At 64.3% G+C, this 90,298-nt stretch carries 83 protein-coding genes and 4 pseudogenes; 68 read left to right on the top strand and 19 right to left on the bottom strand.

The genetic code is table 11. The features are described from left to right. A partial coding sequence (locus tag AC1DTW_RS19950; protein WP_477983126.1) for an NADP-dependent oxidoreductase occupies positions 1-909 on the top strand: 909 nt, incomplete at its 5' end. Between the two features lie 122 nt (positions 910-1,031). Here the strand turns inward: AC1DTW_RS19950 and AC1DTW_RS19955 are convergent. Then, positions 1,032-1,523 (bottom strand): MarR family winged helix-turn-helix transcriptional regulator, encoded by a 492-nt coding sequence (locus AC1DTW_RS19955; RefSeq protein ID WP_477983127.1) that lies wholly within the window; start codon positions 1,521-1,523, stop codon positions 1,032-1,034. A gap of 394 nt (positions 1,524-1,917) precedes the next feature. Continuing rightward, the gene (locus tag AC1DTW_RS19960) at positions 1,918-2,616 is read right to left on the bottom strand and encodes a hypothetical protein (protein ID WP_477983128.1); all 699 of its coding nucleotides are present in this window, start codon (positions 2,614-2,616) and stop codon (positions 1,918-1,920) included. On the opposite strand from AC1DTW_RS19960, the gene AC1DTW_RS19965 reads away from it, so the two are divergent. Both AC1DTW_RS19965 and AC1DTW_RS19970 read left to right on the top strand, forming a co-directional pair. Next, the gene (locus tag AC1DTW_RS19965; RefSeq protein ID WP_477983129.1) at positions 2,593-2,793 is read left to right on the top strand and encodes a hypothetical protein; all 201 of its coding nucleotides are present in this window, start codon (positions 2,593-2,595) and stop codon (positions 2,791-2,793) included. The two genes, AC1DTW_RS19960 and AC1DTW_RS19965, sit on opposite strands and share 24 nt — an antisense overlap. Next, positions 2,786-3,373, top strand: a pseudogene (locus tag AC1DTW_RS19970) (tyrosine-type recombinase/integrase); the annotation flags it as partial. The gene AC1DTW_RS19965 and the pseudogene AC1DTW_RS19970, both read left to right, overlap by 8 nt. A 176-nt stretch (positions 3,374-3,549) precedes the next feature. Here AC1DTW_RS19970 and AC1DTW_RS19975 read toward each other — a convergent pair. Continuing rightward, the gene (locus tag AC1DTW_RS19975) at positions 3,550-4,320 is read right to left on the bottom strand and encodes a class II aldolase/adducin family protein (protein ID WP_477983130.1); all 771 of its coding nucleotides are present in this window, start codon (positions 4,318-4,320) and stop codon (positions 3,550-3,552) included. An 80-nt stretch (positions 4,321-4,400) separates the two neighbouring features. Continuing rightward, complete coding sequence (locus tag AC1DTW_RS19980) at positions 4,401-5,261, bottom strand: IclR family transcriptional regulator (RefSeq protein WP_477983131.1); 861 nt, start codon at positions 5,259-5,261, stop codon at positions 4,401-4,403. A 331-nt stretch (positions 5,262-5,592) separates the two neighbouring features. Here AC1DTW_RS19980 and AC1DTW_RS19985 point away from each other — a divergent pair, with 331 nt between their 5' ends. Beyond that, complete coding sequence (locus AC1DTW_RS19985) at positions 5,593-6,204, top strand: nitroreductase family protein (protein ID WP_477983132.1); 612 nt, start codon at positions 5,593-5,595, stop codon at positions 6,202-6,204. On the opposite strand, the gene AC1DTW_RS19990 is transcribed toward AC1DTW_RS19985, so the two are convergent. Next, a complete protein-coding gene (locus AC1DTW_RS19990; RefSeq protein WP_477983133.1) occupies positions 6,201-7,460 on the bottom strand; it encodes an NAD(P)/FAD-dependent oxidoreductase in 1,260 nt (419 codons plus the stop codon). The two genes, AC1DTW_RS19985 and AC1DTW_RS19990, sit on opposite strands and share 4 nt — an antisense overlap. 7 nt (positions 7,461-7,467) lie before the next feature. Then, complete coding sequence (locus tag AC1DTW_RS19995) at positions 7,468-8,841, bottom strand: dihydroorotase (RefSeq protein WP_477983134.1); 1,374 nt, start codon at positions 8,839-8,841, stop codon at positions 7,468-7,470. Positions 8,842-9,005: 164 nt separating this feature from the next. Between AC1DTW_RS19995 and AC1DTW_RS20000 the strand changes: the two genes are divergently transcribed. From AC1DTW_RS20000 to AC1DTW_RS20075, 16 genes are all read left to right on the top strand, one after another. Next, positions 9,006-9,875 carry a carbon-nitrogen hydrolase family protein gene (locus tag AC1DTW_RS20000; RefSeq protein WP_477983135.1) on the top strand — a complete coding sequence of 290 codons (870 nt, stop codon included), beginning with the start codon at positions 9,006-9,008 and terminating at the stop codon, positions 9,873-9,875. 11 nt (positions 9,876-9,886) lie between these two features. Further along, positions 9,887-10,870 (top strand): LLM class flavin-dependent oxidoreductase, encoded by a 984-nt coding sequence (locus AC1DTW_RS20005; protein WP_477983136.1) that lies wholly within the window; start codon positions 9,887-9,889, stop codon positions 10,868-10,870. 7 nt (positions 10,871-10,877) lie between these two features. Further along, positions 10,878-11,930 (top strand): CobW family GTP-binding protein, encoded by a 1,053-nt coding sequence (locus AC1DTW_RS20010; RefSeq protein ID WP_477983137.1) that lies wholly within the window; start codon positions 10,878-10,880, stop codon positions 11,928-11,930. Positions 11,931-11,942: 12 nt separating this feature from the next. Beyond that, positions 11,943-12,641, top strand: coding sequence for an NADPH-dependent F420 reductase (gene npdG, locus AC1DTW_RS20015; protein ID WP_477983138.1), 699 nt, complete (start codon positions 11,943-11,945; stop codon positions 12,639-12,641). 38 nt (positions 12,642-12,679) lie between these two features. Then, positions 12,680-13,030, top strand: coding sequence for a RidA family protein (locus AC1DTW_RS20020; protein WP_477983139.1), 351 nt, complete (start codon positions 12,680-12,682; stop codon positions 13,028-13,030). A 14-nt stretch (positions 13,031-13,044) separates the two neighbouring features. After that, the gene (cofG, locus tag AC1DTW_RS20025) at positions 13,045-14,181 is read left to right on the top strand and encodes a 7,8-didemethyl-8-hydroxy-5-deazariboflavin synthase CofG (RefSeq protein ID WP_477983140.1); all 1,137 of its coding nucleotides are present in this window, start codon (positions 13,045-13,047) and stop codon (positions 14,179-14,181) included. 10 nt (positions 14,182-14,191) lie between these two features. After that, a complete protein-coding gene (gene cofH / locus AC1DTW_RS20030; protein ID WP_477983141.1) occupies positions 14,192-15,460 on the top strand; it encodes a 5-amino-6-(D-ribitylamino)uracil--L-tyrosine 4-hydroxyphenyl transferase CofH in 1,269 nt (422 codons plus the stop codon). Between the two features lie 7 nt (positions 15,461-15,467). Next, the gene (cofD, locus tag AC1DTW_RS20035) at positions 15,468-16,427 is read left to right on the top strand and encodes a 2-phospho-L-lactate transferase (RefSeq protein ID WP_477983142.1); all 960 of its coding nucleotides are present in this window, start codon (positions 15,468-15,470) and stop codon (positions 16,425-16,427) included. Next, positions 16,424-17,041 (top strand): 2-phospho-L-lactate guanylyltransferase, encoded by a 618-nt coding sequence (cofC, locus tag AC1DTW_RS20040; protein WP_477983143.1) that lies wholly within the window; start codon positions 16,424-16,426, stop codon positions 17,039-17,041. Before cofD ends, cofC begins: the two co-directional genes overlap by 4 nt. A 3-nt stretch (positions 17,042-17,044) precedes the next feature. Then, the gene (gene cofE / locus AC1DTW_RS20045; RefSeq protein WP_477983144.1) at positions 17,045-17,812 is read left to right on the top strand and encodes a coenzyme F420-0:L-glutamate ligase; all 768 of its coding nucleotides are present in this window, start codon (positions 17,045-17,047) and stop codon (positions 17,810-17,812) included. A gap of 175 nt (positions 17,813-17,987) precedes the next feature. Then, positions 17,988-18,905, top strand: a complete 918-nt coding sequence (locus AC1DTW_RS20050) for an ABC transporter permease (protein ID WP_477983145.1) — start codon at positions 17,988-17,990, stop codon at positions 18,903-18,905. Position 18,906: 1 nt separating this feature from the next. Continuing rightward, the gene (locus AC1DTW_RS20055; RefSeq protein ID WP_477983146.1) at positions 18,907-19,722 is read left to right on the top strand and encodes an ABC transporter permease; all 816 of its coding nucleotides are present in this window, start codon (positions 18,907-18,909) and stop codon (positions 19,720-19,722) included. Positions 19,723-19,760: 38 nt separating this feature from the next. Further along, positions 19,761-20,834 carry an extracellular solute-binding protein gene (locus tag AC1DTW_RS20060; protein ID WP_477983147.1) on the top strand — a complete coding sequence of 358 codons (1,074 nt, stop codon included), beginning with the start codon at positions 19,761-19,763 and terminating at the stop codon, positions 20,832-20,834. A 9-nt stretch (positions 20,835-20,843) separates the two neighbouring features. Continuing rightward, entirely contained in the window at positions 20,844-22,031 is a 1,188-nt protein-coding gene (locus tag AC1DTW_RS20065) for an ABC transporter ATP-binding protein (RefSeq protein WP_477983148.1), read from the top strand. Positions 22,032-22,189: 158 nt separating this feature from the next. Continuing rightward, on the top strand, positions 22,190-23,809 hold the full coding sequence (locus AC1DTW_RS20070) for a thiamine pyrophosphate-binding protein (RefSeq protein WP_477983149.1): 1,620 nt from the start codon (positions 22,190-22,192) through the stop codon (positions 23,807-23,809). A gap of 234 nt (positions 23,810-24,043) precedes the next feature. Then, positions 24,044-24,421 (top strand): hypothetical protein, encoded by a 378-nt coding sequence (locus AC1DTW_RS20075; protein ID WP_477983150.1) that lies wholly within the window; start codon positions 24,044-24,046, stop codon positions 24,419-24,421. On the opposite strand, the gene alr is transcribed toward AC1DTW_RS20075, so the two are convergent. Beyond that, a complete protein-coding gene (gene alr / locus AC1DTW_RS20080; protein ID WP_477983151.1) occupies positions 24,381-25,517 on the bottom strand; it encodes an alanine racemase in 1,137 nt (378 codons plus the stop codon). The two genes, AC1DTW_RS20075 and alr, sit on opposite strands and share 41 nt — an antisense overlap. After that, a pseudogene (locus AC1DTW_RS20085) lies at positions 25,514-26,814 on the bottom strand (D-amino acid dehydrogenase). The gene alr and the pseudogene AC1DTW_RS20085 overlap by 4 nt, the downstream one beginning before the upstream one ends. A gap of 129 nt (positions 26,815-26,943) precedes the next feature. Here AC1DTW_RS20085 and AC1DTW_RS20090 point away from each other — a divergent pair. Continuing rightward, on the top strand, positions 26,944-27,408 hold the full coding sequence (locus AC1DTW_RS20090; protein WP_477983152.1) for an Lrp/AsnC ligand binding domain-containing protein: 465 nt from the start codon (positions 26,944-26,946) through the stop codon (positions 27,406-27,408). Between the two features lie 4 nt (positions 27,409-27,412). On the opposite strand, the gene AC1DTW_RS20095 is transcribed toward AC1DTW_RS20090, so the two are convergent. Next, on the bottom strand, positions 27,413-28,360 hold the full coding sequence (locus tag AC1DTW_RS20095) for a LysR family transcriptional regulator (protein WP_477983153.1): 948 nt from the start codon (positions 28,358-28,360) through the stop codon (positions 27,413-27,415). A gap of 102 nt (positions 28,361-28,462) precedes the next feature. Between AC1DTW_RS20095 and AC1DTW_RS20100 the strand changes: the two genes are divergently transcribed. Continuing rightward, positions 28,463-29,977 (top strand): CoA-acylating methylmalonate-semialdehyde dehydrogenase, encoded by a 1,515-nt coding sequence (locus AC1DTW_RS20100; RefSeq protein WP_477983154.1) that lies wholly within the window; start codon positions 28,463-28,465, stop codon positions 29,975-29,977. 10 nt (positions 29,978-29,987) lie between these two features. Here the strand turns inward: AC1DTW_RS20100 and AC1DTW_RS20105 are convergent, their stop codons facing one another. Further along, entirely contained in the window at positions 29,988-30,950 is a 963-nt protein-coding gene (locus tag AC1DTW_RS20105) for a LysR family transcriptional regulator (RefSeq protein ID WP_477983155.1), read from the bottom strand. 90 nt (positions 30,951-31,040) lie between these two features. Here AC1DTW_RS20105 and aptA point away from each other — a divergent pair, with 90 nt between their 5' ends. The 4 genes and pseudogenes from aptA (at position 31,041) to AC1DTW_RS20125 (ending at position 34,899) form a co-directional block, all read left to right on the top strand. Next, positions 31,041-32,396, top strand: a complete 1,356-nt coding sequence (gene aptA / locus AC1DTW_RS20110) for an omega-aminotransferase AptA (protein ID WP_477983156.1) — start codon at positions 31,041-31,043, stop codon at positions 32,394-32,396. Between the two features lie 170 nt (positions 32,397-32,566). Beyond that, a pseudogene (locus AC1DTW_RS20115) lies at positions 32,567-32,887 on the top strand (heme-binding protein); the annotation flags it as partial. 66 nt (positions 32,888-32,953) lie between these two features. Continuing rightward, a complete protein-coding gene (locus AC1DTW_RS20120) occupies positions 32,954-33,991 on the top strand; it encodes an IS630 family transposase (RefSeq protein WP_477983157.1) in 1,038 nt (345 codons plus the stop codon). Positions 33,992-34,119: 128 nt separating this feature from the next. After that, positions 34,120-34,899, top strand: coding sequence for an acyl-CoA dehydrogenase family protein (locus AC1DTW_RS20125; RefSeq protein ID WP_477983158.1), 780 nt, complete (start codon positions 34,120-34,122; stop codon positions 34,897-34,899). A gap of 278 nt (positions 34,900-35,177) precedes the next feature. Here AC1DTW_RS20125 and AC1DTW_RS20130 read toward each other — a convergent pair whose 3' ends face one another. The 3 genes from AC1DTW_RS20130 to AC1DTW_RS20140 all read right to left on the bottom strand — a co-directional run bounded on the left by AC1DTW_RS20130 (position 35,178) and on the right by AC1DTW_RS20140 (position 38,154). Further along, positions 35,178-35,588 carry a MarR family winged helix-turn-helix transcriptional regulator gene (locus AC1DTW_RS20130; protein WP_477983159.1) on the bottom strand — a complete coding sequence of 137 codons (411 nt, stop codon included), beginning with the start codon at positions 35,586-35,588 and terminating at the stop codon, positions 35,178-35,180. Positions 35,589-35,840: 252 nt separating this feature from the next. Beyond that, positions 35,841-36,863 carry a Rieske 2Fe-2S domain-containing protein gene (locus AC1DTW_RS20135; protein ID WP_477983160.1) on the bottom strand — a complete coding sequence of 341 codons (1,023 nt, stop codon included), beginning with the start codon at positions 36,861-36,863 and terminating at the stop codon, positions 35,841-35,843. Positions 36,864-37,251: 388 nt separating this feature from the next. Then, complete coding sequence (locus tag AC1DTW_RS20140; RefSeq protein ID WP_477983161.1) at positions 37,252-38,154, bottom strand: LysR family transcriptional regulator; 903 nt, start codon at positions 38,152-38,154, stop codon at positions 37,252-37,254. A gap of 126 nt (positions 38,155-38,280) precedes the next feature. Between AC1DTW_RS20140 and AC1DTW_RS20145 the strand changes: the two genes are divergently transcribed. The 23 genes from AC1DTW_RS20145 (at position 38,281) to AC1DTW_RS20255 (ending at position 62,772) form a co-directional block, all read left to right on the top strand. Then, positions 38,281-39,438, top strand: a complete 1,158-nt coding sequence (locus AC1DTW_RS20145; protein WP_477983162.1) for an FAD-dependent monooxygenase — start codon at positions 38,281-38,283, stop codon at positions 39,436-39,438. Positions 39,439-39,461: 23 nt separating this feature from the next. Continuing rightward, positions 39,462-40,490: a gentisate 1,2-dioxygenase gene (gene gtdA, locus AC1DTW_RS20150; protein ID WP_477983163.1), complete on the top strand. Its 1,029-nt coding sequence runs from the start codon at positions 39,462-39,464 to the stop codon at positions 40,488-40,490. Positions 40,491-40,508: 18 nt separating this feature from the next. Then, a complete protein-coding gene (locus AC1DTW_RS20155) occupies positions 40,509-41,375 on the top strand; it encodes a fumarylacetoacetate hydrolase family protein (protein WP_477983164.1) in 867 nt (288 codons plus the stop codon). After that, complete coding sequence (locus tag AC1DTW_RS20160) at positions 41,372-44,923, top strand: indolepyruvate ferredoxin oxidoreductase family protein (protein ID WP_477983165.1); 3,552 nt, start codon at positions 41,372-41,374, stop codon at positions 44,921-44,923. The genes AC1DTW_RS20155 and AC1DTW_RS20160 overlap by 4 nt, the downstream gene beginning before the upstream one ends. A 47-nt stretch (positions 44,924-44,970) precedes the next feature. Continuing rightward, positions 44,971-45,942, top strand: coding sequence for a TRAP transporter substrate-binding protein DctP (gene dctP / locus AC1DTW_RS20165; RefSeq protein WP_477983166.1), 972 nt, complete (start codon positions 44,971-44,973; stop codon positions 45,940-45,942). Next, complete coding sequence (locus AC1DTW_RS20170) at positions 45,939-46,517, top strand: TRAP transporter small permease (RefSeq protein ID WP_477983167.1); 579 nt, start codon at positions 45,939-45,941, stop codon at positions 46,515-46,517. The genes dctP and AC1DTW_RS20170 overlap by 4 nt, the downstream gene beginning before the upstream one ends. Further along, positions 46,514-47,830: a TRAP transporter large permease gene (locus AC1DTW_RS20175; protein ID WP_477983168.1), complete on the top strand. Its 1,317-nt coding sequence runs from the start codon at positions 46,514-46,516 to the stop codon at positions 47,828-47,830. The genes AC1DTW_RS20170 and AC1DTW_RS20175 overlap by 4 nt, the downstream gene beginning before the upstream one ends. Next, positions 47,827-48,297, top strand: a complete 471-nt coding sequence (locus AC1DTW_RS20180) for an acyl-CoA thioesterase (protein WP_477983169.1) — start codon at positions 47,827-47,829, stop codon at positions 48,295-48,297. Before AC1DTW_RS20175 ends, AC1DTW_RS20180 begins: the two co-directional genes overlap by 4 nt. Continuing rightward, positions 48,294-48,920, top strand: coding sequence for a hypothetical protein (locus AC1DTW_RS20185; RefSeq protein ID WP_477983170.1), 627 nt, complete (start codon positions 48,294-48,296; stop codon positions 48,918-48,920). Before AC1DTW_RS20180 ends, AC1DTW_RS20185 begins: the two co-directional genes overlap by 4 nt. After that, positions 48,910-50,580 (top strand): FAD-binding oxidoreductase, encoded by a 1,671-nt coding sequence (locus AC1DTW_RS20190; RefSeq protein WP_477983171.1) that lies wholly within the window; start codon positions 48,910-48,912, stop codon positions 50,578-50,580. Before AC1DTW_RS20185 ends, AC1DTW_RS20190 begins: the two co-directional genes overlap by 11 nt. Next, on the top strand, positions 50,577-50,957 hold the full coding sequence (locus tag AC1DTW_RS20195; protein ID WP_477983172.1) for a c-type cytochrome: 381 nt from the start codon (positions 50,577-50,579) through the stop codon (positions 50,955-50,957). Before AC1DTW_RS20190 ends, AC1DTW_RS20195 begins: the two co-directional genes overlap by 4 nt. Positions 50,958-50,979: 22 nt before the next feature. Next, positions 50,980-51,738 carry an SDR family NAD(P)-dependent oxidoreductase gene (locus AC1DTW_RS20200; RefSeq protein WP_477983173.1) on the top strand — a complete coding sequence of 253 codons (759 nt, stop codon included), beginning with the start codon at positions 50,980-50,982 and terminating at the stop codon, positions 51,736-51,738. A gap of 153 nt (positions 51,739-51,891) precedes the next feature. Then, entirely contained in the window at positions 51,892-53,583 is a 1,692-nt protein-coding gene (locus tag AC1DTW_RS20205) for a DUF1302 domain-containing protein (RefSeq protein ID WP_477983174.1), read from the top strand. Positions 53,584-53,598: 15 nt separating this feature from the next. Beyond that, positions 53,599-54,951, top strand: a complete 1,353-nt coding sequence (locus AC1DTW_RS20210; RefSeq protein ID WP_477983175.1) for a DUF1329 domain-containing protein — start codon at positions 53,599-53,601, stop codon at positions 54,949-54,951. A gap of 162 nt (positions 54,952-55,113) precedes the next feature. After that, positions 55,114-56,520 (top strand): MFS transporter, encoded by a 1,407-nt coding sequence (locus AC1DTW_RS20215; RefSeq protein WP_477983176.1) that lies wholly within the window; start codon positions 55,114-55,116, stop codon positions 56,518-56,520. A gap of 70 nt (positions 56,521-56,590) precedes the next feature. Next, a complete protein-coding gene (locus AC1DTW_RS20220; protein ID WP_477983177.1) occupies positions 56,591-57,487 on the top strand; it encodes an alpha/beta hydrolase fold domain-containing protein in 897 nt (298 codons plus the stop codon). A gap of 47 nt (positions 57,488-57,534) precedes the next feature. Then, positions 57,535-58,266, top strand: coding sequence for a dienelactone hydrolase family protein (locus tag AC1DTW_RS20225; protein ID WP_477983178.1), 732 nt, complete (start codon positions 57,535-57,537; stop codon positions 58,264-58,266). Positions 58,267-58,301: 35 nt separating this feature from the next. Continuing rightward, positions 58,302-59,627 carry an aromatic ring-hydroxylating oxygenase subunit alpha gene (locus tag AC1DTW_RS20230; RefSeq protein WP_477983179.1) on the top strand — a complete coding sequence of 442 codons (1,326 nt, stop codon included), beginning with the start codon at positions 58,302-58,304 and terminating at the stop codon, positions 59,625-59,627. A gap of 31 nt (positions 59,628-59,658) precedes the next feature. Further along, positions 59,659-60,159, top strand: coding sequence for an aromatic-ring-hydroxylating dioxygenase subunit beta (locus tag AC1DTW_RS20235; protein WP_477983180.1), 501 nt, complete (start codon positions 59,659-59,661; stop codon positions 60,157-60,159). Then, a complete protein-coding gene (locus AC1DTW_RS20240) occupies positions 60,160-61,188 on the top strand; it encodes a dioxygenase family protein (protein ID WP_477983181.1) in 1,029 nt (342 codons plus the stop codon). A 100-nt stretch (positions 61,189-61,288) separates the two neighbouring features. Continuing rightward, complete coding sequence (locus AC1DTW_RS20245) at positions 61,289-61,516, top strand: tautomerase family protein (RefSeq protein ID WP_477983182.1); 228 nt, start codon at positions 61,289-61,291, stop codon at positions 61,514-61,516. An 81-nt stretch (positions 61,517-61,597) separates the two neighbouring features. Beyond that, positions 61,598-62,197, top strand: a complete 600-nt coding sequence (locus tag AC1DTW_RS20250; RefSeq protein WP_477983183.1) for a nuclear transport factor 2 family protein — start codon at positions 61,598-61,600, stop codon at positions 62,195-62,197. An 83-nt stretch (positions 62,198-62,280) separates the two neighbouring features. Next, the gene (locus tag AC1DTW_RS20255; protein WP_477983184.1) at positions 62,281-62,772 is read left to right on the top strand and encodes a bacteriohemerythrin; all 492 of its coding nucleotides are present in this window, start codon (positions 62,281-62,283) and stop codon (positions 62,770-62,772) included. Between the two features lie 460 nt (positions 62,773-63,232). On the opposite strand, the gene AC1DTW_RS20260 is transcribed toward AC1DTW_RS20255, so the two are convergent. Continuing rightward, entirely contained in the window at positions 63,233-64,147 is a 915-nt protein-coding gene (locus AC1DTW_RS20260; protein WP_477983185.1) for a LysR family transcriptional regulator, read from the bottom strand. Between the two features lie 110 nt (positions 64,148-64,257). On the opposite strand from AC1DTW_RS20260, the gene mdlC reads away from it, so the two are divergent. From mdlC to AC1DTW_RS20290, 6 genes are all read left to right on the top strand, one after another. Beyond that, positions 64,258-65,886: a benzoylformate decarboxylase gene (mdlC, locus tag AC1DTW_RS20265; protein ID WP_477983186.1), complete on the top strand. Its 1,629-nt coding sequence runs from the start codon at positions 64,258-64,260 to the stop codon at positions 65,884-65,886. A gap of 38 nt (positions 65,887-65,924) precedes the next feature. Beyond that, positions 65,925-67,376, top strand: coding sequence for an aldehyde dehydrogenase (locus AC1DTW_RS20270; RefSeq protein WP_477983187.1), 1,452 nt, complete (start codon positions 65,925-65,927; stop codon positions 67,374-67,376). Between the two features lie 80 nt (positions 67,377-67,456). Beyond that, positions 67,457-68,509 (top strand): TRAP transporter substrate-binding protein, encoded by a 1,053-nt coding sequence (locus AC1DTW_RS20275; RefSeq protein ID WP_477983188.1) that lies wholly within the window; start codon positions 67,457-67,459, stop codon positions 68,507-68,509. A 72-nt stretch (positions 68,510-68,581) separates the two neighbouring features. After that, positions 68,582-69,124 (top strand): TRAP transporter small permease, encoded by a 543-nt coding sequence (locus tag AC1DTW_RS20280; protein WP_477983189.1) that lies wholly within the window; start codon positions 68,582-68,584, stop codon positions 69,122-69,124. Beyond that, positions 69,121-70,446: a TRAP transporter large permease gene (locus AC1DTW_RS20285; protein WP_477983190.1), complete on the top strand. Its 1,326-nt coding sequence runs from the start codon at positions 69,121-69,123 to the stop codon at positions 70,444-70,446. Before AC1DTW_RS20280 ends, AC1DTW_RS20285 begins: the two co-directional genes overlap by 4 nt. Before the next feature lie 478 nt (positions 70,447-70,924). Next, complete coding sequence (locus AC1DTW_RS20290; protein ID WP_477983191.1) at positions 70,925-71,158, top strand: tripartite tricarboxylate transporter substrate-binding protein; 234 nt, start codon at positions 70,925-70,927, stop codon at positions 71,156-71,158. Positions 71,159-71,672: 514 nt separating this feature from the next. Here AC1DTW_RS20290 and AC1DTW_RS20295 read toward each other — a convergent pair. Next, complete coding sequence (locus AC1DTW_RS20295) at positions 71,673-72,380, bottom strand: GntR family transcriptional regulator (protein ID WP_477983192.1); 708 nt, start codon at positions 72,378-72,380, stop codon at positions 71,673-71,675. A gap of 274 nt (positions 72,381-72,654) precedes the next feature. Here AC1DTW_RS20295 and AC1DTW_RS20300 point away from each other — a divergent pair, with 274 nt between their 5' ends. Genes AC1DTW_RS20300 through AC1DTW_RS20320 form a run of 5 tightly spaced genes read left to right on the top strand, consistent with a single transcriptional unit; the run spans position 72,655 to position 77,994 of the window. Beyond that, positions 72,655-73,710, top strand: a complete 1,056-nt coding sequence (locus AC1DTW_RS20300; protein ID WP_477983193.1) for an amidohydrolase family protein — start codon at positions 72,655-72,657, stop codon at positions 73,708-73,710. Beyond that, positions 73,707-74,639, top strand: a complete 933-nt coding sequence (locus tag AC1DTW_RS20305) for a VOC family protein (RefSeq protein ID WP_477983194.1) — start codon at positions 73,707-73,709, stop codon at positions 74,637-74,639. Before AC1DTW_RS20300 ends, AC1DTW_RS20305 begins: the two co-directional genes overlap by 4 nt. Positions 74,640-74,677: 38 nt before the next feature. Next, positions 74,678-75,523 (top strand): fumarylacetoacetate hydrolase family protein, encoded by an 846-nt coding sequence (locus AC1DTW_RS20310; protein WP_477983195.1) that lies wholly within the window; start codon positions 74,678-74,680, stop codon positions 75,521-75,523. Continuing rightward, positions 75,520-76,995, top strand: coding sequence for a bifunctional 3-(3-hydroxy-phenyl)propionate/3-hydroxycinnamic acid hydroxylase (locus tag AC1DTW_RS20315; RefSeq protein WP_477983196.1), 1,476 nt, complete (start codon positions 75,520-75,522; stop codon positions 76,993-76,995). The genes AC1DTW_RS20310 and AC1DTW_RS20315 overlap by 4 nt, the downstream gene beginning before the upstream one ends. Positions 76,996-77,022: 27 nt before the next feature. After that, positions 77,023-77,994, top strand: coding sequence for a Bug family tripartite tricarboxylate transporter substrate binding protein (locus AC1DTW_RS20320; RefSeq protein WP_477983197.1), 972 nt, complete (start codon positions 77,023-77,025; stop codon positions 77,992-77,994). Between the two features lie 146 nt (positions 77,995-78,140). Here AC1DTW_RS20320 and AC1DTW_RS20325 read toward each other — a convergent pair whose 3' ends face one another. Next, positions 78,141-79,112 carry a LysR family transcriptional regulator gene (locus tag AC1DTW_RS20325; RefSeq protein WP_477983198.1) on the bottom strand — a complete coding sequence of 324 codons (972 nt, stop codon included), beginning with the start codon at positions 79,110-79,112 and terminating at the stop codon, positions 78,141-78,143. Here AC1DTW_RS20325 and AC1DTW_RS20330 point away from each other — a divergent pair. Beyond that, positions 79,102-80,175, top strand: a complete 1,074-nt coding sequence (locus tag AC1DTW_RS20330; protein WP_477983199.1) for a Rieske 2Fe-2S domain-containing protein — start codon at positions 79,102-79,104, stop codon at positions 80,173-80,175. The genes AC1DTW_RS20325 and AC1DTW_RS20330 overlap by 11 nt on opposite strands. A 76-nt stretch (positions 80,176-80,251) precedes the next feature. Continuing rightward, entirely contained in the window at positions 80,252-80,974 is a 723-nt protein-coding gene (locus tag AC1DTW_RS20335; RefSeq protein ID WP_477983200.1) for an SDR family NAD(P)-dependent oxidoreductase, read from the top strand. A 134-nt stretch (positions 80,975-81,108) separates the two neighbouring features. On the opposite strand, the gene AC1DTW_RS20340 is transcribed toward AC1DTW_RS20335, so the two are convergent. The 3 genes from AC1DTW_RS20340 to AC1DTW_RS20350 are packed head-to-tail and all read right to left on the bottom strand — an operon-like array spanning position 81,109 to position 84,900. Further along, a complete protein-coding gene (locus AC1DTW_RS20340; RefSeq protein ID WP_477983201.1) occupies positions 81,109-83,382 on the bottom strand; it encodes a xanthine dehydrogenase family protein molybdopterin-binding subunit in 2,274 nt (757 codons plus the stop codon). 2 nt (positions 83,383-83,384) lie between these two features. Further along, complete coding sequence (locus AC1DTW_RS20345; protein WP_477983202.1) at positions 83,385-83,846, bottom strand: (2Fe-2S)-binding protein; 462 nt, start codon at positions 83,844-83,846, stop codon at positions 83,385-83,387. A 22-nt stretch (positions 83,847-83,868) separates the two neighbouring features. Then, on the bottom strand, positions 83,869-84,900 hold the full coding sequence (locus tag AC1DTW_RS20350) for a Rieske 2Fe-2S domain-containing protein (RefSeq protein ID WP_477983203.1): 1,032 nt from the start codon (positions 84,898-84,900) through the stop codon (positions 83,869-83,871). Positions 84,901-85,025: 125 nt separating this feature from the next. Between AC1DTW_RS20350 and AC1DTW_RS20355 the strand changes: the two genes are divergently transcribed. From AC1DTW_RS20355 to AC1DTW_RS20380, 6 genes and pseudogenes are all read left to right on the top strand, one after another. Then, the gene (locus tag AC1DTW_RS20355) at positions 85,026-85,982 is read left to right on the top strand and encodes an AraC family transcriptional regulator (protein WP_477983204.1); all 957 of its coding nucleotides are present in this window, start codon (positions 85,026-85,028) and stop codon (positions 85,980-85,982) included. A gap of 504 nt (positions 85,983-86,486) precedes the next feature. Then, on the top strand, positions 86,487-86,888 hold the full coding sequence (tnpA, locus tag AC1DTW_RS20360; protein WP_477983205.1) for an IS66-like element accessory protein TnpA: 402 nt from the start codon (positions 86,487-86,489) through the stop codon (positions 86,886-86,888). Next, entirely contained in the window at positions 86,885-87,232 is a 348-nt protein-coding gene (gene tnpB / locus AC1DTW_RS20365; RefSeq protein WP_477983206.1) for an IS66 family insertion sequence element accessory protein TnpB, read from the top strand. The genes tnpA and tnpB overlap by 4 nt, the downstream gene beginning before the upstream one ends. A gap of 72 nt (positions 87,233-87,304) precedes the next feature. Continuing rightward, positions 87,305-88,870 (top strand): IS66 family transposase, encoded by a 1,566-nt coding sequence (gene tnpC / locus AC1DTW_RS20370; protein ID WP_477983207.1) that lies wholly within the window; start codon positions 87,305-87,307, stop codon positions 88,868-88,870. Positions 88,871-88,938: 68 nt separating this feature from the next. After that, entirely contained in the window at positions 88,939-89,445 is a 507-nt protein-coding gene (locus tag AC1DTW_RS20375; RefSeq protein WP_477983208.1) for a hypothetical protein, read from the top strand. Between the two features lie 583 nt (positions 89,446-90,028). Further along, positions 90,029-90,298, top strand: a pseudogene (locus tag AC1DTW_RS20380) (hypothetical protein); the annotation flags it as partial.

Consider the following 90,298-nt stretch of genomic DNA (forward strand, 5'->3'; position numbering starts at 1 on the left):
CCGACCATGAAAGCTGCTCGTCTCCACTCGTACGGCGATGTCGATCAATTCGCGATGGATGAAGTGCCCATTCCCAAGCCGGGTGCCGGCGAGGTGCTGATCAAGATCGAAGCCTCTGCGGTCAACCCCTTCGATCTGATGGTCCGCCAGGGCTACATGGCCCAGTTGATTCCCTTGGATCTCCCTGCCGTGCTGGGTGGCGACGCTGCCGGCGTCGTGGTGGACATGGGAAGTGACGTGAGCGGCTTCTCGATCGGCGATCGGGTGATCGCCGACTTCGCCCTCAATGGCAAGGGCGCCTATGCTGAATTTGGCGTGGTACCTGCGACGGCCATTGCCAAGCTTCCGGCCAATCTCAGCTTCGAGCAGGGCGCCGCGCTGCCCAAAGCCGGGCTGACCGGGCGCCAGACGGTCGATGCGTTGGGCGTTGGCGCGGGTGCCCGTGTGCTGATTTCCGGGGGCCTCGGTGCGGTCGGTCGYGCCGCGATCCARTATCTGCAGGAAATCGGCGCCAAGCCGGTGGCCGGTGTCCGGCCCGAACGAATCGGAGAAGCGCGCCAACTGGCTGGCGACGCGCTCGACATCACCGCGCCGCCGGTGGGCGCCACGTTCGACTACGCGATCAGCGCGTCGGCCCCGGTGGCGTTGCAACTGATCCGCCATGTGCGGGACGGTGGGCAAGTGGCCAGCATCGTTCCGGTGCCCGAGGGCGCGAACACGGGAAATCGCGTGCGCATTCACGAGCTCTACCACCGCGCCGATGCGGCCACGCTCCAAGCAGTGGCCAACGCCGCTGCGCGTGGCGCATTGGTCATCCCGATCGCCAAGACATTCCGGCTGGAGCAGGTCGGCGCTGCCCACGCGGCAGTGGCCGCCGGCAGCCGCGGCAAGGTCGTGCTGAAGCACTGAACCCTGATGCAACGACCTCGATCCTTTCAGGCGGGCCGCGCAACCAGCCGTTCCACCCGGCCATGACGGTCAAGGTGCTGGCCCCACGGGCTCGCCGCGGCGGACAACGGCCGTTCCAGCGCTCAGCCCTGCTTGGGCGGCATATAGCGGCCCAATGCCTGCTTCGTGTTGCGCAGGGCCTCCGCGCCGATCGTCGTGGCGACCTCGGTCTCGGCCCGGTGCACGGCGCGGCGGAAGTCGTCGAGCCAGTTCAGCCCCTTGGGCGTGAAGTACACGAGCCGCGCTCGTCCGTCCGCCGGATCGGGTCGACGCGCCACCAGTCCCAGCGCCTCAAGCTGCTCGACGAGTTCACTCATCGACTGCTTGGTCATGGCCGCACGGCTCGCCATGTCGGTCAGCCGCGTCCCTTGGAGGTCAAGATGACGGGTGGCATTGATGTGGGTCAGGGTGACCTCCGTGTGCCCCGCTGCCGTCAGCAGGTCGATGACACGTGCTTCGAAGCGGCGCAGCGCATTGCTGAGCAGGCGTCCAAAGTTGGATTGGCGCCAGCGGTCGTCGCGACCAGGCGGTCGAGTCGAAGTGGGCGACGCCTGTGGGGACGTTTCGCGGCTCATCGTCGAGAATCCGGGATCAACGGGAGCCCCCAACCGCGGCTGGAAGCACGTGCGCAGCACCGACCATGCGCGGCACTCCGCCGCCGATTCCCTCGGCCGCTTCGGCCCAGAGCAAGGCCTTGAGGACGACCCGCCGGAAGGGGCGCGGGCTCGCACGCCGGCGAGTACCTGAACGGACACGGGCGGCGCGAATCCGACATCCCAATGCGACGGCTCGCACGCGACAGGCGCCGATGGCACCGCCGCTGGACGCCGCGAACTCCCGCGTCCAGACTCCCTGTCGCGGCGGCCGCGCGCCTCTGGCCTGGCGAAGGGACGTCGCTTTTGGACGGGGCTTCGGCATCCAACGAACCTTGCTGCACCTGGAAGACGACGCCTCGGCGCTCGCCCGCAGTCATGTCTCTCGAGCCCGCAACTCGTCGAGGACACGCTTCATCCGAACGGGCCCCGAGTCGACGCTCATCAGCACCGGCTGGCGCGTCAGCAGTTCCTCGATCCCCAGCATCTCCTGCATCGCCTCCATCATCGGTGCGTCCTGGTTCTGGAATGCGTGGCTGCGCAGCCGCGAAATCTCGGCTTCGATCGCTGCATCCTCGGCCTTGGCCGGCTTGCGCACGATGCCGACGTGATAGTGTGTGCTCGAGTCGGTCTCCGGCGCGAGGATGTGAATGCCCTTGTAGCCAGCGCCCTCCTCGGGGCGGTCGCCCGGGGCGTGGCAACCCACATCGAGAAGAAAGCACGCCGGCGGGTCCCATCGCATCTTGTTCCAGAAGTCGACGTTGCGACCATCGCGGCGAAACAGCATGTCGAAGACCATCGGCACCGGCGCATTGCGAGACCACCTTTCGCAGGTGATCGTCCGCCCGGACTGCGCGACCTGGATATCGGCGTCCGCGTGCTGGGGAACGGCGATGAGCCCAGCGTGCAGGAACGAGGCGTGAACTCGGAGGAACGCCGGCGGCCCGGGTGCAACGCTCTGGCGTTGGTGATGGCTCGCCTCGTGCTGCTGGCTTTGATCCGCGAGCACGTCGTCAATGAAGGGGCTGCCAGGGCCAGCTGGATGCGCGGCATGGGCGACCGGTCCATCGGCCATGCGCTGGTCTTGATGCACGATCGCTTCAACGAGGCCTGGAGCCTGGCGTCGCTGGCCAAGACCTCAGGGCTGTCCCGCACGGTCTTCGCACAGCGTTTTGCCGGGCTGGTTGGGCAGCCGCCGATGGCGTACTTGACGTCGGTTCGGTTGCATGCCGATCACCCGAGCGGCGCTTGAACTCGCGCCCCTCGTCTTCGTCCGCCCGGGCGAGTTGCGCAAAGCGGAGTGGATCGAGTTCGATCTCGATCCCGCGGAGTGGCGTATCCCGGCTGCGCGCATGAAGCGAACCAAACAGGAGAAGCTGAGCGGCACAGCGCACGTCGTTCCGCTGTCTCGACAGGCCCTTGCGATCCTGCGCGAGCTACAGCCACTGACTGGTCATGGCCGGTATTTGTTCCCGAGCCCTCGCACCGGCGAACGGCCGATGAGCGACAACGGCGTACTCTCGGCGTTGCGACGCATGGGCTTCCCGAGCGACGAAATGACGGGCCACGGATTCCGGGCGATGGCGCGCACGCTCCTGGCCGAGCGATTGAATGTGGATGAGGCCGTGATCGAGGCGCAGCTCGCGCACGCCGTGAAGGATTCGCTGGGTCGCGCCTACAACCGGACCGAGTTCCTCGAGCAGCGCCGCAAGATGCTGCAGACGTGGGCTGACTACCTCGACAGGCTGCGCACCGGTGCCGAGATCATTCCGATCAAGCGCAGTCGAATCCGCAGCGCTGTACGAACGCCGACAATCGTCAGAATGCGATGAATGACGGGAAAGGGAAGTGCAGCGAAAGGAGCCGGTCCCTCAATCATTGATTCGCGCTAGCGAGAACGTTGCTCGCGAGCTGCTTTTTCGGCAGCACCGCGTCGCTCACGCGTCGTGTCTTCAGAACCAACTTACCGCGGCGATGTATGCATGGGATCGACGCCGCCCCTAAACATTCAATCCTTGAACGACGGATCGATCTTCTCCATGAGCCGCAGCATCGCTGCCAATGTCAGCTCTCCGTTGTCGCCGTCGAGCACCTGCGCGTGATGGCGAGCGACATCTGCCGGGACCCGGCGAATGGGCACATTCATCGCGTGCGCCGCCGTTTGAACCTGGCATGCCGTCTCCAGCCAATACAGACGCTGGAACGCGCGTGCGAGCGTCTCACCGCACGTCAAAAGCCCATGATTGCGCAGGACCAGGTAGTTGTTGGCTCCCAAGCTCTTGATCAGCGCATCTGAGTCCGACTCGTCGGCATGAACGCCCGCGAAGTCGTGGTAGCCCACGCGACCGAAAGCCGCAGACCCAGCGAAGTCGACAGGTAGCACCTCTGTCTCCGTCGCGGCCAAGGCCATGCCGGCGGTGGTGTGCGTATGCATCACGCAATGCGCATCGGCCCGGGCCAGATGGATTGCGCTGTGGATGAAGAATCCCGCCGGATTCACGGGATGCTCGCTCGGCTCGACGATCTTCGCGTTCGAGTCGATCTTCACGAGATTGGAAGCGGTGACCTCGTCGAATCGCAAGCCGAACGGGTTGATCAGGAAGTGCTTGTCCGGACCTGGAACGCGGACCGTGATGTGTCCGAAGATCAGGTAGTCCCAGCCCAGATGGGCAAAGAGCCTGTAAGTGCCTGCGAGCTTGACCCTGAGTTCATGTTCGGAGTCTTCCGAAGCCCTTCGGCTCAATTCCGCGAGCGACATCACCTTCCCGAATTCGGCCACACTCACCTCCTAGATTGATCGAAATGCGATACAAAGGTATCGTAATTCTGGGCAGGATTTGCAAGCTCTCTTTCAAAAGCTTAGTTTTTTGGAAAGCCCATTGCGGCAGATATGTCTGCTGCTACGGCAACAGTCACCGGCATCAACTTGTCGCGCACCTTGCTTGTGCTCCATCGGGACGTGGGCACCGCAATGTTCACTGCGCCAATGACACGACCTGCGAAATTAAAGATCGGCGCTGCAATCGAGATGTCGCCCACGAAGGCCTCCTGATTGCTGATGAAATAGCCATCGCGACGGATACCTGCCAGCGTGCCGAGAATTTTGTTCTTGTCAGTGATGGTGTAAGGCGTATAGGCCTTGATGTCCGACTTTTCAAGGACCCAGCGGCTTTCGGCGTCCTCGAGAAATGCCAGGATCACTCGTCCTGGCGCAGTGCAGAACGCCGGCAGCTTGGATCCGATCGATAGTTCGACGCTGATGTCATGGAATCCCTGATAGCGCATGAGGTACAGGACGCTGAGCCTGTCCAGCACGGTGAGGTTGACCGTCTCTTCTGTCTTCAGATTGGCCGCGCGAAGAAAGTGCGACGCTCTCTCGCGCAGGCCGTCGACGCCCAAGTACGATTGCGCGAGATCGAGGACGCGTGCAGTGATCGAATACGCCTTTGTTTCCTTGTCCTGCCGTATGTACCCCAGCGCCGAAAGAGTGTGCAGGAAGCGCTGTGCCGCGCTCTTGCCCATCCCGCTGACCTTCACCACCTCGGACAGGCCCAAGGGAGTTGGGGCAGCACTGAGAACGCGGAGTACTTCAAAAGCCTTTTCGACCGACCCGACGAAGAGCCCGCTGTCAAACTTCGCGTTTCGCTCGGCCGATGCGGCCAGTTCTTCGTCATCTAGGACGTCGAGGTCGTCTTGTGCTGTCCCGGCTGTCGTCCGCATGGCTACTGCTCCTATGGATAGATCCGTGTTTGACTCATCCAGTATATCGCCATAAGATTAAACATTATCGCCATTCGGTACAAGACATGCCCACCACACGCGCAGCCGGTCCTGTCCACATTTTCGTGTCGACGATTGAGTCGGAGGCGACGATACAGCCTCCGAAGCGGGAACTCGTCTTGAGCCCGTTTCCGGGGGCGACCTGCATCGTCGAGGTTGCCTCAGGCCCCGAGCCCTTTCACTGGTCCGCGGCGGTGCCGTTTGTTGCCGCAGCCGTCTGCGCATTCGTCTTGCTGGTCTCAGGGGCATCCTTCGCTTAGCTGGCGGGGCCATGGAACCGCATTCGTTCCTGCGCTCGCGCCGGTCCGTTCGCACGTTCGGCGCTCATGCCGTAACCGACGAGACACTGGAACGCATCCTCACTTCAGCCACGGCTGCGCCGTCAGCCCATAACCGTCAACCTTGGCGTTTCCTCGTACTGGCCGAACGAGCGGACAAGCTCCTCATCGCGGACGCCATGGGAGCGAGACTGCGTGAGGACCGCCTTGCTGACGGCGATGCGCTTGAAGCGGTAGAAGCCGACGTCTCGCGCTCGAAGAGCCGCATCGCGAATGCACCAGTCGTCATCTTTGTGTTCATGACGATGGAAGAAATGGACTCCTATCGGGATTCCAGGCGCCAGGCTGCAGAGCGAACAATGGCGATACAGGGAACCGCCATGGCCATGCAGAACCTGCTCCTGGCGGCGCATGCTGAAGGACTGGGCGCATGCCTGATGTGTGCGCCTCTCTTCTGTCCAGACGTGATCGCACAGACACTGGAAACGCCGAAAGAGTGGGAGGCCCAGGCGATCATCACCGTTGGATTCGCCGAAACCGTCCGCGAGAAGAAGCCGCGAAAGCCGCTTGCGCAAGTCATGCGCAAGAGGCCATCTTCACCCTAGAAGCGCGTAGGGCTGTACGGTGTCAGATCAATCGACGGGACCTTGTTGAGGATCAGGTCGGTGACGACGCGGGACGTCATGGGGGCACACGTGATGCCCAGGTGACCGTGACCGAAGGCATAGACGACCGAAGGGAATTTCGTCGCGTGACCCAGCACCGGCAATGAGTCCGGCATGCACGGCCGGTTGCCCATCCAGTCGCTGTACTTCGTCGTGCTCAGCGTCGGGAAGAGGGCCTTGCTGTGGTGCAGAAGCGCCTCGACACGGCGTCGGCTCGCCGGCGCGTCAGGGCTGCCGAACTCCACGGTGCCCGCGACTCTCAGGCCATCCTCCATCGGCGTCGCGAAGCACTTCGCCTCGGATGCGACGACGGTGCGCTTGATCTGGATGCCCGACTGCGGAAAGCTGACGTGATAGCCACGTTGCGATTCGAGCGGAAGCGAATCTCCCAATTGCGCAGCCAGGGATTGCGACCACACGCCGGCAGCAATGACGATGGAATCGGGCTCGACAACTCCGCCATCGCAAAGAATCCCGATCGACTGGTCGGCCCTCACATCCAAGCCTTTCACGTTCCACTCCTTCACGACACCACCAGCGGCCACGAACGACTCCGCGAGTCGCCGAACCAAGCGCGAAGGGTTCACGATCATCCCTTCGTCGGGAAGGTAGATGCCGTGGGTGAACTGTGGACCCACAAAGGGCTCGAGCTCGTGGATCTCGCGGCCCGAGACTTCCTCAACCGACACGCCACGGGCGCGGCGCAGTGCCCAGCCGCCGGCGTCCTTCTGCATGGCCTTCTCGCTGGAGTAAACCTGAAGCTGGCCGCTGGCTTCAAACAGCGATGGTGCGTCGATCTGGTGGATGACTTCGCGGTAGATTGCGATCGACGGCGCTGTGAGGGCCTTCAGTGCGTGGGAGATGGCCTCGACACGTTCCGGGGTGGAGGCCTTCAGGAAACGCACGAGCCACGGCAGTACTTGCAACGCGTGGTCCGTGCGTATGTGCAAAGGTCCGTCAGGATCGATCATCCATCCCGGAACCTGCTTCCACATGCCAGGCATGCCGAGCGGAACCACGGATCCCGCGCTGACGCTACCCGCGTTGCCGGTCGAACAACCGCGGCCGAACAGTTCGCGCTCGATGAGGGTCACGCGCAGTCCGGCACGGAGCAGCGCCCATGCCGAAAGAGTGCCCACGATTCCGCCGCCGATGACCGCGACATGACGCACTGCGCCAGTGTTTCTCAATGCCATGGTGTTCTTAGTTGTTGCGCACGTGCGAGTGGCGCGCGAGATAGCGACCGTGACCTTGGCGCCCCACGAGCGTGCCGTCCTTCATGACGGTTTCACCTCTGACGATCGTCCGCACAGGCCAACCTTTGAGGGTCCAGCCGTCGTACAAGTTGTAATCAGCGAAGGAGACGAAGTCTTTGGCCCGAACCTCTCTTTCCTTGGCCAGGTCGACCACTGTCAGGTCGGCATCGAAGCCGACTTCAATGTTGCCCTTCGACGCGCCGAGCCCGAAGATGCGCGCAGGCTCAGAGCACAGCAACTGGGCGACGCGCTGCAGGCTGAGGCGCCCCTTGTGGTAACCCTCGCTCAGCAGGACCTGCAAGATCGTTGGCGTGGCAGGGAAGCCCTGCGAGGACTGCCAGATGTCCTTTTCCTTCGTGGCGCGCTTGCGAGCAACGTGATCGGCGCCCACGACCTGAATGGTGCCGTCCGCGATCGCTTCCCATACCGCTTCCACGTCATCGGCGGTTTTCAGCGGCGGATTCGCCTTGCCGAGACTGCCGATGTCGGAGTCCATGGTATGGGTGAGGTACTGCGGACAGGTCTCTGCATGTACGAGATTCGAGCGCAGCCGGGCCGCGCGGATTTCTTCAAGCGCCAGCCGGCACGTCACGTGCACGAAGTAGATCGGGCAGTTCGTCTGGCGAGCGACGTAAATGGCCTTGACGGTATCCAACGCCTCGTTGATCGTGGGCTTCGACTCGCTCCAGGCACGCAGCGAGTTCTTGCCCTCGCGCTGCAGCTTCGCCCGTGTGCGGCGAACGATCTCGATGTTCTCCGGATGAATCGAGAGCACGGCCTGCGGATAGCGCGCCACCGCCTCCATCAGGTCCAGCATGTAGCCTTCGTCCGCACCGGTCAAGCCGAGGTAGATGCCTTCATCTGTCTTGAAGTTGGTGAAGTACTTGAACGACGTGACGCCGAACTCCTCCACGTACTTCGGCACCTCAGCCAGATGCTCTTCCTTGGCCATTCCGAAGTGGTAGCCGAAGTCGATGTACGACTGGCTTTCGCCCAAGGCCTTCTGCTTCGGAAAAGTCTCGGAGTAGGGGACGCTGTTGAGCAGGTAGCCCACGACTGAAGTGAAGCCACCTTGGGCGGCCGCTCCTGTTTCTGTCGCGTATTCGTCATCGCTTCCCGCGATCCCGAAGTGCATGTGGGCGTCGATGAGGCCGGGAAAGACATGCTTGCCACGGGCATCGATCGTTTCACGCCCCACTGCGCCCGAGCCAGGCTCCAGAATGGCCGAAATCTTGCCCGCCGTGATGCCGATGTCGGCTTTGCGCTCACCCTTGTCGGGGAAAACGAGGGTTCCTCCTTGCAGAACGGAGTCGAATGGCATAGCTAGTCTCCAGGTTTTGCGTCGATCTGGTTCACCGTGGTGGAAATCCCTTGACCATTTCAAAGAATCGACATACGATAAAAATGTATCTTATGCAGATACGCCGAAGCCGTCAAGCCAAATGTGTGAACCGCCCGGCAACCCCCTTTTTTAGCGAGGAAGCAATGAGCAGAAAACTGATCGTCGGGTCCGCCCAGACCGGTTCCGTCGAATCCGAGGACATGGCCTCGATGGTCCCGGTGGCCATTTCCATGATCGAGCAGGCAGCCAAGCAGGGCGTCAACATCCTGACGTTCTGCGAGCTGTTCATGTCGCCGTTCTTCCCCAACCGCCTTGTCGAGAAGAACGATCACTTCTTTGTGCGGCGTGATTCGGAAATCCTGATGAACATCCGCAAGGCGGCCAAGGATCTCGAGGTCGCGCTGGTCCTGCCGTTCGGTGAACATGCCGACACCGGCATGTACAACTCGGCGATGATCTGCGACAGCAAGGGCAAGCTGATGGGTGTCTATCGCAAGACCCACATCCCGGCCTATTTCCCGAACGAGAAGGCCGGCGGTACGGGCAGCTTCGAAAAGTTTTACTTCACGCCGGGCAATGACCTTCCCGTCTTCGACGTGGACGGCGTCAAGATCGGCGTGCAGATCTGCAACGACCGCCTCTACCCCGAGCCTTCACGCGTGCTCGCCATGCGCGGCGCCGAGATCATCTTCATGCCGATCGCGTACTCGGTGTACAGCGATCCCGAGCATCGCAACTCCATGTGGCCGCTGGCCATGCGTGGCCGCGCGCTGGAGAACGGCGTGTACGTCGTCGCATCCAACAAGGTGGGCACCGAAGGCGTTCGCCAGCACTTGGGCCGCAGCATGATCGTGGACCCGAAGGGAACGATCCTCAAGGAAGCCAACAACAAGGAAGCTGAGTTGATCGTCCAGGAGATCGATCTCGCCGATGTGAGTGGCCAGCGCAAAAAGTTTCCCTGGTGGCGTGATCGCCGCCCGGATCTGTACGGCATTCTCAGCAGCGGCGAGTAAAGGGGTAAATCATGAAATACAGCGTCGGCACATATCCGAACGTCAGCGCCCAGGAAATGGTCGCGACTGGTGTTCTCGCGGACCAGTTGGGCTTCCACACCATGTGGGTGCCGGACTCCCACTTGCTGTGGCGCGAAGCCTATGTCTTGCTCGGCGCCATCGCCAGCCAGACCAAGCGAATTCGCCTGGCCACCGCCGTGACGAACCCCATGACGAGGCACCTGACCGTCACATCGAGCGCGTTCTCGACGCTTGACGAACTGAGTGGCGGGCGCGCGACGCTGGGCATCAGCGTCGGCGACAGCGCGCTGAAGACGATGGGTCTGCAAATCTCCACCGTCGACAACTTTGAAGCGTCGCTCAAGATGATCCAGGCGCTTCTGCAAGGTGAAACGGTGGATGTGCCTGGCGGCGACACGGCAACGATCAGCCATGCAAAGAACCGCAAGGTGCCGATCTATGTCGCCTCTACCGGTCCACGGATGTTGAAGCTCGCCGGTCGATTGGCCGACGGCGTCGTTCTGATGAACGGTGTCGCGCCCGACCTGCTGCAGGCGGCGATCGACAAAGTGCATGAGGGCGCGCGAGAGGTGAATCGCGATCCCGCGGAAATCAAAGTCGTGGTCTGGGCGGCCGCTCATGCGAATGACGAGAACCCGCGGGAGTCGCTGAACGCGGTGAAGTACAACATCGCGCGCGCGATCCTGCGCGGCATGCCGGGTGAGATCGACGAGCTCACGCGGGTCACCGCGGAGAAGGTGAAGGCAGCGTACAACTACGCGCAGCATGGAAGCGCCGAAGCCGACTTCGCTTCACTGATCCCGGATGAACTGGTGCCACGGTACGCGTTCGCCGGAACGGGCGCGGACATCAAGAAGCAGGCGCAGCGTCTGGAGGGCATGGGGATCGACGAGATCGCATTTGCAGTGCCCGATGCATCCAGCTTCCGCTCGCGCGACGAAGTTATCGAGACGATCGCCGCCAACGTCCTGTAGTCCTCAGATGAACACCGCTGATTTCCCGAGCATGACGCCTGTGACGGTCCTGACCGGCTTTCTCGGCAGCGGCAAGACGACGCTGCTCAACGCGCTGTTGCGCGACGAGCGGCTGCGCGATACGGCGGTGATCATCAACGAGTTCGGCGAAGTCGGGCTGGACCACCTTCTCGTTTCTCAGGCGGACGAGAATGTTGTTCTGCTCGATTCCGGTTGCCTGTGCTGCACCATCGGGAACGGATTGAGCGAAACACTGGAAACGTTGTTTCGGCAACGGCAGGAAAAGTCAATTCCTCCGTTCAAGCGAGTGGTGGTCGAGACGACCGGGCTCGCCGATCCATTTCCCCTGCTGAAGGTCGTTCTGGCCGATTACTTCGTGTCGAAGCACTTCGCGATCAACGGCGTGTTGACCACCGCCGATGCGCTGCATGGGTTGGGACAGCTGAGTGAGCATCGCGAAGCGAGAAACCAGGTCGCGGTTGCGTCACACGTGGCAATCACCAAGGCCGATGTTGCCGACGCAGCTCGCGTCGAAGAGATGGGGGAAGCGGTTGCACAGCTCAATGGTGCCGCATCGATGTCCCTTTCTTATGCAGGAGCGTCGGAGGGTCGAGTCGGAGCGGAGATCATCGAGTTTCTGACACGCACTCCCGAGCGCGATCTGTTTACACCCGCCGTGGCGCCCAACCATCGCGCGCACGAGCACGACGAGCATTGCGAGCACCACGATGATTCGCATGGCGCGGGGCACTTCCATCACGACGAACGCATCGAATCGTTCGTATTCAGGTGGTCCGAAGGGGTGACTTGGCAGAACTATGCCGGCTGGCTGGAAAGGCTCGGCCAACTGCCCGCGTCGGACCTGATGCGCGTGAAGGGCCTCTTGCAGCTGGACGGGTCGGGACCGCCGTACGTTGTGCAGGGAGTCCAGCACACATTTTCCAAACCCGTCCGGATGTCCGCCTGGCCGACGCAGGACCAGCAAAGCTGGCTGGTCGTCATCGCCCGCGGTATCCGACGTGCCTCCCTCGAGGCCATCTTTCATCCAGGAGCGGCCTGAGCCGACGACATCATGAATTCAAATTCCGACACCACCATCGCCATCCTCGGCGGGACCGGCCCTCAGGGCCAGGGGCTCGCGCTTCGCTTTGCACTCGCGGGCGTGAGCGTCGCGCTGGGCTCGCGGGAGGGCGAACGCGCCGCCGCGATCGCCGATGAGCTGAACAAAAAGCTGGAAGGCCGCACAGCCACTCCCATCCGGGGCTGCGACAACTTGAGCGCGGTCGAGGCCGCGGAGAAATTCGTGTTGCTCGCGGTTCCCTACTCAGGCCACGATGCGACGCTGGACGCCATCAAGAGCCGCCTCGCCGGGAAGGTCCTGGTCGACCTGGTGGTTCCGCTCGCGCAAGGAAATCCCCGCGCCGTTGCGATGCCCAAGGAAGGATCCGCCACGGAAGCGGCGCAGGCGCTGCTGGGAAGCGACATCAAGGTCGTGGGGGCCTTGCACAACGTGTCGGCGCACACGTTGAATGCGCTTGAAGAAAACATCAACTGCGACGTCCTCGCTTGCGGCGACGACGTCGAAGTGACCGACGCAGTCGTCGAACTGATCAAGCGGCTGGGTGTCGATTCATACAACTGCGGCCCCGCGCTGAACGCCCGGTGCATCGAGGCCATCACGCCGATCCTGATCCGCCTCAACATCAGCAAGAAGGTGCCGTTCAGCCATGCGGGTCTGCGCATCTGGGCACCTGGCCGGCCCGCCGCATAAGCCGCACAAGCCGCACACCTACCTCGGTGGAAAAACCAATGAGCATTCAACGAATCAATGTAGGCGCGCGCTTGTCCGGCGTGGCCGTGTACAACAAGGTCGCCTACTTCAGTGGCCAGGTACCCGGTGACCCCGAGCAGGACATCACGGGCCAGACCCGCCAGGTTCTCGCCGAGGTTGACCGGTTGCTGGCGCTGGTGGGGAGCGACAAGACGCGCATCCTGCAGTGCCAGATCTTCCTGACCGACATCGCCCTGATCGGCGCGATGAACGAGGTCTGGGACGCGTGGGTTGTGCAGGGTCACACGCCGCCGCGGGCGACGGTGCAGGCACAGCTCGCGAACCCGAAATGGAAGGTCGAGATCCTACTGTCCGCGGCTGCGGACTGAAGAAAGCACGCCCCATGAGCGCCGCGTCCTTTTCTGAACTGCAAGCCGTCGAAGGCACCGAGCTCGAGCAGTTGTTCGTCCAGGCGAGGGCCAAGCGCAATGCGTACTGGGGTGCTGTCGCAACCTACTCGCGCAAGGTGTTCATCCCCTTGACGAACCTGTGCCGCGACAGCTGTGGCTACTGTACGTTCGTGAAGCAGCCCGGTGAGCCGGGCGCGGGGTACCTGGAGCCCGACGAGGTCCTGCGTATTGCCATGCGGGGCGAGGAGCTGGGATGCAAGGAAGCGCTATTCTCGCTCGGCGAGAAGCCCGAGTTGCGCTATCCGCAGGCGAACGAAATGCTTGCACGCCTGGGCTATCGAACCACCATCGACTACGTCGTGGCGATGTGCGCGCTTGTCTTGTCCAAGACCTCCCTGGTCCCGCACGTCAACGCAGGGACCATGGGCACGAAGGACCTGGACCGGGTGAAGGAAGTGTGCGGTAGCGCAGGCCTGATGCTCGAAAACGTGAGTCGCAGGTTGATGGGGAAGGGCATGCCGCACTACGCCTGTCCCGACAAGGTGCCGCTGCAGCGGCTTCGCACGCTGGAAGTCGCGGGCCAGGCGTCGGTTCCCATGACCACGGGCATCCTGATCGGCATCGGCGAAACGTGGGAAGAGCGCATCGACAGCCTGCGAAGCATCGCCGAGATACACCAGAGGCACGGCCACATCCAGGAAGTGATTGTCCAGAACTTCCGCGCGAAGTCGGGCACGGCCATGGCGCGGCACCGCGAGCCGGACATGACGGACATGCTTCGCACCCTTGTGATCGCCCGCCTGCTGCTCCCGGTCGAGGTGTCCCTGCAGGCGCCGCCGAACCTGAATGAGGAGTTCGAGCGCTACCTGGATGCCGGCATCAACGATTGGGGCGGTGTGTCGCCCCTCACTGCCGACCACATCAATCCGGAATGTGCCTGGCCGGCCGTCGACGAAATCGCGTTTCGCACGAAACAGCGGGGCATGACGCTGGTGGAGCGGTTGACGACATACCCGCTTTACCTCCGGCAACCAGACCGTTTCCTGCGCCCGGTCCCTCTCATGGCGCTTCGCAACCTGGCGCGGGGCGACGGCTATGCAGCCAGGCAGGTTCACGCTGCTACAGCCTAAAGGAATTCACATGACAAGCGACCAGCCGTTCATGCCTTCGGAACTTCAGGCGACTTCGATTGAATCGCTGCTGGCTAGCAGCACACGCGAGATCCGCGAGCTACTCCACGGCGTGCTCAGCGGTCGTGAGCTGACGCGCGACGAAGGGGAGATTCTGTTCAAGGCTTCCTCGAGTGACCTCCCGGCCATCGTCCGCGCAGCAGACATCGTCCGTGAACAACGGGTGGGATCGAAGGCCAGCTTCGCCATCGTCCGGAACATCAACTTCACGAACGTCTGCTACATGGGATGCCGATTTTGTGGTTTTGCCAAGCGCAAGGAAGACCCGGACGCGGTCTGGCACAGCATGGACGAAGTCGCGCATCGCGCGCAGGTGGCGTGGGACAGAGGCGCCACCGAGGTATGCATGCAGGGCGGGCTGCACCCGGACTTGCCGCCGACTTACTACCGCGACCTCCTGACTGCGGTGAAGCGACAGGTACCGCGTGTGCACGTACACGCGTTCTCGCCTTTCGAGATCTGGTTTGGCGCGCACAAGCGCAAGATGTCCACACGCGATTTCCTCCTGGAGCTGAAGGAGGCGGGGCTGGGTTCGATGCCCGGCACGGCCGCTGAAATCCTGGATGTCGAGGTGCGCCGCAAGCTCACTCGCAACAAGCTGACGACCGAGGCCTGGGTTGAAACAATTCGCGCGGCGCACTCGATCGGGCTTCGAAGCACGTCGACGATCATGTTCGGTCACATCGACGGTCCGTCTCACTGGGCGGCGCACATTGACCTGCTTCGCTCCATCCAGAAGGACACGGGTGGCTTCACGGAGTTCGTTCCGCTGAGCTTCGTGCATGCGGAGTCGCCGCTGTATGTGGATCGCGCCATTCCGGGTGTGCGCGCAGGCGCCACGCGCGAAGAAAATTTCAAGATGCACGCCATCGCCAGGCTGATGCTCGCCGGGTGGATCGACAACATCCAGGTCTCGTGGGTGAAGCTGGGCGCACAGATGGCGGCGGAGATGCTGCACGCCGGTGTCAATGACCTGGGCGGCACGCTGATGGACGAATCGATTTCACGGTCCGCGGGTGCCGACTTCGGCGAGGAGTTGACGCCGCCCGAAATGGTCAAGCTGATCCGTCACGCGGGCCGCACGCCGGTGCGCAGAAGTACGCTGTACGACACGCTCGAAGAATTCAGCGATCACGATCCTGTCGATCTCGGCACACTGAAGCCGCGTCCCCATGATCCGATCCGATTTCTCCGCCGCGAACATGCGGCCGCAGCTTGAGCCCGGTATGAAAGTCGCAGTCATCGCCGGCGGTGTGGGCGGCGCCCGCATGGCGCTCGGGTTTGCAGGGATCATCCCACCGCAGGATCTCAGCGTCATCGTGAACGTCGGTGATGACGAACGGTTCCATGGTTTGTACGTCTGCCCGGACCTGGACACGGTGCTCTACACACTCTCCGGCGTCGTTGACCGCTCGCAGGGTTGGGGTGTTGCCGGCGATGAAACGAAGGCGCTCGAAGTTCTCCGCAAGCTTGAATCACCTGGCTCGTGGATGAAGCTGGGTGATGCCGATCTGGGCTTGCACATCTACCGCAGCTCACGGCTTGCACAAGGCGCGTCGCTGACTTCGGTCATGCAAGAGGTCAGTCGGGGCTTCGGCCTTCGTTGCGAGCTTCTGCCAGCCTCCGACAATGAATGCCCGACGGAAGTTGAGACGGCTGCAGGGCTCCTGCGGTTTCAGGAGTGGTTTGTTCGCGATCGGGCGGGCCCGAGCGTGAAGGCTTTGCGCTTCGACGCGGCGCGTCGGGCCAAGATCACGGACCGCGTGCGAGAGGCGCTCATGTCGGCGGGCCTCGTTGTGTTCGCACCTTCGAACCCGTATCTCTCCATCCGGCCGGTGCTGGAGATTGCAGGCATGAGCGACACGCTGCGGCAATCGCCCGCGCTCAAGGTAGCGGTGTCGCCGCTCATTGGTGGACGTGCCATCAAAGGGCCACTGGTGCAGTTGATGGAAGACCTTGGAGTCGACTCATCGAACGCGGGCATCGCAGCCAGCTATTCATCGATCGCAGACATCCTTGTCATCGACGAGGGCGACTCCGCGAACTCAGCCGATCTGGCGCGCAAGGGTGCCATGCAGGTCGTGGCGCTTCCGACGCTGATTCCAGATGCAACGCGCGCCGAGGCATTGGCTAGGCAGATTATCGAGTTCGCGCGTGGCCAGCGTGCCGTGGGAGTCGCACCGTGAAGACCGTCGTCGCGATTCCGATGAAGGACGCCGCTGAGTCGAAGACGCGGCTCGCGAGCGCCATGTCAGCCGTACAACGAGAACGAATGGCCCTGGCGCTGTTCAGGAGAGCGCAGACGTTTTTCGCGGTTCAGTTTCCTGAGTTCGAACGCCTGGTCGTCACGCCGTCGCCGCGTATCGCCGCGATGGCCACGGACTCTGGCGCCCTGTCCTTGATGGAGCTGGGCCCTTGCGGCTTGAACCACGCGGCGGGCTCCGCGTTCCGTTGGGCCAAGGAGCATGGCTTCGACCGGCTCCTGATCGTCCCTGCCGACATTCCCGTCTGGCTGCGGGCCGAAGTCGACGAGCTGTTTGAAGAAGGGCGAAGGCATTCCCTTGTGATCGCACGCGCGCACGATGGCGGCACCAATGCGCTGCTGATCGACCTGACGCAGGCGGACCACTTTGATTTCCGCTTCGGCCCCGATTCGGCGAGCCGCCATGGGCAGGCCGCTGCGGATACAGCACTGCGCTCCACGACGCGCACCTGGCCCTTCTTGAGTCATGACATCGACACAGTGGATGATTGCCTGGTCCTGAGCCAAGAACTCTCCTCACTGATCGACGCGGGGTAGCCCGTGCGCATCGAATTCTTCGCGATCCCCGGCATCCCCGAGATCCTTCCGGGCGACGACGTTGGTGCGATCCTGGCTCGGGCAGCGCAAGCCGCAGGCGAAAAGTTGCTCGACGCGGACATCATCCTTGTTGCACAGAAGATCGTCTCCAAGAGCGAGGGACGATTTCGTACTTTGTCCGAGATCGTTCCCTCCGCGGAGGCCCTGGACATTTCGGCGCGGTGCGGCAAGGACCCCCGGAAAGTGCAGGCGATCCTGGATGAAAGCTCCGCAATTCTCAGGGTGTCGGCGGCGCCGCCGGACGGGATTGTCATCGCGCGCCATAAGAGCGGCTGGGTCGCGGCGAATGCCGGCATCGACGAGTCGAACCTCGGTTCGGCCGAGGGCCAGCTGTTGCTGCTTCCGGTCGACCCGGATGTGAGTGCGGTGCGGATTGCCGACGGCATCTTGCGACTCTCGGGGCAACGTCCCGGCGTGATCGTGACCGACACATTCGGGCGCCCTTGGCGCAAGGGTTTGGTCAACGTCGCGTTGGGAACCTCCGAAGTTCCTCCCATCATCAACTGGGTGGGCAAATCAGATGCGTACGGAAGACGCTTGGCAGTCTCCGAGCAGGCATTCGCGGATGAACTGGCTGCAGTCTCCGGTTTGTTGATGGTGAAGGACGCGTCGACACCTGCTGTCGTCGTCCGTGGACTGCAGTGGATGCGCGCTGAATCTGCGACTTGCCGGGACTACGTCCGGCCGGCCGAACAAGACCTTTTCAAGTAGCCGCACGGCCCCGAGAAGGTGCAAGGCCGCTCTGGGAAGGCGCGCCGCGACGCGATCCGCCCGTTCAGACGCGGATACGAGGGCAAACCACTAGGCATAGATCTTGCGAACGGCGTTGCCCAATCTTATGAATCGCAATACAATAAAAAAATATCGCAAATGAAGGAAATTCCCCGTGCGTCAAGTCGATGATTCCCGGCCCTGGCGGCTGATTCTGATAGCCCCGTTGGTGGTGTCGCTGCTCCTATTCGCGATTCCCCAGTACTTCTTTATCAGCACCAGCTTCCACCAGAATCTGGGGTACGGCAAGTTCGGCGACGCCTTCACGCTCGTCAACTACCAACGCATCTTCACCGACTCGCTCTACCTTTCCGCGCTGGGCAGGACGCTCGCACTGTCCGCAATTACGGCAGTGGTGTGCCTGGTCCTCGGCTTTCCGGTGGCTTACGTCCTTGCACGCGCGCAGTCGAAGTGGGTGTCCCTCCTTCTTGGCTTGCTCGTCGCAGCGACGTTCATCACGCCCGTGGTGAAGGACCTGGGGTTGATCATTCTTTTGAGCCAGGGCGGCCTGCTGAACGCCACCCTCGGCGTGCTGGGGATCATTTCCGCGCCGGTGCGCTGGCTTGGCTCGGAAGCAGGTGTCGTGATCGGCCTTGCCCACTACACCCTGCCGCTGATCGTCCTGTTGCTGCACACGGTCATCCAGACCGTTCCTCGCAGCCTTGAGGATGCTGCCCACGCGCACGGCGCTTCGCGCCTGCGCGTCTTCTACGGCGTGATCATCCCGATCATCATGCCCGGCCTGGTGGCCGCCGCGCTGATGGTGTTCAACCTCGCCGCTGGCGCGTTCACGACGCCGGCGCTGTTGGGCGGCGGGCGCGTGCTGACGTTCTCCATCCTGATCCAGCGTGCCGTCATTCTCGATGTGGACTATCCATTCGCAGCAGCGCTATCGAGCATCCTGCTTCTCTTCGTTTTCACGCTCAACCTCCTTTCTGGCTACTTCATGGTCAAGCAGGTGGGCGGACGAGCAACGAAGAAGAAGGCGGCTCGCGCATCCGAGGCCCCCGCACTTGCAATGAGAGGAGCCTGACATGCGCGCGGCAGAAGTTCGCAAATGGTCCGCTTTCGCCCTCGTCGCGTTGGTGTATCTCTACCTGATAGCGCCCGTGCTCGTGGTGGCAGGAGCGTCGCTCGACCAGACTTCCATGTTCGCAGCGCAGTTTCCGCCCAAGACGATCGGCCTGCGCTGGTACCTCGAGATTCCGGAAAAGTATGTCCATGCGCTGGCAATCAGTGCAACCGCCGCCGGTATCGCCTCGATCATCTCGGGCGTGCTCGGGACGCTCGCGGCCCTGGGCATTGTGCGCGGCAAGATTCCCGGCACGGAATTCCTGCGGGCGCTGTTTCGCGCACCGTTGCAAATCCCCTTCGTCGTCACCGGCGTGGTGTTCCTGCAGTTCTATTACGGCTTCCAGGTCATGACCGGTGCCGAGTTGGCCGCGACATTGCCTGGACTGATCATTGCGTATGTCTTTGTCGGCACACCCTACACGGTGAACACCGTTGGTGCTGTGCTCGAGCGGCTCAACCCGCGGCTTGATGAAGCCGCCGCGATTCTTGGCGCCAGCCGGTGGGAAACCTTCTGGCAGATCACCTTTCCCCTGATCCGTCCGGGCGTGATGGCGGGTGTCCTGTACGCATTCATCATCGCGTTTGGCGACGTGCCGCTATCGATCTTCCTGTCGTCGCCTGAGTACATGACCCTGCCGGTCATCATCTTCCAGACGCTTCAGTTCGACTTCGCACCGACCGTGCTCTCCATCTCGACCCTGATCGCGATCATGTCCGTCATTTCCCTCTGGCTCATCCAACGCTTCGTGGGTCTCGACCTGGTCGCGAAGCGTTGAGTTTCCTTCCTCCCTTCACCTTGATTGAAAGGTCTCTCATGAACAACAGCATCACCAAAATTGCAGTGCATGCCGTCGCAGCTGCAGCGCTCACACTGTCTGCGGCGTCAGCTCTTGCCCAGGCCAAGCCCTTTGAAGGCGTCACCTTGCGTGTGGGAACGTACGGCGGACCGTGGGGCGATGCCGTCAAGAGCAACGTGGGCGCGAAGCTCGAGGCCATGGGCGCGAAGGTGGAGTACGTGATCGGCAATCCCGCCGAGAACTTCGCCAAGATCGTGGCCGCCCGCGGCCGCGCCGTGCCGATCGACGTGATGGAAATCGGACCTGCGGAACGCCTGGCGATGAGCCGCAACGGCTTCCTCGAAGAGTTGCCCGCTGCCAAGATCCCGAACCTGTCGAAGGTCTCCGTGCAGATCATGGACAAGACGGCGATCGCTCACCAGATGGTGGAGAACGGCGTGCTGATCCGCACCGACAAATTCAAGGCGGAGAACCTGCCCATCCCGAAGCGCTTCGAAGATCTTCAGGACCCCAGGTTCGCCAATCGCATCGCGTTTCCCGACGTGACGAACCCGCAGCATTGGCCGGTCGTGACCGCCATGTCGTCAGTGGCGGGCGGCAACGAAACCACTCCCGAGAAGGGTTTCGAGCAGGCCATGCGCATGAAGCCGCTGTACTACTACTCGGCTGCGACCGAGCTCGTGCAGAAATTCACTATGGGTGATGTGATCGCGGCGCCATGGCATGCAGGCATGGCAGTGCGCCTGCACAACGCCGGCCAGGCAGTGGACTTCATCCATCCCCAGATCGGCAACAAGCGTGGCGAGGTGGAGTACAACTTCCTGGGGATTGTCAAGGGTTCGAAGAACGTTGATGCCGCCGCGGCGTTCATCAATGCCTTCCTGGACACCCAGGTGCAAGCTGACTTCGCAAAGCCCATGGGCGTGGTGCCGGTGAATCGCGAATCGCGGGCAATGCTGCAGAAGGACCCGGTCATGAACCGCTTCATGCTGCTGAGCGATGCGGATCTGGCCAACGCGTTCTCCATGGACTGGACCAAGGTCGATGTCGAGAAGTGGCGTGCCACGTGGGCGCGTACGGTTTCGAAGTAAGGAGCAGTCATGGCGCGCGTGCATCTGGAAGGTCTCGGCAAGCATTTCGGTGCCGAGAAGATCATCGACCACATCGACCTGGACATTGCCGAGGGCGAGTTCCTCACGCTTTTGGGTCCGTCAGGCTGCGGCAAGACGACGACACTGCGTATCGTCGCCGGCTTCGTCTCGCCCGACACCGGTCGTGTGCTCATCGACGGCAAGGACGTGACGAGGGTCCCGACCCAGAGCCGGAAACTTGGCATGGTCTTCCAGGACTACGCGCTGTTTCCGCACCTCACGGTCGCGGAGAACGTCGGCTTTGCCCTGCGCTCGCGGGGAATGCCTCGAGCCGACCAGGAGCGTCGGGTGAAGGAACTGCTAGCCCTCATCCGCCTCCCGGCGGTGGCGGACAGGTACCCCGCGGCGCTATCGGGCGGTCAGCAGCAGCGTGTGGCCATCGCGCGTGCGCTGGCGCATACGCCGTCGGTATTGCTCATGGACGAGCCACTGGGCGCTCTGGACCTGAAGCTGCGCGAAGCGATGCAAAACGAGCTGCACGCGATTCAGCGCCAGCTCGGCATCACGACGATCTACGTGACCCACGATCAGGAAGAGGCTTTGAGCCTTTCGCACAGGATTGCGTTGATGCGCGGGGGCAAGATCGAGCAGCTCGATGCGCCCAAGGAAATTTACTCAAAGCCGAAAACGCCATTTGCCGCGTTCTTCCTCGGCAAAGTGAACTTCCTGAAGGGAAGTGTTGTAGGTCGAAATGGCGGCGAGTACCAGATTTCAGTCGCTGGCAACACGCTTTCGTGTCCTGCAGATGGCGTCCATGGCGACCTCGGGCAAAACGCAAAGGTCGTGCTTGGCGTGCGTCCTGAACACCTGCGGCTCGTGGACGCTGTCGACAGGCCAGGCCAGAACGTACTCAACGGCCGGATTGCCCGCGAGAAGTTTGTCGGCAAGGTCGTGCAATTCGACGTCGAAGTCGGCGGCGGGATGACGATCGTGGTCGACGGCAGCCTGGCTCAAGCGAAGGGCGTGGGCACGCATGTGAAGCTCGTATGGGATACGCACATGACTCACATCTATCCTTTCGCCGAAGATCCGGAGATTGGCATCACCTCGAACGGCACGCACCAGGTGGAATCTAACGGCGCCGCTTACGACACACAGCCTGTGTCCCTCACGGCGAGCCGCATGGCTGTCGCGTAGCAAGTCTTCTACTCACTCCAAGAGCCCGGCCAGCGCCTAGCGCCGCGCCGGGCTTCTCGCTTGTGCCTGCGATTGCCGCGATCGACAGGCACTTGGCGTCGACCCAAAGGCGAGGCTTCAGCTCGGGCCAATCGAGCGATCAACGAGGAAATTGAGAAATGAAGGTACTTGAGTCAGTCGCCCGGTTCATGAAGGACAACGGCATCACGACCATCTTTGGCGTTCTGGGAGACGCCAACATGTTCTATATCGACCACTTCGTACGGAACCTCGGCGGCAAATACGTGGCCGCTGCGCATGAGGCCGGCGCGACTCTCATGGCGTTGGGATATGCGTCCGTTTCCGGCCGAATCGGTGTGGCTTCAGTGACGCAGGGCCCGGCCCTGATCAACGCACTTCCGGCCCTCCTCGAAGGTGTCAGAGCGCGCCTGTCAGTGGTCTTGTTGGCGGGCGACATCTCATCGAGCAAAACGCATCTCCAAAGCCTGGCGCAGCGCGAGCTGGTCTTGGCAACGGGAGCGGGCTTCGAACAGGCGCGCGGGCCCGAGACGGTCATCCAGGATCTGCACAGCGCATTTCGGCGAGCCTTCGCTGAACGGCGCCCGGTGGTGTTCAACATGCCGTCCGAGTACCAGTGGTTGAGCGCCCCCTACGTGCCAAGCCTCCTCAAACTGCGCGAGCGCCATGCCGCCGCGCTTGACAGTCCAGACCTTGAAGACGCCGCCGGGGTGGTTGCGAGCTCAAAGCGTCCCATCGTGGTCGCCGGCCGGGGTGCCATGTCATCCCAAGCCCGTCAGGCCGTATTGGCGTTTGCTCGCCGGATTGGCGCACCGGTGATGACGACGCTAAAGGCAAAGGATCTGTTTCGCGGCGAAGACTGCAACATCGGCGTATTGGGCACGGTGAGTAGCCCCGAGGCCGTGGATGCGGTCCTGGCGAGCGACTGCATCATTGGATTTGGTGCCAGCCTCACCAACAATACAACCTCGAAGAAAGCGCTTGTTCAAGGCAAGCGGGTCGTGCTGGTGAATGATGACGCGGCCGACATCGACAATCATCATCTTGTTCATGCCGGTGTCGTGGGCGACTGTGTTTCTGTCGCTGAACGCATGACGTACTGGCTCGATGAAGCTGAAGTGTCCTCCTCGCGGTTTAGTGATGAGGATGTTGTGCAGACGGCCATTGAGGCACATCGACCACGTCCGGCCACGAAGGTGGTCGATGGCGAAAATGACGTGCGCGCGATCGTCCAGAGACTCGATGCAGTGGTCGATGCCAATCGCATACTGGTGACAGACGGTGGCCGGTATCTTGGAGAAGCATGGACCAACGTCTTCGTGTCCGACCCGCGGCTCTTTGTCCTTGGTCACAACTCAGGCGCGATTGGCCTTGGGATGTCCCATGCCATCGGCGCGGCGACAGCGGAGCCTGATCGCACCACGTTGCTGATCACCGGAGATGGCGGCTTCATGATGGGTGGACTTACCGAATTCAATACAGCGGTTCGCACCAAGCTGAATGTCATCATCGTCATGTTCAACGATTCCAGCTACGGCTCGGAGCATGTGCAGTTCCGTGACAGGGATATGGATCCCTCGTTGGCCGATTTTGAATGGCCAGACTTTGCGCCGGTTGCCGACTCTTTGGGCGGCCACGGGGTGACGGTGCGCACGCTTCAGGACATGGCTAAAGTCGAGGCGGCGATTGCAAGCGGCAGGAGGCCGATTCTTGTCGACGTCAAGATGAATCCAGACAAGATGCCGCCGCCGCCGTGGTGATGTATTGACGGCGAAGCCCATTTCACAGGCATCACGCACGTGAAGGTAGGAGTCGTTGGAGCAGGAGCCTTCGGCTCCGCGCTTGGCGTTTTGCTGGCTGGTACCGGGTGCGAGATGTCTGATCTGGACGGTATTGAGACAGGCGCTGCGATCGGTACACGTGTACTATGGACAGCGAACTCGCGGTGAGTACCGCGGCCAAGCCCTAGCATCCGACATTCGCCTGAGCTTGCTATGAAAAGTCGCGTGCGCTTACATGGCAATTCAGTCAAAGAACTGCCCAGTGTGCTGACGGTTGTCTCGGCAGGATTCCTGCACCTAGCCGCACTCGTAGTGCTGACCGGTCATGTGGTTGCCCCCGAACTTGGCATCGCACTGGTGATCTGGCTGATTGGAGTGTGGGTCGCGCAAGCCACCGTCAGAAGCAGAAGCAGGCGTCCCACGAAGCTCACCTCCGTTGGCGCCGCGCTTCCGATTGCGTCCGTCTGCCTGGCAGTATTTTCGGCGCACTCCTGGGGGTTTGTGTGCGCGGCGATTTTGCAGCTCGCCCTCATCATGTACGCCCTGCCGGCTAACAACGACTGGACTGAGCCGCAGGTTCCGTTTCTGTGAGCGATTGAGGCCGGGAAGAACCGCCGCCCAGATAGACCTTCCTGACGCGCTTCACGTTGCAGAGCAGCTCATAAGAAATGGTTCCCGCGCGCCCGGCCACTTCGTTGACATCGAGGCCGGCACCCCAGAATTCAACACTGCTCCCCGCTCCGCATTCGGGCAATTCAGTCAAGTCGACCGTGATCATGTCCATCGAGACACGTCCAACAATTCTGCCTCTCTGACCCGCGACAAGGACGGGGGTCCCTGTGCCAGCGGCTCTGGGGTAGCCATCCGCGTATCCCAGGGCGACCAGCCCGACGCGACTGGGCCGCTCAGCAATGAAGCTTGCGCCATAACCCACGGAGTCGCCGGCACGCACGTCTTTCACAGCAAAGATCTCGCTTTGAAGCCGCATCACGGGCTCGAGGTCGAGTGACGCATGTGGCATTGGGTCGGCTCCGTAGAGTGCGATCCCGCAACGGCTCCAATCGCGCCGCGCATCGGGCCACGCGAGTACGCCTGCAGAGTTGCAGAGACTGCGATCGCCGGGCAAACCTTCCGTCGCCCAATCGAATTCGCGAAGCTGGCGCTGCGTCATCTCCGAAGAAGGTTCGTCCGCGCACGCGAAATGCGTCATGAGCACGATGCCATTGACTGCCGCGCAGTTGGAAAGCCGCTCATAGGCAGCGCGGACCTTGTCCAGCGGAAAGCCGGCCCGGTTCATTCCACTGTCAACCTTCAGCCATACGCCCAGGCTCTTGGGCGGTAGGGTCCAGCCTTCCGCTTCCACCATGCGAAGTTGCTCTTCGTGGTGCACGACGATCCACAGGTTCTGCGATTGACAGTAGCGCAACTCCTGCGGCGAAAAGACGCCCTCGAGCACAAGAATCGGCGAAGCTATACCCGCGCTGCGCAACGTCATTGCCTCTTCTGCAAACGCGACGGCAAAACCATCGGCGCTGTCATGAAGACGGCGAGCGCATTGGATCGCTCCATGTCCGTATGCGTCGGCCTTCAACACGGCCAGCATGCGCCCACCGTGCAATGACCTCAACTTCCCATAGTTTCTTGCAAGGGCTGCGAGATCGATATCAGCTCTCGCCGGCCTGTTCATGCGGTCACCGGACGGACCGCAACAGGGCGCGTGCGCGAGGTCTCGTACCTTTCCAGGGCCAGGCCGGAAGGGTTGATGTCTGGCGTGCGGCCGGTCACGATGTCCGAGATCAGTTTGCCGGAGCCGCATGCCATGGTCCAGCCGAGCGTGCCATGGCCCGTGTTGAGGAACAGGTTGGAATACCTTGTGCCGCCGATGATGGGGGTGCCGTCGGGCGTCATCGGGCGCAGGCCAGTCCAGAAGTCGGCTTGACGCAGGTCTCCGCCGGGGAAGAGGTCACGGGTGACCATCTCTAGCGTCGCCCGGCGCGCGGGATTGAGGCCAAGATCGAACCCTCCAAGTTCGGCCATGCCGCCGACGCGGATGCGGTTGTCGAAGCGCGTCAGCGCGATCTTGTATGTTTCATCCAGCACCGTCGACACGGGGGCAAGTGACTCGTCCACAAGAGGTACCGTGAGGGAGTAGCCCTTCACCGGATAGACGGGGATACGCAGATTCAGCGGCTTGAGAAGATCTCGGGTGTAGCTGCCCATCGCCATCACGTACCGGTCCGCGCGCAGCAGTTCACTGCCCAACTGGACGCCCGGACGCCCTGGATGCGCTGGCCGTCGTGCAGCAGGCGACTCACGTTGCGACCGAACAGGAACTTCACGCCTTGGCGCTCAGCGAGGCCGGCGAGCTCCTTCGTGAAGAGATGGCAGTCGCCGGTTTCATCGCCGGGCAGGCGCAATCCGCCCGCAAGCTGCGCATTCGAAAACGCGAGCGCCGGTTCGGCTCTGGCGACTCCCGCCTCGTCGAGCAATTCGTAGGGCACGCCGCATTCTTCGAGGACGGCGATGTCCAGCTTTGCTGCCGCAACCTGTGCAGGTGTGCGAAACAGCTGCAGGGTGCCGCCAGTGCGATGCTCGTAGTGGATTCCGGTGCTTTCGCGCAGGGCGCGAAGGCAGTCGCGGCTGTATTCCGCGACGCGCATCATGCGTTCCTTGTTCACCGTGTACCGGGCATCGGTGCAATTGCGAAGCATCGCGGCGAGCCACTGAAGTTGCCACAGGCTGCCATCGGGACGGACGGCGAGAGGGGCATGCTTTTGGAACATCCACTTGAGCGCCTTCAACGGAATGCCCGGTGCCGCCCAGGGTGTCGAATATCCGGGCGAGACCTGGCCGGCGTTGGCAAAGCTCGTTTCCAATCCGGCGCCGCTTTGACGATCAATGACCGTCACGTCGGCTCCGCACTGAGTCAAATAGTACGCAGTGGCTGTGCCTATGACGCCGCTTCCAAGAACCATGACTTTCACGGGAGTATCCTTCTATCAGAGAGTTTTCAAGACTCTATCGATGAAGAAGGCATGAATTTCGTGGAAGTTATAAGTATTGAGCGTGATAATCACGATTGCGATACGTATTTATTGGGATGAAACCGTGAAATGAGCGACCTCGACAGACTCGACTGCAAAATCCTCAATCGGCTGCAGAAGGATGGCCGCGTTTCCATCACAGAACTCGCCGAGCACATAGGGCTCTCTGCGTCCGCGTGTGCCGAGCGAGTGCGCCGCCTGGAACGCGAGCGCGTGATCACCGGCTATCACGCGCGAGTCAACGCGGAAGCAGTGGGCAAGTCATTGCTGGTGTTCGTCGAGATCAAGCTGTCGGCCAAGTCGGGTGACGTGTTCGAAAGGGTGAAGAACGAACTACTGCTGGTGCCCGAAGTGATGGAATGCCATCTGGTGTCCGGCTCCTTCGACTACCTCGTCAAGTTCCGTCTTCGGGGCATGGCCGAATACCGCCACTTATCGGGGACCATCCTGAAGCGGCTACCCGTCTCAGCCGAGTCGCACAGCTACGTGGTGATGGAGGAGCTCAAGGAAGATTTGTCGATCATGGTTGACTGACAGATCATGCCGAGAAACCGTCGGCATACTGCTGCTTGAGGAAGTCGACAAACGCCGCCACCGCACGGGGGACGTGCGCGGCGTAGGGGCGCACCGCGTACAGGTATTCGCCAAAGGATTCGACCGGCTCCCATTCGGGCAAGACCTGCACGAGTTTGCCAGTTTGCAACGCGCTTTGTGCACTGAAGTCCGGTAGCACGGCAATACCTAACCCAGCAGCGGCAGCGTCGCGCAGCGCTTCGCTGTTGTTCGCGGCAAACGGACCGCTCACCCGCACAACCGCCGCGTCCTTCGTGCGGTTGCGCTCGTTGGTACCGCGCTGCCGCAAGCTCCAGGTCGGCACGGACTGACCTCTTGGGTAGAAAAGGCAATCGTGCTGCACCAGTGCGGCAGGCGTCTGCGGGATGCCTTTGCGCTTCAGGTAGCCGCGGCTCGCGACCAGCACTGCATGCGTGCGCGAAAGTGTCCACGCGACGTGTGTTTCGGGAGGCGTCGACGTGTGGCGCAGTGCCAGATCGAAGCCTTCGCGTGCGAGTGATTGGAGCTGGTCCGACATCTCCAGCTCGATACGGACCGCCGGAAAAGCTTTCCTGAACGCCGGGATCCGATGCACCAGTTGCTGCCGGGCAAAGGCCACCGGCGCGGTGATGCGAAGCTTGCCGCTTGGTGTCCCTGCGAGGTTCCGAACGCCGGAGAAGCTCGTCGCGATCTGCTCGAAGGCCCCCTGGGTGTTCTCGACCAACTGCACGCCGGCGGCTGTGAGTTGAACGCTTCGCGTGGTCCTGCGAACAAGCGCCACTCCAGCCGCTTTTTCCAGTTCGGAAATGCGCTGGCTCATCGCGGCCTTGCTGACGCCGAGCCGGTTGGCGGCAGCCGTGTAGCTCCCCTGAACGCTGAGCACCGTGAGCCAGTGCAAGGGGGTCCAGAGGGCTTCGATGTGTTGGCGGTCCATGACGCATTGTTCTCCAGAATGAACAATCAATTCAAGTTTTCGGTCTGTTCAATTTTGGTTCGCCTCCCTAGACTCCGCAGCTCTTACACATCGAGGTCTATCGTGCAGCCTGCATTCACCGACAGCGCCGAAGTGGCGCACTTCATCTCCGGCAAGGCGTTCCGTGGCGACGGCAGCCGCACGCAGGCCGTCTTCAACCCCGCGACCGGATCGGCCGCGCGCAACGTACGCCTCGCGGACAGGTGCGACGTCGAAGCCGCCGTTGCAAGCGCCAGCGCGGCATTTCCGAAGTGGGCCGATACGCCGCCCATTCGCCGTGCACGGGTCACCCTGAAGTTCCTCGAGCTGATGAACAAGTACAAGGACGAACTTGCCGCAGTCATCACCGCGGAGCACGGCAAGGTCTTCTCGGATGCGCAGGGCGAGGTAAGCCGAGGCATCGACATCATCGAGTTCTCATGCGGCATCCCCCAGTTGCTCAAGGGCGACTTCACCGACCAGGTCTCCACGGGCATCGACAACTGGACGTTGCGCCAGCCACTGGGCGTGGTGGCCGGCATCACACCGTTCAACTTCCCGTGCATGGTGCCGTGCTGGATGTTCCCGGTGGCCATCGCCGCGGGCAATTGCTTCGTGCTCAAGCCCAGCGAGCGTGACCCTTCGGCATCGTTGCTGATGGCCAGGCTGTTCAAGGAGGCTGGCTTGCCGGACGGCGTTTTCAACGTCGTTCAGGGCGACAAGCTCGCCGTGGACACACTCTTGGAACACCCGGATGTGAAGGCCGTGAGCTTCGTTGGCTCCACGCCGATCGCCAACTACATCTATGAAACCTGCGCCCGCAACGGCAAGCGCGTGCAGGCGCTCGGCGGCGCGAAGAACCACATGGTGGTGATGCCTGACGCCGACATCGATCAGTCCGTCGACGCGCTGATCGGCGCGGCGTACGGATCGGCCGGTGAGCGCTGCATGGCGATCTCGGTGGCGGTGCTGGTCGGTGACGCGGCGGATCGAATCCTGCCGAAGCTCGCTGAGCGTGCGCGCGCTCTCGTGATCAAGAACGGCATGGAGCCGGACGCCGAGATGGGGCCGATCGTCACGCGCGAGGCGCGCGACCGCATTGAAGGCTACATCGCGCACGGTGTGGAAGAGGGCGCGACGCTCTTGGTCGATGGCCGTGGTCACAAGGTGGCGGGGCATGAGGACGGCTTCTTCACCGGCGGCACGCTGTTCGACAACGTGACGCCGCAGATGCGCATCTACAAGGAAGAGATCTTCGGGCCGGTGCTGGCGTGCGTGCGCGTGCAGGACTTCGCGCAGGCGGTGGACCTTGTGAACGCGCACGAGTTCGGCAACGGCGTCGCGTGTTTCACGCGTGATGGAAACGTGGCCAGGGAGTTCGCACGCCGTGTCCAGGGCGGAATGGTCGGTATCAACGTGCCGATCCCTGTGCCTATGGCGTGGCACGGCTTCGGTGGCTGGAAGAAGAGCATGTTCGGCGACATGCACGCCTACGGCGAGGAAGGGGTTCGCTTCTACACGAAGCAGAAGTCCATCATGCAACGCTGGCCCGAGAGCATCGGAAAAGGTGCCGAGTTCGCGATGCCGACGGCGAAGTAAGGTTGAGTGGCTACCGCCGGGCAGTGGCCCGCCCGGCGGCCGAGTGCGCCTTCAGTACGCAATCGCGGAACGCTTGCGCGGCACGAGCCGGCGCGGGCGACTTGCGCGTGACCACCACGAAGTCGCAGGTGTAGCGAAATACCTCTGGTCTGATCGCCTTCATCCGTCCTGCCCTCTCGAACACTTCGGCATAGTGATCAGGGAGAAAGCCCAGGAAATGGCCGGAGAGAATGAGAGTCGCGATGGCCTCCTGGTCCAGCCCCGTCGCGGTCCGCCGCAGGCCCGCTCGCTGGCTGGCTTCCATGTTCGGCGAGTGATAGCCCAGGCCGGCGAACTTGTAGTCGGCGAGCGCCTTCCAGTCCGCAACGGGATGCCGTCCCTTGAACAGGGGATGCGCTTCGCCACAGTAGAGCAACATCGTTTCGTCGAACAGCTCGTCGTATTCGAGGCTTTCAGAATTGCGGTGCACCGGAATGATGCCGACGTGCAGACTACCGTCGATCAGCCTTCGCTCGATCGCATTGATCGTGGACACCTGGATCTGAAGCGCGACTTCAGGTGCACTGTCCGCGAACATGGAAATGGCCTCGCCGATTCGGGCGGCGGGGTTGGTGGCGGTCTTGTCAAAGATCCCGATGTCGAGCTGCCCCCCCATACGACGATGGATGTCATCGACACCTACAAGAAACACGTCGGCAGCATCGAGGAAGCGCGCCGTTTCCTCGTACACGCGTTGGCCTTCCGCCGTGAGTGCGAACCCAGATCGGCCGCGGCGGCAGAGCGTGAGGCCCAGGCGGGTTTCCAGGTCCTTGACCTGCCGGCTGATGGTCGAGATGCCGACGTTCAACTCCAACTCGGCGGCAGCCATGCCGCCGCAGTCCGCCACGCTCTTGAAGACCTTCAAGAGCCGCAGATCCGAGTCGCCGATCTGGCCAATGTGCGGGCCAAATGAAGCGCGAGTTTTTAGTTTCATGGAATGTCATGTGAACCTTGACATTGTCCTATTTATTCGCGAGCACGTCACTCGCAAAATCGCATCCATCACTTTGAACCGGCGACGACCATGAACCTTCTCGATATGCCTCAAACAGCCGCCGGCGCAGTCCGCAGGGACGCCGCCTGGCTCGATGCGCACTGGATGCCGTTTACCGCGAACCGCCAATTCAAGGCCGACCCCCGGATGATTGTGGAAGCCAAGGGCGCCTATTACACGGACAGCGACGGTCGCAAGATTTTCGACGGGCTGTCGGGCCTGTGGTGCTGCGGCCTGGGGCACGGACGCCCGGAGATCACCGAGGCGGTCAGCCGCCAGATCGCGAAGCTCGACTATTCGCCGGCGTTCCAGTTCGGTCACGCAGGTTCGTTCGAGTTGGCGAACCGCCTGAAGGAGCTCACTCCAGAGGGGTTGGACTATGTGTTCTTCACTGGCTCCGGTTCCGAGTCTGCCGACACGTCACTCAAGATGGCGCGAGCGTATTGGAGGGCCAAGGGCCAGGCCAGCAAGACGCGCCTGATCGGCCGAGAGAAGGGCTATCACGGCGTGAATTTCGGCGGCATCTCGGTGGGCGGCATCGGGGGAAATCGCAAGGCATTCGGTCACGCCGTGGATGCGGATCACCTTCCGCACACCCAGCTTGCCTCCAATGCCTTCACACGAGGCGAACCTGAAACCGGCATTGAGCTGGCGGATCGTCTTCTCGACCTGATCGCGCTGCACGACGCCAGCAACATCGCGGCGGTGATCGTGGAGCCGTTCTCGGGTTCCGCCGGCGTCGTAGTCCCACCGAAGGGCTACCTCACGCGCTTGCGTGAGATCTGCACCGCGCACAACATCCTGTTGATCTTCGACGAAGTCATCACCGCTTTCGGACGCGCTGGTGCAATGACCGGAGCAGAAGCGTTCGGTGTCACCCCAGACATCATGAACGTGGCGAAACAAGTGACAAATGGTGCGCAGCCTCTGGGTGCGGTGATCGTCAGCAAAGACATCTACGACACATTCATGGCTGCAGGCGGACCCGAGTACATGCTTGAGTTTCCGCATGGCTATACGTACTCCGCGCATCCCGTTGCCTGTGCTGCAGGGAACGCCGCGCTCGACATTCTTGTGAAGGAGGACATGGTCGGGCGGGTGCGCAGTCTCGCTCCGCACTTCGAGGCTGCGGTTCACTCGCTCAAGGGGCAGCGGCACGTGGCCGACATACGCAACTATGGGCTGGCTGCGGGCCTCACGATTGCTTCGCTTCCGGGTGAACCCGCCAAGCGCCCCTATGAGATCGCGATGGCTTGCTGGCGCAAGGGCTTCTACGTCCGGTACGGCGGCGACACGATCCAACTGGCGCCGCCGTTCATCTCGGAACCTGCCGAGATCGACCGAATGATCAGCGCGTTGGGCGATGCCCTGAACGAGACCGCATAGACCGCCGAGGAAGCAACATGTTGATTGGCGTTCCCGCCGAAACTACGGCGGGCGAAAAGGCCCTCGATGGCCGCCGGCTACGCGGGCATCGACGACATCGGAAAGTGGCGAGCCCCCTGGGCCGATGTGACCAGCAAACAATCTGAAGACGGCAAGCAGGAACACTACCCATGAAAACCCGACCCTATCTCGAGTCCGCAGACGTGGAACGCATCGCGGCGGCTGCGCAGGCAGAGGCCAAGCGCAATGAGTGGAAGGTGACCATCGCGATCGTTGACGACGGAGGGCATCTGCTCTGGCTGAATCGTCTCGATGGCGCTGCTCCTCTCTCTTCGAATGTCGCCGTGGCAAAGGCGCATACCGCCGCGCTCGGTCGCAAAGAGAGCAAAGGCTACGAAGAGATGATCAACAGTGGCCGGTTCTCCTTTCTCTCTGCTCCCGGTATCAGCGGCATGCTTGAAGGGGGCGTCCCCATCGTCGTTGACGGACACGCGCTAGTCCACTGAATCATTGAAATCGGATGCATCGCTCGCAGATAGTGAGGCATGCAACGAACGATGCTGACGAGCGAGCAACGAAGTGAATTGGACGCCGTGATGCGCAAGCGGCACGGCAATGCGGCGCTGGCGCGTCGGGCGCGCTGTGTGCTGCTGTGGGCCGACGGAGAGCGCCGCGTCGATATTCGATCCAAGCTCGGCTGCAACGACGCATTCGTGTCGCGTTGGACCGCGGCGTTCGACGAGCAGGGCTTGGCGGGGCTGGTGTCTTTGCACCCGGGCCGTGCGCCGGCGCGCTCGGTGGCCAAGTTGGAGGCGCGAGTGCTCAATCGAACCCTGAAGCATTTGCCCCGCGATGGCTCCAGCCACTGGAGCAGCCGCAAGCTGGCGAGCGAACTCGGCGACGTGTCGTTCTCCGCCGTGCAGCGCATCTGGCGCAAGCACGGCTTGCGCCCGCACCGGTTGGACACCCACATGGTCTCCAACGATCCGGACTTCGAGTCCAAAGCGGCCGATGTGATCGGGCTGTATCTGAACCCACCGGCGCACGCAGCGGTGTTCTGTGTGGACGAGAAGACTGCGATCCAGGCGCTCGATCGCAAGGACCGGATGCTGCCGTTGTCGCCCGGGCGGGCCCAGAGCCATGGCTTTGAATACAAACGCAACGGCACGCTGAGCCTGTTCGCGGCGCTGAACACGGCCACCGGCGAGGTGCTGGGCAAGACCGCCGCTCGCCACACCAGCGAGCAGTTCGTCACCTTCCTCGAAGAGATCGTGGCCAGCCAGCCCTGGCATCGCCAGATTCACGTCATCTGCGACAACGTCAGCAGTCACAAGACCGAACTCGTCGAAGCGTTCTTGTCCAAGCATCGTCGCGTCCAGATCCACTACACGCCAACCTACTCGTCGTGGCTCAACCAGGTGGAGAACTGGTTCGCCCGCATCCAACGCGACGTAATCACCCGCGGCATCTTCACCTCACCCAAGGACCTCGACAAGAAGCTCATGCGATACATCCGTCAGTACAACAAGGATCCAAAACCGTTGAAGTGGAAATACGCGGGACCCGACCCGGCGTATCACCGCCGATTCTTCTGATTCAGTGGACTAGGTGCTGTCGGCGTCAGCGGCGTGAAGTCCAGCGAGGATGCGCAGATCGCACGCGCCGGCGTGACCGCGATCACCTGAATTCGCCGAGGCTTTCGTGCGTTCCGACTGCGACGAGATTGTCCAACGCGAAGAACCTCACACCGCCAAGTGGCGCCCTGACCAGCAGCGTGGTGCCGGTCCAGGGTGGGTGGATGCTGAACGGGACAAAGGCCTGGGTCAGCAATGGTCTCATCGTGGACTGGGTGACCCTTCTGGCGCGCGCCCCCGACGGCGCTGGGTCTGACATCGCCAGCTTCCTGGTGCCCTGCGCGGGTGCTTCGGTGCAGCGCGCGGAGATGCCGATGCCCGGAGCGCGCTCGTTCCGCTTGGCTGAGATCTCCTTTCGAGATCACTTGGTACCCGACTGGGCCCTGCTGCACCCACCCGGCACCGCCTTGAAGGCGTCGCTCGACTCCATCAACGCCGCTCGCGTGCATGTGGCCGCGATGTGTGTGGCTACGCTGCTCGGGGCCTTTCGTACGGCGTTGGAATATTGCGGCTCTCGAGTGGCATTCCGCAAGACGCTGCTGGAGCACCAGGGGCTGCGCTGGAGCTTGGCGGACGTGGCGATCCGGTTGGAGGCTGCCGATGCGCTCGTGCACCGTGCCACGCAGGCGGTTCAGCGTGGTGATGATGTCACGGTCCTCGCTGCACAGGCCAAGGTCTTCGCAGTGAGTGTCGCGCTTGACGGCATCGAGGCGTGCATGCGTGCCATGGGCGCTATCGGCGCCAGCGCAGTTCATCCCCTGGCCATGCACGCCGCGGAGGTGCGGCTGGCGACCTATGCAGACGGCACTGACGAAGTCTTGCGAGATCGCGTCGGACAGCGGCTGCTGAGCACGTACGTCGGCGTGTGAGGCTTTGATTGGAGGAGTGAAGGGTGCGGGAGCGCTGCGTGGGCCGCACGCAGTCGCAGTTGCTGCGTTCCGTGACCGCACCGGCGGAACACGCCGCCTGACCATCGCCGCGTCCCGCAACTCCGCGTCGACCGGTTCATCGTGGCAAGGTCGTGCCGAGGCACTGAACCCTGATCCACCGACTTCGATCCTTTTTCAGGCGGGCAGCGCAACCAGCCGTGCCACCCGGCATGATGGTCAAAGTGCTGGTCCACGGGCTCGCCGAGAGGCTCTCAGCCTCAGCCCTGCTTGGGCGGCATATAGCGGCCCAATGCTTCCTTGGTGTTGCGCAGGGCTTCCGCGCCGATCGTCGTGGCGACCTCGGTCTCGGCTCGGTGCACCGCGCGGCGGAAGTCGTCGAGCCAGTTCAGCCCCTTGGGCGTGAAGTACACGAGCCGCGCTCGTCCGTCCGCCGGATCGGGCCGACGCGCCACCAGCCCCAGCGCCTCGAGCTGCTCGACGAGTTCACTCATCGACTGCTTGGTCATGGCCGCACGGCTCGCCATGTCGGTCAGCCGCGTCCCTTCGAGGTCAAGATGACGGGTGGCATTGATGTGGGTCAGGGTGACCTCTGTGTGCCCTGCCGCCGTCAGCAGGTCGATGACACGTGCTTCGAAGCGGCGCAGCGCATTGCTGAGCAGGCGTCCCAAGTTGGTTTGGCGCCAGCGGTCGTCGCGACCATGCGGTCGAGTCGAAGTGGGCGACGCCTGCGGGGATCTTTCTCGGCTCATCGACGGGAATCCGGGCTCACAAGGAACCATCAACCGCGACTGGAAGGCGCACGCGCGACGATGCGCACCAGTTCGCCGATCCCCTCGAGAAGCAGTTGCTGTTGGACGGAGCTTCGGCTTCGAGTGGACCTTGCTGCACCTGGCAGGCGATGGCTCGGCGCTCGCCCGCAGTCATGTCTCTCGAGCCCGCAGCTCGTCGAGGACACGCTTCATCCGAACAGGCCCCGAGTCGACGCTTATCAGCACCGGCTGGCGCGTCAGCAGTTCTTCGATCCCCAGCATCTCCTGCATAGCCTCCATCATCGGCGCATCCTGGTTCTGGAACGCGTGGCTGCGCAGCCGCGAAATCTCGGCTTCGATCGCCGCATCCTCGGCCTTGGCCGGCTTGCGCACGATGCCGACGTGATAGTGTGTGCTCGAGTCGGTCTCCGGCGCGAGGATGTGAATGCCCTTGTAGCCGGCGCCCTCCTCGGGGCGGTCACCCGGGGCGTGGCAACCCACGTCGAGAAGAAAGCACGCCGGCGGGTCCCATCGCATCTTGTTCCAGAAGTCGACGTTGCGACCATCGCGGCGGAACAGCATGTCGAAGACCGTCGGCACCGGGGCGTTGCGAGACCACCTTTCGCAGGTGATCGTCCGCCCGGACTGCGCGACCTGGATATCGGCGTCCGCGTGCTGGGGAACGGCGATGAGCCCCGCGTGCAGGAACGAGGCGTGGCTGAGGTCCATCAGATTGTTGGACACGAGGTCGACATGGACCTTCATCGTGAACGTGCTGGTCTGTCGAGACAAACCGTCGACGACGTCGAGCACCGAGTAGTCGGGAATCAGGCTCTCGTCCGGCGCCTGCTCGCCCATCCAGACCCACACCATCGTGTGCTTCTCCACCGCCGGATAGGTGCGCAGTGCCATTGCACTCGGGATGGTGCAGGGTGCGTTTGGATTCCTCACGCACCGACCGTCGAGATTGAACTCGAGACCGTGGTAGCCGCAGCGGATCAGGTCGCCGTCCCTCTGTCCGAGATGCAGCGGTGCGAAGCGGTGCGGGCACACGTTGGACACCACGGCCGGGTGCCCGTTCGACCGGCGCGTGATCAGCAGGGGCTCGTTGATGACCTTGCGGTACAGGGCGCTGTCTGCCTTGACGTCGCGCCCCCACGCGGCCGGGTACCAGAGATTGCGCACGAACTTCACGACCTGTCCTCCTCGATGTGCGCTGGCGCCATCATTTGCCGGCGTCCTTGACCATCTTGCAGACGTCGAACGCGCGGTTCACCAGCTTGCCGCCGATCTTCTCCACCTTGCGGATGTAGATGTCTTGCACCGCCTCTCTTGTCGCGGCGTCGATCAGCAGGATTCGCGCGGAACAATTGATGTGGGACAAGCAAATAGTCAGGTTTCCTGACTATTTTCGCAAGGCACTACGGAGAGGTAGTTTCCCTAACGACCAAGCGTTGTCGCCCGGCTCTGACGGGAAAGCAGTAGAAATTTGACGGACGTGGGAACGGCAGATGGGCCAAGGCGCGCAACGCTAGCAAGCATGCGGAGTAAAGGGTCGCTTCTTGAGTGTGTGCTGCGCTCGTCAAGCGGCGACCGTGCCGAACAGACGGACGACCGACTCCCGCAGCCACCGCACGGCGGGGTCGTTGTGGAAACGCGGATGCCAGAACTGCCGGATCGGGTACGGCTTGATGTTGATGGGTGGCTCCACGACGCGCAGGTGCTCGAGGCGGATGTAGTAATCCGCGATCGATCGCGGCACCGTCACGATCATGTCGGTGACGGCGATGATCGACGGCACCGAGAGGAAGTGAACCGTCTTCAACTGGATCCTGCGCGTGAAGCCCTTCTCCTTCAGCAGCGCCTCGAAGAACTCCTGGCTGCGGCCCGTCGGTTGCACGACAACATGCGAGAGCTCCAGGAATCGACGCATGCTGATGCGTGACGACTGCACCGTGGGGTGATCCGCTCTCACGAGGCAGACGAGGGTGTGCATGAAGATCTGCTGCGTGTAGAGCGTGGGCTGCTCCAGGTTGGGATAGAGCCCGAGCGCGAGGTCACAGCGCCCGTCTTCCAGCGCATTGCCAACGTCCGCCGTCGAAAACGGCTCGGACCGGAGATTGCAGTTGGGCGCTTCTCGATCAAGGTAAGCCATCAGCGCCGGCAGGAAGTGCAGCTCGCCGACGTCGGGCGTCGTGATGACGAAGTCGCGACGAGACGTCCCTGGATCGAATGCGGGCTGATTCTGCGCATGACCGCTGAAGTCGGCTATGGCCTTGGCTGCGGCGTCGGCCAACTCCGTGCAGCGAGGGGTGGGAAGCATCCCTGCGCGTGATCGCACGAACAGAGGATCGTCGAAGGCCTTGCGCAGCCGTCCCAGGGCGAGGCTCGTTGCGGGCTGGCTCAGGTCGAGCTCGGCGGCAGCTTTCGAGACGCTGCGCGAGCGGTGCAAGGCGACCAGCACGGGCAACAGGTTGAGGTCCATGGAATTCATTTGCTTGATAAATATCAATCTTAAGGTCGGCTTTATTGCCTAAATGTTGATGGGCGTCAATAGTCCGGCTGCGCAGTCCACTGCGGACGTCGCGCCACAAGAATACGGAGACAAGACTTGAACATCCTCGTGGTGGGCGGCGGGCCAGCGGGCCTGTACTTCTCGTACCTGCTCAGGAAGCGGCATCCCGAGCACCGCGTCCGCGTTGTCGAACAGAACGCGCGCGGCGCCACCTACGGATGGGGTGTGGTGTTCTCCGGTGTGGCGCTCGATGCGATCCGCGCTGCGGACGAAGAGTTCTTTGCCGACTTCATCCGTGGTCAGGAGACCTGCGACTACATCGAAGTGGTGCACCGCAGGCAGGGCGTGCGCATCCACGGGAATCAGTTCTCGCGCACCCCGCGGCTTGAACTGCTGGCCAGGCTCGAAGCGGCGTGCGAGCGCGTGGGCGTCGAGTTGGAGTGGAACCGCAGCGTCTCCCTCTCAGACATCGATGCCAGCTGGGATCTGGTCGTGCTCGCCAACGGTGGCAACAGCACCCTGCGGACGCAGTTCGCAGACGAGTTCGGCACCCGCATCGAGACCCGGCGGAACCACTTTGCGTGGTACGGCACGGAGGCGCTCTTTCACCCGGTGTCGTTGATCTTCGTGCCGACGCAGTGGGGGACCTTCATCTCGCACTGCTACCAGTACAGCCCCACCCACAGCACCTTCCTCGTGGAATGCTCGCCCGAGACCTGGGCAAGCGCCGGCCTCAACACAATGAGCGAGTCGAACAGCCGCGCGTTCTGTGCGCGCGTGTTCAGCGAAGAGCTCGACGGCATGCCCTTGTTGAGCAACCGCTCCAGTTGGTTCCGCGCGAACATCATTTCCAACGCACGTGCCAGCCACGATCGCTTCATCCTCATCGGCGATGCGTATCGCACGGTCCACTTCTCGCTCGGCTCAGGCACCCGCATGGCCATGCAGGACGCCATGGCGCTGTGCGACGCGGTCGGCAGCGCCGGCGGCGACGCGCGCGCCGCACTGGCAGCCTTCGAGAACAGCCGGCGGCCCGCATCCGCCGAGTTCCAAGAGGCGGCCGCGCGCAGCCTCGACTGGTACGAGGCCGTCGATGACCGGCTGCACCTGTCGCCCCTGGCCTTCACCCACGACTATATGACGCGCACCGGCAAGGTGACGCGCCAGGACCTGCGCAAGATGGACCCGGCGTTCGTCGCGGCAGTCGAAGCCGAGGAGAAGAGCCGCGCACAGGTGGTGGAGTCGCAGCGGTGAACGCACCGTCCACTCCGGTTGCCGTGCGCCAATCGCTCCGCGAGCAGTACTACGACGCGCTGCGACCGCTGAACCTCGCGCCGCTGTGGAGCGTGCTTCAGGGCCTGGTCCCCGCCGAGCCCGTCCCCGCCGCCAAGCCCTGGTGCTGGCGCTGGCAGGACGTCTACCCGCAACTGCTGCGCTCGGGCGAACTGATCAGCACCGAAGAAGCCGAGCGTCGCGTACTCGTGCTCGAGAACCCGGGCCTGCCCGGCCGCTCGCAGGTGACGGACACGCTCTACGGCGGCTTGCAATTGATCCTGCCGGGAGAAGTGGCGCCGGCCCACCGGCACACGCAATCCGCGCTGCGCTTCGTGCTGCACGGCGATGGCGCGTACACCGCCGTCGACGGCGAGAAAACCCGCATGCGGCGCGGCGACTTCATCATCACACCGCACTGGACCTGGCACGACCATGGGCATCAAGGCGACGAACCGGTGGTCTGGCTCGATGGCCTCGATGTGCCGCTGGTGAGCTTCCTGCGCGCAGGCTTTCGCGAGAACCATGAAGTCCGTGCGCAGGCGCTGCAGCGCACCGAAGGCGAGGCCACCGCTCGCTTCGGCTCCGGCATGCTGCCGCTGGACGCCGACCGCAAGGCCGGCATGACCTCGCCCGTGTTCTCGTACCCGTACGAGCGTTCGCGCGACGCCTTGCAAGTGCTCGCCCGTGGCGGCGAGGTCGATCCGCACCTGGGCATCTGCCTGAAGTACGTGAATCCCTTGAACGGCGATTGGGCCATGCCGACCCTGGGCACGACGTTGCGCCAGTTCCCGAGCGGCTTCCAGACGCGTTCCTACCGCAGCACCGACAGCCTGGTGCTGGTCGGCATGGAAGGGCGTGCCGACATCGTCCTGCAGCAGGGTGGCAGCTTGTCGATCGGGGCCAACGACATCGTGGCCATCCCGGGCTGGACGGCCTGGTCGGCGCACGCCCACGAAGACACCGTTCTCTTCGGCTACTCCGACCGCCCGGTCCACGAGAAGCTTGGACTGCTGCGCGAGCAGCGCAGCTGAACTCAGACCCACCGCGTCATGAAACTCTGCCTCTTCGATGCCCACCGCATCGGCATCGTCCTCGACCAGCATGTGGTGGATGTGACCGACGTCTTCCAGCATGTCGCACGGCCCGCGTGGCCCTATCCCCTGTCGGATTTCGTGATCGAGCACTTCCCGGCACTGCGCGACGAGGTCCGGGCGGCCGCTGAATCGGGCCGGCGGGTGCCGCTTGCGAGCGTGCGTCTGCGCGCACCGGTGGCCAACCCCGGGAAGATCATCGGCGCGCCAATCAACTACCGCGACCACATCGACGAAGCCAATGCGGACGCGCAGATCAACCACGGCAAGACCTACACCGAGTTGGACAAGTTCGGCCTGTTCCTGAAAGCCGGCAGCTCGTTGATCGGCTGCAGCGAAGAGATCGTCATCCCGTTTCCCGACCGGCGCACCGACCAGGAGGTGGAGTTGGCCGTCGTGATCGGCCGGCGGGGCAAGAGGATTCGCCGCGAGGATGCGCTCAACCACGTGTTCGGCTACTGCATCGGCCTGGACATGACGGTTCGCGGGCCCGAGTTTCCGGGCTTTCGCAAGTCCGCCGACACGTTTGCCGTGCTCGGGCCATGGATCGTCACCGCCGACGAGATCGCCAACCCCAATGCGCTGGACCTGAGCATCCGCGTCAACGGCGAACTGCGTCAGCAGTCGAACACCCGCTACTTGATCTACGACGTGCAACGCCTGATCGAGTACGCCTCGGCCACCTACACGCTGTATCCCGGCGACGTCATCATGACCGGCACGCCGGCCGGTGTCGGCCCGGTCACGTTCGGCGACGTGCTCGATGCCAGCGTCGAAGGTGTCGGTTCGATGACGGTTCGGATGGCCGGGCGAGACGCGGCATGACGGCTTCGCTCGACGCCCGCCACGACGCCGACACGCCGCTGGCGTTCCTGAACGGCAACCAGGCGCTGATCCGCATGATGCTGGAGCAGATGCGTTCGGACCGGGCGGCGGGGCTGCGCACAAAGGCCTTCGTGACGGGCTATCCCGGATCGCCGCTGGGCAGCATCGACATTGCGATGCGGCAGGCCCGGCACGCGCTCGAGGCCGAGGGCATCACGCACCAGGCCGCCCAGAACGAGGAGTTTGCGGTCTCGATGCTGATCGGCACCCAGATGCTCGACGAACACCCGCATCCCGATGTCGACGGGGTCGTGGGCTACTGGTACGGCAAGGGCCCGGGGCTGGACCGCTCGGGCGATGCCCTGAAGCACGGCAACTTCGCGGGCACCAGCGAGCACGGTGCGGTGGTCATTCTCAGTGGCGAAGATCACGAGGCGAAAAGCTCCACGGTGCCTTACCAACAGGAGTTCTCGTTCGAGCACCACGGCATCCCGGTGCTCTACCCGGCCAGCGTGCAGGAGTTCCTCGACTACGGGCTGCATGCGGCCGCGCTGTCCCGCTACTCGGGCTGCTGGACGGCGTTGAAGCTGGTCGGCACCCTGTGCGACGGCGGCGAGGTCGTGCAGATGCGGGCGCACGGCCTGCGACCGCAGATTCCCGAATTGCAGGTCGGCGGCAAGCCGTTCGCGAGAGCCGCCAACCACCGGTTCTTTCCGGTCACCAACGTGGAAACCGAGCGTCGTCTGTACGACGAGCGCCACGCTGCGGTGGTGGCCTACGCACGTGCCAACGGCCTGAACCGGGTCGTGCGCGCCACACCCGCGGACCGCGTCGGCATCATCAGTGCGGGCAAGAGCTGGGCCGACACGAGGCAAGCGCTGGAGGACCTGGGCCTGGACGACGCGGCGCTGGAGGCCCATGGCATCCGGCTGGCCAAGGTGGGCCTGCTCTGCCCGTCCGATGGCGCCTTCTTCCGGGAGTTTGCACAAGGCCTGCACACGGTGATCGTGATCGAGGAGAAGCGCGACTTCCTGGAACGCCAGGTCGCCGCCGCCATCGTCGGCACCACGGTGACCCAGCTTGTCGGCAAGACCGACACCGACGGCGAGCGCCTGTTCCCGATCGAGGGCGGCATGACCAGCGACATGCTGGTCGAACGGCTCGCCCGCGTGCTCGGCCGCAGCATCGCGCTGCCGGCCCGAGGCCTCGAGCGGGTCGCCTACCTGCAGAGCAAGTCTGTCTCGCGCAGCCCCACCTTGCCCGGCCGTGCGCCGAACTACTGCTCCGGCTGCCCGCACAACGTGTCCACCTTGCTCGCACCGGGCCAGATGGCCTGGGGCGCGCCGGGATGCCACCTGTTCGCGGCGCTGATGGACAAGCCGCAAAAGCGCGTCGAAGCGACGACGCAACTCGGTGGCGAAGGGCTCCCCTGGATCGGTTTGGCGCCGTACACGAGCCGGCCTCACATCGTGCAGAACGTCGGCGACGGCGCGCTGTTCCACTCCAGCTACCAGAACATCCGCTTCGCGATCACGAGCCGGGCGAACATGACGTTCAAGCTCCTGATCAACGGTGTGCTCGCAAACACCGGCGGCCAGGAGGCCGTTGGTGCCAGCGCGATCGCCGACCTGACCCGCCGCCTGCTGCAGGACGGCGCCATGCGCGTCGTCCTGGTCACGAAAGAGCCGGAGTCGTACGCCAAGGTGAAGCTCCCGACGGAGGTGGTGCTGCGCGCGCCGGACGACATCGAGCCCTCCATGAAGGAGCTGGCGGAAATCAAGGGCGTCACCATCCTCATCTACGACGGGGCCTGCGCGAACGAGCGGCGCCGGCGGCAAAAGCGGGGACTGCTGCCCCCGACGACGGTGTTCACGGTGGTCAACGAGGAGGTCTGCGAGAACTGCGGGGACTGCGGCGCGAAGGCCAACTGCATGTCGTTGCAGAAGGTGCCCACCGAGTTCGGATTGAAGACGCAGATCCACCAGTCCACCTGCAACCAGGACCAGGCGTGCATCCAGGGCGACTGCCCATCGTTCGTGACGGTGGAGATCGAGGCCGGCAAGGGTCTGCGCAAGCCCAAGCGCCCAACCATCGATGCCGCCCAGCTTCCCGATGTCTCGCCAGAGCCGCTGCTCGCGCCCTTTCACGTCTACGTTCCCGGCCTGGGGGGCTCCGGCGTCCTGACCGCGAGTGCGATCCTCGCGCAGGCCGCGGCCATGCAGGGGCTGCAAGTGAAGACGTACGACCAAACCGGGGCAGCGCAGAAGTGGGGTGCCGTGCTCTCGAGCCTGATCCTGGCACCCGCGGAACAGCCACCGCTGACCAACAAGGTCGGCATCGGCAAGGCCGACCTCTACCTCGCGCTCGACCTGCTCGCGGCAGCGAGCGCGAGCAACCTGATGTGCTGCGACACGGACCGCACGCGTGCGGTCATCAACGCTGGCGTGTTCCCGAGCGGCGAAGTGATCCGCGACTCCAGCAAGACCTTGCCCGCGCAGGAGCTTTGCGACACGGTCGCCAGGGCGGCCCGGGAGGGCGCCTCGTTGACGCTGGACGCCCGTCGCATGGCGGAAGCGCTCTTCGGCGACTTCATGATGACCAACATGGTGGCCATCGGTGCGGCCTACCAGGCCGGCTGGCTGCCGATCCGCGCCGAGCACATCGAAGCGGCCATCGCGTTGAATGGCACGCAGGTGGAGGCCAACACCCAGGCGTTTCGCGCCGGGCGACTCTGGGTACACGCGCCGGAACAGGTCGAGGCCCTGGGCGTGCTGAAGGCGCGCCCCCTGGCAGACCGGACCGGCCGGCTGAACGCCCTGCGCAGCGAGGGCCGGTTCACCGTGTTGGCCGCCTTCGAGTCGCGGCTGGGCAGGCTGCCCGAGCCCTTGCGCAACCGCGTGATGCTGCGCTCGGTCGACCTGGCCGACTACCAGGACACCGCCTACGCCACCCACTACCTGGAGCGTGTCGTGGCCTCGATGGAAGCGGAGGTTGCCGCGCGGGGCGAACGGCATGCGTTCGAGGTCACGGCCGCAGTGGCCGAGAGCCTGCACAAGCTGATGGCTTACAAAGACGAATACGAAGTCGCGCGGCTGCTCACGAAATCGGGCTTCGACGAGGGCGTGGCGGGCCTGTTCAACGGCAGCGTTCGCCTGAAGTACAACCTGCAGCCACCGTTCGCACGCCTGTTTGGCGTGAAGGGCAAGGTGCGCATCGGCGGTTGGATCCGTCCCGTTCTGAAGACGCTGGCCGCGTTCAAGTTCCTGCGGGGTACGCCGCTCGATCCCTTCGGCGCCTTCGCGTCGCGGCGCGAGGAACGTGCGCTGATCGCGTGGTACGAGGCGGCGCTGACCGAAGCGCTCCGTCTGCTCGACGCGCGCAACGCCGCACAGGTCACGGAGCTGCTTCTGCTGCCCACCGCGATCCGGGGCTATGAAGCAGTGAAGTCCACGGCGGCCGCCGAGGCGAAGGATCAGGCCGAGCGGTTGCTGACGCAGCTGAAGCGGCCTCGCACGATCGAGATCGCGCCCGTTTCACTTGCGATGTGACGCGGTCCCGCGCTGTTCCTTCAACGACAACAAAGAGACATGCAGCCATGATCAAAACGTTCGAGCGTCTCGCCATCGCGGCAGGCCTCAGCCTGCTGGCCTTCGCGTCGACCGCGCAAGAAATGCAGATCCGCCTGGTCACCGCGTTCCCCGAGAACACGGCCTGGTCCCAGGCGCTGGTGAAGTGGAGCGAGCGGGTGAATGCGCAGGGCAAGGGCCTGGTGAAGATCACCTTTATCGGGGGTCCCCGGGCCGTCCCGACCTTCGAGATCGGCAATGCGGTGAAAACCGGTGTGGTCGACATGGCCCTGAGTCCGGGCGCCTTCTATACGAATGTGTTCCCGGAGGCGGACATGCTGAAGATGGCGCAGATCCCGGTGGCCGAACAGCGCAAGAGCGGCGCGATCGAATACATCAACAAGGTGTGGAACGACAAGGGCAACATGCAGTACCTCGCCCGCATGGTCGAGGGCTACCCCTTCCACATCTTCCTGACGAAGAAGGTCGACAAGCTCGATCTCACCGGCAGGAAGGTCCGCGTTTCGCCCGCTATCCGGCCGGCGGTGCAGGCGCTCAACGGCAACGTCGTCGTCATCCCGCCGGGCGAGATCTACACCGCGCTGGAACGCAGCGTGATCGACGGATACGGCTGGTCCATCGGGGGCATCTTCGACCTGAACCTGGCGAGCCATACCAAGTTCAGGATCGACCCCGGGTTCTACGACGCCGACGTGTCGCTGATCATGAACCTGGACAAGTGGAAGGCGATGACGCCGCCGCAGCGCGACTTCGTCCAGAAGATGGCCATGGAGGTGGAGGCCAACTCCTCGTATTGGCGAAAGGAAGGCGAGGACGAAAAGACGAAGCAGAACGCCTCCGGCATTCAGCCGCTCACCTTCGGTGCCGAGGACACCGCGAAGTACCTGGACGCCGTGTACGAAGCGGGCTGGGCCGACCTCATCAAGACCAGCCCGGTCCATGGCCCGAAGCTGCGCGCATTGCTGTCCAAGAAGCCATGAGCAGCGTGGCACGGCACGAGATCCTGGGCACACCCCATGGCAACATCATCGAAGCGCTGCAGGCGGGCTTCGGTCGTCTGTATGACCTCATGGTGGTGCTGGCCTGCATGCTGTTGCTGGTGATGGTGAGCTCGATCACCCTGGACGTCGTGCTTCGGAACGTGGAGATACCCGGGTTGCCGCGCGGCTTTCCAGGTGCGAGCGACATCTCGGAGTACGCCTTGTACCTCTGCACCTTGCTGGCCGCACCTTGGTTGCTCAGGGGTGGGCAGCACATTCGAGTCGACATCCTGCTGCGGGCCTTTCCCCCGCAGCTTGCCTGGGCCTGTGAGTGGGTGTCGGACGCGTTGGCTTTCGGCGCGTGCGTGGCGCTGGCGGGCATGGGCCTGGTCGTCACCTTGCGCAGCCATGCGAGCGGTGCGATCCAGATCAAGAGCATCGTCGTTCCGGAGTGGTGGGTGATGGCGCCCTTGCCGATCGCGTTCTCGTTGTTGACTGTCGAATTCGCGTTTCGCATGTGGCGGCTTGCGGACGGTCCGAAGATGCCGCGTTCCGACGCGGTGTCCGCATCATGAGTGCCTGGATTGTCCCGGCGTGGTTGCTGCTTGGCGGCTCCACTCTGCTCCTCTTTGCCGGGCTCCCGGTGGCGTTTGCATTCCTGTTCACCAACCTGGTAGGTGGTTGGGTCTACCTGGGCGGCGAAGCGGGGCTGGGCCAGCTCGTGCGCAACAGTGTCGTCGCGGTCACCAGCTTTTCGCTGACCCCCATTCCCCTGTTCATCCTGATGGGCGAAATCCTGTTCCACACCGGATTGGCGGTGAAGGTCATTGAAGGCGTGGAGCGATTGGTCACGCGCGTGCCGGGGCGGTTGGCCGTCGTGGCTGTCGTGGCCGGGACCGTGTTCTCGGCGATCTCAGGGTCGACCATCGCGACCACCGCGATGCTCGGCTCGCTGATGGTGCCCGTCATGCTGCAGCGCGGGTACCACCCGACGATGGCCACGGGACCCATCATGGCGATCGGGGCGGTGGACATGCTGATCCCGCCCAGCGCGCTGTCCGTGCTGCTGGGCAGCCTGGCGAACATCTCCATCTCCGGGCTGCTGATTGGCGGCATCGTGCCCGGGCTCCTCCTGGCGCTCGGATTCGTCGCGTGGATCGTGCTGCGCTCCGCCACGAATCCTTCGCTGGCGCCCGCGACCGAGTTCGAGCACTTTCGCGGCTGGGAGCGATTCAGGCCGCTTTGCCAGTACGTGCTGCCGCTGCTCTCGATCTTTGGGGTGGTGGTCGGCGCGATGGTGTTCGGCTGGGCCACGCCGACCGAAAGCGCGGCGCTAGGTGTGGTGGCGACGCTGGCGATTGCGCTCTCGTACCGCGCGCTGTCGACCCGCGCGTTGATGAAGTCGCTCAGGGGGACCATCGGGATCTCGGGGATGCTGCTGCTGATCATCATGGGCGCGACCACGTTCGCGCAGATCCTGACTTTCTCCGGTGCCTCCAACGGCATCGTCGAGACGATCACAGCCGTGGGACTGGGGCCCATGGCAATCATCGCCGGGATGATGTCGATGCTGATCTTCCTGGGCATCTTCGTGGATCAGGTGAGCATGATGCTCATCACCATTCCCATCTTCATGCCGATCGTGCAGAAGCTGGGCGTCGACCCGGTGTGGTTCGGCATCATGTTCCTCGTCTGCATGCAGATGGGGCTGTTGCTGCCCCCGCATGGACTGCTGCTGATGACGATGAAGGGCGTCGCCCCGCCATCGGTGACCATGGCCCACATCTTCCGCGCGGTCGTGCCATACGTGGTCATGAGCATGCTGATGCTTGTGGCGATGTTCTTCTTTCCGCCCATTGCCACCTGGCTTCCAGGGATCGTCAAATGAGTGGAATCGAGAACCAGCCCCTGGTTGGCGCTGCGCCAGGGATGGTCTATCGCTACTCCCGTCTGCTCCATTGGAGCGAGTGCGACCCCGCCGGGATCATCTTCTCGCCCAACTACCTGCGCTGGATGGTCGACGGGGTGACCGACATGTTCCTTTCGTTCGGCGTGGACCCGCACCGGATGTTGGAAGGCGACCTGCGCTGCGGCTTGCCGGTGCTCGAGCAGCAACTGCGATACCGGCAGGCGGCGAAGCTGCACGACCGCATCGAGCACGTCATCGAGGTTGCGAAGGTGGGGACCAAGTCACTCACGTTCGAACACCGGATGTACCGCGGAGAAACATGCCTGATGGAAGCGACTGATGTGCGCGTGTGGGGAGTCCACCCCATTGCGAACCCTGAAGACCTGCGGGCGGTGCCAATTCCTGATGAGATTCGCGCGCACCTCGCGGCCAGGAGTGACAGATGAAAGCAACGCTCAAGGCAAACGGCGTGGTGGCGCCTGATTCGTCACGGCCCGGCTTGCATCGTCGAGACGTGATGCTCGCTGCAGCTCTGGCGCCGACCTTGGCCTTGCCGTTCGGCGCTTCGAATGCGGCCGCGAAAATTCGCGCGGACGTCGTGCGAGCTGTTTTCGATCGCCGCTTTCCACAGAGTCTTGCCTTTGCCGAACGGGCGAAGATCCAAGGGATCAGGCAGGTCGGCATCTCGGGAGAGATATCCACGCTGTGGTTCGATGAGATTCTCCCGGCGTTGCACGCCCGTCCCATGCCGCTCATCGGCCTGACAAGCACCGGCGCGCTGTTCTGCTTCGAGCAAATGGCCTGGAGCCTTGGATTGCGGGTTCGTCTTCGAATCGACCATCGCGAAGGCGCGCACGGGGTCCGGCACATCCCGAGCGCTGATCTTCCTTCCGCGATGCGCGTTCAGCTCGAGGGCGCAGCACATGCGTTCGGCGGCCCCTCCGTCGACGTGGCCCTCGGGTGCAGGGCGGAGTGGGGCGATTGCACGCACGCCATCGTGCCCAAGGCGACTACCTCGGGTACGGAAGCGCTCGTGACCTGGGTGATCGCGCCTTTGAATGGTCTCTGAATTCGTAGGAATCAAAGAAATGCCAATGCCGCCGAATGTGACAGTCGTTCAATGGAATGCAGCCCTCGAAGCGTTTCGATCGGCCGTCGGTGAGGAGTGGACTTTCACATCCGACCAGGACGTGGCGCTGTATCGCGACCCGTACTCGCCTGTGTGGGGTGAAGCCGAAGAGCGGCTGATCTCAGCCGCGCTTGCACCGAAGAATGTGGAGGAAGTGCAGGCGATCGTCCGCATCGCCAACCAGTTCGGCATTCCTCTGTACCCGATCTCGACTGGCAAGAACCTGGGCTATGGCGGTCCTGCCCCCAATCTTTCCGGAAGCGTGGTCGTCGACCTCAAGCGGATGAACAAGGTCATCGAGGTCGACGATCGCCGTCACTTTGCGATCGTCGAACCCGGTGTCTCCTATTTCGACCTGCATCGCCATATCCGCAGCCGCAAGCTCAAAGTCTGGATTGATTGCCCCGATCCGGGCTGGGGCAGCGTGGTGGGTAACGCGCTGGATCACGGCGTCGGCTGGACCTGGGGCCAATACAAGGATCACTTCTGGGCGCACTGTGGCCTGGAGGTCGTGCTGCCCAACGGCGAATTGCTGCGCACCGGCATGGGCGCCATGCCTGGGACCAAGACCTCCGCCGATTTCCGCTACGGGTATGGCCCTTATGTCGACGGCCTGTTCTCGCAGGCGGGCTTCGGCATCGTCACCAAGATGGGGATTCATCTGATGCCGGAGCCGGAATCGTTCCTGCGCAAGGTGGTCACGGTTCCGAGGCGGCAAGACATCGTCCCGCTCGTCGAGATCACCAGCGTGCTGGAAAGCAGCGGCATCATCGGAACGCCGATCTTCGATTCGCAGTTGTTCTACGCACAAATGGCCGATCCGGCGTTGCGTCAGATTGCCAGTTCGCCCGATGTCTGGAACGGCAACGCGGCGGACCGATATGCCGCCGAGAAGGGGCTGCCGTCCTGGCAGGTGGGTCTGAATTTCTACGGCCCCCCAGAGATCAATGAAGCCAAGTGGCAGTACGCCAAGTCGAAGATCGAGAAAGCGATTCCCGGCGCACGATACGAAGACAAGGAAAGCCTCAGGTTCCCGCTGTCGGCCGAGGCACAGGATGCGGTCCATTACAAGGGCGAGGTCGGGATACCGAACCTGGGCGTCTTTTCCGTCGGCGCGCGAAGCCCCTACTGGCCCGGCAATCCGACGGATGGTCATCTGTTCTTCTCGCCGATCGTTCCTCGCACCGGTGAAGAATTCCTGAAAGCGCAGCGCATCTTTGCCGAGGGCATGCGCTCGGGCGGCGTGGATCACAACGCGGCGCTGGGTCCGTTCGGATACGGCCCCTTCACCGTGCCTTTCACGTTCACGCGGGCCTTCGTGCTCGTTGGAATCATTCCCGTTTCGCGCTCCGACCCGGAGGTCAACAAGCGGTCTCGCGATGCGATGCGTCATTTGATCGCACTCGGCGCCAAGCACGGCTATGGCGAATACCGCACGGCCCCGGCGTTCCAGGAGCAGGTGATGGGCACCTATGCCTTCAATGACAACGCATTGCGCCGCTTCTGCGAAACGCTGAAAGATGCGGTCGATCCGAAGGGGATCATTTCTCCGGGTCGCGGCGGCTTCTGGCCCCGTTCCATGAGAAAGGGCGCGAAATGAAAGCACTCGCATTGCCGATCGGAGCTTCGCTCGCCCTGTGTGCATTGGCGGCGGTAGCGAAGGACGAGCCTGCCGATCAAATCGCAAAAGGCAAGCAGGTCTACGAATACAACTGCATTGCCTGTCACGGTTCCGGCCCTGGCTTTCCTCCCTTTCCGGAGCTGCCGGGGACATCCGCGCTGCGCATGAGATATGGCACCAGCGTCCCTGCGCTCCTGACTGAGCGAACCAACCTCACGCCCGAGTTCGTGGCGGTCTTTGTGCGCAATGGCATCTCCGTCATGCCGTTCTATCGAAAGACGGAGATCAGTGATGCCGATCTCGCAGCGTTGGGGGCCTACCTCAGCCGAAACAACCCGGACTTGAAGAGCAAGTGACGTGGATCATCAAGGAAATTGTATGACTGAAGATCGTGGAGCCATCGTCGTTGGAGGTGCGGGAGGGATTGGCAGCGACATTTGCCGCAAGTTGGCGTCGCAGGGTTATCGCGTCGTTGTCGCCGATTTCAACCTGGAAGGCGCGCGCGACGTCCTCGCCGGATTAGAAGGCGCAGGGCACCACGTGGCCCAGCTGGATGCGACCCGTCCGGACTCGGTGAATGCAGCCTTCGACGCCATCGAAGCGCGCGATCCCGCCAGCGTCTTGGTGATCGCGTCGGGCGGGCCGGTGGTTCACCTCGGCCAGCGGGTCAACGTCGCGACGATCGCCAAGATGGACTGGGACAAGACGATCGCGCTCAACCTGACGGGCGTGTTCTGCTGCGTCCAGAAGTTTGCGCAACAGCGGCTGGCTGCACCGCGCGAGCACTCGCGGATCATCATCATCGGCTCCGCCGCCGGCGAGGTCGCGGGCAACGGCACCGACATTGCCTACGGCTCGTCCAAGGCCGCGCTTTTTGGGTTGACGCGGCAGGCCGCATTCGATTTGGCACCGGCCGGCATCACGGTCAACACCGTGGCCCCTGGCCCGGTCGGCACCCCGGAGTTCTTCCGCAACACCAACGAACAGATCCGGGCAGGCATTGCTGCGCTCACGGCGCTCAAGCGGCTGGCGACTCCGGAAGAGGTGAGTGCCGGCGTCGCGTACATCGCCTCGCGCGAAGCGGCATACCTGACGGGTTCGACGCTCGACATCAATGGCGGCGTTCACATGCACTGACGATGCGTTGAGACCGCATCGAGGAGGGACGCTTGGCGGATGAACGTGACAAAAAGCGCCAGGTGAATCGACGGGTTGGCTGGATTGCAAACAGATCGCTCGTGCCGGCTTGATCCAGTGACAGATTTCAACCAAGAAAAGAGGAGACATCAAATGAAGAAGGCTTTACCGCGGCCTCGCCGCATGGCCGTCGCGCTGGCCGCAGCGCTCGTCGGCGCTGGCGCGCATGCCGTGGAACTCGACCTGGGCGAGTCCGACTGGCAGGTGCGCTTTGACAACACGATCAAGGGCGGTCTCATGTACCGCACACGGAACGCCGATCCGGCACTGGTCGACTCGTTCCGCTTGCTTGTCCCGGGTGTGCCGGCCTCGGCCTTCCCGCAGGCGCTGAACTTCAACGCCGGCGACGACAACTTCCGGGACCGCGGTATCGTCTCCAAGCGGGTCGACCTGCTCTCCGAATTCGATGCGGTCTACCGCAAGGACTTCGGGCTTCGCCTGAGTGCCGCGGCCTGGTACGACGCAGCCTATCGCGGTACGACGCAAGCCGCGGATCCGGTGAACGGTCAAACCCCGGCAAACGAGTTTCCACGCGAGACGCGGGACCTGGCCGGCCGCAAGGCGGAGGTGCTGGATGCATTCGTCTTCGGGGGCTGGGACCTGGGCGGAGGGCGAAAGCTGGACCTGCGCCTGGGCCAACACGCACTGCAGTACGGCGAGAGCCTCTTCTTCGGCGACAACGGCATCGCGCGAGCGCAGGGGCCGGTCGACATCCTCAAGCTGCTCGGTTCGCCGAACGCGCAGTTCAAGGAAATCGTACGCCCGGTGCCGCAGTTGTCGGGGCAACTGCAGCTCACGCCCGAGGTGGCGATCAGCGGCTACGTGCAGTTCCGCTGGGAGGCCGATCGCCTGCCGCCCGCGGGAAGCTACTTCTCGACGTCGAACATCATCTGGGGCTCCACGCCTCCCGAGTTCGTCGGTATCCCCGGCGTCGGTAACTTTGTGCTGCTGCCCAGCGGTGAGCGCAAGGCGAAGAACTCGGGGCAGTTCGGCCTGCAGTTGAAGTGGCGCCTGGGCGGGACCGACCTCGGCTTCTACGCAGCGCGCTACCACGACAAGGGCGGCCAACTCTACGGCCAGTTGAACCCGCAGGGCCCGGTCGGGCCGGGCGGCACGCTGCCGGGCAACTGGTACTTCGCGTTCCCGGAAGCGGTCAAGGTCTATGGTGTGAGCGCGACGCAGTCTGTCGGCGACTTCAACTTCGCCGGGGAGGCCTCGATTCGCGACGACATGCCGCTGCGTACCGCCAACAAGCTCTTCGGATTCTTTCCCGGCCAGCCTGAACCACGATCTGCGACAGGCCGTACCGCGCATCTGAACCTGTCGACGCTGGCCACCTTCGGCCCAAGCTTCGTCTCACGTGAATCGAGCCTGGTCGCGGAGATCGCGTGGAACCGCGTTCTGCACATGAATGATCCCGACGGCACGCTCGATGCCGGGCGCACACGCGATGCTACGGCGCTGCAGTTGATCTTCACGCCCAGCTATCGGCAGGCAGTGGCGGGTCTGGATCTCAGCGTCCCGATCGGCCTGCGCTACACGCTGGACGGCCGCTCGTCGATCACCCCCTGGGACGCCCGCGGCAACGGCAGCGCCAACATCGGCTTGGCCGGCAACTACCTCGGCGTATGGCAATTCGCACTGACCTACACCCACTTCATCGGCAAGGCCGTTCCGTTCATCGACTACTCGCCGTCCCTGACAGGCGGCAGTCCGATGCTGGGTCACGGCAATTCGGCCGCCGACCGGAACTTCGTCGCGCTCAATCTGCGCCGCACATTCTGATCAAGGAGACTCACAATGACTCGAAATCTCATCGTTGCCGCCGCTTGCATGACCGCGTTGATGGCGCCCCTCGGCGCATCAGCCGGCGTCAGCGCCGACGAGGCCGCGCGCCTGAAGACCGAGCTCACGCCCCTCGGCGCGGAAAAGGCCGGGAACAAGGACGGCAGCATTCCCGCCTGGACCGGCGGCTACACCACGCCGATCCCGGGCGACAAGCCCGGCGGGCGTCGCGGCGATCCGTTCAAGGACGAGAAGCCGCTGTACTCGATCACGTCGAAGAACGCCGAACAGTACGCCGACAAGCTGACCGAAGGCACGAAGGCGCTGTTGAAGAAGTACCCCGACACCTTTCGCGTGGACGTCTACAGGACACATCGCACCGCAGCCGCGCCGCAGTGGGTGTACGACAACACCTTCAAGAACGCGACCCGAGCCAAAGTCAATGGGGACGTGATCGAGGGTGCCTACGGCGGGATTCCGTTCCCGATCCCGAAGGCGGGCGTCGAAGTGATGTGGAACCATCTCCTGCGGTGGCGCGGCACGTCGTGGCAGTTCCAGACGAACATGTACCAGCTCACCGCCGATGGCAAGGCCGTGTTGACGACGGACGGCATTGGCGATCAGCAGATGCCGTACTACCTGCCTGAGGGTGCGCCTGACTCGTGGAATGGCGACTTCTGGTTGATTCGCGTGGTGAACTCAGGCCCTCCGATCCGCGCGGGCGAGGCCGTCGCCGGCCGTGAGAACCTCGACTACGGCAAGACACAGAGCTGGGTGTACCTGACCGGCCAGCGCCGCGTACGCAAGCTGCCCAACCCCTGCTGCGACACGCCGGCGGCCGTGTCGGCGGGTGTGATGTCGATGGACGAGATCGAGGTCTTCACCGGCCGGTTCGATCGCTTCGATTGGAAGCTGATCGGCAAGCAGGAGATGATCGTCCCGTACAACACCAACCGCCTGTTGCAGCCGACGACCGATGCAGAGGTGCTGGCGCCGCACCACCTTGCGCCGAACTACATGCGCTGGGAACAACACCGCGTCTGGATCGTCGAGGCCACGCTGCGCGAGGGCAAGCGCCACCAGGCCCCGAAGAGCCGCTACTACTGCGACGAAGACACCTGGATCTGCGTGCTGGCCGACCGCTGGGACGCCAACGGCCAGCTCTGGAAGCAGTTGTGGGCGAACACCTTCGTTGCCCCTGATCTGCCCGGCGTCGTCATCGGCAGTTTCGGCTTCAGCGATCTGCTGGGGGGCACTGCGTTCGTCGCCAACCTCTACAACCAGAAGAAGGCGCACTACCCGACCGTGCCGCGGTTTCCTGACAGCAACTTCACGCCGGATGCCCTGGCTGCTGGAGGTGCACGCTGAGAGCCGGCTGAACCAAGAATGGGCCCGGCGATGGCAGACCGAGCCCTCGTCTTGATTCACGGGACGGCGGACGCCACGGGACGGCGGACACGCAACGACGTCTGCTGAAGCCGGCCGACGGGCGCTGCGTTGAAGCGGTCGGTGCGACATCTGGAGAAGCGAGTGCAAAGCAGCAAAGACATCGAGGCCGTCTTGGACGGGGTCAAACCCAATGGGTTCCTGATCGGCGTATGGGCATTGTGCGGGATCGTGCTGTTCCTCGACGGCTACGACCTGACGGTCATTGCCTTCATGGCGCCTGAGCTGGTCAAGGAGTTTGGATTCACCAAGTCCTCGCTTGGATTGGTGTTCTCGGCGGGGCTGGTCGGGATGGCATTCGGCGGACCCTTGGGAGGGTGGGTTGGTGATCGGTACGGGAGAAGGTCGCCGATCATGATCAGCTGTCTTGTCTTCGGCTGTGCAACGCTGGCCATGTTGCTGGCGAGCACGGTGACGCAATTGGCGGCCTGCCGGTTTGTCGTAGGCGTCGGATTGGGCGTTGCTCTGAGCACCGCCGTAGCGATCACCGCCGAGTTTGCACCCAGGAAGATGCGCGGCCGCGTATTGGCGCTCGTCTCGACGTGCGTTCCCTTTGGCGCCATCCTCCCGGGCATTCTGACTGCGACCCTGGTCCCCACTTACGGTTGGCGCCTGTTGGTCATCGTGGGCGGCGGCCTGCCCGTGCTGATCGCGATCCTCATCATGTGGAGGATGCCGGAATCCCTGAAGTACCAGGCCTTGCACCCGGAGTTCTCCGCGCGACTCTCGGCTTTGCTCAAGCGGCTGGACCCCGAGTTGCAGTGGGTTCCGGGCTCCGGAGGCCCGGCGAGATACGAGCGTACCGAAAGCGTTTCGCCGACACGTCTGTTCAGCGATGGACTGGCAGCGATCACGCTATCGATCTGGTTGCTGTTTTTCGTGAACGCCATGGCGCTGTACCTCGTGATCAGTTGGCTACCGCTCGTATTGCAGAGCCTGGGTATGAGCATTCAGCAAGCCGGGCAGACAGCGGCCTTGTTTTCCGTGGCCGCATTTGCCGGCGGCCTTGTTGTTGCATCGCTCATCGCAAGGTTCGGCGTCGCTCTTCTGCCGGCGATGTTCGTGATCGCGGCACCGGTCCTTCTGATGTTTGCGACCATGGAACTGTCGCGAGCGGCCATCGTCGCTTGCGTTCTGATTCCGGGAATCTCGTTTGGGGCGCTTCAGGTTGGTTGCTTCACAGTGACCGGGATGCTCTACCCAACGGCCGTCCGGGTCACCGGCACGGGTTGGGCGCTGAGTGCCGGTCGCACCGGGGCCATATTCGGACCAATCTTCGGGGCGGCCGTGTTCTCGCTGCAGTTGCAGCCGCAACAGATGTTCGGGTTCGCCACGGCCCCGATGATCGTCGGCGCGATCGGCGGCATCGTTCTCGCTGTTCTGTGTCATCGGCGCTTTGGCAGTCTTCACGTAGATGACCGAGCCAGTCCGGGCCCAACGAGCCCACCAGCAACGGTCGCTCCAGCGATCGCGTCCCAACAGGGCTCATGAGATGCCGCAGCTTGAGCAACCGCGCCAAGCGGCGCAGCTGTCTTAAATGTCGAAATCAGAAGGAACGCACATGACCGTATCGCTCAACATTGGTGTCGATGGAAATCACATGAGCGCATCCATCCCGCCCGTTCGCAAGGGCGTCGTTTACGCCAATCACGCCGGTGAGGAATTGCGGGGCGATTTTTACGCACCGTCGGGCCCTGGGCCATTTCCAGTCGTCGTCGCAGCGCCGGGCGGCGGCTGGTTTGTCAGTGACCCCGGCGGACTGCGGCACTGGGGCGAATTCCTTGCGCGGCACGGCTTAGCAGTGTTTGCCATCCAGTACCGTGTCTCGGCCAAGGAGAAGACGTTTCCCAAGCCCGTCTTCGATGTTCTCGATGCCATCCAGTTTGTCCGCGGCTCCGCGAGCGAACTCAATATCGATCCCAACAGAATCGCGCTGCTCGGCTCATCAGCGGGCGCCCATGTGACGGCGCTTGCCGCACTCGCCGGCGACGCGCCGCAGTTCGCGAAGCGCGAATCATCGAACGCCCATGCTGGTGTCGACACGAGTGTCAAGGCGTTTGCCGGCGTCTACGGCGTGTACGACCTGTTCGCCCATTGGCAGCATGAAATCGCCGACTTCTCCAGCGCGGGCGGGCGACGGTCGGAGTGCTTCGTGGGTGCCGCCCCTTATGCGGACCGGCAACTTTATTTCGACGCGTCGCCGATCAGCCATGCGCGCTACGACGCCAACAAGCTGGCCGTCTTCGTGGCCTACGGCACCGCGGACGATGTGGTCAATTCGCGCTCGCAGTCCGTGCCGTTTGTGCGGGCGCTCAGGCAGGCGGGGTTCGCCGTGCGCGAGTGTCCTGTCGAGGGTGCGGGGCACTTCTGGTTCAGCGAGGAGCCGCTCGATGAGCCCCACAGTTTCGTCAGCTTCCTAGCGCCGCGCCTGCTCCGTTTCCTTCAGCGGCACCTGTAGCGGTCTATGTGTTCCATCGTCATCAACAAACGCGTGAAGGAGATCAGATGGCTCAAACATTGAGTGGACTCGAAAAGCAGCAAGGCGACGTTGCCGGTGGGCAGGTCACGGTTGCAGCCGCCGACGGCCCGATGGAGGCGTACCTCGCCGCCCCCGGCGCCGGCAAGGGCCCAGGGGTGATCGTGGTGTCGTACATCTTCGGCATCGACCAGGACATGAAGAATATCTGCGACGAACTCGCCGCCGTCGGCTGCGTTGCCATGGCACCCAACTTGTTCTGGCGCGACTCGGATTCGGGCGTGCTCGTCGAGGCCGAAGTGCAGCGCGCGATCGGCCGCGCCATGCGTGTCGACTTCCCGAAGTCGATGGACGATCTGCGGCGCGCCATCGAAGAGGTGCGGCGCCACCCCCATTGCAACGGCAAGGTGGCCCTGCTGGGTTACTGCTTCGGCGGGCCCTATGCGTGGCGAGCGGCGTGCGACGGGCTCGGTCTCGATGCGTCGGTGTCGTTCCACGGCACCTACGTGTCGAAGTACATGAAGCCCGGGGACAAGCCGGGCTGTCCGGTGGAATTGCACTACGGCGAGCACGACCACCTCGCGCCTGCGGAGGAGCTTGCGGCGGTGAAGGCGGTGGCCGATGCAACCGGCAGCACGTTCGTCGTCCACCCTGGCGCCGGACACGCCTACATGGTGCCCAGCAATTCGCACTACCACGCAGAGGCTGCAGGCAAATCGTGGGATGCCGCGTTGCAATTGATCAAGACACTGAAAACCTGAGCCGCTTCAGGCTCAACAAAAGGAGAAATTCCTCAATGAGTACGACCCTCGATTCATCCCTCAATCACGGCGCTGCCGCCGACCTCGATCTCGGTGACCTGGTGGAAGCCGAACGCGTGCATCGCCGGGTGTACGTCGATCCCGGTGTGTATGAGCTGGAGATGGACCGCATCTTCGGCCAGTCGTGGATCTATGTCGGGCACGAAAGCCAAGTGCCGAACCAGGGCGACTATTTCACGACACAGGTCGGGCGTCAACCGGTGGTCATGACCCGCCATTCGGACGGTCAAATCCATGTGCTCGAGAATCGCTGCCCGCACAAAGGCACGCTCGTCTGCCCAGAGCAGTCTGGAAACGCCAAGCGGATGGTGTGCATGTACCACGGCTGGGGATTCGATACCGATGGCTCGCTGGCGTCCGTGCCCGTGCGCTCGGGCTATGACGGCACGGCCTTCGATCCGAACGATCGAACGAACGGGATGAGGCGTCTGCCGCGTGTCGAGAACTACCGCGGCTTCGTGTTCGCCTCGCTGGCCGCGGACGGCCCCGATCTCAAGACCTGGGCGGGTGAAGGCATGCGCGGGTTCGACAACGTGGTGGACCGCGCCCCGGACGGTCAGATCGAGGTCATCGGCAGTTGCTACCGGACCGTGCAGAACAGCAACTGGAAGATTTTCATCGACAACATGAGCGACGGGATGCACACATCGTTTGTGCATCACCAGTCGGCGCGGGCGGCGAAACGAACGCTCGAGAAGTTCAAGATCGAACACGTCGGCGGCCTGCAGGTGGCGGCACTGCTGGCCGGTGAACCGGACCAAATGGCCAAGATCGACTTGGTGGCCCACCCGAATGGGCACTTCGACATGGCGGCCTTCGCCCCCGAGCCGGCCGGGCCCGATGCAGAAAGATACAAGGCGGCGCTCATTGCGCGGCATGGCGAAGCAGGCACCGAGGCGATCCTCAAGCGCAATTTCCACAACGTGCTGCTGTTCCCGACAGCCGTCTGGCAGGCATCGCTCCAACAGTTGCGGGTCATCCGTCCGCTCGCGGTCGACAAGACATTGCTGGAGATCTGGGTTTTCCGGCTCAAGGGTGCCCCGGACAGCTTTACAACCCGTGCCATCACGGCGGCCAACACCGCAAACTCGCCGTCCAACATCGTCGCTGCCGACGACTACGAGTCCTACTACCGCGTTCATGCCGGCCTCAAGGGCCCGGAATCGGATTGGGTGCTCCTGAGTCGCGAAGCGAACCGAGACATACCGGTCGGCTCGAGCCGAAAGGGCTTTTCCGGCAATTCCGAAGTCTGCATGCGCAACATGTACGAGGCGTGGAGCCAGTACATGACCGCGCAATGAGCGGCACGGCCCATAACGAAGGATCAGGAACATGTTGAACGCCACTCAAGAGTTGACCCTCAGCCGCAGTGAAGCCGAGGATTTTCTTTTTCGTCAGTCCGAGTTCATCGACAACCGCGACTTCGCGTCGTGGATCGATCTCTTCACGCCAGATGGGAGTTACTGGATACCGGCACGGCTTACGGACACCGATCCCAAAACGCAACTGTCATTCATGTACGACGACGTGCCGAGCATGGCGGCGCGTTGCGAGCGCCTGCTCGATGCGGGCACCGCCGGGCAGCAGCCGATCACACGAAGCACTCACGTTGTCAGCAATGTGCGCATCGTCGAATCGAGCACGAAGGGAGAGGTGGTCGTCCGCTCGCGCTTTCATGTGACGCAGTTTCGACGCGATGCCCTGAAGTCGTATGCTGGGTCGTACACGCACCACCTGGTCGCCACGAGCGACGGCATCAAGATCCGCTCTCATCGAGTGGATCTCATCGATTGCGACGGCATCCACGACGCGATTCTTCAGGTCTATCTATAGGTGCTTCTCGGTCGTGGCGAAGCACCTGGCAGCACCAACCTCCGGGGTGTCCGTAGCCGTTTGTCGCAGGAGACCGACATGATCATCGGACGGCAGGAAGATGTGACCGAAGCCGTGCTCGCGGAAGTGGAGCGGGCGGCATCGCCGCGCCACAGGGCGCTGCTCGGCGCTGCGGTGCGCCACCTGCATGGGTTCGTGCGCGAGGCGCAACTCACGGAGCAGGAGTTCCAGCAACTCTGTCGCCTCATCGCCCGTCTTGGGCAGCTCACCACGGCGTCGCACAACGAGGTCGTGCTGGCCGCGGGATCGCTGGGGCTCTCCTCGCTCGTGTGCCTGCTCAACAACGGCGCGGCCGCTTCAGGCGGCACCACCACGGCGAACCTGATGGGGCCGTTCTGGCGACACGGGGCGCCGTCGCTGCCCAACGGGGCGTCACTGCTGAAGTCGCCCGTGCCGGGCGTGCCCATCTTCGTCGAGGCCTGGGTGCAGGACGCCGAAGGCCGGCCCGTGCAAGCGGCGTCGGTCGATGTGTGGCACACCTCGGCCGAGGGCTTCTACGAGAACCAGGATCCCGCGCAGGCCGACATGAACCTGCGCGGCACGTTCACGACCGACGCAGAGGGCCGCATCGCGTTTCGCAGCGTCAAGCCGGCGGGCTATCCGATCCCGGTGAGCGGTCCGGTCGGCGACTTGCTGCGGGTGCAGGGCCGGCACAACATGCGGCCGGCGCACATCCACTTCATGATCAACAAGCCAGGCTACAAGACGCAGTTCTCGCAGGTCTATTCGTCCGACGACCCGTTCCTCGAGACCGACGTGCAGTTCGGCGTCACCGAGGCCCTGGTCGGTCATTACGCGCTGCACCATGCAGACGAGTCGCCGCCGGCCGACGACGTGAATGGCTCGTGGTACACGCTGGCCCATCGCTTCACCGTCGAGCGCGGCGACAACAGCCTGCCGCCGCCGCCGATCACGGGCAAGGCCGAAGGCGACCGCCCGGTGCGCGCCGTGCTGGGGCGCCGTGAATGAGGGCGCACTTGCTTGGGCTGCTCGCGGGCGGGGCGTGCTGCTGCCAGCGCGATGCGACGGTCGCTAGCCAATTCAGAACCTGTCGAACACGGGAGGCCGCGTGCCCATCATCCACATCAACCTGGTCGCCGGCCGTGACGAGAGCGCGGTCCAGTACTGTGCCCGCGAAGTCGCACGCACGGTGCATCGCACGCTGGGCGCGCCGCTCGACTCCATCCGCGTGCTCGTGCACCAGTTGCCGCCGAGCCAATGGATCGTCGGTGACATGACCCGTGCTGAGTTGGATGCGCAGCGGATGGCCGCCTCCGCGTCCCCGCCCACCGGTTGATGCGCGGCGCACGCATCGTCGGTCGCAAGATTGGCACCACGTGACCGGTTGTCGCGGGCAAACCCCGCAAGAGAGGAGACCATGGATCAAGCATTGAATGACCGTCTCGCCATCCGCCAACTGGTCGAGAACTGGGTCGTTTGGCGCGACGCCGGCGACTGGGAACGCTTCGCCAGCGTGTGGCACGACGACGGTGTGATGATGGCGACCTGGTTCCAAGGGCCGTTCAGGGAGTTCGTCCGCGTGAGCCGGGACGGCTGGGACAAGGGCGTCAGCATCCTGCACTTCCTGGGCGGTCACAGCGCGGACGTCGCCGGCGACCGTGCGATCGGTCAGACCAAGATGACCATCTCGCAGCGCGCCCTCGTGGACGGCGTGCTGTGCGACATCCTGTGCACGGGCCGCTTCTACGATTTCATCGAGAAGCGTGAAGGACGATGGGGCATGGTGCTGCGCCAGCCCATCTACGAGAAGGACCGCCTCGACCCAGTGACGCCGGGCGCGCTGCCATCGCTCGATCGCACCTTGCTGGAGCGCTTTCCCGAGGGGTACCGGTATCTTGCGTATGCCCAGACGCGTATCGGCTACGAGGTCAAGCTGGACATGCCCGGCCTGAAGGGCGATACGGTGCAGGCGCTCTATGCCCGAGGCCAGCACTGGCTCGAGGGCGGGCCACCCTAGTCTCCGGTCTCCTCCGGTCTCGGGCTCACCGTTCATTTGCAATGCAATGAACGGCTTCATCTCTTCGGTGTCACCTTCGCACCATGTCCATGACCTCAACTTCAACCCTACAACGCCGCGACGAGCACGCTCCCCGCGGCCACAACGACAACAGCTTCGTCTGGTCTGACGCGCGCCTTCTTGGCTTCAAGGCAATGGACGACACCCACCAGGAGTTCTACGAAGTCGCCCAACGTCTCCTGATCTGTGACGCAGGCACTGCGGAAGCTGCGCTGGCAGCCTTCGAGGCGCATGCCGTCTCCCACTTCGGCCTGGAAGAGCACTTGATGCGTTCGACGGCGTTTCCGCCAGCGGACTGCCATTTCGAGGAGCACGCTGCCGTTCTGAAGTCCACGCGCGAGGTCCGGGCGGCGCTCATGGAAGGCAGGGCGGGGGAGGACCTCGTTCACGACTTCGCCATCCATCTCTTCCGATGGTTCCCGGGGCATGCCGATTACCTTGACTCGGCTCTGGTCGCATGGATCAGCAAGAAGACATACGGCGGCAAGCCGGTGGTGTTGCGCCGAAAGCTCTAGTATTTGGCGTGCCAAAACTTGCGCGTCAGACTGCTCAACCAACGCCTGATAGGCGGCAGGAGTGCTATACGGACAGGGCCGGGACAGTCCTTCGAACTGCAAGGTCGTGTCTCGCGAGCCCGCCTGCCTCGCCGGCTTCGATGAACGATCCGAAACTCCTCGACGACTCCCGCAAGTTCTTCTGTCTGCAGCACTCTCGTTGCCACGTAGCCGTGCTTCTCGATGGGCGAGCTGGTCGATGCGATGCGCTGATGCACGGCGTTGATGCTGCGCTCGTGGGCTGGGAACCGACGCACGCGTCGAGGCGCTGTTCGGCTGCTTTCCACTCCTGTCGACGCGGTGCACAGAAGCGGCCTGCTTTCGCAGCGATGGCAATGCGCAGCACTCGTCGCGGCCGCACTTGCGCCCGAGTAACCCGGAGGGGCCAGGTCGTCGCTGCCCGTGGCCGGCCCGTCGACGATCAGATCGTCAGGCTCGGGGGGACGCGATGGGTCTCGGTTTGGCCCTTGAAGAGCCCGATGAACAGCCTTCGCAGCCACCGGTGGGCCGGGTCCGTATCGAAGCGACGGCTCCAGTGGATGGATACGGTGAAGGTGCTGCGCGGCAGCGCGGCGGGAAGCAGCGCGTAGCGCTCCGCATCGACGAAGCCATGCGCAATGGCCTGCGGCATCACGACCGCCAGGTCGGTGCGCGCAATGATGGCCGGCAGCGCGAGGAAGTGCGCCGAAGTCAGCACCAGTCGCCCATCGAGACCGAGCTGCTTGAGGATGCGGAAGGTCTCAGAGTGCGAGCGCACCGCAACGTACTCGAGCCGCCGCAGGTGCTGTGCCGTTGCGTGCCCTTTCGTCACGGCAACCAGCGGGTGTCCGGCGCGCACGACGACCGCATAGCGATCGCGCAGCAGCTCGACCCGCTCGGTGCCACTGACCGTGGGTAGGAAGCCGAGCGCGAAGTGGATCGCCCCGGTTTCGAGCGCATCGGTGATCTCCTCGTGCGGGAGCGGGGTCGTTTGCACGCGCACCCCGGGTGCTTCGCGGTGAAGAGCGGCGATCAGCTCCGGCAGCAGCCGGGCTTCGCCGATGTCGCTCATGTGCATGCGAAGCGTCATCGTCGAGCGCGAAGGCTCGAAGCTGTCCTTGTCTTGCAGCGCGTCCTCGATCGCGGCGACGGCGGGCTGGACGACGCTGGCCAGCCGTTCCGCCCGCAGCGTCGGGCGCATGCGTCCGCGGGTGCGCACGAACAGCGCGTCGCCCAGTGCCAGTCGCAGCCGGGTCAGGCCCTGGCTGGCCGCGGGCTGCGAGAGTTCCAGCGCTTCGGCGGCGCGGCTGACGCTGCCCAGGCGATACACCGCCTCGAAAAGTCGCAGCAGGTTCATATCCAACCTGTCTCTATTCATGCGGCGAATTATTACTTAGTCAGTTCATTGCATTGATGCATAGGACGAAGCTCACGACACTGCACGCTTGCAGCAAGGAGCAAGCAACCATGGATCAACGTGTCCGACCCAGCGAGGCCGAGGCGATCGCAGCAGGCGGCCTCGTGACCGTGCGCGAGGCCGTCTTTCGGCTGCTGCGTCAGTTCGGCATGACCTCGATCTTCGGCAATCCGGGTTCGACGGAACTGCCGTTGTTCATGGACTTTCCGCAGGACTTCCGCTATGTGCTCGCGCTGCAGGAGTGTGTGGTCCTGGGTATGGCCGACGGTTACGCGCAGGCCACGCACAACGCAGCCTTCGTGAACCTGCACTCGGCCGCCGGCGTGGGCCATGCAATGGGCAACATCTTCACCGCCCACCGCAACCGCACGCCGCTGGTGATCACGGCCGGGCAGCAGGCGCGCTCCATCCTGCCCTTCGATCCGTTTCTCGGTTCGGCGCAGGCCCCCGAGCTGCCCAGGCCCTACGTAAAGTGGAGTGTCGAGCCGGCGCGCGCCGAGGACGTGCCGCTGGCCGTGGCGCGCGCCTACTACGTCGCGATGACGCCGCCGCGCGGCCCGGTCTTCGTCTCGATCCCCTCGGACGACTGGGGCGTGCTGACCTTGCCGGTCGATGCGCGCGACGTCAGCCGGCACGTGCGCCCCGAGCCGGAGCTGCTGGCGCGCGTGGCAGCGGCACTGGACTCGGCCCGCGCACCGGCCTTCGTGGTGGGCGCCGCAGTCGACCGCGATGGTGCCTGGGACGAGGCGGTGCAGCTGGCCGAGCGTCACAACGCGCGTGTCTACGTCGCACCGATGTCGGGCCGATGCAGCTTCCCCGAGGACCACCGGTTGTGGGCCGGCTTTCTCCCGCCGATGCGGGAGCGCATCGTCGAGCGCTTGGCTGGTCACGACCTGGTCTTCGCATTGGGGGCGCCGGCCTTTACCTACCACGTGGAGGGCCGCGGCCCGCACCTGCCCGACGGTGCGGCGCTGGTGCAGTTGACCGACGACCCGCAGGTCGCCGCCTGGGCGCCTACCGGCAGTTCGGTCGTCGGCAGCATCCGTCTGGGCCTGCTGGATCTGCTCGAACGCAGCCGGCCGCCGCTCCGGCCGGCGCCGGCGCGGCACCCGCGGCCGCTGCGCGTGCTGGAGCCGGCACCGGACGAACGCCTGCCGGTGGACTGGGTGCTGCAGACGTTGGCCGATGTGCGCCCGCGCGGCAGTGTCGTGGTCGAAGAAGCGCCCAGCGCCAGGCCGGTGATGCACGGCCACCTGCCGATCTTCGAGTCCGAGACCTTCTACACCATGTGCAGCGGCGGGCTGGGCTACTCGCTCCCTGCGGCAGTGGGCGTGGCGCTGGCCAAGCCGCAGGCGCGTGTTATCGCACTGGTGGGCGACGGCTCTGCAATGTATGCCGTGCAGGCCTTGTGGAGCGCCGTGCAACTGCGCCTGCCGCTTCTCGTCGTGATCCTCAAGAACCGCCGCTACGCGGCGCTGCACGAGTTCGCCCGCATCTTTGGCTATCGACCTGGCGAGCCCGTTCCGGGAACCGACTTGCCGGACCTGGACTTCGTCGCGCTCGCAGCCGGGCAGGGCATGCAGGCGCTGCGTGTCGAGCGGGCCGGACAGCTGCGCCCTGCGCTCCAGCAGGCTCTGCGTTCGGCTGTTCCGATCCTGATCGAGGTCGAGGTGGCCTGATCCGGTACTTGCCAATCATCCATAAAGGAGACAAGCCCATGGGCACGATTTCGATGTTGATCAACGGTGAGGCTCGGCAGGCGGGCAACGGCGCGACCTTCCAGCGGCGCAACCCGCTCGACGGCGCCGTGGCCACTACGGCGCCGGCGGCGACCACGGCCGACGCGGTCGCGGCGGTTGAAGCGGCCGCTGCCGCGTTCCCGGCCTGGTCCCGGACCGGACCTGGTGAACGGCGCGCGCTGCTGCTCAAGGCCGCGCACGCCCTCGAAGCCAAGGCCGAGGCCCTGACAGCCGCGATGGCGGCAGAGACTGGCGCCGCCGCGCCCTGGGCGGGCTTCAACGTGCACCTGGCGGCCGGCATGCTGCAAGAGGCCGCCGGTCTAACGACGCAGATCAGCGGGGAGGTCATCCCGTCCGACGTGCCGGGCAGCTTGGCGCTGGCGGTGCGCCGACCCGCCGGCGTGGTGCTGGGCATCGCTCCCTGGAACGCGCCGGTCATCCTGGCCGTGCGTGCAATCGCCACGCCGCTGGCCTGCGGCAACACCGTGGTGTTCAAGGGGTCGGAGCTGTGCCCTGAGACCCAGGGACTGGTCGTCGAGGCTTTCAAGGACGCCGGCTTCCCGCCCGGCGTCGTGAATTTCGTGACCCATGCGCCGGCCGATGCCGCCGCGGTGGTGGAGGCCCTCATCGCGCACCCCGCACTGCGGCGCGTGAACTTCACGGGCTCGACGCGGGTGGGCAAGCTGATCGCGCAGACCTGCGCCAAGTACCTCAAGCCGGTCGTGCTCGAGCTCGGCGGCAAGGCGCCGATGGTGGTGCTGGACGACGCCGACCTCGACGCCGCGGTGAACGGCGCGGCCTTCGGCGCCTTCGCCAACAGCGGTCAGATCTGCATGAGCACCGAGCGCATCGTGGTGGATCACCGCATCGCCGATTCCTTCGTGGATCGTCTCGCCGCCAAGGCGACCAAGTTGCCGCTGGGCGACCCGCGCAAGGGCCCGGTGGTGTTGGGTTCGGTGGTGGACATGAGCACGGTCGAACGCTGCAACGCGCTCATCGACGACGCGCTCGCCAAGGGCGCCAAGCTGGTGTGCGGCGGCAAGGCTGAGAACACGCTGTTCCCAGCCACGTTGCTGGATCACGTGACGCCTGCGATGCGCATCTACCACGAAGAAAGCTTCGGCCCTGTGAAGCCGGTGGTGCGCGTGGACGGCGTTGAAGAGGCTGTGCGCGTGGCCAACGACAACCCATACGGCCTGTCGGCTGCGGTGTTCGGGCGCGACATCGCGCGCGCTTGGCAGGTTGCCAATCGCATCGACTCCGGCATCTGCCACGTCAACGGCCCGACGGTGCACGATGAGGCGCAGATGCCCTTCGGCGGCGTCAAGGACTCGGGCTACGGCCGCTTCGGCGGCAGGGCCGGCATCGATGCCTTCACCGAGCTTCGCTGGATCACCGTGCAGACCTCTGAGCGCCACTATCCGTTCTGAACAATGAACAGCCGGCACAGGTGCCGGCCCATTGACCCAACAGTCCCGGCGTGTTCCGGGCGTTGCGACAGGAGACAAGAATGACGAACGACATGAAGGCGCGCCTCGGCGCATGGGTGATAGCGACGATGGCGGCCTGTCCGATCGTGGGCCAGACGCAGGAAGTGACTACGCTCAAGTTCACCCACTTCCTGGCCGCCAACTCGACCTTCCACAAAAGCGTGGCGGAACCCTGGTGTGCCGCCATCGAGAAGGATTCCGGCGGCAAGCTGAAGTGCCAGCTGTACCCCTCGCTGCAACTCGGCGGCACACCGGCGCAATTGGCCGATCAGGTCAAGAACGGCGTGGCCGACGTGACCTGGACTAACCCCGGGTATACAACCGGGCGCTTCCCGCGCATGGAAGCGCTGGAACTGCCCATGGTGTTGCCGGCCGATGGCCTGGGCGGCTCGCGGGCGATGTGGGAATACACGCAGAAGAACGCCATGGAGGACGTCAAGGACTACAAGCTCCTCGCGGTGTTCTCGGGCACCAACTTGATCATCTCCACCGCGAACAAGCCCATCCAGAGCAGCGCCGATTTCAAGGGCGTGAAGGTGCGCAGCCCCTCGCGCTTCGCGTCGTTGTTTCTCACCGCGCTGGGCGCCACGCCGGTCAACATGCCGATCGCGCAGGTGACCGAGGGCATCACCAAGGGCGTCATCGACGGCGCGATGGCGACTTGGGAGGTGATCCCGGCGACGAAGCTGGACGAGACCACCAGGTTCCACTTGGAGAGCTTGCCCGATCAGCCGGCATTCACCCAGCCGGCTTTTACGATCCTGATGAACAAGTCGAAGTACGAACGGCTGAGCCCCGAGTTGCGGGCGGTAATCGACAAGCACAGCGGAATGGCGCTGGTCGAGATGGCCGGTCGGGCGTTTGACCATGACAACCAGGTAGCACGCAAGAAGCTGCTCGAGCGGGGCAACAAGATCGTGACAATGGGCGGCGAGGACGTCGCCGCGATGAAGAAGGCGGCGCAGAGTGTCGAAGCCGAGTGGATCAAGCAGGCCAATGCCCGCGGCCTGGACGGCGACAAGCTGGCGGCCGATGTCCACGCGATCAGCAAGAAGCACCTCACCGAACGCTGATCTACAAGGTGACAGAGCCTGTTGCGGCCCTGGTAGTTTTCTTCGTCGTTCATGCAACCGGCTGGGGACCGCATGGCAGAACTTGCTCCAGAAGACCTTCGCACGTATGTGCCGCGACGCCAGGGGGCGGCGGCCCGGCTGCTGCACCACGTCGTCATGGCGTGGGGAATCGCTGGAGGATTCGTCTTCTGCGCCATCGTGCTGATGTCCATCGTGTCGATCGTCGGCCGGAAACTGTTCGCCGCGCCGGTCAACGGCGACATGGAACTGTTGATGATGGGAGCGGCTGTTGGCTCGGCCGCCTTCCTGCCGCTGTGCGAGATGGACGACCACCACATCAAGGTCGACGCGTTGACGACGTGGATGCGCCCGCGCGGCCGTGCCGCGCTGGACGCGATGGCACACGCGCTGCTGGCCGTGGTGGCCGCCGTGATCGCCTGGCGGACGACGCTGTACGCCTTCGAGACGCGCGAGAACCTTGAAGTGTCGGCGCTGCTGTTGATCCCGGTCTGGCAGCCGGTCCTGCTGCTGGTGCCCAGCTTCGTGCTGCTCAGCTTGGCCGCGGTGTACCGCACTGCGGCGTCGCTGCATGCTGCTCTGAGAAATGCGCGATGAGCGGCATGGTGCTGGGCCTGTGGATGTTCGCTGGCCTGCTGGGCCTGCTGACGCTGCGAATCCACGTCGGCGTGGGCATGCTCCTGTGCGGCGCGGCCGGCTTCATCGCCATGAACGAGTGGAACCCGTCGTCGCTGTTGTTCACGCTCAACAACGTCGCTTACGCACGGCTGTCCAACTACGACCTCGCGGTGATTCCGCTGTTCATGTTGATGGGTCAGTTCGCCACGCATGGTGGGTTGTCGAAATCGCTGTTCCGCTTTGCGGCAGCTTTCCTTGGCCACCGACGTGGCGGGCTGGCGATGGCTGCCACCGGGGCCTGTGCCGGCTTCGGCGCCATCTGCGGCTCGTCGCTTGCGACCGCTGCGACGATGGGCCAGGTGGCCCTGCCCGAGCTGCGCGCGCACGGCTATTCGGGTCGGCTGGCCACCGGGACGATGGCGGCGGCCGGCACGCTGGGCATCCTGATCCCGCCGTCGGTCCCGCTCGTGATCTACGCGGTGCTCACGCAGGAATCGATCGGCAAGCTCTTCGTGGCCGCTGTCATCCCGGGCGTGTTGGCCATGTTGGGCTACGTGCTCGTGATCCGCGTCATCGTCGCCATCGACCCGCGGGCCGGTCCGGCCGGCGAGCGCCAGCCTTGGTCGGAACGGCTGGCAGCGGGCGTTGCGGTGCTGCCCATTCTCGGCGTGTTCCTGGTGGTGATCGTCGGCATCTACGGCGGCTGGGCCAACCCCACCGAGGCGGCCTCGATCGGCGCCGCAGCCTGTGGCGTGTTGGCAATGACGAGCGGCGGCATGCGCTGGAAAGCCTTCAAGGACAGCCTCGTCGGGACCGCCCACACGACGGCCATGATCTTTCTCGTGCTGCTGGGGGCCGACCTGCTCAACTCGAGCCTGGCGCTCACGCAGTTGCCCACCGAACTGGCCACATGGGTCCAGCACAGTGGTTTGCCGCCGCTGTCGGTGCTGGTGGCCATCTTGCTGGTCTACGTGTTGCTCGGCTGCGTGATGGACTCGATGGCCATGATCCTGCTCACCATCCCCATCTTCTACCCGATGGTGATGGGTCTCGACTTCTACGGCATGAGCGTGGCCGACAAGTCCGTGTGGTTCGGCATCCTGTCGCTAATGGTGGTCGAGATCGGCCTGGTGCACCCGCCGGTGGGCATGAACCTGTTCATCATCCACAAGATGGCGAAAGACGTGCCGTACATCGAGACGGCCAAGGGCGTCATGCCGTTCCTGGCGTCGGACTTCCTCCGCATTGCCTTCCTGGTGGCCTTTCCCAGCTTGTCGCTGTGGCTGGTGCGGCACGGCTGAGGCGGCCCCTCCGCTCGCTGGGCTAACACTCGTCACAACGTGAGCGCATTGAACGCCGCGGGTCGCGGTCACCTGATCGATGGTCTCTCTCAAGCGCACATCCTTCTTCGCCAATGGCTCGCCTGAGCAACAAGCGTGAGGGCAGCTGCCGCAGGAGACGTGGAGCGCCAAGCCTGGCCTTCGACGCGTCACCGTGCAGCCAAGCAAAAAAACGCTTCAACGGGTGGTCGCTTGGCATGGCGTGCCGGGTAGACAGCGAAGTGCGCTTTCACCTTGATGGCCGTGTCGAGTCCGAACAGGGGGCGAAGCTTGCGTTCTGCGATATGTCTCCCGGCAATCGTCGCGCTTTCCAGCGCAACGCAAGTCCTTGCGTCGCCGCGTTCAGTGACATCTGTGTCCGGTCGAACCGCACTGCGAATCAGTCGGTCGCGCGAAACAACGACCGCGTGCGCGCGCGCCCGCACTTGCTGGCGACGCTGTGCGAGCGGCTCGCGCATCGCAGTGCCGAACGGGCACCAGTGCGATCCACGTTCCCTACCGCGGCGCCGCACCGGCACTGAACGATTTGCTGGGCGGGCAGATCGACTTCCTGTTTCGACCCGGGCATCAGCCTGCAGCACAGAGTGGCAAGCTGCGGATGCTCGCAGTAGCCAGCCCGCAACGGGTGCCGCTGGTGCCCCAGGTGCCGACCCTGGACGAACTGGGCCCGTAGGGCTTCGACGCCGACGCGGTGTTCGGCTTCTACGCCCCTGCGAATACGTGAAGCGCTTGAACACGGAGATCAACCGGGTACTGAACCAGCCCGCGGTCAAGGATCGCATCGTTGCGACCGGCAACGTGCCGAAGGAGTCGACGCCCGAGGCGTTCAAGCAGAAGTGAGCCGACGACTTCCGACGCCTGGGCGCGATCATCCGCGAGCGCGGCATCAAGGGAGATTGATGCAGCAGCTATCGCGGTTCACCCGCTATTCGCAGTACGAACTTGCGCCTATCCGCCGGCCCGCACAACCGGAAGAGGCTTCGGCTGACCCGAGGCGGAAGAACTCCTGAGAAACAATCGAACTGCAGCACCGCGGCCTCAGCGCAGTACAGCGCGACAACCCGGTCACGTTGACCGTCGGGGTCGACGCCGGTCCGATTTGCGCCCGCGCCAACTCCCAGTACCGATCGTTGCGGAACGTGGGACACGCGGTGAGACAGCGACCGCGGCGCTTCGGGATTTCGAGGTCAGCCCGGCCGGCCGCTGAAGAGCGTGCGATCGTCGCGGATGATATCGGCGGTACGGTTGAAATGAGCCTTGAGTAGGGCGGCGGCGGCGTCGGCGCGGCCCTCGAGCGCGGCTTCCATCAGTTGTTGATGCTCGGTCTTCACGTTTCGTTTGCTAAAGGCGCGCGGGGCCGACAGTCGGCGATAGCGATGATGCTGATCCGCAAGTTGCTCGCAGAACGCCATCAGCCAGCGCGAGCCGCAACCGGCAATGAGTGCGCGGTGGAAAGCGCGATGCAAGGGCTCCCACTCGGGGTTGTCGTCGAAGCGTTGCTCCGACAGCGAGCGCGGTGTCCTGGACAGGCGGTGGTGGGCAAGCACCAGCGTTTCCTCCCATTTCGTGGTGTGGGCGGCGATCGACTCCCGCAGGGCGATCTCCTCGAGCCAGCAGCGGGTCTTGGTGATCTCCGCCAGATCCGCCGAGCTGATTCCCGCCACCACGAAGCCGCGCTGCTCCCGCCGCTCGACCAGGCCGTCGGACACCAGCCGATTCAGCGCCTCGCGCAGGGGCGTCGCACTCGTTGCGTAGCGCCCGGCAAGAGCCTCGATCGCGAGTTTGTTGCCGGGTTCGATCAAGCCGCCGAGCAGGTCGGCCCGCAACTCGTCGTAGACGCTGGTGGCACGCGTCGCGGCGCCAACTTCGCTGAGGGGGGCAGGGGTTCGGGCCATTGGCCTCTAATGTACGCAATCTGGAATGTTTTCTAGGATTTGATCTAATTGTTGAACAAATCAGATGTTTATATATAAAATTGGTCGACGTCTTAAGGAGCCCGATGATGTTGTCCGCGTACAGGAATGGTGCCCCGGCACGATGCCCGGGCATCGCCTCGGGGAAGGCGGCTGCGGCCGCCGGGCTGGGTGCCAAACGCCACACGCCGACCCGCCGAGCGAAGGGCATGCACTTCGCCTTCGCTGGCTGGTGCAAAACCTGAAAGAAGCTGCGATGCTGCATTCCGTTGCGGGCTGCGCATGCGGTATCGATGTGCATGCGCACGTCGTGCCCGAGCAGTTCCCGGCCTATCTGGGGCGCACGCGGCCGGCGCCGTGGCCGACGACCGAGGTTGCCCCCGACGCGCGTGGCATGTGTCATCGCCACGTGATGGTCGCAGGCAAGCACTATCGCACCGTGTCCGAGAAGTGCTGGTCGCCCACCAGGCGCTTGGCCGACTTGGCGGAGATGGGCCTGGCGCAGCAGGTGCTATCACCCATGCCGGAGTTGCTTTCCTATTGGCTGGAACTGGCCGACGCGCAGCCGCTGATCCGCTATCTCAACGAACAGACCGCAGCCATGTGCGCGGAATCCGGCGCCCGGTTGCTCGGACTGGCGGCGGTGCCGCTGCAGGACGTCGACGCCGCCGTGGTCGAACTGCGGCACGCCGCAGAAAGTTTGGCGCTGGTGGGGGTCGAGTTGGGCAGCCATATCAACGGTGTGCCGTTGGCGCATCCGAAACACGACCCCTTCTTCGAGGCCTGCACGGCGCTGGACCTGCCGGTGTTCGTGCACGCGCTCAAGCCGACCGGCATGGACCGGCTGCTCGGCCCGGCGCCGCTGCAGCAGGTGCTGGCCTACCCCAGCGACGTCGGCTTGGCCGCGGCAGCGGCCATCACCGGCGGCCTGCTACAGCGCCACCCGGCACTGCGCATCGCGTTCAGCCACGGCGGGGGCACGCTGGCCCTGCTGCTGCCGCGCCTGCAGCAGGGCTGGAAGACCTTTCCCGCGCTCGCCGAGAGCATCCCCCAGCCGCCCGTGGAGCAGGCGCGGCGATTCTTCTACGACACCCTGGTGTACGACGCGCCTGCCTTGCGGTACCTCGTGGCCGCGTTCGGGGCCGAGGCCCTCATGGTCGGCACCGACTACCCGTTCAACTTTCACGAGCCGCGGCCGCTCCATCGCCTGGTCGAAGGCGGGTTCGACGAGGCGACGCTGTCTTCGCTCGCCTTTGGCAACGCGCGCCGATTTCTCGGGGCACGGGCGCCGTCCCATCAGGAGGGTCCATGAAGTCACCTGTCATCGCCGGACTGCGCAGCGTGGCGCTCACCGTGCCCGACCTCGCAGCCGCCGAGGCGTTCTACACGCGCACCTGGTTGCTGGAGATTGCCGCGCGCGGTGACGGCGTGGTCTACCTGCGGGGCAGCGGCAGCGACCATCACCTGTTGGCGCTGCATGCGGCCCCGGACGCTCCGCGCCTGCTGCACGTCACGCTGCGCGCCCGCAGTGCCGAGGCGCTGCGGGCCATCGCCGCGGCCACCCCGGCGGCCGGCGGTCAGGTGTTGCTGGGGCCGGAGCCCGCGCGCGACCCCGCTGGTGGGCAGCGCCTGCTCATCCGCGACGGCGATGGTCGCCGCATCGACGTCGTCCACGGTGACGCGCAGCGCAGCGAGGAGGTGCCACCGGCGCCTGACATCCCGGTGCGCCTGGCGCACGCGGTGCTCAACTGCCATGCGATCGCACAGACCCAGCGCTTCCTTGAGCAGGTGCTGGGTTTCGTCTTGGCCGACCGCACCAAGATCATGGCGTTCATGAACTGCAACGCGGATCACCACTCGATTGCGCTGGGCGACAGCGACAACGACGCCCTCAACCACATCGCGTTCCTGATGCCCACGCTCGATGCGGTGATGCGCGGCGGTGGTCGGATGCGCGATGCCGGATGCCCGCCGCAATGGGGCCCCGGCCGCCATGGCCCCGGAGACAACGCCTTCAATTACTTCGTCGATCCGTTCGGCGTGGTCATCGAATACACCGCCGAGGTCGAGCAGATCGACGACAGCTACCGGGTCGGCGCGCCGTCGGACTGGACCTGGCCCCCCGGCCGCATCGACCAATGGGGCATCGGTGTCGCGCCGACCGAACGGCTGAAGCTGGCGCAGCGTGCCGTGTACTTCGCAGACGACGTTCGTGACCGGCCCGACGCCCACCAACCCTGACCCACTTCACCACCAACTCATTCAGGAGACCTCGCTCCATGCGATTTGCCACCCTCGTTCACAACGGCCAGCCCTGCCTCGGCGCCGTCGACGGCACCGATTGGGTCGACCTGCACACCGATCTGCGTGCCGCGCTGGCGACCGGCACGGATCTGGCCGCCGCCGCACGCGCCGCGCTGGCCAAAGGGCCGCGGCTGCCGCTGGCCGGCCAGACCTACGCCCCCCTGGTGCCCGAACCCGGCAAGATCATCTGCCTGGGCTTGAACTACTTCGACCATGCGAAGGAGGGTGGCCGCACCGAGAAGCCCACCTACCCGTGGTTCTTCTATCGCGGCAAGAGTTCGCTGGTCGCGCACGGCCAGCCGGGGGTGCGCCCCAAGGTGTCCGACAAGTTCGACTACGAGGCCGAACTGGCCGTGGTGATCGGCAAGACCGTGCCGCGCCACGTCAAGCAGGCCGATGCGCTGACGTACGTGTTCGGGTACAGCTGCTTCAACGACATGTCGGTGCGCGACTTCCAGAAGCGCACGCCGCAGTGGACCATCGGCAAGAACTTCGACGGCACCGGCGGCTTCGGCCCCGTGCTGGTGACGGCCGACGAACTGGCGCCGGGGGCCACCGGCCTGCGCATCCAGAGCCGACTGAACGGGCAAGTGATGCAGGACGCCAATACCAGCGACATGATCTTCGGCGTGGCCGAAACCATCGCGCTGCTGGCCGAGTGCATGACGCTGGAGCCGGGTGACGCCATCATCATGGGTACCCCTGCCGGCGTCGGCCAGGCGCGCACGCCCCCGGTGTGGATGAAGTCGGGCGACACCGTGGAGGTCGAGGTCGAGTCCATCGGCGTGCTGTCGAACCCGATCGTCGACGAAGTCGCATGAAGCAGTTCGACGTCGCGATCGTCGGTTGCGGACCGGCCGGCGTGGTGCTCTCGCTGCTGCTGGGCCGAGCGGGGCTGACGGTGCATGTTTGCGACCGGCTGCCCGGCGTCTATGAGATACCGCGCGCCATCTCGCTCGATCACGAGATCCTGCGCGTGTTCCAGCAGCTGGGCGTCATCGACGAGGTGATGCCCTTCATCGAACCGTTCACGCCCAGCGAGTACTACGGCGTCGACGGCCAGCTGATCCGTCGCATGACCATGCTCGGGCCGCCCTACCCGCAGGGCTACACGCCGTCGATGGTGTTCACGCAGCCGGAGGTCGAACGTGTGCTGCGCGAGCATGTCGCCCGTCTGCCCGGCGTGACGATGGCGCTCGGCGTGGCGATGGACGGCTTCGTGCAGGACGCGCAAGGAGTGACGCTCGACTACGCCGATGGCAGCCGCGTGCGCGCCCGGTACGCCGTCGGGTGCGATGGTGGCGCCAGCGGCGTGCGCAGCGCGCTGGGCATTGCCTTGCAGGACCTGGACTTCGACGAGCCCTGGCTGGTGGTGGACGTGCTGTGCAACGCGAAGGGCCTGGCGAAGCTGCCCAAGACCAGCGTCCAGTACTGCGAGCCCGAACGGCCCAGCACGCTGGTCATCGGCCCGGGCAGCCACCGCCGCTGGGAAATCAGCCTGCTGGCCGGCGAGGATCCGAAGGAGGCGAGCACACCCGAGCGCACCTGGGCGCTGCTGTCGCGCTGGCTTTCGCCGCAGGACGGCACGCTGTGGCGGCAGACCAGCTACCGATTCCATGCCCTGGTGGCTGAGCGTTGGCGCGTTGGCCGTGTATTCGTGGCAGGCGATGCCGCCCACATGCAACCGCCCTTTCTCGGCCAGGGCATGTGCCAGGGCATACGCGATGCCGTCAACCTCGCATGGAAGCTCGTGTCGGTGCTGTGCCAGGGCGCACCTGACCGCTTGCTCGACAGCTACGGCGAGGAACGCAAGGCCCACGTGCAGGAGCTGACGTCCCGCATCAAGGGTGTGGGTGCCTTGATCGGCGAACGCGACGTGGTCAAGGCGAGGGCGCGTGACGTCCGGCTGCTGGCCGAGTGCGACGGCGTCGTCAAGGACACGCCGCGCCAGGACATCCTGCCCCCCCTCGTTACCGGTCTGCTGCTACCCAGCCCCGGTGCCGGCACGCTGTTCCCGCAACCTCGGCTGCGCAGCGGTGCGCTGATGGACGAGGTGCATGGTTGCGGCTGGCGGCTCGTCGGTGACGGGACACTGCCGCTGGACGGGCTTGCCGGCGTCACGCCGATCGACCTGGGGCGCGAGACCGAGGCCGACGGCGTGGTCGCGGCGTGGATGGCTCGCCACCAGGCGAGGGTGGCGCTGGTGCGGCCCGACCATTACGTGTTCGGCAGCGCGGCCGATGCATCCGGCCTCGCAAGGCTAGTGGCCGCGCACCAGGCCGCGGCGCTTTGAATGGGGCAACAACCCCAAGAGACAAGCATGACCGACCGCAGGCTCTTTACCGTTGGCGGCCTTGCCGCAGTGCTGGCCTCGCCGAGGGCCTGGCCCCAGGAGTGGCCGGCCAGGCCGATCCGCATGGTGCTGTCGCAGCCGCCTGGCTCGGGGGTGGACAACATCGCACGGCTGCTGGGCGAGCATCTCGGCAAGAAGTGGGGCCAGGCCGTTGTCGTGGAGAACAAGCCCGGTGGCCAGAACTTGGTAGGTGCGCAGCTTGCGGCGCGTTCGCCAGCGGACGGCTACAACTTCTATTTCGCCACCGCGGCCGCGCTGGTCAGCAACCGCTACTTGTTCAAGACCCTGCCGTACGATCCAGTGAAAGATTTTGTGCCGGTGTCGCTGGTGGCCAAGGTGCCGTTCGCATTGCTGGTGAATTCCGCGGTGCCGGTACGCAATCTGCAGGAGTTCATCAAGCGGGCGAAGGCTCAGCCCGGCAAACTCAGCGTGGCAAACGAAGGTCCCAGGACCTTCAGCGGCATCCTCGCACGCTTGCTCAACGCTCGTGCAGGCATCGATACCAACCTCGTTGCCTACGTGTCCGTCGTTGCCGGCGTGACCGACACCGTGGGCGGGCACACGGACGCCATCCTCTGCGATTTGGCATCGGCGACCCAGATGGCCAGGCAGGGGCGCTTGCGCCCGATCGCCGTGACCACAGCCAGGCGCGTGGCCGGGTGGGAAGACGTTCCACCGATGACCGACGTGCTGCCCGGCTTCGACTTCGCCGGTTGGCTGAGCGTGGTGGCACCTGCCGGTACGCCTGAGCCGGCGCTGCGCCGCTTTGCAGCAGACGCCGCGGCTTATCTGGGGGGCAAGGAGGCGGCATCGCGCATCCTGACCATCGGGCCCATCGTCGAGACCGGCGGAACGCCGGAGTCGTTTGCTGCCTTCCTGGCTTCAGAACACGCGCGCTGGAGTCAACTCTCCAAGGAGATCGGGCTGCTACCGGAATGAGTGGGCGGCGCTGAGGACGAGGTATGACCACCGCCGCCACTGTAGGGCGACCGTCACCCGCGGGCGTTGCGTGCCCCGGGTTGCCCCAGCCGCGAACGAGCATGCCGGCCAGCCGAACTTGGCGGACCTGGTGCTGCACCGGCTCCTCATGATTCGAGGTGCCAGCGTGCCGGCCCCGCGAAGAGATCGACCAATGTGCCGCGCAGCCAACGCAGTGCCGCGTCGCTCTGCGATGTGCGGTGCCAGTACATCTTCACGGCGAAGTGCGGGAACGGGAACGGCGGCTCGGTCTGCCGAAGTTCCGGATGTCGGGCGAAGATGCGGCCCGCCTCCTCCGGCACTGTGGCGATCAGGTCCGTCGCGGCCACAATTGGGGGCAGGCCCAGCAGGTGCGAGCCGACGTACACCAGGCGACGCCGAAGGTGCCGCTCCTTGAGATAACTCTCTACCAACTCCTGACTTCGGCCTGGATCCCGCAGCCCGGCATGGGAGGCCGACATGAAAGCCTCCGCCGTGAGCCCACCGGCCTGCAACGCGGGATGGCCTTGCCGGACCAGGCAGACGAATCCGTGATCGAACAGGCGCCGTTGCAGCAGATCGGCCCCTTGCACGTCGGGGAAGTAGCCGATCAGCAGGTCGATGTCGCCGCGCGCCAGGGCAGCCAGTCGCTCAGGCAGCGTTCCAGTCACCGTGCGCACGCTCACGCTGGGGGCTACCGTGGACAGGTGGCGCAGCAGCTTGGGCATGAACACCATCTCGCCGATGTCGGTGGTGCTCAGCGTGAAGGTGCGCGTGCCGCGCACTGGATCAAAGGTGGGGGGCGCCAGCACTCGGTGTCGAACCTGGTCGAGGATGGCCGCCGCCTCGTGCGCGATCTGGTCGGCATACGCGGTGGGCTGCATCCCCTGGCGGGTCTTCACGAACAGCGGATCGCCCAGTTGCTCGCGCATCCGCTTGAGCGCGGCCGACATCGCCGGCTGACTCATGCCGAGCGCCTGCGCGGCACGCCCCATGTGCCCCTCGCGCCACAGCGTGACAAGGGCGCGCAGCAGGTTGAGGTCGAACTTATCAGCTTCGTGGATCACGGTAATCAGGTTGCTCAGCTTGATGAATGACAAGCTCGCCGTGATGATGCGCGACGCACTCAAAGGAGACAAGATGTTCCCACTTGACCGCTGGTACGTCGGCGCTTTGTCCTCAGAACTGGGTGAACACCAGTTGCTGGGCCGCACACTGCTGAACCAGAAGGTCGTGATGTTCCGCGATGCCGAGGGCCGGGTGGCGGTGCTCGAGGACCGCTGCGTGCACCGGTCGCTGCCGCTGTCCAAGGGACAAGTCGAGAACGGCCGTGTGCGATGCGGCTACCACGGCCTCTTGTTCGATGCGGACGGCCGCTGCGTGGAGATCCCGGGTCAAGCCCAGGTGCCGGCCAAGGCGCGCATCAACAGCTTTCCGGTGCGCGAACAAGACGACCTGGTATGGCTCTGGTTTGCCAAGCAGCCCGGCAGCATGCCCACCACCGAACCACCACGCTACGCGGTGCATACCGACGCGCGTTACGAACACCGCGGCAGCGTCTTCCACTACGACGCACCGTGGCAACTCATCCACGACAACCTGCTGGACCTCACCCACGCCGGCTACGTGCACACGAAGACCATCGGCGGCAACCCGCGCCTGCACTCCGAGGCCCCCACGCAGGTCAGCGAACAGGGCGAAGCCGTGCGGGTGTGGCGCGCGTTGCTGGCTTCGCAACCGCCCAAAACGTTTCTCGACGCCTGGCCGTTCGAGGGCCTGATCGACCGCTGGCAGGAGATCGTCTTCCGTCCGAGCCACGTGACGATCTTTGCCGGCGCGGTGGACACTGGCACCGAGGACATCACCGCACCCGACCGCGGCGGCCTGCATTTACCGAGTTTCCATGCCGTGACACCGGAAACCGAAGAGAGCTGCCACTATCTGTGGACTGTGGCATGCAACCGTGCCCCCGGCCAGCCGTCGATCATCGACGAGGTGTACCGGCAGTTCCATGCCACCTTCCTCGAAGACTGCGACGTCATCAACGCGCAATACCGCAACCAGCAACACTTTGCCGGCGCGCCGCAGGTCGATGCACACATGGACGCCGCGCCGAATCGGGCGCGCAGGCTGATCGCGCGTTTGAAGACCGCGACCGCGTGAGAGACGCCCCTACCGCGGCCAAGCGCCCTGGCCGCACTTTGCAAGGAACCGTTCGATGAACCAAGACACTCCCCGAGTGGCGCTGATCACCGGCGCTGCTGGTGGCCTTGGCCAAGTCTTCGCGCTGCGCCTGGCGCAGGCAGGTCTGCGGCTTGTGATCACCGACCGCCGCCCGTGCACTGCGCTTGCCGCCCGGCTGCGTGAGAGCGGCGCTGAATTCTTCGACCTGCCGTGCGAACTGAGCGATGGCGCCGCCGTGCAGCGGCTTGCCTCTCAGGCGCTCGAGTGTGCAGGCCGGGTCGACGTGCTGGTCAACAGCGCTGCCGTCATACCCATGGCGGATGTGGCTGGCACCCCACCCGAACTGCTGCGCGAGGTACTGGCCGTCAACCTCGAAGCGCCGTTCTTGCTGGCCCGCGCATTGGCGCCGCAGATGGCTGCGCGCAGCTGGGGACGCATCGTCAATTTCGCATCGAGCAGCGTGTGGTCGCCGCTGCCTGGCATGGCGCCCTATGTGATCAGCAAGATGGGCGTGATCGGCATGACCCGGGTGATGGCGTCCGAGTGGGGCGCCAGCGGCATCACGGCGAACGCCATCTCACCCGGCCTCACGCACCACGAGGGCAGCGCCGCCGCCCAGCCGGAAGCCGTCTTCGAGGCGGTGCGGCGGCGTCAGTTCATCCCGCGCACCGAGGTGCCTGACGATCTGGCCGGAGTGCTCGCGTTCTTGGTCGGCGACGAGGCTCGCTTCATCACGGGGCAAGTGCTCAACGTTGACGGCGGCGGCTTCGGGTATTGAGCGCGCAGGGACGACCTGCAGGCGGGGCCCTTGGGCGCCCGATATCGGCGCGAGAGGGGCCGTTCGCGCGAGCTCAGGACCTCAGGTGGGGGCGTCCGGCGAACCTCCGCGCACTGCGGCAAGCCGTCATCGGATCATGCGAAGCTCACCTCGCGGGAGAGCGGAAGCTGCCTTACGCGTTTGCCGGTGAGGGCGAAGACCGCATTTGCCAGCGCGGCCACGGCGGCAGGCACGCCGGCCTCGCCGACACCGCCCATCTTGTGATAGTTCTCCAGGATGGCCACCTCGAATTGCGGACTCTGGGTGATTCTCATCGCGGCGAAATCGTGAAAGTTGGACTGCTCCACCTGGCCGCCCGACAGGGTGATCTCCTGGTTCATGGCCGATGACAGGCCGAAGACGGCGCCCGAGATGAGTTGCGCTTCGAGAATGCCGGGGTCCATCGCGGTGCCGATGTCGGCGGCGATCCAGACCTTCTCGATGCGGATGCCGGATGGCGTGCTTTTCACCTGAACGACCTGGCTGACCCACGCGCCGAAGCCCAGCGAGAAGGCGATGCCCTTGGCCGTGCCTTGCGGCAGCTTTTCGCCCCATCTCGCCATCTCGGTCACCTTGTCGATGACGGCGCGCGCAGCGGGAAAGTCCTTCATCAGCCGGCGCCGCAACTGCGCCGGATCGAGATTGCTCTTATGGGCGATCTCATCGAGAAAGCTCTCGTGGAAGAAGCAGTTGAAGGAACAACCCACGGACCGCCAGAACCCCACCGGTATGCCGAGATCGGTCTCGATACCCGAGACGCGATAGTTCGGGACTGTGTAGGGCTGGTCGCACAAGCCTTGCGTGATCGTGACGTCTGTACCCAGCGGCGACAGGGACGGGAAGGCCCGGCGCATGATGTTGCCGATCACCGAAGGCACCGCGACTCGCAGGTCGAGCGCCTCGGGAAATCCGTCAGCACCCAGGCGAGCGCGGCAGCGGCCCCGTGCGGCGGGCCGATAGACATCGTGACGGACGTCTTCCTGGCGGCTCCAGGTGACCTTGACTGGCCGTCCCTCCATCGCTTTGGCCATGATCGCGGCGTAGATCGTCGCGTCTGCCTCGCGCCTGCCGAAGCTGCCCCCGAGGAAGGTCGTGTGGGCAGTGACGTCCTTGGCATCCAGCCCGATGGCGGCACCCGAGAGAGACTCCACCAGCGTCGGCGTCTGGTTCCCCGCCCATATCTCCAGCTTGCCGTGGCTGAAGCGAGCCGTCGCGTTCTGCGGTTCCATGGTCATGTGGGCAAGGAATGGCACCGCATAGTCGGCCTCCACCAAGCGTCCGTCCGGCACGTCGGCCAAGGCCGCATCGACGTCACCTTCATCGCGCATCACCTTTGACGCACCGCCGACGATCGCATCGTTCAGCATTTTGGCGACTGCCGTGCTATCCGCCGGATAGTGCGGCGCGCCCCAGTCCGCCTCGATCAGTTCCGCTGCACGAAATGCGGCCCAGGTGTTCTCTGCGATGACGCCGAAGCCATGGCCATAGGTGGTATCGAGCGGCACGATTTTCACCACGCCCTTGACCGCCTCGGCTTTGGAGAGGTCGACTTTTGACGGCTTCTCCCAGAACACCGGACTCATACGAACCGTTCCGAAGAGCATGTCGGGAAGGCTCACGTCAATGCCGAAGATCGGCGCGCCGGTCACCTTGACCAACATGTCGATTCGACGCTGCGATTTGCCGAGCAACTTCCAGTCGGCTTTCTCCTTCAGCTTGAGGGGGGAAGGCGGCGAAACCTTCCCGGCATCGGCGGCAAGTTCGCCGTAGGTCAGCGAGCGCCCAGAGCGGGTGTGAACCACCTTTGCGCTCTCTGTCTTCAGTTCGTCGGGTTTCACGCCGAACCGTTTCGCCGCGGCCTGGACGAGCATATGACGCGCGGCCGCGCCAGCCTGACGCATCCGGTCGAAGCCGTCGCGGGTCGAGGACGATCCACCGACGGTCTGCAAGCCGATCACCTTGCTCATCGCGCCGAAGGCGTCGCGAAGGATCTCGGCCTGGGGACTGTCGTTGAACCACGGATAGGGCGCTGATTCCCGCAGGACGGTGTCGTTGTAGTAAGCCTTGGAAGTCGGCCCGATCTCGACCTTCAGCATCTCCAGCGGTACATCCAGTTCCTCAGCCACGAACGCAGCCAGCGTAGTCGAGATGCCTTGGCCCATCTCGGCGCGCGGCGCGATGACCGTGATCGTGTTGTCTGCCGCGATCTTGATGTACGGATTGAAGGTCGTTTCGCCTTTTCCAAGACCCTTCTTCAGCGGGTTGGCGTAGGGCTTGTTGACGTACCAGTAGCCGAAGGCGATGCCGCCGGCGACGGTCGCCGTGCCGATGAGGAAGGTGCGCCGGGCGATCTTCGCGATGTCGGCCATCTCTATGTCCTCGCACGCTTGAGCGCGGCCGCCTTCTTGATCGCGGCGCGAATACGTGGGTAGGTACCGCAACGGCAGACGTTGCCGGCCATCGCACTGTCGATGTCCTCGTCGCTGGGATCCGGAGTCTTCTCCAGCAGCGCATGCGCGCTCATGATCTGTCCGGACTGGCAGTAGCCGCATTGCGGCACCTGGGCCTCGAACCATGCCTGTTGGACCGGCGAAAGGGCGCCGTCCTTCGACAAGCCCTCGATGGTGGTCACCGCGCCCTTGACCGCACCGACCGACAGCGAGCAGGAGCGTATCGGGGCGCCCTCCACGAGCACCGTGCAGGCGCCGCATGCGCCGATGCCGCAGCCGAATTTCGGACCGGGGATGCCGGCAAGGTCGCGCAATGCCCACAGGAGGGGCATGTCCGGATCGGCGTCGATGTCGACGGCCTTTTCGTTGATGGTCAGTCGCATTCAGCAAGCCTCCGGGACGCGTTCAAGCGCCCGCCTCTTCCCGAATGAGTGCGGCCAGTTTGCGGCGCGCGCGGGTCGCTCCGGCATCGCCGGGCAGCAGCACGGGGTCGAGCGACGCCCATGACTGGTTACCGATCCGGCGCTGCTGGGCCTCCAGCATCGGTTTGTCTTCGTTCTCGAACGCGTTGCGCAACAACTGCGCGATGAACGCGTTCGACTCGGGGTTGAGCGCCACGTTGCGGGTGGTCCAGTACCAGTAGTGGCAGCGCCCGTCGGACTCCGGCGTGGCCAGGTGCAGGGCGAGGCTGTCCATGCCGTTCTCGCGTGGTTCACCTTGCAAGGTCGCGCCCACACGCAGCAGGAGCGCCGACGGCGCGGTCCACGTGACCTCCGTCCACTGGTCGGTCGGGCGCCCGTGTTCCCTCAGCATCGCGTCGAAGGCCGGGGGCGCCAGTTCTCCCGACGCGTACCAGGCGATCTTGAGGGTCCGCTCGTCGATGTCCTCCACTGTGGGCTGTACCCGCGACAACACGCCCGCTCCCAGCGACGTGGCGTGAAGGTAGTCGGCGTGCGTGAGGTCGAGGATGTTGTCCACCAGAAACTGGTAGTCGCAAGCAGTCGGCATGTACCCGCGCACGGTGCCGTGGGGATGCGCGGCCGGTGCAAAGGCATAGTCCGGGATGCGGGAAGGATCGGCGCGCGTCGGATCACCGGGCCAGAACCAGATGATCCCGTCGCGTTCCTGCACCGAATAGCGCTTCACTTGGGCGGCCTTCGGGATCGTGCCGTCACCGTGCGGATTGAAGCGGCACTGCCCCAGCCCGTCGAAGCGCAAGCCGTGGTATCCGCATTCGAGGGTGTCCCCGCACAGCTTGCCAGCGGACAACGGGGCGAAGCGATGCGGACAGCGGTCGTGCAAGGCGTGGAGCGTTCCCGCCGTGTCGCGGAAGAAGACCACCGGTTCATCCAAAAGCCGGCGCGCCAGCAGGGGCCCTTGCGGTCGAACTTCGTCGCCAAAGCCTGCGACGTACCAAGCGTTGCGTTGATAGGCCATATCCGTGCGATCCCAGTCCGTTGCCGATGGCCGCGACTCTAGGCACAACGAACGAACGAATCCATCACATTCGTCCAAATTTTCGATGGTAGCGTTCAGGTTCGGGTTTCTAGGGAGGCGCAGCAATGGACTTGCTCAACAAGGTGTTGCAGTCGCTGGAGGTCCTCGACAGCGCGATCGCGACATTCGAGTTTGCGGCGCCGTGGGGCTTCAAGGTCGAGTTCGTATTGAAGGACTTCGTCTACCTGTTCATGCCGGTGGCAGGTCGATGCCACTTGTTCGTTCAGGGGGCCGATCCGGTCTTGCTGGAGGTGGGCGATGTGGGGATCGTGGTGGGCCGCGACCACCGCTTTGTGTCAGACCCCCACGCCGCCGCAAGGCCCTTTCTGCAGGCCTGGCGCGACCAGCGCTTGCCTGACCTGGGGCCGCGCATCGAGCGTGCCGCCCCGCTGAGATTCACCTGGCCCCTCGGAATGCGGCAGGAAGCCTGTACCGATCGCATGATCACCGCAGCCCTGCTGGTCCAGGACGTCGTTCAGAACCCGGTGCTCGAAGCGCTGCCACCGATCATCAAGCTGTCGCGGCAGGCGTTGTCGGCTTGCCCCTGGCCCCACGTGTTGGCCGGCTTCGTGAACTCGGAGCAAGATCCGCGGCCAGGGTATGACGCCCTGGCGCTGTTGATGGCGCGCCTCGTGTTGCTGGCCTTGATCCGCGAGCACGTCGTCCAGGAAGGGGCGGTCAGGGCCAGCTGGATGCGGGGCATGGGCGATCGGGCCATCGGCCACGCGCTGGTCTTGATGCACGATCGTTTCAGCGAGGCCTGGAGCCTGGCGTCGCTGGCCAAGGCCTCAGGGCTGTCCCGCACGGTCTTCGCGCAGCGTTTTGCCGCGCTGGTCGGGCAGTCGCCGATGGCCTACTTGACGTCGGTTCGGTTGCATGCCGCCGCACAAGAGTTGCGACTTGGCGCATCGGTGGCCGATGCCGCCGATGCCGCAGGCTACCGATCTGAAGCCGCCTTTCGCATGGCATTCGTCAAGCAGTTCCGTGCGACGCCGTTGCGCTACGCCAAATCGACGCGATGACGCGCCAGTTGGTCGCACGGAGAGTGGTGTTGGACTCCGGCAATCACAAATCTCGGGGTGTCCTCGGTCTGATGGAGCGAGTCGCGCCCAGGGCCGGGAAGCGGTCGTCGCGCCGATCCATGCTGCTCAATCCGATGCTGGTCGGTTGCCGCGAGAGGAGGCGGCGGAATGCGACGTCGGGCAGCGAAGCGCGAGAGGTCGACTCGGTGGTCACGCACTGGCCGAGGCCTGCCGGACACAGGGTCTCGGAGAAGCACGGCACGACCGTGTGAGTTGCGAGCCCTTGTTGGCGCCTGAGGTCAATTCAACGATTCAACGCAACTTCAAAGGGTCGTCGGTGGTTGGTTGATGCGCCGACGACCTGGTGTCTGCTTTCATGGTTAAACGGAACGGGAGATGGGTAAGCGCGGCCTCAAGGCCCTCTTGCCCGAGGCAGCCCAGATGAGCAGGATCGCGTGATCAAGCGCGCCTGCGATGGTGTGCATCAAGCCCTTAATGCACATCATGGACAAGCCAGTCGTAAGGACCCCGCGTCGGCGGCGAGAACACAGCGCGGAGTTCAAGCGGGACCTGGTTGCCCGTAGCCTGGAGCCGGGCGTGTCGGTGGCGGCCATCGCGATGGAAGGCGGCATCAACGCGAACCTTCTGTTCGGCTGGCGGCGCAAGCACCTGGACGGCATCCAGCAAGCCGGCAGTGCCGTACCGCGCCAGCCATCGGCCGTGCTGCTGCCGGTGTCCATCGAGGCGGCACCGGCCGACAGGCCGTGCACTCCTGCATCACCGCCGATGCGACCCGCAGGCGGCGCCATCGAGATCGAGATCGGCAGCGCTCGCGTGCGGCTGCGCGGTGGCGTCGACGAGGCCACTCTGCGCATGGTTCTGACGGCCCTGCGCAGCCTCGCATGATCGGCCTGCCGTCGAACACACGGGTCTGGATCGTGGCTGGCCACACCGACATGAGGAAGGGCTTCGACGGTCTCGCCGCGCTGGTGCAGACCGCACTTGCCGAGAACCCGTTCTGCGGCCACGTCTTCGTCTTCCGCGGCCGGCGCGGCGACATCCTCAAGGTGCTCTGGTTCGACGGCCAGGGTCTGATGCTGTTGGCCAAGCGGCTGGAGCGCGGTCGCTTCATCTGGCCGCAGGCCACGTCGGGCAGCGTGTCGCTGACGTCGGCGCAACTGTCGATGCTGCTCGAAGGCATCGATTGGCGCATGCCTGTGCGAACGCATCAGCCCGAACTCGCGGCCTGAACCACTGTATGAAGATGCCTCCGGTGCGCTCCCAATAGCGAGTAGCGCCTCGACTCGGCACAGTAGATCTCTGTGCCGACCACGACCCCCACGCCCCACACCGTCGAAGCGCTGCTACGCGTCGTCGAGGAGCGCCACTCCGAGGTGGTCTTGCTCAAGCTGATGGTCGACAAGCTCACGCTGCAGTTGCTGCGCGCGCGCCGAGCTCAGTACGGACGCTCCAGCGAGCAGCTGGATGACCCGCAGATCGCCCTGATCGAAGGCGCACCACTGTATGAACATCCGGCGCCCAAGGCGGCCCCGAAGGCACAAGCTGCCAACAGCGCAGGCATCGATCGGCAACTGCCCGCACACCTGCCGCGCGAGGATCACGTACACCGCGCCGCCGCGACCGAAGCGGCACACGATGCGACCGGCAACGGTTGTGGCTGCACCGCGTGTGGCGGTCGCCTGCGCCAGATCGGCGCGGACGTGTCTGAACAACTCGAGTACGTGCCGGCACGCTTCAAGGTGATCCGGCATGTGCGCCCCAAGCTGGCGTGCGTGGCCTGCCAGTCGATCTTCCAGGCCGCGGCACCGAGCCGGCCGATCGCGCGCGGCGTGGCTGGTCCGGCCTTGCTCGCTAACGTGCTCGTCTCCAAATACTGCGACCACATCCCGCTGCACCGGCTGGCCCGCATCCACGCCCGCGACGGCGTGAGCTTCGATCCATCGACCTACGGTGGCTGGGTCGAACAGAGCCATGCCTTGCTCGATCCCTTGGTAGCGGCACTGGGCCGCTATGCGCTGGCCGGCGTCAAGGTACACGCCGATGACACGCCGGTGCCGGTGCTCGACCCCGGGCGCGGCAGGACCAAGACAGGCCGCCTGTGGGTCTACGTGCGCGACGACCGCCCGGCCGGAAGCGCCGAGCCACCCGCTGCCTGGTACCGGTACTCGCCCAACCGCAAGGGCGAGCACCCGCAGGACCATCTGAGGGACTACCGCGGCATCCTGCAAGCCGACGCCTACGGCGGCTACGGGAAGATCTACGCGACGGGGCGTGTCGAGGAAGCGGCTTGCTGGGCGCACGCGCGACGCCCCTTCTGGGACATGTACGAGAACCAGGGCCGCGTGGGCGGATCCGTCGCTGAGCAGGCGCTGCAACGCATCGCGGCGCTCTACGCGGTCGAGGCCGACATCCGCGGTCAACCACCGGACCTGCGGCGTCGCGAACGACAGGCCCGCGCCGGGCCGCTGCTCGAGGATCTGCGTGCCTGGCTCACCGGCATGGTCGGCAGGGTGTCGGCGAAGTCGGAACTGGCCAAGGCGATCGGCTACTCGCTCACGCGATGGCGGGCGCTCACGCGCTACCGCGACGACGGTCGCATCGAGATCGACAACAACGCCGCGGAACGCGCCCTGCGTGGAGTTGCCCTTGGAAGAGGCAACTACCTCTTCATGGGTTCGGACGCGGGCGGTGAGCGCGCGGCGTCGATCTACAGTCTGGTGGAGACGGCCAAGCTCAACGGGCTCGACCCGCAGGCCTACCTGCAGGAAGTCCTGACGCGCATTGCCGACCATCCGATCAACCGCATCGACGAGCTGCTGCCCTGGAACATCGGGCCGCGCGATCAAGAGCAACGACTGGCAGCCTGAGGTCAACGCACTCGGGCGCCGCAACGCAAGAGGCCGAAGGCGTGAACTCGCAAGCCACCGACCCACCGATGATCGACGCCCTGGAGGGCGCGAGCAGCCTGCAGCTGTACCAGCTCAAGGCGCTGATCGAAGGCATGCTGGCCGACCCGCGCCGCGGCATCGCCGCCCGCGCGAGCCTGCATCTTGGACAGCCTGTGCAGTTCGTCGACTTCCGCGACGGTCAGATGCGCCGCGGCAAGATCATCGCGATGAAGGACACGCAGGCGACGGTGCTGGAAGAAGGCACCAAGCGAACCTGGAAGATCCCGTGCGTGGCGATGCAGGGCTACACCGACGCCGAGCGTCGAAGCGAGCAGGCGCGGTACGAACCGCCGCCGGAGCCGGTCACCGCGACAACCAAGGTGCGCGAGTTCGAACGCGGCGATACCGTCACGTTCGATGACCGCGACGGCAGGAACATCACCGGCGTGATCGTGCGCATCAACCAACGCACCGCCACGATCGGCACCGGCACCGCCGACGGTGGAACGTGGCGCGTACCGTTCCATATGCTGCGGCACGTGCTCGACATCTGAGCAGTGTCGGCCTGATACATCGGCCGGCGTCAAGAGGGCCTTGAGGCCGCGCTTACGGAGATGGCGGCCGGGTACTTCTCAGTCCGGGGAATTCATCTGGACCGCGCAAGGCGACCAGGACGCGGAGCAGGCGACGTCATTTATTTGCAATGCAAATAACAACTTTAAAGGGAGCTTCATTGCCTAAATGTTGATGGGCGTCAATCCTCCGGCATGCGCAATTCGCTTGCTGAGTTGCGCCAAAACAGACGGAGACAAGACTTGAACATCCTCGTGGTGTGCGGCGGGACTGCGGGCCCGTACTTCCCGGCGGAAGCAGACTGGGGTACGGTGAACTGTTCAGGGGTGCCACGGCCATGCGGGTGCCGGTGCAGGTCGCTCTCGCGGAGTCGAGGGACTTCAGCTTGACTGGGCATCCGCCTGAGCGCCTGGACGCAATCGCCAACGGCGGTCACCAAGACTACGGCATCGACGTGCGCTGGTCCGGCACCCTGACGATTGTGTCCTGGCGGTCACGCATGTTGGGCGCAAGGTCCGCGGACGTGGAGGGGTTCGCGCTTGGCCCGAATGCCGACGCCCATGTATGCGGAGCAAGCTGCAGCAACTCGTCGTGCTGGAGCGGAGGATGAAGCGGTTCCTGATGGGCGTTGCGCTGCTCGCGGCGAGCGCTTCAGCGTGCGCGACGGAGCCCGTCGGCGCGGCGCCGGACCGGCCGGCGCAGGCGGTACGTGCACTCGAGCGCGCCGTGCTGCTCGGGGCGGCACAGGCCGGCGCTGCGTGGATCGCGGTGGGCGAGCGCGGCCTGGTGATGCGTTCGGACGATGGCGCACACTGGCAGCAGCTCGCCGCGCCG

The sequence above is a fragment of the Rhizobacter sp. P5_A1 genome, from assembly GCF_056400745.1.

Coding starts and splice junctions, on each gene's coding strand:
- AC1DTW_RS19955 (WP_477983127.1), bottom strand. CDS start 1,523: ATGAGCCGCGAAACGTCCCCACAGGCGTCGCCCACTTCGACTCGACCG.
- AC1DTW_RS19965 (WP_477983129.1), top strand. CDS start 2,593: ATGGGCGACCGGTCCATCGGCCATGCGCTGGTCTTGATGCACGATCGC.
- AC1DTW_RS19960 (WP_477983128.1), bottom strand. CDS start 2,616: ATGGCCGATGGACCGGTCGCCCATGCCGCGCATCCAGCTGGCCCTGGC.
- AC1DTW_RS19980 (WP_477983131.1), bottom strand. CDS start 5,261: ATGCGGACGACAGCCGGGACAGCACAAGACGACCTCGACGTCCTAGAT.
- AC1DTW_RS19985 (WP_477983132.1), top strand. CDS start 5,593: ATGGAACCGCATTCGTTCCTGCGCTCGCGCCGGTCCGTTCGCACGTTC.
- AC1DTW_RS19990 (WP_477983133.1), bottom strand. CDS start 7,460: ATGGCATTGAGAAACACTGGCGCAGTGCGTCATGTCGCGGTCATCGGC.
- AC1DTW_RS19995 (WP_477983134.1), bottom strand. CDS start 8,841: ATGCCATTCGACTCCGTTCTGCAAGGAGGAACCCTCGTTTTCCCCGAC.
- AC1DTW_RS20000 (WP_477983135.1), top strand. CDS start 9,006: ATGAGCAGAAAACTGATCGTCGGGTCCGCCCAGACCGGTTCCGTCGAA.
- AC1DTW_RS20005 (WP_477983136.1), top strand. CDS start 9,887: ATGAAATACAGCGTCGGCACATATCCGAACGTCAGCGCCCAGGAAATG.
- AC1DTW_RS20010 (WP_477983137.1), top strand. CDS start 10,878: ATGAACACCGCTGATTTCCCGAGCATGACGCCTGTGACGGTCCTGACC.
- npdG (WP_477983138.1), top strand. CDS start 11,943: ATGAATTCAAATTCCGACACCACCATCGCCATCCTCGGCGGGACCGGC.
- AC1DTW_RS20020 (WP_477983139.1), top strand. CDS start 12,680: ATGAGCATTCAACGAATCAATGTAGGCGCGCGCTTGTCCGGCGTGGCC.
- cofG (WP_477983140.1), top strand. CDS start 13,045: ATGAGCGCCGCGTCCTTTTCTGAACTGCAAGCCGTCGAAGGCACCGAG.
- cofH (WP_477983141.1), top strand. CDS start 14,192: ATGACAAGCGACCAGCCGTTCATGCCTTCGGAACTTCAGGCGACTTCG.
- cofD (WP_477983142.1), top strand. CDS start 15,468: ATGAAAGTCGCAGTCATCGCCGGCGGTGTGGGCGGCGCCCGCATGGCG.
- AC1DTW_RS20055 (WP_477983146.1), top strand. CDS start 18,907: ATGCGCGCGGCAGAAGTTCGCAAATGGTCCGCTTTCGCCCTCGTCGCG.
- AC1DTW_RS20060 (WP_477983147.1), top strand. CDS start 19,761: ATGAACAACAGCATCACCAAAATTGCAGTGCATGCCGTCGCAGCTGCA.
- AC1DTW_RS20065 (WP_477983148.1), top strand. CDS start 20,844: ATGGCGCGCGTGCATCTGGAAGGTCTCGGCAAGCATTTCGGTGCCGAG.
- AC1DTW_RS20070 (WP_477983149.1), top strand. CDS start 22,190: ATGAAGGTACTTGAGTCAGTCGCCCGGTTCATGAAGGACAACGGCATC.
- AC1DTW_RS20075 (WP_477983150.1), top strand. CDS start 24,044: ATGAAAAGTCGCGTGCGCTTACATGGCAATTCAGTCAAAGAACTGCCC.
- alr (WP_477983151.1), bottom strand. CDS start 25,517: ATGAACAGGCCGGCGAGAGCTGATATCGATCTCGCAGCCCTTGCAAGA.
- AC1DTW_RS20090 (WP_477983152.1), top strand. CDS start 26,944: ATGAGCGACCTCGACAGACTCGACTGCAAAATCCTCAATCGGCTGCAG.
- AC1DTW_RS20095 (WP_477983153.1), bottom strand. CDS start 28,360: ATGGACCGCCAACACATCGAAGCCCTCTGGACCCCCTTGCACTGGCTC.
- AC1DTW_RS20105 (WP_477983155.1), bottom strand. CDS start 30,950: ATGAAACTAAAAACTCGCGCTTCATTTGGCCCGCACATTGGCCAGATC.
- aptA (WP_477983156.1), top strand. CDS start 31,041: ATGAACCTTCTCGATATGCCTCAAACAGCCGCCGGCGCAGTCCGCAGG.
- AC1DTW_RS20120 (WP_477983157.1), top strand. CDS start 32,954: ATGCTGACGAGCGAGCAACGAAGTGAATTGGACGCCGTGATGCGCAAG.
- AC1DTW_RS20140 (WP_477983161.1), bottom strand. CDS start 38,154: ATGGACCTCAACCTGTTGCCCGTGCTGGTCGCCTTGCACCGCTCGCGC.
- AC1DTW_RS20155 (WP_477983164.1), top strand. CDS start 40,509: ATGAAACTCTGCCTCTTCGATGCCCACCGCATCGGCATCGTCCTCGAC.
- AC1DTW_RS20160 (WP_477983165.1), top strand. CDS start 41,372: ATGACGGCTTCGCTCGACGCCCGCCACGACGCCGACACGCCGCTGGCG.
- dctP (WP_477983166.1), top strand. CDS start 44,971: ATGATCAAAACGTTCGAGCGTCTCGCCATCGCGGCAGGCCTCAGCCTG.
- AC1DTW_RS20170 (WP_477983167.1), top strand. CDS start 45,939: ATGAGCAGCGTGGCACGGCACGAGATCCTGGGCACACCCCATGGCAAC.
- AC1DTW_RS20175 (WP_477983168.1), top strand. CDS start 46,514: ATGAGTGCCTGGATTGTCCCGGCGTGGTTGCTGCTTGGCGGCTCCACT.
- AC1DTW_RS20180 (WP_477983169.1), top strand. CDS start 47,827: ATGAGTGGAATCGAGAACCAGCCCCTGGTTGGCGCTGCGCCAGGGATG.
- AC1DTW_RS20185 (WP_477983170.1), top strand. CDS start 48,294: ATGAAAGCAACGCTCAAGGCAAACGGCGTGGTGGCGCCTGATTCGTCA.
- AC1DTW_RS20190 (WP_477983171.1), top strand. CDS start 48,910: ATGGTCTCTGAATTCGTAGGAATCAAAGAAATGCCAATGCCGCCGAAT.
- AC1DTW_RS20195 (WP_477983172.1), top strand. CDS start 50,577: ATGAAAGCACTCGCATTGCCGATCGGAGCTTCGCTCGCCCTGTGTGCA.
- AC1DTW_RS20200 (WP_477983173.1), top strand. CDS start 50,980: ATGACTGAAGATCGTGGAGCCATCGTCGTTGGAGGTGCGGGAGGGATT.
- AC1DTW_RS20205 (WP_477983174.1), top strand. CDS start 51,892: ATGAAGAAGGCTTTACCGCGGCCTCGCCGCATGGCCGTCGCGCTGGCC.
- AC1DTW_RS20210 (WP_477983175.1), top strand. CDS start 53,599: ATGACTCGAAATCTCATCGTTGCCGCCGCTTGCATGACCGCGTTGATG.
- AC1DTW_RS20220 (WP_477983177.1), top strand. CDS start 56,591: ATGACCGTATCGCTCAACATTGGTGTCGATGGAAATCACATGAGCGCA.
- AC1DTW_RS20225 (WP_477983178.1), top strand. CDS start 57,535: ATGGCTCAAACATTGAGTGGACTCGAAAAGCAGCAAGGCGACGTTGCC.
- AC1DTW_RS20230 (WP_477983179.1), top strand. CDS start 58,302: ATGAGTACGACCCTCGATTCATCCCTCAATCACGGCGCTGCCGCCGAC.
- AC1DTW_RS20235 (WP_477983180.1), top strand. CDS start 59,659: ATGTTGAACGCCACTCAAGAGTTGACCCTCAGCCGCAGTGAAGCCGAG.
- AC1DTW_RS20250 (WP_477983183.1), top strand. CDS start 61,598: ATGGATCAAGCATTGAATGACCGTCTCGCCATCCGCCAACTGGTCGAG.
- AC1DTW_RS20255 (WP_477983184.1), top strand. CDS start 62,281: ATGTCCATGACCTCAACTTCAACCCTACAACGCCGCGACGAGCACGCT.
- AC1DTW_RS20260 (WP_477983185.1), bottom strand. CDS start 64,147: ATGAACCTGCTGCGACTTTTCGAGGCGGTGTATCGCCTGGGCAGCGTC.
- mdlC (WP_477983186.1), top strand. CDS start 64,258: ATGGATCAACGTGTCCGACCCAGCGAGGCCGAGGCGATCGCAGCAGGC.
- AC1DTW_RS20270 (WP_477983187.1), top strand. CDS start 65,925: ATGGGCACGATTTCGATGTTGATCAACGGTGAGGCTCGGCAGGCGGGC.
- AC1DTW_RS20275 (WP_477983188.1), top strand. CDS start 67,457: ATGACGAACGACATGAAGGCGCGCCTCGGCGCATGGGTGATAGCGACG.
- AC1DTW_RS20280 (WP_477983189.1), top strand. CDS start 68,582: ATGGCAGAACTTGCTCCAGAAGACCTTCGCACGTATGTGCCGCGACGC.
- AC1DTW_RS20285 (WP_477983190.1), top strand. CDS start 69,121: ATGAGCGGCATGGTGCTGGGCCTGTGGATGTTCGCTGGCCTGCTGGGC.
- AC1DTW_RS20295 (WP_477983192.1), bottom strand. CDS start 72,380: ATGGCCCGAACCCCTGCCCCCCTCAGCGAAGTTGGCGCCGCGACGCGT.
- AC1DTW_RS20300 (WP_477983193.1), top strand. CDS start 72,655: ATGCTGCATTCCGTTGCGGGCTGCGCATGCGGTATCGATGTGCATGCG.
- AC1DTW_RS20305 (WP_477983194.1), top strand. CDS start 73,707: ATGAAGTCACCTGTCATCGCCGGACTGCGCAGCGTGGCGCTCACCGTG.
- AC1DTW_RS20310 (WP_477983195.1), top strand. CDS start 74,678: ATGCGATTTGCCACCCTCGTTCACAACGGCCAGCCCTGCCTCGGCGCC.
- AC1DTW_RS20315 (WP_477983196.1), top strand. CDS start 75,520: ATGAAGCAGTTCGACGTCGCGATCGTCGGTTGCGGACCGGCCGGCGTG.
- AC1DTW_RS20320 (WP_477983197.1), top strand. CDS start 77,023: ATGACCGACCGCAGGCTCTTTACCGTTGGCGGCCTTGCCGCAGTGCTG.
- AC1DTW_RS20330 (WP_477983199.1), top strand. CDS start 79,102: ATGAATGACAAGCTCGCCGTGATGATGCGCGACGCACTCAAAGGAGAC.
- AC1DTW_RS20340 (WP_477983201.1), bottom strand. CDS start 83,382: ATGGCCGACATCGCGAAGATCGCCCGGCGCACCTTCCTCATCGGCACG.
- AC1DTW_RS20345 (WP_477983202.1), bottom strand. CDS start 83,846: ATGCGACTGACCATCAACGAAAAGGCCGTCGACATCGACGCCGATCCG.
- AC1DTW_RS20350 (WP_477983203.1), bottom strand. CDS start 84,900: ATGGCCTATCAACGCAACGCTTGGTACGTCGCAGGCTTTGGCGACGAA.
- AC1DTW_RS20355 (WP_477983204.1), top strand. CDS start 85,026: ATGGACTTGCTCAACAAGGTGTTGCAGTCGCTGGAGGTCCTCGACAGC.
- tnpA (WP_477983205.1), top strand. CDS start 86,487: ATGGACAAGCCAGTCGTAAGGACCCCGCGTCGGCGGCGAGAACACAGC.
- tnpB (WP_477983206.1), top strand. CDS start 86,885: ATGATCGGCCTGCCGTCGAACACACGGGTCTGGATCGTGGCTGGCCAC.
- AC1DTW_RS20375 (WP_477983208.1), top strand. CDS start 88,939: ATGATCGACGCCCTGGAGGGCGCGAGCAGCCTGCAGCTGTACCAGCTC.